Origin of the sequence: Streptomyces sp. NPDC013455, from assembly GCF_040632975.1 — a bacterium.
Lineage (GTDB): Bacteria > Actinomycetota > Actinomycetes > Streptomycetales > Streptomycetaceae > Streptomyces.
Genome location: NZ_JBEYCX010000013.1, coordinates 57,672 through 165,464, shown reverse-complemented (window position 1 = coordinate 165,464; position 107,793 = coordinate 57,672). Strand labels below are relative to the sequence as shown.

The window sequence follows — 107,793 nt, the reverse complement described above, 5'->3', positions numbered from 1 at the left end:
ACCGTGCCGGCGGTCCGGCGCAGCCAGTCGGTGAGCAGGGCGGGGTCGGCGTGGTGCAGCCGTACGTCCGCGTCACCGAACCCGGTGTGCAGCTGCAGCGGCAGCCCCAGCTCGACCGCGGTCCACAGCAGGTGCCGTACCAGGACCGGGTCGGCGAGCCGTCCGCCGCGTGCCAGCCAGTCCCGCGCCGCCCGCACCACCTCCGCGTCCGCGGGGCGCCGCGGGTCCAGGGCGAAGCCGGTGCGGTAGGCCGCGACCGACTTCACCGCCACCACGCCCGGCCGGCGCACGGCCTCCTCGGCCGCGGCGCGGAACACGCCCGCGTACTCGCCGGCCTCCACACCCCGCGCGGCCACCGACTCCGCGATCCGCTCCAGCCGCACGACCTCGCCGGCCCTGGCCCCGGCCGCCGCCGCCAGTTCCGCGGGGGAGGTGAGCGGGTGCGGGGTGTGGCCGGTGTCCACGCAGAAGACCTCGGCGCCGGCGGCGGTCAGGAAACGGCGGTTGACCTCCCGCCAGCCCAGCTCCGCACGCCGGGCCAGGTAATCGGCGGGCGGAGCGTGCCGGGGGAGGCCCAGCAGGGGCGCGCAGTGGCGGCGGACGGCCACGCCGGCCGGGGTGTCGAACGGCGAGACACCGGGCCAGGCCGCGCCCTCGGTGATCAGCGCCTCGAATCCGCAGGCGTCCAGGTCGGCCGTCACCGCGCCGTGGCAGTGGTGGTCCACCAGCGGCAGCGCGGCGAGGGCCTCGTGGACCGGTCCCGGTACGGCCATGATCAGTACGTCCAGCGGTAGGCCGCCGCCACCTGGGCGGGGTCGAGTCCCTCGACGGCGGCCGCCTCGCCGAGCCGTACGGCGCTCACCGCGTCCGCGAGGACCGGGCCCAGCGCGGACCGCAGCACCCGGTCCGCGCGGAACGCCTCGACGGCCTCCGGCAGCGACCGGGGCAGCCGCCGCACGCCCAGGGCGGCCGCCTCGTCGGGGCCGTAGCGGGCCGGGTCGCCGGTGATCTCCTCGGGCAGGGGGCGGGCCGCCGCGAGGCCGTCGAGTCCCGCGGCGATCACGCAGCCGAGGGCCAGGTACGGATTGGCGGCCAGGTCGACCGGTTTGACCTCCATGTTGGCGTCCTGCTCGTGGCGGCCCGCCGTGCCCGTCACCATCCGCAGGGCGGCCTCGCGGGTCTCGTGGCCCCAGGCCGTGAAGACGCCCGCCCACTGGGACGGCCGCAGCCGCAGATAGCTGGCCGGACTCGGTGCGGTGACCGCCGTCAGGGCCGGCAGGTGGGCGAGGACCCCGGCGGCGAAGGACTCCGCCTCGGCCGTCAGGCCGTACCTGCCCTCGCCGCCGGCGTGCAGGTTCACCCCGTCGCGCCAGCAGGACAGATGCAGGTGGCCGCCGTTGCCGACGCCCTCGGCGCCGACCGCGGGTGCGAACGACACGCGCAGCCCGTGCCGTGCCGCGACCGCCCGGACCGTCTGCCGGACCAGCACGCTGCGGTCGGCCGCCGCCACCGGGTCCAGTGCGCCGACCGAGATCTCGAACTGTCCGGGCGCGTACTCGGGATGCAGCTGGTCGACGTCCACGCCCTGCGCCGCGCACGCGGCCAGCAGGTCGGCGGCGCAGTCGCTCAGCTCGACCTGCCGGATCGCGCCGTACGCCGGGCCGGAGACCGCCGGTACGAACTCCCCGGCGGGTGCCGAGCCGAGCCCGACGGCCCACTCGATCTCGATCGCCGCCTTGAAGGAGAGGCCGTGCCGTGCGGCGGCGTCGCGGACGACCCGGCGAAGGAAGGTCCGGGAGCAGCCGGGGTGCCGGCCGCCCTCCTGGGTGATCCGGTCCACCGGCGCCCACGCCCAGCCGGGCTGCCCGGCCAGCGTCACCAGCCCGTCCAGATCCGGATAGAGCCGCAGGTCGCCGTCGGGCGAGCCGAGGACGTCGGTGCGGACGACCGAGTCGCCCGCGAGGAACGTGTCGAACACCGGGGACATGCCGACACCCCGGGTCACGGCCGCCTCCAGCCGGTCCGTCGGGATCGTCTTGACCCGGCCGACGCCCGCGGTGTCGACGTACGCCAGCACGATCCCGCGTACGCCCCGGGCCGCCAGGCCGGCGGTGAGCGCGGCGACCCGGCGCCGGTCGCCGGGACGCCCGCCGGGCACGGGGTCGTCAGAAGTCGTCATACGTCCTCCTCGGCGGGCCCGGGCGGCATGGGGGCCGGACCGGGCGCCGTGCGCCACGGTGGTGTCCGGCCGCCGTTCAGCTACCCCGTCCGGCCGCCGGGGTCCCGCCCTCGCTCACGTGTCCGCCCTTCTCGCGTGCGGTCGCCCGCCGTCATTGTGCCGCCCGGCCGATCGCGCTGTCCCGGGGAACGGGCGCGGCGGGTGGTCGCGGGCCCCGCGGCTTCGGGCGCGTGTTCGGCATGGGGAACACTGGACCGGTAGCCCGACCCCGACCGGAAGCTGGACATGCCCGCCACGCCCACGCCCCTCCTCGACGCCTCGGGGCCGCCCGCCGGCCCCGCCGACATCCGGCTGATCGTCACCGACATGGACGGCACGCTGCTGGACGACGATATGTTGTCGTCAACCCGTCCTTAGTGTTGCTGGTCCTCCTGCTGAGGCTCGTGGTCCCTCGTCACTTCTCCGATGATCTGGAGCACGTCATCAAGGCGGGTGCGGAGACGCTCGATGATCAGGATGAGTCCGGCCGCCGGCAGTTGAGCGAGGTCTTCCGCGCGCGCGTATTCAAGGTCGCGGCTGGCGTAGTCGATGCGGGCTCGCTGTAGATCGGTGAGGGCTCCCGGGAGGGTTGCGGGTGGCTCATCGGTCATGCATGCCTCGCTGTGCTGGTAGGGCCGATGCGTGGTCTCACGTTTTGTTGAATTCGCATGCAAATACTTGACCTGCGACTTCCCCGTTGACAATAGGTCAAAAATCACGTCACTCGAACGGGCGTTTCATTGCCTGGGGGGTTGTGTGATGGCCAGAAACCGCACTCACGATGTACCAAGCATGGTACAGACAATGATCAGGAAGTTGATCAGCGTGTATGCGTGCCATCTGATCCCCTGCCCGACTGGGTACTCACCCGCCGCCGGGTCATTGGGGACGCCATCCGCGCCGCTCGCGGCGCACGCGGACTATCACAGGAGAAGCTCGGCGAGCTGGCGCGGCTCGACCGCAAGACGATCAACCGGATCGAGCAAGGCACGCACAGCACCCTGCTGGATCACCTGCTGCTCATCGCCGACGCTCTCGACGTACCCCTGGCCGACCTGGTCCGGTGAAGGGCCCGGCCGCCTACCTCCGCCGGCCGGGCCCAGCCCGCCGCCGGCCCGGGGGCGAACCGGCGGCGGACCTTGCGGCCTCCCCAGTCGAGGGGGTCGGCGCGGCCGCAGTTCGAGGGTGCGTCAACGCTTCTTCGGGTACGTCTGCCGCGGCGGCGACTGGCACGGCGTCGGGCAGACGTGCACCGGGCTGCTCACGCTGCTACCCGTCTCGACGGTGACCGCCTTGGGCTTGCCCTGGATCGGCTGGTTACAGCGGGCGCAGATCATCGGCTTGCCTCCCGGACCGCGCGCACCAGCCCCAGGCCGGTCGGGCACTTGGTGTGGTCCTGTTTGCACTGCTGGCACGCATGGCTGTGCTCTACGAGCGCGTCGAGCGCCCGCTGCTCCGCGCACCACCGGCAGGCCCGTGGGCGCCAGGTGGCATGCTCGCCGACACTGCGGTACGTGCGCTCGCCCAGGTCTACCGTGGTCGGCCCACTCAACGGTGCACCGTCGAAGACGCAGCACTGACCGCGCACCTGTGCCTCCGTGAGCCCGTCGAAGGCTGGGAGCGGAAGGAGGGATAGCGGACTGCTGGTGATCATTCTGCGGGCCCCTCCCCGACCCTCGGCCCGAACGCGTCCGCGATCGCCGCGGCGAGAGCGTCGGGGTTGGTCAGCCATCCGTCGTCGCCGGGGCAGATCCGCCAGTGCGGGCCAGGCCCATCCATGCGGCGGGCCGGGGGCAGCGGTACCGTCTCGCCGCCGTACAGCGGGCAGGTGTTCTTCACGTCCCACGTGGCGGCGGCACCGACGGGGAGGAAGAAGTACACCGCCGTCTGCGCCGGGTCCTCGATGACCGCGCCGGCGCGCGCACCCAGGATCGACATGGCGGCGAGGCCGAGCTGGCGGGGGACGCGGACGGCGTCCCACTCGGGGGCGTCCACGGTGGGAGCTGCGGGCATATGGGACTCCTCAGCGACTGGTGTGGCCTGACGCACACCAGGGTGGTCCTCCGATCTCACGAATCCGAGGACTCGGGGAGGTCTCTTTCCTGCCATAAAGAGGACTTTCATTGGGTCTTGCGGGTGACCACTGGCCAACATGAGGGCCTGGAGTGACACTTACCGCAGCGCACGACCGATGGAGGTGCAGCAGTGGCACGGTCCGCAGGTAACACCCGCCTCAAGGCGGCCCGGCTCGCCGCCGGATACCACTCCCAGCAGGCGCTCGCGGACGCGCTCCGCGTTGGCGTGCGGCAGGTTCGCCGATGGGAGTCCGATCATCCGCCCATGCCGCAGCCCGAGGCGGCCCAGGCTCTCACACGCCTCCTCGGCCAGGACCTCGAAGCGCTCGGGTTCATCCCGCCCGCCGGCGCACCCGCGGGGCAGCCGCGCCGCACCGTGCTCGCCGCGACCGCGGTCGCCGTCGGTCTCGCCGCCGTTCCGACGCAGGCCCTCGCCATGCAGCCGGCCACCGCCGCCGAGGACTACGAGGCCGTCACCCGTTCGCACCGGCGGCTGTACTGGTCCGTTGCCCCGGCCACCTTGCATCCGGCCGCGCTCGCGCACGCCACGCTCGGGTGTGCGCTGCTCCCGGAAGCTGCCGGGCAGACCCGGCAACGCATCGCTGCGGCCCTCGCCGAGACGTGGCTGCTCGCCGGGCGGATCGAGTTCTTCGACCTGCGGGAGACCGAGCGTGCGCAGCAGACGTGGCTGCGCGCGCTCCAGGCCGCTGGCGAGGCCGATGACGCCCTCCTCGGCGCCGCGGTCCTGGCACACACGGCTTTCATCCCCGGCTGGGCGGGCGACCGGGAGGCGGCCGTGGAGCGGATGGTGGCCGCACGGACGTACGCGCGGCGCGGCCCATCATCGGCGGAACTGCTTGCGTGGCTGGACGCGGTGGAAGCGGAGTGCGAGACCCGCTGCGGCAACACGCGGACGGCGCTGCACCTGATCGGGCATGCCGAGGACGTCCTCGCTCGCGGCGCTGAGTCCGTGTTGCCAGAGTGGCTCGACTGGTTCTCCCCGGTCCGGCTGGCAGCGTTCAAGGGGAACACCCAGCTGCGCGCCGGTCACCTGCCGCAGGCCCGGACCACGCTCCTCGGCGTCCTCGACGCCCTCGGTCCAGCCGACGAGAAGCAGGCCACGGTCGTGCTCGGCGACCTGGCCGCCGTCGAGGCCGCGGCCGGTGACCCGGAGGCGGCCTGCGGGTACGCGGTTCGCGCGCTCGATCAGCTGGAGCGCACCTGGTACGCGATGGGGATGGATCGGGTGCGGGAGGTGCGGCGCGCGTTGGCGCCGCACCAGCACGAGCGCTGCGTGCGCGAACTGGATGACCGGCTGTACGGGTGGTCTACAACCGTCAGTGCTCTTGCTCGTTGAACCGCTGAATGAGCGGCGACAGTTCGAGGAGACTCTCGACCCGGAAGGTCGGAAGCTTCTCCGCTTCCTCGGTGTGCCACTGGATCGTCGCCCACGGGCCGCGATGCACGAGCGCGGTGTGCATGCCGGCCGCGGCGGCTGGCCGGATGTCGTTGTCGATGCGGTCGCCGACGTAGAGCATCTCGTCCACCTCGGCCGGGACGACGTCGGCGACGCGACGAAAGAACGAGGGGTCGGGCTTCGACGCGCCCCAGTCGTCAGAGGTGCCGATCAGGTCGACGTCCGGGCTGAACAGCTCACGGAGGATGCCGCCCGCGCGTACGGTCTGGTTACCGGCGATGCCCAGCCACAGGCCGTCGGCGCGCAGCGCGGCGAGAGCATCCCGGACTTCCGGGTAGAGATCCTGCTCGCCGAAGTGCTCTGGCTTCCCGGCGGCGGCGCGCTTCTCTCGCTCCTCGTACAGGTCGAAGCCGGGCCGGAACTCCTGGAACACCTCGCGGTAGTCGCGGCCCTGGGCGATGACGGCGCCGAACATCGCGGCGAAGGTGTGGCGCGGCACCGACAACCAGTCTGCCCAGGTGCCGTACTCGGTCGTCTCGTCTACGAGGCACTCGCCCACGTCGAAGATCACTGCGCGAATCATGGGCTGAGCGTATCCGGACATGACGCAACGGCCCCGCCCTCCCGGAGGAGAGCGGGGCCCTGGTCACACTCCAGTTCGGTCGTACTCGTCCACCCGCGGCGGCGGGGGCGGGGGTTCGATACCGCGCTGCCGCATCAGCCCGGTCAGCTCGGCGACGTACCCGGCATACGCGCGCACCAGCGAGGTCAGACCCTCGATGCGCCGCTCGCTGCGATCAACCCGCCGTTCGAGCGTCTCGCGGATCTCCTTGAACGCGGCCAGGTCCTGCTGCCGCTGCGCAGGCTCGGCCGCGGCCTCTGCCGCCGCGCGCTGCGCCTCGGCCGTCGTCCGGGCCGCGACCCGGGTCGCCCGGGCGGCGAACAGGCCGCTGCCCAGGAGGGCCACAGCGCCGAGCACCGAGCCGATGATGCCGGCGGCGACCCCCCACGCTCCGCTCACGGTGCCTCCCGACGTACGGTGTGGGGCACCTCGTACTCCGGCACGCTCGCGGCCCACAGGATGATGCCGACGTGGCTGGTGGCGTACCAGCCGAAGATGGCCAGGCCGCGCGGGAAGTCGCCTGCGGCGCTGGCCCAGAGGAACGCGAACCCCCACACGAACGGAGGGACCAGGGCGGCGATGAACCCGAACCGGTCCCGGCCGATGCGCAGCCACGCCGACCCGAACGTGACCGCACCGCACACCACCCAGACCATCGCCCACCAGCGGATCGGAGCCCAGTGGGTGAGCACCTCCAGCCCGCGCGGGTCCGGGTTCGGCGTCAGCACGTAGCCCAGCCCGAAGCACACCTTCCCCGTGCCGAGGAGCGCGAGCGCTGCACCGCGGCGGCCCAGCTGCTGCCGGAGCCGCCGGGCCGCCGCGCGCATCACACGCCCGGTGCGGTGCTGGCGGAGTTCCTCGGGCCGATGAGCCGGGCCGCCAGGCCCTTGACGAGGGCCACGACGGCCGCCAGTCCGGCCGTGCCCGCGCCCTCCCAGAACGAGACGGAGAGCATGTCGGCCGGGCCGCCGGCGAGCGCGACCGCCGCGGCCGCTCCGAGGAAGGTCCAGATCACGCGTTCGATGAGGTCGCGCGCGTAGGTGCCGGCCGTCTTCACGACGGTGTCGGCGCCGGGCAGGTGGATGGGCTGGGACATGGGGCTACCTCACTTCTTGGGCAGGGTCAGCTTCTGGCCGGGCGTGATCGCGTCGGCGTCCTTGAGGTCGTTCAGGTCGGCGATCTCGCGCCAGCGGTTGCCGTCGCCCAACTTGCTCGCGGCGATGGACCAGAGGGTGTCGCCGCGAGCGACGGTGTACGTGTTCGTGCCGCCGGGCGACCAGCTGGCGCCGTGCTTCAGCCGCTCGTCCACGCGGGCGAGGATGTCGCCCCAGTTCATCCCGGGACCGCGGGGGTCGACCTTGCCCGGCTGCCAGTCCAGGTGCCGCAGCAGGGAGCGGGCGCCCCAGCCGTGATGTCGGCAGAGCGCGGCGCCGGCCCGCACGATCGCCTCGGTCTGCTCGGGCGGCCAGGGGTCGTGGCCGTCGCCGAGGTTCTCGCACTCGAAGCCGTAGAAGTGCCGGTTGCCGTCGGTGTTGGCATCGTTCGCGGTGGGCGGCTTCTCCTCGGCGATGACCGCGCGGAGCACGTCGTCGTCGCCGAGGCCGGCGTGGTTGGTGCGGCCGTAGCCGACCAGGTGCACGATGCCGTCCTTCGCGATGACGCCGTGGCACAGCGGGCCGGGCAGGGTGGTGTGCCCGTCGCGGCAGATGGCGACGGTGTTGGCCGTTCCCTTGGTGACGGTGTGGTGGATCATCACGCCGTGCACGGGCCCCCAGGGCCCCTTGTGGTTGCGGTTGTGGGTGCGCCAGTCGCCGTGTTCCTGGACCTTGACGCCCTCGGCGCGGAGCAGGGCCAGGAAGGTGGCGGCGGATGGGGGTGTGGACATGCGTGCTCCAGACATGACGAACGCCCCGGCCGGGCGGCGCGGGGCGGCGTGGATCGGGGTGGGTCAGGACGCGGATTCGTAGACGAACGTGAGCCGGACCTGGGCGCCGGCGGCGAGGGTCTCGGGCCGGGTGGGCGTCATGAAGTCGATACGGGTGTTGGTGCTGCTGGTGGACAGGAACGCGGAGCAGTTGCTGGCGTTCGGTGAGATCACGATGGACCCGTTCCAGCGGTCGGTGCCGAGCAGATGCGCGGTGCCGACGATGGACGCGCCCGCGTTCGCCGCCTGGAAGGGCAACGTCCAGTTGTAGTTGCCGCTGCCGTAGGTGGTCGTACTGCCGGTGGTGAGGTTGATGTGGCAGACCACGGTCCGGCCGAACTTCATGTACCGGCCCGTTAGCGTGCCGTTGCCCAGAACCGGGTTGGTGGTGGACGCGGTCCACACCGGGGTGTACGCCGTCCACGCGGCGAACATGCTGTTGAACTGGTCGCGGATCTCCTGGTTCATGATCGCCGCGGACACGGTCTCGCCGACGACCCAGGTTCGTGGGGTGAACGTCACCTCACACCTCGCTGCTCATCGGGCCCGGGTCGGGCACCGGATCGGTGGGCCGGTCCGGGTTGGCCGGGTCGTCGGGGTGCCACCAGTTCCGCAGCGCGGGTTTCAGCCCCATGAGGCTGGCCTCCACCGCGGCGACGTCGGCGGGGAAGATCAGCGCGCACCAGCCCCACTGGCATTCGGTGCAGGCGTAGCGGGGATCGGTCGGGGAGACGACCGCGGCCGAGCCGCATGACGAGCAGTCGGCGATCCACCGGTTCTGGTTGATCCGCGCGTAGTACGACTCGCCGGTCTGCTCGTCGTCTGCGGGCGGGATCACGCGGCGGCCCATGCGGGCCTCGTACCAGCGCCACACCAGCAGCGCGGCCGGGACGTCCGCCCACGCGTCGGAGGGCAGCGGGGGCGGCGGGAGGTAGAACGTCTCGGCGCGCACGACGGCGATGGGCACGATGGCCCCTTTCAGTAGGCGAGGCGGGTGGTGGAGTCCAGGACCGAGTAGGTGGGGTCGTCCAGGACCCACACGGTGTCGGTGGTGGTGGCGGACGTGTGGAACTGGATGAGGTGGCTGCCCTGCCGGATCGTCTCGGTGTAGCCCTCGATCGTGACCCGCAGCGATGAGGCCGGCGCCTGGCTCGGCAGGCCCGTGATGGAGAGATACGAGCTGATGTCGGCGGCGAGGATGCTGAGGTAGGTGGACAGCGTGGACGCCTCGATCGGCACCTCGCGGAGCTCCACGGTGGGGTTGGCGTAGCGGGACACCAGCCAGTACGCGGCGTCCAGCACGCTGTTGTCGCTCGTCTTGAGGATGTTCAGCTGTTGCTCGTACCGGCCGAACGCCAGGATCGAGCTGGGCGCGGTGACCCGCTGTGTGGCGCCGCCCGGGCGGGTGGCTTCGACAACGTTGCACAGTTTCTGGTCGTCGTCGGCCAGGTCCACCGACCGGGTCTCCAGGTCGGCGTAGGCGATGGTGAACGCCTCACCGGCCGGGCTCGGGTTGTAGCGCAGGCTGCGGGACTGGAATACCAGCCCGTAGGTGTCGCGGGCGGCGAACAGCTTGGCCGACTCGGTGGCTTCCACCTCCCGCATCCGGGCCACGGCGGTGCTGCCGGCCGGGCCCTGCGAGGCGATCGGGTCGAACACCGTGCCTGACACGGTGACCGCGGTGATCCCGGCGTAGGCGGCCAGGCGCTGGATCCGGTCGTCCGCGGTCTCCCCGGAGTAGCCGGTGGCACCGGCGGTGTAGTGGCCGGCGATGTCCGGGTTGGGGGTGTTGCTCGAGCCGTACACGCCGACGAGACCGATGGCCCCGTTGAACAGGCGGGTGCCGCGGTAGCCGCCGATGTGCAGGACACGCTGGTCGTGGCCGTAGGTCGCGGAGAGGCTGCCGTCGATGAGGACGCCGTCCGCCCACACGTTGCCCTGGATGGTGTCGTACAGGACGTGGTGCCAGTTGCCGTCGGCGAACGTCGTTGGCCCGCTGACCGCTTCCACTGTCAGGGTGCTCGCGCCGGTGGTGGTCCACTCGATCTGGAGGCCCCCGCCGGCTGCGAGGGACAGCACGTGCTGGTATTGCAGGTCTGTCGACGCGATCCCGACGATGGCCCGCCCGGTGGTGGTGGTCTGGAACCACGCCTCCAGGATCGGCCAGTCCGAGCTGATGCGGTCCGCGGCGACCTGGCCGAGGTCACCGGTCAGGTACTTGCCGTTCGTGGACGATGCGGGCGCGAACGTGGGGTAGCTCTCGCCGGTCTCGGCCGGGCCCGCGGCGGCGGCCATGGTGAGGGTGCCGCCGGTGCCGGCCTGGGTGACGGCCAGGGACGCGGCGCCCGTACCGGAGACGTCACCGACGCTCGTCGAGCCGACGTCCTCGGTGAGCGGGTAGAGGGCGATCAGCTCGTCGTAGGCCAGGGCCTCCTCCGCGGCCATGCTCCTCAGCGCGGGCTGCCGGTTGAGCCACTTGAACAGGTCCGTGCAGGACACGGTGACGGTGCTGTTCAAGCCCTCGAAGCTGACGGGCCACTCGTTGACCATGCCGTAGAAGCGGGGCCGGACCTCGGCGCCGATCCAGTCCCACTCGATATAGCCGGCCGTGCCGCCGGTGCGGGTGGTGGGGAAGTCGACGGCGTGGGTCTGGCTGGTCACCCACGCGGGGGTGGAGACCGCGCGCCGGTTCGTCCATACGTAGCCGTCGGGGGAGGTCTCCCAGATGACGGAGGTACCCGTCTCGCGGAGCCGGATCCAGGCGTGATCGATGGGCGAGTAGGTGAGGTTGATGGCGCCGGCGTCGGCGAAGCCGACCTGGGACTGACAGCTCAGCTGCCCGGTGCTGGCGTCGTACCGCCACCCGATCCGCGTGCCGGCGGTGGTGGAGGTGACCCACATCGAGGCGGCGCAGTTCGATGACCCGTTCAGGGCGGGGACGGCCGAGAGCTTGGCGGTGAGCTTGCTGCCGGCCAGCGTCCAGGTCCGGGCAGACGTGAAGTTCGTGTCCACGCCCGGGTTCACCGGGATCCGCAGCCGGTTTTCGCTGGTGACGACCGCTCCACCCGAGTTCGTCGGCCAGACGCTGGGGTCCACGCGGCCAGTGGACCAGTCCTCACCGAGCATGGCGAGCGGGTAGGGCGCCGACCCGGACACGGTCGGCAGGACCGCGACCGAGACCCGGATCGGTGCGTTGCGCCGCACGTAGGGGTAGTACGGCGACGCGGCGCTGTACGGCGTGAACCGGCCGTCGGCGTTGTCGAAGGTGACGGTGGCCGTGCCGGGCTGGGTCTCGGACAGCTCGTCAGCTGCACCGCGGGTGATGGTTACGCCCCGCACCACGTCGGTGTAGGGCGTGACGTCCGTCCACGTGATGGTGGCCGGCGCCTGGATCAGCCCGCCCCAGCCCATTTCGACCAGCAGCGGCACGGGATCCTCCTAGGTGGCGAAGGTGTACGAGGCTCCGCCCCGGCCGCGCCGGTACTGCGAGAGGAGCTTGTCCAGCTCGCGCGCGGTGGTGTACGGGTCGATGGGGCCGTTGATGGTGATGGTGATGGGGGCGGCCTGCCCGCCGCCGCTGGCGGTGACGGCCGGGCGGCCGATGACCGGGCGGGTCGCGGCGACCCGGCCGGTGACGGCGGTCAGGGCGCGGTCAACGTGGGGCAGTCCGTCGACCAGGCCGCGGGCCAGGCCCTGGGTGGAGAAGGCACCGAGCTGGGCCATGACGGTGCTGGGGCTCTTGATGCCCAGCGCCTTCTTGATCGCCTTCTCCATCCCCTTGGCGATCTTCACCATGAGGCGCTCGATGTCCTTCTGCTGGGCGGCCAGGCCGGCCAGGAACCCCTTGCCCGCGTTCTTCCCGGAGTCGTAGAGGATGTCCGCGCCCTTGCGGCCGAGCTTGGACGTCTCGGAGTCGATCGCCTTCTGTGCCTTGTTGATCGCCGAGAATGTCGACTTGTCGGCGCCGACAAGTGCGGACGCGTAGGCGTACCCGTCGATCGGGCCCATGTCGAGGATCTGCCGCAGCAGGGACTTGGGCAGTCCGCGCTTGGCCAGCATCGAGATGTACCGCGAGAACTGCTTGATCTGTGCCAGCTTCCGCGTGAGCCCCGACTTGATGCCGCCCGCGGTGACCTCCTCCGGGGACATGCCCAGCGCGGACAGCCCCGCCTGCCCGCGGGCGTTCCGCGTCAGGTCGGAGGCGTACTGCTTGGCCTCCTTGATCTTCGCGAGGATCTTGTCCCGCTTGGACGCGTACTCGTCCAGCTTCTTCGTCTCCCGGGAGACCATCGAGAGCAGGCGCGACTCCGTCTTGCCGGAGAACGCGGTCTTGATGTCGTTCGCGAGATCCTTGGCCGTGGCCTTGATCTTGTCGCGGCTGCCGGTCAGACCGAGGATGAGGCCCTTGCCGATGTCCCTGGCGAGCGCCTTCATCTTCTTCGACGGCGACGCGATCTCCAGCTCGGCACGCACCCCAGCAGTGACCGCGGCGGCCATCCGCGCGGCCGCGGACTGCACGGCGCCCGCAGAGCCCGCCATCCCGGCGATGAGCCCGCGGCCCACGTCCGCGCCGGCACCGCCCGCGGCCGCCTGGTAGCGGCCGGAGTTGATGGCGTCGAGCAGACCCGTGCCGTACTGGCGGACCGCGGCCGCCTTGATGACGTACTCGCCGTTGGACAGCAGCGCCGGGATGCTGTCCGAGGTGCCGGAGCCGGGGCCGCGCACGAGCCCGGAGGGCCCGCCAGCCGCAAGACGGACGGGGCCGCCGGTGGCGAAGCGCGGGATGCCGCCCAGGGCGGCGATCGCCGCGTTGGCGGCGGCGAACCCGGCCGTCTTCGCGACCACCGTCACGGTGGACACGCGTCCGTTCAGGCCGCTCAACAGCCGCTGCACCCAGGAGATCTTGCCGCTGGCCTCGTCTGACGCTGTGATTCTCGCGGCCCGCTTCTGCCGCAGGCTGTCCAGTTTCGCCTGCGCCTGGGCGACCTTAGTGTCCAGCTCGGCCTTGTCGGCGCCCACCGCGGTCTTCCGCTTCTGCTTCAGCGCGTCGACCCGGCTCTGCGCCTTCTTGATCTCCGCGTCCAGGTGGGAGATGTCGCCCTTCAGCTTGATGTCCTTCGGCAGCCGGTCGAGACCGTCGGAGTAGGCGTCGACCTTGCCGAGGGCGTCGGTGAAATACCGGCTGGTGTCGTCGCGGAACCCCCGCGCGGTCTCGGCCAGCCCCTTGAACTTGTCGCCGATGCCGGGGATTTTCCCGAGGGTTCCCTCGGCGGCCTCGGCGATGGTCACGATGGTGCCGATGGAGGCGTCGGCGAACGCCTGCATGCCGAGGAGCATCGTCCGGACCTGGCTGAGCACGACCTGCCCGACCACCGTGAACGAGCGGGTCGTGATGTCCCGGAACCGCTCGCTCTTCCGCCAGGCCATCGCCAGCACGACGGCGAGGCCGGCCACGGCGACACCCGCCAGCACGACCGGGTTGGCGTTCACCAGGGCCATGGCCCCGTTGATGCCGAGCGTGGCCAGCTTGATGGCGAGCAGCGCAGTGGCGATCGCTTCGAGAGCCTCCGGAGGCGCCTTGTTGATCAGTCCGGCGAGGACGTCCAGGAACGCCGCTGTCACCCCGGCCGCCGGGCCGAGCGCGATCAGCAGGTTGGCGGCGGCCGTGGCCATCTTCCCCAGCGCGTCGCCGCCGCGGTCCGCGAGTTCCATGAACTTCTGGAAGCCCTCGCTGTCCTTCAGTCCCTGGCCCCACTCGGCGAACTTGCGTGTGGCTCTCTCGATGCCGCCGGACAGGTCGTCCTCGGCGGGCAGGAACGCGTCGATGATGCCGCCCAGCCCGGTGAAAACGTTGCGGCCGGAGGCGAGCAGGTCGGGCAGGGTCTCCTTCGCGGCACGGTTGATACGGGTGATGAACCGGTCCAGGCCGCCGCCGGTGGCCCGGCGGTCCAGGTCATCGAGGAACCCACCGAACGCGTCGGACGCGGTCCGTACCAGCGGCGACAGGTGTGGCAGCACCTTGCGGGCCAGCTCGATGCCCTTGACGAAGACGGGCATGGTGTCTTTGGACAGCTCGTCCGACCACTTCTGGTGGTCGTTCTTCAGCCCGATCAGCGACTTCGCCACCGCGCGCGTGGCCGGGGGCAGGCTGTCCAGCTGCCGCTTGTACTCCTTCTGCGCCTCGGCCGCCGCCTCGCCACCCTGCGCCTGCGCCTCCTGCGCCGCGGTGTAGGCGTCGGTCACCTTCGTGACCGCCTCCATCTGCGGCACCACGGCCAGCTTGAACGCGCCCGCGGCGGCGCCGGCGGAGACCAGCGAGGCGGCCAGGACACCGACACCGGCGACAGCGGCCGGAACGCCGAGCCCGCCCGCGGCGATCGCCGCGAACCGGCCGGCCCCGCGGCCGAGCGCCTCCAACTTGCCCTTGGCCCGGTCCGCCGCATCGCCGATGCGGTCCCGCAGCGAGCGGGCCACGGCGTCACCGGCGTCGTCGGCGCTGTCGGCGACCTGCCGCAGGCTGTCATCAGCGTCGTCGGCCCCGTCCACGATGCGCCGGGACGCGCGCTCAGCGTCGTCGCCTAGCGTCGTCAGAGCGTCGCCCGCGTCGCCGGCCGCGCGCACGATCGCACCGGCCGCGAACCGCAGCCGGCCGTCCGCGTCCCGGGCCAGGGTGCGCAGGGACGTGGACGACCGGGCGGCCGCGTCGTCCAGGCGGCGCTGCATCCGCTGCGCCGAGTCGCCGGCGCCGTTCAGGACCCGGGACAGGTCGTCACGCCCGTCGAGAGTGAAGGTCATCCGCTGCCCGGACATCACTCACCTCCAGCAGCTGCTCGGGCCTGCTCGGCCTGGTGGTGGTCGACCCAGGCCACGGCCTGGAGGAAACGCTGCCGGGGAAACTGGCCGAGCTCGTCAGGCCCGATGTGGAGCAGGTGCGCGATCAGGCACCAGTGCTCATCGAAGAGGTCGCCCAGGCGGCGTCCGTCGAAGAGTTGGGCGAGCCGTCCGGCGTCGCGGCCGGGCTGGGGAGCGCGGCGAGGACGTTGCCTTTTGGGCCGGTGGCGTCGGCCCATACCGCGTCCACGTCGGCCGGGTTGGCGGCGAACTTCCGCAGGTAGTGCAGCGCCTCGTCACGGGCCTGCTCGCTGTCGTCGTCGCGGAGCAGCTCCTCGACAATCTCCTCGATCTCCTCCCGCTCCAGGCGGGCGCGCAGCCGGCGCTTCCACGCGGGCACGTCGAAGTCGGAGAACCGCAGCGGCGGGTTGGCGCGCTTGCGGTGCGTCCACAGCACCGCGCGCATCGCGGTGGGGTCCTGCACGCGCAGCGCCCGTTCCACGGCCGCCCAGTCCATGCCGGTGACCTTCTCGATCGCGGCGGACTCCACGGTGGACAGCTCGTCGGTGGAGACCTGCTCCACGGTGCCGTCCTCGTGCGTGTAGGAAACGATCATCAGTGCTCCAGGTCAGGTGAGTTTGCGGCGCACGTCGTCCAGGACCCGGGCGACGTCACGCTCGATACGGGGGGTGTGCTGCCGCACGGTCTTGTCCCACCACAAGGGGGTCGCGTTCTGCTGCGCCCAGCGGCGCCGGTTGCCGAACACCGGGTGGCGCAGGCGGCCCTCGTTGAGCCGGTTCACCAGGCCGGGCGGGATGTCCGGTGGCAGCAGTGAGCGGTCCAGCCACACCCGGGCGCCGGGGTTGCCGGTGTTGCGGACCGAGATCCGGATCGCCCCTGCGATCGAGGCCCGCAGCGGCCGGGTGGTCGGCGAGGGCCCGCCGCGCTTCCCGGAGGCCCGGCCCGACGAGGTGATGGCCAGGCCCCGGATGGCGTCTTGCAGGTCATCGCGTAGCGGCTCGGCGGCGCGCCGGATGCGGCGCTGCATACTGCTGCGGATGTTCTCCCCACCGGCAGCCCGCAGACGCCGCTGGAGCTCCAACAAGGCGCCGGTGTTGAGGATCCGGACCTCGCGGGTCACGGCCCGCTCACAGGGTCACGTCCGTGCTGATGTACTCGATCTTCGGCAGGTTGGTGCCGTCGTACAGCGCCGTGAAGCTGAACGTCGGCTTCACCACGCCGTAGCCGTCCACCACCGGCGGGCCCTCGTCCAGCTTCACCGCCGGCAGCGTGATCCGGAACGTCTCGTAGTACGTCGAGGCGATGAGCGGGCCGACGAACTCCCACACCAGGCTGGTGGCGCCATCGCTCGTGTGCAGGTCGTCCAGCGTGGTCGCGACGTAGTCCGTCTCCAGGCTGCCGGTGATCTTCACCAGGTCGTTCTCGATCGGCTCCTTCTTCAACGCCGACTGGCCGGCGTAGAACCGCTCGACGTCCTGCGGGCGCTCGATCTTCACCGACACCTTGCGGATGCCGTCCAGCGCGGTCTCCGCGCCGAACGTGCCGGACTTGACCGCCATCTGCCCGAAGTGAAACGGGCTCATGTTGCTGTAGCTGGCGGCGGCCAGGGTCTGGCCCTCGTCGCAGTCTTTGCCGTCGACCTCGAACGAGGCGGCCAGCATGCCGCCGGCCTCGCACGAGAACTCGCCGGACGTGACCTTGCAGCCCACGAACGTCTTGTCCGTGACGGTGCCGCTCGTGAGCGGCACGCCCTTCTGGATGGTGAGGCTCTTGCCGGCCACGCTCGCCAGCGTGTGCGTCTGCAGGTAGGCGGTCGTGACGCCCTGCTGCACCGGCGTGACGGTCGTACCCATCAACGCCTGCAGCAGCAGCCCCATCCCCTTGTTGGTGATCTCCAGGTCGATGGACCCGGACGCCTCACGGCGGGTGACGACACGACGCGAGGACAGCGGCATCAGCCGTCCGGCCGCGATCCCGGAGGACTGCGCGGTCGTCTTCTTCAAGACCAGCGATTCCTTGGTGAACTCCAGGAACTTGGTCGGCGCCACGAAGGTGCCGTAGGTCGTCTCGGCCGCGATGCCCAGCTGCGCGCCGAGACCCGATCCGATCGCCATGGATCAGCCCTCCCTCTGCGGCAGCTTGGCCGCGCTCTTCTTCAGCGGCGCCACCGGCGCCTCGTCCTCGGCCCGGGGCTCTTCGACGGACTCCCAGTTCGCGGGCTGGCACACGTAGCCCTCGAACCGCTCGTCGGGGACGTCGACTACCTCGTCCGGTTCGACGGTCCGGCCGCCGAGTTCGGGGACCGTGACCGGCTCCGGCCCGATGTAGCGCACTCGCGCCATGGCTGTACTCCTCTGCTGGGGGTGATCAGATGCGGGCCCGGCAGGACACCGTGAACGCCAGTCCGGCGAGGCTGCCGTCGATGACGGTCTGCTGGAGGTTGCCGGTGGTGAGGTGGGCCCAGAGCACGGTGCCGTTCAGGGTGGGCGCCTCGGGGGCCTGGTCGCTGGCGCGGAGCGCCGCCTCCACCGCACCGACCACCTCGAAGACCCGGGCCCGGGCGGCCGCCATGCTCTTGTCGCCGCGCCGGGACTCGGCGTAGCAGGAGATCGTGAACTCCTCGTCTCGGGTCCGGGCACCAGCGGCGTTGAAGTCCTGGGTGAGCGCCACGGCCGCATCGGCCCCCGGCTGCCAGCCGACCAGGACCATGTCCCGCTCGGTGGCGTTGGTGGGTTCCGGGCCGTCCACGATGCGCACGCCGGCCAGGGCCGGGGCCGCGCGGAGGATGTCCAGCAGCGCGGCCACCGCGGCCGGGACGCGGGAGGTCAGCATCTACGCCACCCCCGGCGGGAGTTTGAACGGCTCCAGCAGCTGGAGCACGCGGTTGGGCACGGCGTAGCCGAAGCCGGGGACGGGGTCGGTGACCGACCAGTCGTCCGCGCCGCCGACCGGGACCCGGCTCGCCCCGTACTGGGTGCGCCACAGGTGCTGAAGCAGGATCAGCGCGGCAAGCCGGATGGTCGGCGGGACCGTGGCGCGGCCGGCGGTGTACGTCACCGTGTACGCCCCGGCCGGGAAGGTGCTGCCGTCGGCGAGGGAGACCGTGCCGGCCGTGGTGTCCGCAGTGAGGCGGTCGGCCGAGTAGCTGATCGAGCCGCTGCCCGCGGGGCCGGTAAGCGCCGTCACGGACACCAGCGGCGGGTGCAGCACGGACAGCGCGGGCCCGCCGCCGGTGACGGTGTCGGTGCACTCGCGCTGCTCGACCACCCCGACGTAGCCCTCGATCACTGCGTCCAGCGAGTCGACGTACAGCTGGAGCTCGACGTCGTGGCTGGTGCTGTCGATGTCCAGCTGCCGCTTGGCCTCGGCCAGCGTCACCAGCGCCATGGCGTCCCCCTTCTGCTACTCGCCGCTCGCGGCGGGCTTCCGCCGGGCGGGCCTGCGCGCGGTCCGCTCGGCCCGGGCCGGGCTCTCGGGCGTCTCCACGGGCGCGGTGCGCACCAGCTCGGCGCGCACCCCGTCCGCCCACTTCGCTGCCTCGTCGCCGGGCAGGTCGACCTCCTGCCCGGCGTGCCACTCGAAGTCGGCACCCGCGACGCTGCGCAGGACGCGGATGCGGGCCATCACTCGCCCAGGCCCTGGTGTCGCTGCTCGACCTCAGCGCGGGCCTTGTTCCGGGCCTTCTCGGCCGCCTCGTCCTGGGCGGCCTTGAGGGCCTTCACCTCGGCGTCCGGCTCGCTGTCGCCGTCGCCGTCCACCGGAGCGGAGCTCGCCCCACGGGCGGCGACGTCCACCGCGGAGGCAGCCTGCTCGGCGAGCTGCGTTTCCGCGGCGGCCACGGCCGTCTCCTTGTCGCCGATGAACTCCGGGTTGACCTGGTCCATCGAGCCGTCCGCACGGCGCGAGGCCATGACGATCCGGTCGTGGTCGCCGTGCTGCGCCGCGGCCGCGGTGGGCTGGTTCTGCAGGACCCCGCCGTCGGACGGGGTCTCCTTCCTGGGGGTGGTCGCCATCGCGGGCGTCCTTCCTGTGAGTCGGCTTCGGAGCCGGGGCCGGATCAGGTGGCGGAGTTGCGGTACGCCTTGTACGCGGCGGTGTCCTGCGGGGTGCCGTCGGTGCGGGCGAAGGCGAGGAATCCGACCTGGAGGTAGTCCGCGTACCGCTCGGACAGGCGCAGCAGCTGCACGTCCTGGACGTCGCGGATGAGGTAGCCGGCGTAGAAGTCGCCGAAGAGAATGCTCTTGGCGTTGGCCGCCATGACGGGCATGTCCTGGTTGACGGTGTACTTGTAGCCGAGCAGTCCGTCCGGGACGCCGACCTGTACCGACGGCTCCCACAGCGGACGGTTCTGGCCGTCCTTCAACTTCCGTGCGGTGGCCAGCGTGGCGTCGTTGAGCATCCACTGCGCGCGACCGCTGTTGCGGTAGGCGGGGTCCACGGAGTGGATGAGGTCGATGAGGTCGTCGTAGGTGACGCTCGTGGTCTGCCCGGTCGCGCCGGTCTTGCCGATGACCGCGTTGGTCTGCACGCCCTCGGGCTGGGCGGTGCCGGTGCCGGTGGTGAAGTGGGCGTTCTGCGCGCGGCCGATGCGCTGACCCAGCTTCCCGGCCAGCCACGACTCGACGTCGAACGCCGCGTCGTTCAGCAGCTGGAGACTGACGCGCACCAGCTTCGAGGTGTACATGAACGCGCCGACGTCCGCCTGCCCCAGCGTCACGTCCTGCTCGGTGACCTGGGTGTTCTCGGACAGGATTGCGCCGACGTTCGCGGTGTCGTCGTTCGTCGGCCACGGCAGCGTCGCGCCGGTCTCGGTGGTGATGACCTCGGCGACATCGCGCATCGAGGAGAAGAACTTCTGCGCTTCGACCAGCTTGGCCCGGAACGGAGCCGGGACGAGATAGCCGCCAGCCGCGCCGGTGGCCACGCCGGCGGCGCGCAGTTCCTTGCCGTCGACCCAGCCGGTGCGCAGCGCAGTGCGCTCCTCGCTCGTCAGCTCGGTCGCTCCCTCGCGCATCCAGGTGCGCCAGGCGTTGGTGTATGCCTCAGCCCGGTCCGGGCCGCCGTGCCGTTCCTCGTCGGCCTCGCGGCTGGTCTCGATGACCTGGGAGTAGTCGACGCTGGCGAGACGGGCGTGGCGCTCCTCGCGCTCGATGTCCGCGGACAGCCGCTCGACGTCGGCGAGGGCGGCGTCCCAGGCGGCGCGGTCCTCGGCGGACATCTCCGCCTCCGACGACGCACGGGCCTGGAACTTCTGCGCGGCGTCCCAGGCGGTGGCCCGCTGGTCCAGCAGATCCTTCAGGGTGGGCATGGTGCCTCCAGCACGAGTAGCCCCGCGCCGGTCTCCGGCGGGGGCTGGGGGTGGGATTGGGTGCGGCTACCGCGCCAGGCGGTAGCGGGCGGCGAGCAGCTCCATCTGCCTCGCCTGACGGCTCCCAGTGGTCTCTCCCGGCTGGGGTACGTCACTGCCCCGAGTGGCCGCGCGGGCGGCCGGCTCGGGGCGGAAGTCGAGAAGTTCGGGCCGCAGCGCGGCCCGGCGGTCGAAGGCGGCGGTGTCGCCGCGGGCGGCCAGCGCTACGCCGACGGAGCGCAGGGCGGCGTCGGTGCCCTCGTAGGCGGGGAAGGTGACGGCGCTGACCTCGTACAGCTGCACCTCGCGCAGGATGCGCAGCTCGGCCTCCATGTCGCCCTCGGAGGTCTGCACCGTGACGGACGTCCACTCGTCCTTCACCGTGCGGAACCCGAACGACATCCCGGTGACGTTCTTGTTCTCCAGGTTCACGACCAGGTCGCCGACGTAGGACAAGCGGGTGTCCAGGTCCGAGTCAACCGCCAGGCCAGTCTGGTCCTGCGCCAGGCGCAGGCTGCCGGCCGACACCCGGGAGACGACCAGCCGGGTGTCGTGGTCCACGAGGAACCGGGCGTCACCCTCGCTGAGCGTCTTGGTGAACGCGCCCGGCGCGATCTCCTCGTAGAACCCCCACGTCAGCGGGTTGCCGATGGCGGTTCTCTGGCTGAAGACGGCGGCATGGCCAGCGAAGCTGCGCATGCCCTGGTCGTCGCCGGCCGCGCGCAGCTGCACCCCGGCCGTGGCCAGGGTGAGATCGCGGCGCTCCTCATTCCTGGTGGTCATCGGCTTCGCCTTCCTGCGGTGGCTCGGGGGTGAGCAGTCGGTGCGCGGCCGCCAGATGGCGGGCGGCGCGCGCGGCGCGGTCGTCCGGCTCGCTGGCCGCGGCCGGGGCCTGCACGGTCGGGTCGGTGCCGAGCGGGGCCATGTACAGCGGCTGCAGACGCATGTCGCCCTCGCGGCCGCCGATCGGGGTCAGGTCTTCCAGGTCCCGGATGTCGTCCGCGGAGAAGGCCCCGGTGTCGCGCATCGCCCGATAGAACGTGGCGCGGGCGGCGCTGTCCCCCCTGAGCAACCCGCCCAGCTGGTACTTGGCGTACTGGTCCGTGCCCAGCAGCTCCTTCGTGACGCGCTGCTCGGTCGGCGTCAGCCACGTCGGGGCCAGGTCCCAGGTCACGAAACCTTGCGCCTGCTGCTCCAGGCCCGTGCCCCAGCTGGTGGACTTCTGCGTCTCCATCAGCAGGAACAGCGGCACGCCGAACATGCGGGCCACCTCGACCACCTGGAACTGGCGGGACTCCAGGAACTGGGAGTCGCGGTAGGGCATGGTCACCGGCTGAAACGAGGCCCCGGAGTCGAGGACGGCGATGTCGTGCGCCGCCTGGCTGCCGGACAGCTTGGCCTTCCAGGACGCCTTGAGCTGCTCGGCCTGCTCCTTGTTCAGCCGCTGCTCTGTCTGCAGCACCCCGGAGATCATATTCCCGGACCCGTACAGCCTCGCTGCGGCCTTCTCGGCGGCCAGACCCAAGCCGATGCCCTCGGCCGCGGCCCGGATCGGAGAGCAGCCGGTGACGCCGTCGTACCCCAGCGCGGGCAGGTGCAGGATCTCCCGGGTGGTGCGCCGCTGCCGCACCCCGCTGTCGTCCTGGATCCAGAACACCTTGCCGCCCGGGTTCTCCGGGGTCGGCGGCTCCCGGTCGACCTTCACCCGGTCCGGGCGGATCGGCCACAGCTGCACCACCTGGCCGCCGCCATTGCGGACCTTCTGCAGGTAGGCGTTACCCCACAGCAGCCGGTGCACGTACACCAGCCGCCACAGCTCGAACCGAGTCAACTCCGGGTGCGGGTCCTCCAACAGGGCCACGCTGGTGCGGTCCCGGGTGCCAGCGGCGTAGGTGTGCAGCGGCAGCGCGGCGGCCACGTTGGCGATGACGGCCACCGAACGCCACACCGCCGGCATGTGCAGGCTTCCGGTCTCGCTGACCGGTACGCCGGCCTCACCGGCCGTACCGCCCAGCAGGCTGACCAGGCTGGTGGAGGTCAGCGGGACCGCGGGGTTCTCGACGGAGCGGCGCTCGAACAGACCGAACAGGCTCATGACCGGCGCTCCTTCCGTGGGGTGGGCGGCGGCCGGGACAGGGCCCGCTCGACGGCCACAACACCCGCCAGGCCGCCCAGAATGAGCGCGGCGGGCACGTGGACCAGGGCGACGCCGTACAGGGCGGTGAGGACGAGCAGCAGCTCCAGCAAGTGCAGGGCGGTTCTCACCACAGGTTCGGCGCTCCCTTCTCTTCCTCGACCTCGGCGCCCAGGCCCCACTTCGCCAGCGTCGCGGCCACCAGGGGGCTGATGTCGACTGAGACGATCCGGCGCGCCCAGGCCCAGGCGTCGCCCAGCGGGCGCTTCTGCGCGCCAGCCAACGCCGCGGCGAGCGGCGCCTGGTCAAGGTGGGACAGCGTCTGCTCGGCCACGCAGTCGTAGAACTGGCCGCAGGCCGCCGCCACCTCGCGCGTTTTGGGCTGGACGACGGTGACGCCCAGGCCCGTTTCCTCGTCCTCCAGGTCGGCGATGAGCGATCCGGCCGGACCGGCGCCGTCGATGACCCAGCAGCGTGGCTGCCACTTCGCGTGCAGCTCCTTCGCACGCTCCAGGATCCAGCCCGTGCCGGGGCGGTGCTCGACCACCTCGACGTGAACTCCGCCCCGCCACGGGCCCGCCACGCAGATCGCCGCGTGCGACCGCTCGGGAGTCATGTCGATGGAGAACGCCACCGGATCACTGGGTGCTGACTCCGCCGCGGCCAGGGCCCGCCAGGCGTCCTCGCCGATGACCTGCCAGGTGTCCGCCTCATCCGACGGGTACTCGCCCACACCGAGCCGCTCACGCGCGTACCCGTCCCTGCTGAGCGTGGCCCGCTCGTTGGCCACCTTCTCCAGCGTCAGCCGGTAGCCGACCGCGGGGTTCGCCTTCAACACCGCCTCGTCGGACGCCGGGTCGTCGTGCTCGGTGCAGCCGGCCGGGCACTCGTCCACGTGCAGCTCGGCAGACCACTCGAAGTACGCCAGCGACGAATCTGGGGTGCCGGCCTCCAGCGCGGCGAGCGCGCGGCGCCGCAGACGGCCCAGCTGCACGGACGGGGCGCCGATGCCGGCGCTGCCCAGGTACCAGATCTGCGGGTTGGCGACGGCCGCCATGGTCGGCAGCAGCGCGTCCATCGCGTCGTCGCCGAGGATCATGTCCTCGTCCAGGATGTTGCAGTCGCCCGTGAAGCCCCGGCCGCTGCCCTTCGAGCGGGCGATGAAGCGGAGGATCTGCCCGGAGTGCAGTTCGATCGACTCCTCGCCGACCGTGTACCGGTACGCCTTGACGCGTTTGTGCAGGTCAGGGCACCCTCGGATCAACCGCTCAACGCGCTTGAACGCGGCCTTTGCCGTCTTGAACTCGTGCGCCGAGTGGAGGATGAGCTGCTCGCCGCCGATGAACAGGCCCCACAGCTCGCGGGCCTCGATGATGCCGCCCTTGCCGTTCTGGCGTGGGACGTTGACGCACACCTCGAACGCGGACCACGAGCCGTCCGGGTCCTCGCCCATCGCTCGCCGCAGGACGTGCTGCTGCCACGGGTCGAGGTGCAGCCCGGCCCGGGCCGCGAGGTCGATCGCCTCCTGGCCGGCGCTGGACACCGACGGGGGCACGACCTCGATCGGTGGCTGCTGCCAGCCGTACACCTGGCCGTCGTCAGCCACCGGATGCCTTCCGGGCGGCTTCGGCGCGGCGCTTCTCTCGGTGAGCAGCGATGTCATCGACGGCATCTCCCTTCGAGGCGACGGGGGCGAGCCTGCGCAGGTCAGCCATCACGGCGCGCAACTCCCGGGCGGCGACCGCCTTCGCGGTCGGGGCGTCGGCTTCATCGACGGAACGGGCGAGGCTGGTGGCGAGTTCGGCCAGTCCGGGTGAGACCGGCTCGACGCCGAGCTGTTCGATCTCGGCGTTGATCGCGTCGGCGACCGCGCCCATGATCACCACCACCCGTCACACTCAGTCACATCACGCAGAGTGACAACCCACTAAAATGGTCGAACCGAGTTCGCGCGCATGGATCTTGAAAAATCGCCGCGCAAAAAATCGGGCGACAAGGGCGTTTGGGTCGCCCGGGAAGGCGCTGAACTTTCGACTCACTCTCCCCGGTGGATCATGGTCTGGCCTGGTCGCTGGGCGGGGTCAGTCCGGGGCCGGTGCTCTGGGTGACGTCGGGTCACCAGGGCCGGGACGCCTGGGGCATGGCCTCGCGTGGCCGGCCGCGGCGGGCGTTGTACCAGCGGGTGGCGACCCTGCGCATGGCCGGGTCGCGCATGGCGTCGATGCGCTGCATGACGATCGTCTCGCCTGGGTCGACCACGACGATGCGGCCGCCGAGCCGCTTGTACTTGGCCATGTGCTTGGCGCTCGGCATCGTGTGGATCAGGTAGACGTCGAGCTGGTCGAGGAGCTGGAAGGCTTCGTCCATGGCGGCGTAGCGGGCGCGGTGGGCGACCCGTAGGTGGAGCGGGTGCTGGCTCCACGGGGGTGCGCCTGGTCCGGTGAGCGCGGAGGTGATGCGGTCGAGGTCGATGACGACGTCACGGTGTGTGGCGTGCGCCTCGATCCAGCTGGACTTGCCCGCGGCCGGCGGGCCGGTGACGACGTACAGCACCGTGCGTCACCACCTACGCGAGGTCCGCTGGGGTGCCACCTTGGGTGACGGTCGCGCTCGGTTGCCGCGGCTGCTGTTGCACCGGCGGTGTGCGGGGCGGGCGTTGGCGCGGTCGAGCAGGTCGCCGCCGCGGGAGAGCGGGACGAGGTGGTCGAGGGTGAACGACGCTGGGTGACGGGCGTCGAGGTCGTAGCCGATCTCGCGGCCGCAGATCCAGCAGGGCAGGTGTTGGGCGCGGAGCCAGTCGACTAGGCGGCGGTAGGGGCGCCCGTTGCGGGGGTTGCCGGCCACGGGCGCCACCTCCTGCGGTCAGTGCTTGACGGCCCACTCGATGGGCTCGCGGCCGTCGGGCTCGTACACGATCCGCTCGGGGTGCTTGCTGCTGGGCACGGGGTAAGCGATCAGCCCGGCCGCGCACCGGCCGCCCTTGACGACCTTGTCCATGGGGAACTCGGGCTTGGGCATGTCGCCGCCGCTGCTGCCGGTGGACTCGATGCGCGTGCTGTCGCTGTAGGTGAGGGCCCACGGTCGTTGGCTCACGCTGATGTCCGTGGTGCCGACGTTGCAGATCTTGATGTTGATCGTGGCCCAGATGTCGCCGCCCTGGAAGTCCTGGGGCTTCATCGGCTGGGGGCCCTTGAACGGCTGCTGGTACTCCACGACCTGCACTGTGATGCGTGCGTCGCTCTCGGTGTCGTTGATGGTCTTCGTAGCGCCCATCTTGAGGATGCCGGAGTCGGTGTCTGCCGCGGTCTTCGTGCTGGGCGACGAGGTGACAGTCTGCGTGACAGTGACGCGGATGGTCTTCGGTTCGCCGCTGGTGCATGCGGTGGCGGTGGCTGCGATGAGCAGGGCCGCGTGGGCGGCTCTACGGGCGTGCATGGTCCCCCCAGGGTGCTGATGCTCGGAGAGGGCATCATGCTCCGTGTGGGGGCGCTGCGTTGGCTGTGTGGCCGTGTTGTGACCCTGAGGGGGTGTACGGCGAAGCCCCGCCCGGGCCGGGGCTTCAGGTAGCTTCTGTGGTGCCGTCTCGGGGCACAGTTGTACACCGGGATCGTCACACAGCGTCTGACCTGCGGTCAAGCGGATGCGTGCGAGCGGCGCTTGAGGACCAGTGCGGCGACGTCGGCGACGGCGTAGTACGGGTACCGGTCGGTGCCGCCGGAGCGGGTGAGCTGGCCGCGGTAGACGAGCTGGCGGAGGGCGCCGGCGGTGATGCCGAGGACGGTGCGGGTCTGCTCGGCGGTGAGGTGGCCGGGGCGGAGGTGCTGTGACGCCATGGTGTCCATGATGCGGCAGGCCCCGCCATCGACGGGGGTGCGATGGAGGGGCCCGAGGTTCAGTGTGGCAGGGGGGCGCGTCGTCCGCCCCTACTTCTTCGGGGTGCCGGGGATCGGCTTCTTCTCGGGCTTCACCCAGCCGCCGTGGGAACTGCTGTACGTCGTCTCGTGCCCCTTCAGCCGGGGGTCGTTGGGCTCGGGCTTCTTCTTCCAGCCGAGTGCCATGATGGCGGTCCTGTCTCGTGGTTGGGATGGGGACCGGGGCGGCCGGTAGCTGGCAGGCGCGGGCCGCCCCGGGGTCTCAGGCGTGCGTCTCGTCGGCGGTTAGTTCGACGTGCACGTGGGTGCGGACGGGGTTGTCGCGGTCCGGCGTGCGGTAGATCAACATCCCCTCTCGGTACACGACGACGGTCTGACCTGCCTGTTCGTCGTGAGGGGAGGGGGGCGCGGTGGGGGAGGGGAGGGGTTGGTGCGTACCTTTCCGGCGGCGTGTGGACCACCAGACGGCGGCCACGCCGACCAGCCAGACCGCGAGGATCCCGGCTTCCGGCGACGCGGCGAACACGCCCCCGAGCGCGGTGCCGCCGAGCACCAGGAGCACGCACCCGCCGGCGAGTGGGCTGGGCGCCTCGGGCTCCTCGGCGGGGGCGGGCCGCTCCGTCCGTCCGGCCATTAGATCCGCCCGTAGGTGTTGTCACCGAGCAGGTTCGCGGCCTGCGCGAGCGGGACGGCGGCGAACCCGGCCACGCCTGCCGAGGTTCCGAGGGTGATGCCGCACCAGGCGCCCCGCTTTAGGACGTTCGCCTGGTCCTCGCTGGACTTCTTCACAGCGGCGATGAACCCCACGGTGAGGATCAGCACAATGCCGAGGCCGGGTCCGGACAGCGGCAGGAACGTGGCGCGTCCGGCGGACTGCCCGCCGGAGCCGCCGACACCCCAGACAAGGGCGGCGTCTCCGAGCCAGTTGGACAGGCCCAGGATCGTGCCGGAGATCCAGCCGATCGCGCCGCCGACGCCGAGTGTCGTGAGGCAGCCGTATGCCCACGACAGGAGGAACGGCAGGAGCCGGGAGGCGTGCCTGACGGGATCCTTCTTCAGGGCCTTGATACCCGGCCACCAGGTGACGAGTTCGTAGACGAGGAGACCGAGACCGATGGTCACGCCGCCATAGGTGACGTAGTTCATGGGGTGGTCCTTCAGCGGAGGACGGCGACGCCGAGCGCCGCGAGGGTCATGATCAGGGCCCAGGTGCCGGTGATGGGCGGCACGGTGCGCAGGTCGACCAGGGCGAGGCCGAGGAGGGCTGCGACGGCTGCGAGGGTGAAGAAGATGGCCAACACGGTCACCGCCGGACGGGTCTGTTGGCGAGCAGCTCCTCACCGCCGGGCGGCGGCTGCGCGCCCATCAGCCGGCCAGCCGGATGTAGCGGGCGACGGTGTCCTCGCGGGCGTTGGCGTCGGCGACCTTGCGGACGTAGGCGAGGACTCGATCCGGCTCGCGGATTCCGGAATCCACGGCGGTCCGGACGGCATCCTTGATGGTCATCGGGCCGGTGGCCGTCGGCTGCGGATCGGGATCCGAACCGTCCGCGGACTGTCCGGACTGGTCCGGATCGGCGGATCCGGAATCCGCGAGGGCGGCGAGGCTGCGCTGTTCGGCCTCCACGAGGGCCTCGCCGCGCTGGAGCTCCCGCCGGATCGGAATCAGCGCGAGCTGACCGTTGACCGCGGCCCGCCGCTTGGCCACCCACTGCTGGGTCAGTGGATCCAGGGGGCGTGTGTGGGCGCGCATGGCGATGGTCCAGCCGCCCTTGGCGAGCGTGGAGACGAGCGCGCCGACGGCTCCGACGATCCACTGCCCAGTGAAGAGGTAGCCGTGTGCGAAGACGGCGCCCATCGACACGGCCAGCGCAGCGTGGCCGACGCGGCGGGGCAGCGTGGCGCGGTCGGGGTCGGAGCGCAGCAGCCACTCGACGCCCATGCACATGATCCATGCGGCGTCGAAGGCGACTGCGGCTCCGTAGGCGACGACCGCGACGACGGACATGGCCAGGAGGGCGCCGATGGATGCGGTGGTCCAGGTGAGGGAGACGGTGACGAGGAGGGCGGCACCGATGGTGACGGCGACGCGCACGGCCTGGTCCCAGTCGCGGGGCGGCGCGGGGACTTCGATGGTCTCGCGGTCGAGAACCATCTCGGTCTGGCCGTCGACCGTGTGGGGGACGAGGCGGGTCCGCTCGATGGTGCGGGTCTTCACGGCGCTCCTCCGGAGCGTGAGGAGGCCGGGTCCCGCTGGGGGATGTACGGGACCCGGCCGGTCTGCGGCGGTCAGCGGCGGGAGTCCTGCCGGTTCATGGCCTGGCGGACGTCGGCGCCGGCCACGTAGTCCTCGGCGCACGCCTGGACGGTGGCGGGCTGGGCGAGGATCTGGTTGGGCTGGGGCTGCGCCGGGCTGGGCTGCGGGTTGGGCTGGTCGGTACGCTCCATGCGGACCTGCTCCTTCGTCACGGTTGTGGGTGGGTCCGGCCCCCGTCCCGGAGCGCCAACTCAGCGGGGCGGGGGCCGTCGTACATCGCAGTACGGACTGCTTGCCGTGACTGTAGGGGTCCCCTACAGTGCAGCGCAAGCGGCCCACCGAAAGAAGGGCCAGGAGTTGAGCGACGAGGAGGTGCGCCGCGTGTCGGACGCCTTGGACACGGTCGAGCAGATCCCCGACCGGGTGGAGCGGGTCCGTGCCAAGAGCCGGATCATGGCCGACCAGGTCAAGCGCAACCGGGAGTGGTCGGCTGAGCGCAGCGACCTGATCCGTGAGTTGTGGAACGACGGGGACGGCATGTCCTACCGAGAGATCGCGGACCACCTCGGGATCAAGCTGAGCACGGTACAGGACACGTTCCGCGGCTATAAGGGCTCGGGCACAGCGCGGCCGAAGAGGACGGACGCCGGAGAGTAGCCGAACACGCAAGGGCCCCCGCACACCGTGTGCGGGGGCCCTCTCATGCCGTCTGTCTCGGCTGGTAGTGGAGCAACAGCAGCAGGTCGGTCTGCCCCTCGTAGACGCAGCCGCACTTCGGGCAGACGAGGCGGGACTCGCCGGCGCGGTGCGTGATGTCCGACCCGCACACGGTGCCTTGGTCGTCGGTGACGGCGATGCACTGGCCGATGGTCTTGCGCTTGGGCACCGGGTCGCCGACGACGGCCCGGGCCTGCGTCTCCAGGTCGCTCACCTCGCGTGCGAGGTCGCCGGCGGCCGGGTAGTGGGCGGCGATCCAGTCGAGCTCCATCGCCAGCCACCGGCAGTCCGCGGCGAGCGGGGCGGGGGCTGGTGCGCCGTGGTGTGGCCAGCGGACGCGCTGGACGTCGACCCGCCAGAGCCGGACCACCTCGGCGGCCCGGGCGGTGCTCACGGTGTCGAGGACGTCCTCGTTGAGCGGGGACTGGGGGCCGGCCGCGCCCTTGGTGGCGATGATGTCGCCCCAGCTGTGCCGCCGGGGGACGAGGCACTCGGCGACCTCGGCGTACAGGGTGGGGAGTTCGGCGAGGCGTTCGGCGAGCCGGACGGTGTGCCGGGGGCACAGGTAGCCGGTCTCGATCGGCTGCTCGCACAGGCCGCAGATGTTCACGGGGTGGTGCTCTCCTCGGACTGCTCGGTGCCGTCCAGGGCGGCGACGATGACCGGCATGATCGAGTCGGCGAGGTCACCGCGTCGCATGTCGTGTCGGTAGTCGGCCCGCTCCAGCGCCTCGGCGATCGGATCGCGCAGGGCGCGCACCCGCTTGATGGCGGCCTCGGCCCGCTCGGCGCGCAAGCACTGTGCCATCAGGTCGCGGTGGCATCCGCGGTGTGCAAGAGCGTCAGCGGCGGTCGACTCCATTGCGCGCTCCATCGCTTCAGCGCGGCGGTGGGCGTCGGCGAGGAGATCAGCGGCGCGCTCAGCCTTGCGGGCCCGCTCCTGTGCCTGCTCCAGTTCGGCGGCCAGCCGGTCGATCTCGGGGACGATCGTCTGTACGTGCTGCAGGTTCGAGCGGGCGACGGCCCGCGCGGTGTCGGCCTCCCGGATCTCGGCCTCGGTGTGCTGGCGCAGCAGCGCGTCCTCGTCGGGGGTGAGGCCGGCAGCGGCGCGGGCGAGGAGGATGCGGAGGCTGTTCCGGCGGGCGGTGCGCTGCGCGTCCTCGTCGGCGGCCGGCGCCTCGGGCTCGATGCCGAGGATGTGCACCGGGTCCATCGGCAGCTGTCGTCCGCACCTCGGCCCGTTCAGCCAGTTGCGGACGCGGGCGACGCGTACGGCCGTGATGCCGTCCTCGTCGCAGGTGTCAAGGCACTCGGCGATGAACGCCAAGCGGTCGTCGGACCGGTACAGCTCGGTGGCGAGCCGCTCGACTTCCGCGCGCGCTTCCTCGGCGGTCAGTTCGTCGGGCGTCGTCGCGTTGTCGTCAGCGGTGTCTGGCGTCAGCGCGATGCCGGACTGTCGGGTGTCGGCGAGGCGTCTGACCTGCGTTGTCAGGGCGTCGAGGGCGCGGACGACGTCCCGCGCGTCGGGGCTGGGCTGGCTCATGTGGTCGAGTCCTTCCGGGTCGTGGCCGAGCGGCGGGGCAGGTAGAGCCAGTGGGCGAGGGTGACGGCGCTGATGCTGGTCACCAGCAGGACGTAGGCGAGGACGGCGATCACAGGTAGCCCCCCACGACGTCCACGGTGGTCATCGAGCGGGCCAGGATGCGGCGGCCCTGTCCCCAGAGGTCCGTGCTGAGGCGTCGGGGCCTTGGGAGGGTGCAGCGGCAGGCGCCGGTGGCGGGGAGGAAGTGGCCGCGGGGGCAGCGGGGGCGGTCCATGGGCGCTGGGCTCCGTTCGGTCAGCTGGCGAGGGGCAGTGGCTGTGCGACCGCAGGAGCGTCCGGCAGCGCCTCGGTGAGCGGAGGGACCCCGGCGCCCGTACGCGGACGGCTGCGCCCCTGCCGTGCCCGGTCTCGGCGCTCTTTCGACTGCCGCGCGCACGCCCGCTTGCACGGCACGCACGCCACTTCCTTCAGGGCGCGGTGCGTCCAGTAGCCGCGCGCCGTCCCGCCGGCCGCGTGCGCCTCGGCGAGGATCCGGCGGCGGTTGGTCTCCAGCGTCTCGTCGTACGCGGCCTGGCACGACTCGCACGGCTGCTCGCTGCGGCGGCGGTGGGCCCGGTAGCCGCGCTCGGTGCCGCAGCCGCGGGCCCGGGCCTCGAAGTCCACACCGCCCCACACGCCGTGCTGCTCGTCGGCGGCCAGGGCCTGCCGCATGCAGTCGAGGAGCAGGGGGCAGGGGCGGCACTGGCGGGCCGCGTAGGAGCGTTCGGTGGGGTCTGGGCTGAACCAGGGTCCGGGGTCGGTGCGGCAGGGCGCGGCGGGCGTGGTCATGCGCTGTGCCTTTCGTGGTCGGTCTCGGCGAGGTAGGGCTCGCAGCGGGCGTGCACGGTGCGGTCGGGGCGGCGGGGGTCCGGGACGATGCGGCGGCGGCAGACGGGGCAGCGGTGCCAGGTCTCGTAGTCGCCGGGGTTCGGCGGGGCCTGGTCGTCGTGGTGTGGTTCGTGGGAATCCGGCTGGTCCTCGGGAGCGCCCACTACCTGAGGTTGGAAACCGACCCCGGCCCCGTCTTGGGAACCTCTTGGGTAACCCCCTGGGTTGTTCGGGTCGCGGTGACCCGAACCGTTCGGGTCGCGGTGACCCGAACTCATACGGGTCGCGGTGACCCGAACTTCTTCGGCCGTACCATCGGTAAGTTCGGGTCGCGGTGACCCGAACTGGTTCGGGTCGCGGTCACCCGAACTCTCCTCGTCCTGCCACGCGGCCGGCCGTTTGCCCGGCTTCCGCGCGGTGCCCCTCAGGTACTCCTCGGCGGCCGCCCAGTCCGGCACCGGAGTGAGCAGCAGGACGTACAGCGTCGGCGTCCCCCGGCGGCGCTCGCCCAGGACGCCCACGACGCCCGCGCGCATCGCCGCGTCCAGGTAGCGGCGAGTGTCCTTCTCGTTCGCGCAGGCGGCCTTGGCGATGTCCTGAATGCGGATCGGCTTGCGGTCGGCGAAGCGAAGTTCCCCGGCAGCGTTGGCCATGGCGCGCAGGGCGTAGAGCAGCGTGGGCAGGCCGGTGCGCCGGACGGCGGTGGGCATCTGCCGTGTCCACTTCCAGGCGAGCGCGTTGCCGAACGCGTTCGGCACGCTGCCGCTGGCGGCGGTGGCCTGCTCCTCGGTGCTCAACTGGGGTCTTCTCTCGTGCGGTGCGGAACCGATCCGGCAAGATCTGGGGCCCCCGGGGCGGCCTGCTGGGACCGTCCCGGGAGGGTGGGCGGCTAGCGGACGTACTCGTCGCGGCGGGCCTGCTCGCGGCGCCGCTTGTACTCCTTGAGGTCCGCCTCAGTCGGCTTGCTCGCGGTCAGGTCGGCGAGGTCGGCGTCCGGTCGGATGGGGCCCTTACCGACCTCATCGAACGTGCCGTCGATCTGCCGGCCGCGGTACATGGCGCGCTTCGCCTCCAGCAGGGCGGCAGCGTCCTCGTCGGTGCGGGCGACCTCGCAGCCGGTGACGCGCACCTTGACCTGAGGATCCTTGTCCTCGCCCTCGGCGTGACCGGTGTAGGACTTGGACGTCAGCTCCACGATGGCGTAGACGACGGTGCCGGGCTTCTCGAAGAGGCCGCGGCGCTGGTCGCGAGTCATCGACGCTTCGATGGGCGCGGCGGCGCTGTCGAGCTTGACCTCGGGGACGTCGGCGGGGCTGAGCTTGGGCATCAGGCGGGTTCCTCTCCGGTGTTCGGGGTGGGCAGCAGGTCAAGGGAGTCACCGAGGCGGTGCGCCAGGGACCGGCGCTGCTCGGCGAGTTCGGGCGCGTGGCCGACGCAGTGGTCGGCGCCGACGAGGAGGCACTCGATGACCTCGGCGACGTCGCCGGGTGCGAGGCCGGTGATGTGGAGCGTCATCAGAGCTGTCCGTTCTGGTGGTAGGCGGCCTGCGCTTCGGCGGCCTGGATAGCGAGGGCTTCCTCCGCGCAGACCTTGTGCGCGGGCTTCATCCGCGAGTCCCGGGTGTGCGCAGGGAAGCCGCAGTAGCGGCACGGCAGGGGCCGGTCAGACCAGTGCGAGGAGTCGTGCCAGTCGAGGAGCTGACCCGGGGTGTACTCGGGCTCGGGCGGGGCGCGGCGCCGCCGGCGGCCGGTCACTCCCCGGCCCCGAAGATCGCGGAGTAGAGGTAGTCCACCCTTTTCTCCTGCGCCCGAGCTGCCTTCGCCCGCTCGCGCTCGCGTGCACGGTCGGCCTTCGCCCGCTCACGCTCCAGCACCCGCGCGGCCTTCTTCAGCCCGCGGGCCCACGCGCGGACGACGGCAGCCCGATCCTGGGCCCGGACCCTGTCAGCGCGGTCGGCATGATGGCCGGGCTTCACGCAGTGGTCGCGTCCGCAGGAGGGCAGCGCCTGCCCCTCGGGGGCGCGGCCATGGGCGATGCGGTACGCGATCGGGTAGGCGGTGAGGTTCCTGCCGCCGTGGCGCAGGCTGGGGGTACCACAGACGTTGAATCCGGTCCACTCCATGTGGCCGCCGTCCACCGGCCGCACGCGCCGCCAGAACAGATCCTCCGGTGTGGCAGCGCCCCGGTATCCGCTCTTCGCTTTGGGCAGGCCGAGCACAGCGCGAGCAGCTGCGGCGGTCTTCGCGTCCACGTTCAGCTGGCGGGCGATGGCCCGGTTGGAGTGGCCGGCGCGGAGCAACTCGGCGATGTCGGCGCGGACCTTCATCGGCCCACCGCCCGGTAGCCGAGCGGGTCCTCGCCGGGCTCCAGTCCGCGGACCACGAGGACGATCTGCCCGCCCCGGACGACGCGGCCGAGGCGCATGTCCGGGCCGAGTACGCGGGTGTGGTCGTCGTCCTCGAAGAGGCCCGCGTCAACGAGTCCGTCCGTCGCCGACTTGAACGACGGGTACCAGTTCGCCGGGTCCGCGCGGCGACCGGACGCCGGGTGCAGCACGCCCAGGATGTGCGCCCGGGGGAACAGCGGGCCGGGCTGGGCGGCGGCGAGCGCGTCCATGAGGGACGGGCACTCGGTCACCGCCTCGCGCGCGGCGTCACGCAGGGCCTTCACGTAGCGGTGCCGGTCGTGTCGGTTCAGACGCTGGTTCGAGTTCAGCAGGAACAGGCCGGCGGGCAGCGCGATGACGAACGGTTCGGGCCGGGGCCCGGCCGCCGTGGTGGCGGCCGGACGCTCCGGCTCGAACAGGGTCGGGGCGGTCACTCAGCACCACTGTTCCGGCCGTACTGCCGCTTGCCCTCGGCGTACCGCGCGTTCTGGTAGTCACGCTCGGCCTGGCGGCACGGCTGACACAACGGTTCCTTGCGGTAGTAGTGCTGCCGTGCCCCGCGGTAGGTGCCGTGAGCGATCGGCTTGCGCAGACTGCCACCGCGGGGCAGCTTCAGCCCGATGGCCTTGATGAGCTGGTCCAGCTCGGCGTCGGTCAGATCAGCCATCACGCACCGCCCGGGGTGAAGGTGCGGCAGGTCCAGCACTCGCGGCCGTCGGGGTGGTAGGCGTGCAGGGTCTCCCGCTGCTCAGCCGGGCACCAGCAGACGTCGTTGACGGGCACCTCCTGCGGGCGCATCAACTCGGCGAGCCGGGTGCTCTCCTCGGCGACCGGGGCGAAGTAGGCCCGGGACAGCAGGGCACCGGCGGCCAGCGACAGGACGAGGACGAGGGCGCCGAGCGCGATGTTCCACTCGTTCACGACGCCGCCCCCGATCCCGGCTGGCGGGCGGCCGGCCACGCACCCGCGCCCTCGGCGGGCGGCTGCTCGGGCGTCGACTGCTGGCCGGACTGCTGCTCGTACTGCTGGCGGATCTCCCCGGCGGTCACCCGCTGCTGCGGGAACTCCTCGTCCACGGTGATCTCACCGCGCCGGATCGACTCCGAGATGATCTGCAACTGGCCGAGGTCCAGCCCCGTCCACTTGCTGGAGTCGCGGTTGCGGTTCTCCTCCAGCTGCTCGACGGTGACGCCGAGGCCCTCGAAGTGGGCGATGCAGTCGGCGATGCGCTGCGCCAGCGGCTTGTTGCCCTGGCCCTTCTCCACCGTGGTGGTGGCGATCTCCTTGGCCTGCTCCCGGAACCAGTCCGGCAGCACGCTGAAGATCATCTCTCGGAGGCGGCGGGCGCCGTTGTTGCTGTTGTTCTCGTAGACGTCGCGCGGGTCCTCCAGGCGCCGGCCGCCGTCGTCCGTCGTCCACCGGGTGTGCGGCACGATGAACGTCGTGGACGCGCGCTCGTTGGTCTCCAGGTCCCACGCCCACGCCTGCATCTCGGACTCGCCAGCGGCGTCGTCGCGGCGCAGCTCGTGCACGCCGTAGTGGATGTTCGTCCAGCAGCGGGCCAGCTCCTTGGCGAACTGGATCGTCTCGCCGGACACCTGTGACTTGCCGCGGCGGAATCGGAAGAAGCTGCGGACGGCGAGGCTGTGCTGCGAGAACCCGGTCCGCATCTTCGCAATGGCCTGCGCCTCGTTCCTCGGGAACTGGCGGGCCACGATGACCGCGGCCTGGACCTCGGCGACCGCGCGGGACTGCTCAACCGCGGTGCCCTGCCCGATGAACGCGGGCGCCGGCGCGGCCGGGGCCGCGAACTGCTCGGTGGTGGCGGGGTAGTTCACAGGTACTCCAAGGTGTCGCGGGTCTCGGCCCACGGCGGCAGGGCGACGGACACCACGTCGTCGCTGTAGCCGGGCCAGTAGCCGGTGGCGGTGCAGTGGGCGAAGATCTCCAGGGCGCGCCGGTTGCGGGCGGCGCCGATCCGCCGGGCCGCCGCGTTCACCTCGATCACGGTGATCACGTACGGCGGGGTCTTCTCCTGGCAGACGAACACGAACGCCGCGGTCTCGTCGGCGATGCCGAGGGCGTGGCAGGCGGACCGGTAGGTGTCGTCCTGCTGGTGGTAACCCAGGTCATCGATGACCCGCTGGAGCTTCTCCGGGTGAGCCGAGACGCACGTCTTGTAGTCGGGGATGATCAGCCGCCCGGACCGCGGGTTCGGCAGCCAGTCCAGGCGGGCCCGCCGCATGACGCCGGTCTTCTCATCCCGCCAGAACAGCGATCGCTCGGGCGTGCCGTGCTCGGGGTCGAACAGCAGGGAGGCGACGGGGTGCCGGCGGAGCGCGTCGGCCATCGCGTGCACCTGCTCGTACTCGGCGCGCTTCAGCGGGACGGCACCCTCGGCCCGGGCCTCGGCGACCTCCGCCTTGGCCGCCTTGGTGTCCCACCGGTCGTAGTCCACGAGGCGCAGCTCGGGCCCGTTCCCGAGGACCAGGCGGTGAGCGGCGTTGCCGATGTCCCACACCTTCTTCACCGGCTGCGGGTGGTCCTGCTCGTACCGGAAGTGGGCGGGACTGGCGGTGATGATGGTGCGGGCGCCGCTGGAGGAGAGGGCGTACCGGTGGGAGTGGTACGTCTCGTTGTCCATGTCGTAGATGCCAGGCTCGGTGATGGGGTCCGGGCCGGCGGCCGGGGCCTGAGCCCCGGCCTGCACGGTCGTCGTCATCCGGCGTCACCGCCCTCGGCAACCTGGACCGCCTCCAGCGTGAACGTCCCGCCGTTGCTCACCCCGGCGAAGATCTGTCCCCGCATGGTGTCCAGGTCTACGGCCACCTCGATGTGCGGCGAGGACAGGTACGGCCGCACGTCCCTGTGGATGTGTTCGGCGAGTCCGTCCGCGGTGACCGCCCACACGGTGAGCGGGGCCGGGGCGGGGCTACTGTTGCGCCCACCGTGGCGGCCGACGCGGGCGTACGTGACGCGGTACTTCGTCTGCGTTGCGCCCGGCGCCTCGGCCATCTCCTCAAGGGACGGAGTGGTGATCTCAGCCTCGGGGTCGCGCGGCTGGTGGCGTCCGGCCTGCCAGTCGGGGCCCGCGATGATCTGGTGTTCGCGGACAGCCTCGGCCATCGCACTGTCGCGGTCGGTGGTGCGGCTCATCGAGTGGCCGTCCTCTCCGGGGGCGTCGGGGTGTAGCAGCGGCGGCCGGCCACGTCGGCGGCGACCAGGAACCCCCGCCCGGCCAAGGCCCGCAGGTCCTTCCGGGCGGTGTTCCGACCGGCCGACGCCCACGGACTCGCGGCGAGGATCTGCGCGGCGCGCTGCGTGGTGATCGGGGTGGTCTCGCGCTGTATGGCGGCGAGGAGCCAGCCGCGGCGGGTGATCGTGTCTGGCATCAGCGGTCCTTCCTGCGCAGCACGTAGTGCCGGTTGTCGGGGTCGTCCACCAGGACGAGGTGTCCGGCCCGGTGCAGGGCCGTGAGGTCGCGGCGGGCGGTGCCGCGCTGGACCACGCCGGGGGCGATGAGCTGGTAGAGCGACAGCACACGGGCGGTGGTCCAGGGGCCGCCGTGGGTGCGGATCGCGTCGAGCAGACGCTCCTGCCGGGCGGTGAGCCCGGGGGTGACGTCGGCCGCCGGGCGGCTGCTCTTCCCTTCGGCCATCGACCGCAGCGTGCGGGCCGCCTCGCGAACCAGGTCGGCCGAGCCGGGGCCGATGCCGGACGCCGGTCCGTAGTGGGCGGCGACGCGGGCCTCGGTCTCGTTGGCCATGCGGTCCAGCTCGGCCGCGCCCTCGTGCAGCACCTCGGTGCGCACCAGCAAGTACAGCCGCTCCACTCGGGCGTCGGTCTGCTCGCGCGGCGTCCAGGCGTCGGCCAGCAGGCGGACGTACCGGCGGAGTTCGTCGCGGGCGCTCATCGGCGGCCCCGCTTCCAGCGGCTCACCAGCGTCGGCGCGTCGGCGATGCAGTACAGGAAGAACACCGACCAGATGGACGCGGCCCACAGCAGCCACTCGATCCCGGTCACCGGATTTCACCCGCCGCGGACGCCTCGGCCTTCGGGGTCAGCGCATACCGGATCGGGTCCTCGTCCACCGGCCGGTCCTTTGCGGCGAGCAGCTGCTCCAGGTCCGCGATCCGGTCCCGCTGCTCGCGCAGCGCCTCGGCCGCCTCGGACAGGGCCGCGTTGGTCGTGTGCCGCTCCGTCTCCAGCTCGGCAACGCGGTTCAGCAGCCACTCGACCGCCGGCGCCACCCGCTCGTGGATCTCGACCTCGGCCGGGATCTGGCGGGGCCCGCCAGCCGGGGAGAGCAGGCCGCGAACGGCGAGCAGGTCGGCCTCAGCCGCCACCAGCCGCATACGGCGCCGCTCGATGCGCTCCTCCAGCTCGGTGACCCGGGCCTCCAGCGAAGCCGCGTAGGTGACCACGTTCTCCAGGACCAGGCGCAGATCGTCCTTCGCCATCCGGGCGCTGAGAGCAGTGCGGGCGAGGTCGAGCATCGTGCGGGGTTGCCGCCCGTGGGAGGCCGCTGGTGCGCCGGTCGCGGCGCGCTGCTCGGACGTCATCGGCGTCTCGCTCATGCCGCCACCACCGCAGCGGCCCCGCGCTCGGCCCGCTCCTCCGCCGAGTAGTGCTGGAAGGCGCAGACGTGGACGGTCACGCCGTCGACCACGACGTCCGCCGACGCCGACCATCCGTTCAGGTGCTCGGTGTCCTCCACCCTCAGCGTCCCGCCAAGCGCCGCCGCCCACGTGCGGGCGTCCTCGATCGTGCGGGCCTGCAAGTCGAGCTGGGCTGCGGATCCCGTCGCCTGGGGCCGGACGGCCAGCAGGTCGGGCAGGTCAGTGTGGTCGTCCAGGAGGCGGGTCGTCACCTGACTCACGCGGAAGGCATTCGCCTCCATCGAGCGCAGGGCGAGAACGGCGCGGGCGCCGGTGTCGGTAATCTGTGTGCCCATCGGGGCCTCTCTTTCGGATCTTGTAGGGGCGCCGGTCGGGGGTCGCTCGGGCCGGCAAGCTGAGAGCGGCCCTCCGGCGCATCGGGGTCAGGCGGCGCAGGCCGCCGGTGCGGACTCCACAGGCGCCGCTCCCTGCGGCTGCGCGAAAATCCGGCGGAGGGCTTCGACGGCCTCGGGCGTGGGGTCCGGGGCGGCGTCAACCTCCTGATGGATGTGAGCGAGGACCTGGTCGCCGAGAAGCGCGCGGCGCTCTTCGCGAGTCACGCGGCGGCTCCCGCGCGCTCGTCTTCGACCCGGTCCATGAGGGTGCGAATGTCGAGGTCATATGCCTCGGCGATACGAAGCGCCGAGATCAGGTCAGGTTGCGCCGATCCGTCGACGTATCGATAAGCGGACGAGATGCTCACGCCGGTCCGTTTGGCGATGGCGTACGTCGTCTTGTCGCCGTGCGTGGCCGCGATGTCCTGGAGACGACTGACGTTGAGTCGGTACACGTGGATGTCCCTCCCTCCGCAGGTGGCGGGGCAGTTTCCCTGTCGAGGGAAACTGAACCATGAGAGTTCCCTCCCTGGCAAGGGAATGTGCGTGCGCGGGAAGGGTGAATTTCTTGAAGTAGCGGCGCTCGGCAGCGAGGTGGCCTGCATCGAAGCAGGTCAGTGGCTGAATGCTACTTTCCCTAGGGAGGGAATCGGTGTCTATTCCCTCTCCAGGGAAGTAGAGTGCGGGGACATGACGGACGCCACCCCTCAGGGACGCGTGCAGAGGTTCTGCGCGTTGGTCCTCCCCGCGCTTGAAGCAGCCGGCTACACCGGTTACGGGTCGCAGCAGCGCCTCGTTGCCGACACCGGCATGAACAAGAGCACCGTCTCCCGCCTGCTCAATCGCGAGCAGATCCCCCACGTGAAGTTCTTCCCTCCGCTGGCCAAGGCCATCGGGATGGACCCCGTTGAGCTGCTCGTCGCTGCGGACATCCTGCCGCCCGAGTACCTGGAGTCTCAGCAGACACTGTCCGAAACAGATCGGTCACAGGTAGGCTCGGGTTCAATCACTCCGGAGGAAGCAGCGGAGCGATTGGGCATCCATGACGACGTAGGGAAGTTCACGCTCTTCGCCGTGATCGACAAGCTCAAGAGCCCCGACCAGCGCGACGATGACGCTGAGAACCCCGGAGGCACGGCCGCACAGATGTAACCCGGGGGTGCGCATTGGAGTTCACGGCCACCAGCAAAGCAGCCGCAACCGTGGCCGCAGTACTTCTCACCTCAGGCTTCGCGGCCATCATCCACAGCGTGTCCACCGACAATGTGGCGGCCTCCATCGGCGGAGCCTGCCTCGTCATGGTGGCCCTGACCGTGACCGTGTGCGTCCTGGTCCGTCACTGGATCGTGGACACGAACACCGAGCGAGCCATCCTCGCTGCTGCCCAGCATGAAGCCCAGGCCGAGCGCAGCCGCTACTTCGCCGCCCAGGCCGCGCTGGAGAACGAGATGGGCCGCCTCAACCGGGACATGGCCGCCGAGCGAGCCCGCATAGCGCGCTCGCTCGCTGCTGAGCAGGCCAAGCTGCGTGCACAATTCGAGGAAGAGCGAGCAGAACTGGCGGCCGAGGCGTTCCGGACAGGCGTCGAAATGGAACGGGCCGGCATGCTCAAACCCGGGGCTGAGAAAACACAGGGCGTCCTCATCCGCTTTCCGCGACACCCCGAGCACGCCGCGGAGCAGGAACGCTCCCGTGAGCACGGACACGTGGGGCCTTGAACCCCTCGGAGCCGACGAACGAGAGCGTCACACGAGCCGGATCGAGGTACTTAGCCCGGCCGGGCCGGCGCGACTTGAAGACTCGGACCGTCACGATCTGCCTGATCGCCTCACGCTTCTGTTCCAGAGACAGCCCGGCCGTCGTGTCAGAGCCGTACCACAGCTCCTCAGGATCCACAGCGTTCACCAGTTGTTGCACGAGCAGTGGCACTCCGGTGGCCGACTGCAATTTGCTCTGCAGCTCCTCGATCTTCGGCAGCAGATCCTGCTCCTTCGCAGACAGCGAAGCCAGTGACAGCAAAGGCCGGCCCTGATCGTTGCGCTGCCGATTCAGCTCCCGAGCCTCATCCAACTCCTCTTCGAACAAGTCGAGCATCTCCTGTGCCTGCCGCATCTCCTCCGCGATCTGGGTGTCATCAGGAATGAGCGCGGCCCGCGCCTGCTCCTTGTTTCGGAGCCAGGTCAAGACGGCCTCCTCAACGAACGCGTCAAGGAGCGGCTCGGACACTGACACGTCCCGGTTCTCGGCGCATCGGTAGATGTCTTTCCTGGCGTGACCGGTACCGCTCTGGTCGCTCCGCAGGTAGAAGTCGTCGCCGCACTCCCCACAGAGGGGGAGGCACGACAGGAGGTGCTTCACGCGGCCCTCGTTCGGGCGGGCCCTCGCGGGGTCGGTCAGCTTCTTAGTGATGCGGCGGAACATGGCCCGACCCTCAGGTGTGTCCAGGCCCTTGATGGGGTCCCACTTGGCCTTCACGGCCTTGCCGTTGTGCACCCTCTCCCCGATGTAGACCCGGTTGAGGAGCATGTAGCGCACGCGGTAGTCGTCCCACTTGCTGCCGTCGTGGCGTGCCGCGTCTGGGTTAGTCTTCAGCCACCTCAGCAGGGAAGCCAGCGATCCCCCGCTGTCGACGTGCTGGAAGGACTTGAGGACTACAGGGCCGCGGACCGGGTGCTCGTACTGGCCGATGAGCTCACCGGTGTCCGGGTCGTACTTCCTCGTGTACCCGAAAGGGACCCTGCCCCAGATACCGCCTGCTTCGGCGTTGAGGCGGGCGGTTCGGACGTTGCGATCGCGGATGAGCTCGACCTCGTCCTCGGCGGCGATGGCGTCTTGCGCAGTCGCCTTGCGGTCCTCGCGCTTGGACAGGTCGTAGACCGTGTTGTTGTAGCAGAGCAGGACATCGGCGTCGTAGCAGGCGTTACGGAGGCGGACGTATGCCTCCAGGTCTCTGTAGTACCGGCTCGCTTCGTAGGCGACGCAGATGCGTCGGACGCCAGCGGGAGTCGGGACGCTCTCGATGGCGTCCAGCAGCGCTTCGAAGTCGTCACGCTCGCGCCGTGCGTGGCGGCTCGCGGAGATACCGGTGTCTTTGAAGACATCCGTGATGACCCAGTTGTGGGTCTGGCAGAGGGTGCGGCCGTCGGCAAGTTGATCGCTGACGCTCCTGCCCTTCTTCCTGGGGTCGCGGCTGTTGCGGCCGTAGAGCAGGGCGTGGAACTCGACGCCGGGGAAGACCAGGTGCAGGTACTCGGGTGCGAGCGGCATGAGGGGAGACTACTCACTTGGACGGGTTAACACATCAGTATCGGACGCCCAGCGGATCCCTGCCGGGCTGTGGCCCGTGCTGGCCGAACTGCGCCGCCGCGGGGTGCTGTTCAGCCCGGCGAGCGGACGCCAGTACGCGACCTTGCACCGGCAGTTCGCCGAGGTCGCCGAGGGCATGGTGTTCATCGCGGAGAACGGCACGTACGTGGTCCGCGACGGCGTGGAGCTGAGCTCCGACCCGCTGGACGGCTCCGTCGCGGCCGGGGTCGCCCGGACGGTGCGGCGGCTGGCCGCGGACGGCGCGGACGTCGGCGCCGTCGTGTGCGGCAAGCGGGCGGCGTACGTCGAGCGGACCGACGAGGCGTTCCTGGCGGAGGTGCGCAAGTACTACGTCGAGCACCGTGTCGTCGAGGACGTCACCGCCGTCGACGACGACATGATCAAGGTCGCGGTGTTCGACTTCGGCCCCGCCGAGCGGACCACCGCCCCCGCCCTCGCCGCGTTCGCCGCCACCCACCAGGTCGTCGTCTCCGGCGAGCACTGGGTGGACGTGATGAACCGCACCGCGAACAAGGGCACCGCCCTGCGCGGCCTGCAGCGCGCGCTCGGCATCACGCCCGCGCAGACCATGGTGTTCGGCGACTACCTCAACGACCTGGAGATGCTCGACGCCGCCGAGTGGTCCTTCGCGATGGCCGGCGCCCACCCCGAGGTCGTCCGCCGGGCCCGCCATGTGGCGCCCTCCAACAACGACGACGGTGTCCTGCGGACCATCGCCCGGGTGCTGGGCCTGTAACCCGGTCGGGCCCGGGGCCGGCGCGCTCGGGGCCGACGCCGCGGGCGGGCTCACGGGTAACGCCGCCGCGGGGCTCGGGGCTCGGGCCGCCGGCGGGGCTCGGGGCTCGCGCCGCCGCGCCGGTTCAGGGCTTGCGCCCGACGCCGCCGTACAGCGAGATGGGGCCGTCGGGCTCGCCCCCGGCGCCCCAGCGGTCCACGGAGACGATCCCGGGCTCCAGCAGGTCGAGCCCCGTGAAGAACGCGCCGACCTCGGCGTGCGAACGGGCCACCAGGGTCACCCCGCCCGCCGCGTAGGCGGCGATGCCCCGGCGCACGTTCTCCGGCTCGAAGTCGGCGGTCATCGTGGACAGCACCAGGCAACTGCCCGGGGCCAGCGCGCCGACCAGCGTGGCGACCAGGTCCCGGGCGCCGTCCTCGTCGGCGACGAAGTGCAGCAGGGCGATGAGGGAGAGGGCGACCGGGCGGTCGAGGTCCAGGACGCGGGCGGCCTGTTCGAGGATGGTGTGCGGATCGCGGGCGTCGGCCTGCACGTACTCCGTCACGCCCTCGGGCGTGCCCCGCAGCAGGGCGCCGGCGTGGGCCAGCACGATGGGATCGTTGTCGACGTAGACCACGCGGGCGTCCGGCGCCACCGACTGGGCGACCTGGTGCAGGTTCGGTTCGGTCGGTATCCCGGTGCCGACGTCCAGGAACTGGCGGATGCCGCCGCGTTCGGCCAGCGCCCGTGTGGTCCGGCGCATGAACGCCCGGTTGGCGCGGGCGGCCTTCGGCGCGTCGCCGTCGATCGCCGCGATCTGCCGCCCCAGTTGCTCGTCGACCGGGTAGTTGTCCTTGCCGCCGAGGAACCAGTCGTACACCCGGGCCGGATGCGGCCGGGTGGTGTCGATGTCCTGGATGTCCGGCCCGGTCCCCGTCACGTACTGCTCCTCACCCCGTCCGGTCCCGGCGGTCGGTCCGGGACTGCGGGGAGCAGTCTGACACGATCATGAGGCGCGTCGCAGACAGTCTTCGGCCACCTGCTTGTCGAGCGCCGCCCGTACCAACGCAGCGGCGAGCACGGCGGGTTGGGTGTCGCCGGCCAGCGCGGCCAGCTTCTCGGGGTCCTTGGGCAGGCCGAGCCGGCCGGCGCCGTCGAGGGCCTTGCCGTCCAGGTAGGGCGCGATGTCCGGCCACACCCGCTGCGCCTCGCGCAGGAAGATGTCGGCGCCGGCCGGCCCGATGCCCGGCTCCTCCTGGAGCAGCCGGGCGAGTTCGCCGGTGTCGTCGCCCGCCTCGCGGTGCAGCCGGCGCAGGTCCCCGCCCCAGCGCTCGGTCAGCAGCTCGGCGCCGTCCCCGAGCTGGGTGGCGGTCCGCTCGTCGTAACGGCGGTAGCCGCCCCGGCCGAGCGCGTCCACCCGCCGCTGCCAACCGGCCTCGGCCATCCGGCGCGGGCTGTCCAGGTGGTCCTCGTGCAGGGCCCGGGCGGCGGCCACCGCGACGGAGGTCCGGATGCGTGCGCTGAGCAGCAGGGAGAGCACGAGCAGCCGGTACAGCGGCTGCGGGGTGTCGGTCAGGCGGATGCCGGCCTCCTCGGCGTACGTCCGCCCGTACTCGGACACCAGCTCGTGCACGACCCGTTCGTCGCGGTTCACGGCTACGGCTTGAGCGGGTCGTGGCCCAGCGTCATCAGCCGGTGCCGGCGGCGGGTGTCCTCCGGCGTGCTCTCCGGCTCGGGCTCGTTCTCCACGTCGGCCAGCTCACCGACGGTGTCGACGACCTCGTACATGACCCGGACGTCGTCGTCGGTGAGGTCGGTACGGCGCTTCTGGAGGATCGCGAGGACGTGCTGCCCGGTGGGCGTGCCCGCCTGCTCCGGCAGTGGTTCCGTCTCCTCGCCGGCGTCCCGCACCTTCAGCCAGGCCGCGAGTTCCGCCGAGGTCATGTTCACCACGCGGTGGAAGTCCTCCCACAGCGCCTCGATCTCCAGGGCGTCGGCCATGGGTCTCCCCCTTCCGTTCGGGTGCGGGTGTCCTAGCTGGAAGCCTGCTCGCGGGGGTGGTTCTCGGCCTCGAACATCCAGCGCTGCTTCTCCAGGTCGGCCGTGACGGCGATCAGCAGGTCCTGGGTGACCGGGTCGGCCTTCTCGGTCGCGTCGATCCGCTCGCGCAGCCGGACGACGGCCGCCTCCAGCGCCGACACCATCAGCTCCACGACCTCGGTGTCGCGCAGCCAGCCGTCCTTGGTGCCGGGCAGCGCCAAGGTGGCGGCGATGGTCTCCGGCCGGCCGTCCGGCGCGACACCCAGCGCGGCGGCGCGCTCGGCCACCGTGTCCGAGTGGGCGCGGGCCGTGGCGACCACCTCGTCCAGCTGGAGGTGGATCGACCGGAAGCGCGGGCCCACGATGTTCCAGTGCGCCTGCTTGCCGATCAGCGACAGCCCGAGCAGATCGACCAGCGTGTCCTGGAGGGCCGTCCCGGTGACGCGGAGGGCCTCGTCGGGAAGCGTGCTCTTGACGACGGTCATGGTGCGTCGGTCCCTTTCATCAGCTTTCTGCGGTCACGTCCGAAAGGGCGGGTGCCCGCTGCGATCGGGGCAAAACAGGCTGATCAGCGGGGCGGCGCCCGGCCCGGGCGGCTGGGCGCCCCCGGCGGAGACCCCCCTCGCGCGGGTCCCGCGGCGGGGTGCGGGGCGGCCCGCGCGCGACGGTGCGGGGGCTCCGTGCGTGCCGCCGGGGCCCTGCCCGCGGACGTGGACGTGGGGTACGTCTCCTCCCGCGGCCGGACGAACTCGGGGAGGATCTTCCCAGTGGGCCGGTCCGCGGTCTATAGTCCAAAACTAGCAGTGCTAATTAACAGTGCCGCACAGGTCCGTGCCGATTCACAGCGTCGTAGTCGGTCATAGGTCAGGAGTTCAGCCGTGCGTCCCGTCCACTTCGCGGCCGCCCGCCGCACCCCCATCGGCAAGCTGCGCGGAGCCCTCGCCTCCGTCCGCCCCGACGATCTGGCCGCGACCGTGATCCGCCACCTCGTGGCCGACGTGCCCGCCCTCGACCCGGCCCGTATCGACGACGTCTACTGGGGCGCCGCCAACCAGGCCGGCGAGGACAACCGCAACGTCGCCCGCATGGCCGCCCTGCTCGCCGGACTGCCCGACTCGGTACCCGGCGCCACCGTCAACCGGCTCTGCGCGTCCGGACTCGAAGCCGTCACGACCGCCGCCCGCGCCATCGCCGCGGGCGAGGCCGACATCGTCGTCGCCGGCGGCTCCGAGTCGATGAGCCGCGCCCCGTTCGTCCTGCCCCGCCCCGACGAGGCCCTGCCGCACCGCATCGAGACCCACGACACCCGGCTCGGCTGGCGGCTGGTCAACCCCGCCATGCGGGAGCTGCACGGCCTGCTTCCCATGGGCGAGACCGCCGAGGAGGTGGCCGAGCGCCACGGCGTCTCCCGCGCCCGGCAGGACGAGTTCGCGCTGCGCAGCCATCAACTCGCCGCCGCCGCGCGGAAGAACGGTCACTTCGACGACGAACTCCTGCCCGTCGAGCGCCCGGACGGCATCGTGGTCGAGCAGGACGAGTGCGTCCGCGAGGACACCTCCCTGGAGAAGCTCTCCCGGCTCAAGCCGGTCTTCCGCGAGGGCGGCACGGTCACCGCGGGCAACGCCTCGCCGATGAACGACGGCGCCGCAGGTCTGCTCCTGGTCAGCGAAGAGGCTTTGAACGAGCTGGGCCTGGAGTCCCTCGGCCGCTACGTCGCCGGCGCCTCCGCCGGCGTGCACCCCGACGTGATGGGCCTCGGACCCGTCCCCGCCACCCGCAAGGCGCTGGCCCGCGCCGACTGGCGGATCGCCGACGTGCAGGAGGCGGAGTTCAACGAGGCCTTCGCCGCACAGGCCCTCGCCTGCGTCGACCAGCTGGGCATCGACCCGGACCTGGTCAACCCCACGGGCGGCGCCATCGCCCTCGGCCACCCCCTCGGCTGCTCCGGCGCCCGCATCCTCACCACCCTGCTGCACCGGATGCGGCGCACGGGCGCGGAGCGGGGCCTGGCCACCATGTGCGTGGGCGTGGGGCAGGGCAGCGCGGTGCTGATCGAGCGGCACTGACAGGTCCGCCCGTCCGGCGATCGACGGCAGCAGCACCACCGAGCCGCAGCAGAGAAACGGAGCACCCGCACATGGCCACCCTGTCCTTGGCCGCGATCCTCGCCGAGAACGCCCGGCGCCGCCCCGAGAAGACCGCCCTCGTCGAAGGCGACCTGCGCCTCTCCTTCGCGGAGGTGTGGCAGCGGGCGCTGGCCCAGGCGGGCGCGCTCACCGGACTCGGCGTACGGCCCGGTGACCGGGTCGCCCTGATGGCGCCCAACACCGCCGAGTTCCCGATCGCCTACTACGCGATCGCCGCGGCCGGCGCCGTCGTCGTCCCGGTGCACCTGCTGCTGTCCGCGGGCGAGGTCGAACACGTCCTGCGGGACAGCGGGGCGAGCCTGCTGCTCGTCCACCCGGCGCAGGCGGCCACCGGAGGCGCCGCGGCCGAGGCGGTGGGCGTCCGGGCGGTCACCCTCGGCGGCGAACTGGAGAAGCTCGCGGCCGACGCCGAACCGCTCCCGGCGTACGTCACCCGGGCCGCCGACGACCCCGCGGTGATCTTCTACACCAGCGGTACGACCGGAGTCCCGAAGGGCGCCGTCCTCAGCCACTTCAACCTGGTGATGAACGCGACCGTCAACGCCTTCGACGCCCACGACATCCGCGCCGGCGACATCGCCCTCGGCGCGCTGCCGCTGTTCCACGCCTTCGGCCAGACGGTGTCGCTCAACTCCACCTGGCGGGCCGGCGCCACGCTCGTTCTGCTGCCCCGCTTCGACGCCGCCCGCGCCATCGAGCTGATGGCGCGGGAGGGGGTGAACACCTTCCACGGCGTGCCCACCATGTTCGTCGCCCTGGCGGCCGCGGCCGCCGACGCCGGCCGGCTGCCCGAGCTGCGGGTGTGCATCTCCGGCGGGGCCTCGCTCCCGGTCGCCGTCCTGGAACGGTTCGAGGCCGCCTTCGCGACGACCGTCTACGAGGGCTACGGCCTGTCGGAGACCTCGCCGACCGCCACCGTCAACCAGCCGGTGTTCGGCACGAAGCCCGGCAGCATCGGCCACCCGCTGTGGGGTGTCGACGTGGAGATCGCCCGCGCCGAGGTGGAGGGCAGCGTGGAACTGCTGCCGCCGGGCGAGCTGGGCGAGGTCGTCATCCGCGGCCACAACGTCTTCTCCGGCTACCTCGGCCGCCCCGAGGCCACCGCCGAGGCCGTGGTCGACGGCTGGTTCCGCACCGGCGACCTCGGCACCAAGGACGACGAGGGCTATCTGCGGATCGTCGACCGCAAGAAGGACGTCATCATCCGCGGCGGCTACAACGTCTACCCGAGGGAGGTCGAGGAGGTTCTGATGCGCCACCCCGCGATCGCCCAGGTCGCCGTCATCGGCCTGCCCGACGACCTGCACGGCGAGGAGGTCTGCGCCGTCGTCGTCCCGGCGCCGGGCGCCGCCACGGACGCCGCCGCGCTCACCGAGTGGTCCAAGGAGCACCTCGGCAGGCACAAGTACCCCCGGCGCGTGGAGTTCGCGGACGCCCTGCCGCTGGGCCCGAGCATGAAGGTGCTCAAGAGGGAGCTGCGGGCGCGGTACACGGCCTCGTAGGGACCGGTCCGCGAGACGCTCCGCCCGCCGCCGGATGTGTGCGCATAGCATCGGTATCCGCATGGACACGATGACGCTCTGGCACATCTCCGGCTGGGAGTTCGCGGCGCTGGCCTTCGCGGCCCTGCTCGTCGGTTTCTCCAAGACCGCCGTCAGCGGGGCCAACACGGTCAGCCTCGCGATCTTCGCCGCGGTGCTGCCGGCCCGCGCCTCCACCGGCGTGCTGCTGCCCGTCCTGATCGCCGGCGACGTGCTCGCCGTCCTCACCTACCGGCGGCACGCGCACTGGCCCACCCTGTGGCGGCTCTTCCCGGCGGTCGCGGCGGGCGTGGTGGCCGGCACCCTGTTCCTGGTGTGGGCCGACGACGGCATCGTACGGACCTCGATCGGCGTGATCCTGCTGGTGATGGCCGGGGTCACCGTGTGGCGGCGGCGCCGGGAGGACGGCGCGGCGGGCGCCGAGCCGGACGCGGTGACGACCCGCTCGGGCCGGGTGCGGGCGCGCTCGTACGGCGTACTCGGCGGGTTCACGACCATGGTCGCCAACGCGGGTGGTCCCGTCATGTCCATGTACCTGCTGTCCGCGGGCTTCCGCAAGCTCGGCTTCCTGGGCACCTCCGCCTTCTTCTTCCTCATCGTCAACCTCTCCAAGGTGCCGTTCAGCGCGGGCCTGGGCCTGATCGACGGCCGCTCACTCCTCCTCGACGCGGCGCTCGCGGTCTTCGTCGTGCCCGGCGCGCTGTTCGGCACCTGGGCGGTGACCCGCATCAACCAGCGGCTTTTCGAACAACTCGTGATCGCGGCGACGATCGCCGGCGGCGTCCAGCTGCTGCTGCGCTAGCCCGGACCGCGCCACTGCGCGAGCTTGTCGAGGCACCGCCCGACGGTGCCGCGCAGCTCGTATGCCGTCAGTGGCCGTGCCAGATGAACTTCCCGGGGCGGACCTCCAAGCGGTACTGGACTTCGTGCACGGCGAGGCGGGCTCCCAGCCAGCAGTCGTACAGGGCGGCCTCGCGCGGACTGGCCAACCCTTGCTTGATGCGGTCCCGGGTGTGGTTCATCCGGGCGTCCGTCAGGTTCGCGGCCCATGCGACGTACTCCCTGTAGGTGTAGCCCTCTTGGCGGGCCACGGCCTCCAGGGCCGACTTGTACTCGGGGAGGATGTTGCCGATGCGTTCCATCCGCACCCGCCACCGGTAGATCGTTCCGTCGCTCATGCGGTCGGTGGTCCAGCCGTTCTCGTCCGTCCAGCGGTTGTCGTGGTTGTCCCCGGGGTTGTGACCGTCCCCGCGCCTGAACAGTGCCATGCCTTTTCCTTTCCGATGCCGGTCGGTTGACGTGCGGTCTCGCGCGGGGAGGTGCCCGTCTTCGGAGCGCCGACGGGCCTATGCCGGGCTTGCCGTCTGGGCGGCGTTGTAGACGGCCCGTTCCTCGGCGCCGAAGTGGGTGGAACTCATGTTGGGGCCCTGTACCCAGCCGAGGATCCCGATGATCTGGGCGGGGTCGTCATAACGGGAGAAGACCCCGACCTGGACGCCCGCACCGGTGGCGGGGTCGAAGTCCTGCAGCAGGGAGCCGCCGCTGCACCCGGGCGACTGCGCGCCGGCCATCACGTCGTTGTAGTAGACGGGATCGCCGTGGGTGGTGCCCCGGGTGACCATGAGGCTGCGGCCGTCGAAGGTCCGCTGGAGCGTGGCGGGGACGTTGCCGGGGCGGTAGAAGTTGCGTTCGTTGATGGTCGGGTAGCCGAAGACGTGGTGGGTCTGGTTCTGCGGCTGGTCGAAGGCGACTTCCTGGCCTCCGGTGACCTCGGCGATCGGGCGTGGGTCGTCGGGGTTGGCCACCACGACCGCGGCCATGTCACGTCCCAGCAGCCAGTCGGCGCTCTGGCTCCAGGTGCTGGTGATCCACTGGCGGGTCACCCCCCAGACCCCGTAAGGGGCGACGTCCTTGCCCGGGAGCCGTGTGCTGGAGGAGTCGCGGGGCAGGTTCGTCCCGTCGAATCCCGGTACGAAGACCATGTTGGTGGCGACGACGTTGCCGAAGCCCACGTCGAGCGGGGTGTGGATGCGCAGGCAGTGGGCGGCGGTCAGTACGACGCTGCGGTTGGCGCTGCTCACCACGTTCCCGGAGCACGACGACGTCGAGACGGCACCGGTCTGCACGTCCGTGTACTCCATGAAGATCTTGCCGGCGGTGCGCGAGATGCTCCCGTGCTCCCGCGGCCACGGCCTGCTGAGGTCGTCCCAGCCTCCGGGTGGCGCGGTCGCGTCCTGGTCCTCGTTGTTGAGGCCGGCGTCGGCCATCTTCCCGAGGGTCCAGTACTCCACCTCGGCCCTGAGCCTTTCCTGGTGGTCGGGGCCGGCCGGAACCAGCGGGCGGAGTTCGAAGGCGGGGACGGCGGCTCGTGCCGGGGGCGCCGCGGTCAGCAGCGCGGCTGTCAGGGCGAGCAGGCCGAGTACGGTGGTGAGGGCACGAAGTGACGGCATGCGGATGGGCAACGCTTCCCCCTCGGTGCGGTCGGTGCGGTCGGTGCGGTCGGTGCGGTCGGCTGCGCCGGGACGGCCGACGCCGGCGTCTGCGTCTCGCGGTGGTGCGCGTTCGGTGCCGGCCGCCGGCCTCAGGGGTTGCCGGTCACCTCGAAGCCCGCGCCGTACACGTCGGCGGACGCGGCGGCGTCCCGGGCGCGCAGGTCCGCGAGGATGTTGGCCGAGCTGGTGTATTCGAACGGCGGCAGCGACAAAGTGATCGCCTTGGTGATCCCGGCCCACGGGCCCTCGGCCTGGAAGCCGTTGTCCTGGGAGGGAAGTTCGCTCCCCGGCACGTGCCAGACGGCCGGTCCGCCCGAGTCACCCGTCAGGTTGGCGGCCGGCGACCGGTAGATGCCGCCGGTGTTGTCCATGATGGTTCCGAACCACACGCCTGTCTGGCCCGCAACGATGAGTTCGTTGTCCCCGGTGGCGAGCAGCCGCTCGGAGTCGAGCGCGGGCTGCGGGGCGTTCGGACTGGCGGTTCCGCCGGGGACCCGTACCTCGCCGGTCTGCTTCAGGTAAGGGCCCTGCGAGGAGAGCGTCACCTGTGGGACCAGCTCGATGATCATGTAGTCCTTGGTCATGTGACCGGTCTGCGAACCCTCGGGGCTCTTGAAGTAGCGCACGTGTCCGATCGGGCCGAAACCGGGATCCGCCCGGTCGTAGACGGGCGCGACGTCGTCGAGGATCTCCCGGTCCGCGTAGGTGCCGTCGGGGTCGCTGAGGCAGTGACCGGCCGAGATGGCGATCCGGTGCCCGTACTTGTCGTTGCCCACCGCGCCGAGGGTGCAGAAGGCGGACGGTGTCGACGGACTGAAGAGGATCTGCATCCCGTTGTGGACGCGCTTGGCCGTCTCGGCCCGGGCGGCGCCGACTCCCGCGGTCCACAAGGCCGTGAGGCTCAGCACCAGGACGCACAGTCGTCTGATCATGTGCCAACCCTGTCTGTCGGTGAGTGAGGGGTGGTGAGAGGCGGTGAGGGGCGGTGAGGGGTCAGGAGGACGCGAACGCCGCTTCGAGGCGCGGCACGAAGTCGACGAGGTCCTGCGCCCAGCAGCCGCTGGTGTGGCTGCCGTCGCAGTCGTCGCCCCACCCGGACCCGTCCCCGTAGTCCACGTAACGGGACGGGTGTCCGAGCCGGTCCAGACGCTCCTTGGCGTGCTGGGACGCCGACTGGACCCAGAACTCCGGCTCGCCGGGGTCGCCCCGCCCGTTCCCGGTGTAGAGCGTGACGCCCGTACCGGCCCGGGCCAGGACGTCCATGTGCGCCACCGGATCCGCCTCGTCCCAGCGCCAGTCGGCGCCGAAGACCGGATACGGCGTGCCGAAGACGGCGTCGCTGGACACCGCAGGCCCGAAGTCGAGACTGCACGGGGGGTTCGAGCTGTCGCAGAGCGGTGCTCCGATGTTCGTCAGCGTGGCGACGACGGCCGCGCGCATGACGGCGTGCCGGAGGGAGAGTTCGTTGGCGCCGGAGAGCGAGGCGACCTGACTGAACAGGCCGGGATGTCTCTGGGCGTAGTGCAGCGCGCCGAAACCGCCCATCGAGAGCCCGGCGACCGCCCGCGCCCTGCGCGCGGAATCCGTGCGGAGATTGGCGTCGATGAACGGGATCACCTGAGTGATGTGGAAGTTCTCCCAGTTCTGCGCCCCGGCGGCGGTGCCCTGGTCGAGCCAGTTGGTGTACCAGCCCCTCCGGCCACCGTCCGGGATCACGGTGATCATGGACTGGGCCGCGGTGAGGGCCGGGTAGGCCACGTTCGGGTTGCCCGGATCGTCCGACGCGCCGTGCAGGAAGTACAGCACCGGGTAGCGCTTGTCGGGGCGGTCGGCGTAGTCGGCGGGCAGCAGGATCCGGATGCGGTGCTCACCGTCGACCTCGGGCGTGGTCACGGTGACGACGAAGTTGGTGGCGGAGCCGGTGGCGGCGCCGACCTGGGTCAGGCCGAAGCCGTCGCTCATCTCCGGCGGGCGCGCGTCCGGGGCCTCGGCGTGCGCGGACGGAGTGCCCGGGATGAGGAGGGCCGCCGCCAGGGCGACGGCCGCCGCCGTCGCACGCGCGAGCCGGGCGGGCAGAGCTGATCTCATCAGGTGTCCTCGGGGTGTGCTTGATGCCGTGGCGGGACGCGGGTGGTCAGCCGGTCACGGAGCATCTCATCGCATCACTCCACGTGACGCCATACGTACGCGTGGCGCAGTCGGGCCACTGGCGCCATTGCGCCAACTGTCCCGTAGTCTCACAGGCGTTGGACTCACCGGTGCCGGTTCGGCGGGGAGGAAAGTCGTGCATGAGGTGTTCGACCCGGACTCCGACCGCGGGCGGGTCTACCGGTTCCTGGTCGGTCACCCGCACGCGTCCGCCGAACGGCTGGCGGCCGCGACCGGACTGAGCGAGACGACCGTCCGGGCGGTGCTGGAGGAACTCGCCGCCGAGGACATCGTCGTGACGGCTGCTTCCGGGGACGCGCGGAGCCCTTGGGAGGCGGTGCCACCCGGCCAGGTCGTCGAGGCGCTGCTGCGGCGCGATGACGTGGTGCGCACCGCGTTGCGGCGCACCGGTACGGAGCTGGAACGGCTCTACCGCTCCGCCAGGAGGGACGCCGACCACTACGGGGCGCTGGAAGTCGTCGAGGACCCCGTACGCGTCCTGGCGGTCAGCAGGCAGCTCCAGCAGTCGGTGCGCCACCAGCTCCGTGTCATCGACGTGCCACCGTACTCCGGCACGGACGACCACTACCTCGCGCAGGAGGCGCTGCAGCGCGAGCGTATGGCCGCCGGCGTCGTCTACCGCGCCATCTACCACGGTTCCGCCTTCGACGACCCCATCGCCTGGCCCAACATGGCCCGCATGATCGAAGCCGGGGAACAGGCACGGACCCTGGACGATCCGCCCATGAAACTCGCGATCCGCGACAGCGATCTCGCGGTGGTCACCCTCGCCGACGACGACCGCCCCGGGCTCGTCTCCCTCCTGATCCGTCCCTCCGGTCTGTTCCAGGCGCTCTCCAACACCTTCGAGTCGCTGTGGAGACTCGCCGTTCCGGTATCGGCGGCGGGCATCGGCACGTCGATCGACGCCCGGGACCGCCAGATCCTCACCCTCATGGCCAGCGGCGCCACCGACGACGCGATCGCCAGACACCTGGGCCTGGGCCGCCGCACCGTCGTACGCCGTGTCTCCGCCCTCCTCGACAGTCTGGGCGCCACCACCCGTTTCCAGGCGGGAGTCCAGGCGGCACGGCGCGGCTGGCTCTGAACCGGCGGTCCCGGCCGACCCTGTGCCCGCGCATCCGGCATACGGCCGTCGAGGGCGGGGGCAGCCCCCCGGGGGGGGAGAGAGGAGGAGGGGGCCGAGCGGCCTCCGGGACCGTTCCGCAGCGGCCCCGGGCGGCCGGGCGGTCCGAACGACCTCGTACGCTCACCCTCATGCCCGCGCACGTCCTGATCCTCGGCGGCACCGCAGAGGCCCGCCGCCTCGCCGCCGATCTCGCGGCCCGGCCCGGATTGCGGGTCACCACCTCGCTCGCCGGCCGGGTCGCGCGGCCCGCGGCGCTGCCCGGCGAGGTGCGCACCGGCGGCTTCGGCGGGCCGGAGGGCCTCGCCGACTGGCTGCGCGTCCACGACGTCGACGCCCTGGTGGACGCCACCCACCCCTTCGCCGAGTCGATCACCGCCAACGCGGCCCGCGCGGCGCGGGTGGCCGGGGTGCCCGCCGTCGTCCTGCGCCGTCCCGGCTGGCGGCCGGGCCCCGGCGACCGCTGGCACGACGTGCCCTCCCTGGCCGGAGCCGCCGTAGTGCTGCCGGGTCTCGGCCGCCGGGTGTTCCTCAGCACCGGACGCCTCGGCCTCGCGGCCTTCGCCCACCTGCCGGACCTGCACTTCGTCGTCCGGTCCGTCGACCCGCCCGAGCCGCCGATGCCACCGGACACGGACGTGATCCTGGCCCGCGGCCCGTTCACCGTGGCCGACGAGACGCGGCTGCTGCGCGCTCACCGGATCGACGTGCTCGTCACGAAGGACAGCGGAGGGGAGGCGACAGCCGCGAAACTGACCGCCGCACGGGACCTGGGGCTGCCCGTCGTCGTCGTACGACGTCCCGCGCTGCCCGCCGGGGTGACCGCCGTGCCGGACGTGGCGGGCGTACTGCGGTGGCTGGACGCCGGCGCGGGGTGAACGCGGCTGCGGCCCGGGGTGGGTGAGGGCGCGCGCCCGGTAGCCCTCAGGCGTCGGGCGCGCGCCCGGCAGCCCTCAGGCGTCCCCGGGCTTGCGGCGCAGCAGGTACGTGTCCATGATCCAGCCCTTGCGCTCCCGCGCCTCCGCCCGCAGCCGTTCGATGCGCGGACCGGCCTCGGCGATCGGTCCGGAGACCAGGATCTCGTCCGGCGTGCCGATGTAGGCGCCCCAGTAGATGTCCATGTCCTCCTCGGCGTAGCGCCGGAAGGTCTGGTGCGCGTCGAGCATCACGACCACGTCGTCCACGCCCTCCGGGAAACCCTCGGCCAGCCGCCGCCCGGTGGTGATCTGCACCGGCCGGGCGACCCGGTTCAGACCCGTGCGGTGGCGGGCGACCAGCGCGGAGACACTGCTGATGCCGGGCACCACGTCGTACGCGAACTCCACCGCGCCCCGCTCCAGCACCTCCTCCAGGATCCCCAGCGTGCTGTCGTACAGCGCCGGGTCGCCCCACACCAGGAAGGCGCCGGTGCCGTCCTCGTCCAACTCCTCGGCGATCAGCCGCTCGTAGATGCCCGCGCGGGCGCTGCGCCAGTCACCGACGGCCGGCGAGTAGGCGGTGCCGCCCGCCTTGCGGTCCCGGTCCGGGTCACGGGCCTCCACCACCCGGTACGCCCCGGCGGGCAGATGCGCGTCGAGCATGTCCCGGCGCAGCCGCGTCAGGTCGCCCTTGACCTCGCCCTTGTCGAGCAGGAAGAACACGTCGGTGCTCCGCAGCGCCTTGACCGCCTGAAGGGTCAGCTGGTCGGGGTCGCCCGCGCCGATACCGATGACATGAATCTTTCGCACGACCCGAGTCTGCCGCATGCCCCTGACACGGCGTCCACCGCCTCCTCACGCACGGCGACACGACACCGGCAGGAGTCCGGGCGGGCCGCGGCGGAGCGGAGTACCGGGGGGCGGGGCAGGGGACGGGGCGGGACCCCAGAGGTGGGGGAGGCGTGCCGGGCTGGGTCAGGGGCCGAGGCGGGGGGCCTCGGACCGGGCGTCCACCGGGAGCGAGCCGTGCTCCACCCGCCCGGCCAGGTCCCGGGCCCACCGGGTGAGCCCTGCCAGATCCAGTCCGTACGGCCGGTCCTCGCCCCGCTCGGTCTCCCACTCCTCGACCGCGCCCGCGCCGCGCCGCAGCAGCCGCGCCCCGCCGACGGTGTTGCCGCGGGCCGCGTGGGTGAGCCCCACCGCCAGCTGGGCCAGCCCCCGCCACAGCATGCGTTCCTCCGCGGGGCCCGACTTCCACGCGTCCTCGAACACCTCGTGCGCGTGGAACGGCCGCCCCGAGGCCAGCAGCGCCTGCGCCTCGGCGACCGTCTCCAGCGGCGTGCGCGGCACCCCCTCCGGCTGCCGGGGCACGCCCTCGGCGCCGTAGGGCAGCGGGCGCCCCAGCCCGTCGCGCGGCCGCGCGTTCCGGGCCCGCCCTTCCGTGTCCCGGTCCCTGGCGGCGGACGAGTCCGCCCCGGCCGCCGTGTCCGGCGCGTCCGAGGCGTCCCCGGCATCCGATGAGCCCGCGTTCCTCATACCGCCGATTGTCCACCGTCCGGCCCGGGCCTTCTTCGGCGCACCCCCGGGCGTGGGGTAGAGTTCTGTCCGCACGATCACGCGGGCACCGCGGGTGAGGGCAACGGGACGTGGCGCAGCTTGGTAGCGCACTTGACTGGGGGTCAAGGGGTCGCAGGTTCAAATCCTGTCGTCCCGACTTTGCGAAGTCGTACGTCGAGGGCCGTTTCAGAGCGATCTGAAACGGCCCTTCGATCGTTTCCGGGGACCGGCCGGACTCCCTCGGGCCGTCGTCCTCGCCGACGCGGACGGCCCCCGGGCGCCGGTGCGGCCCCCGCGACCCTCATTCCTCGGAGCCCGCCCTCACGCCCCCTCGTCCTCGTCGTCCGCCGGAGTGGGCCGGGGGAGGGGGATGCGGGTCTGGCCCTCGATCGGCGTTGGGGTGCGCTCGCCGAGCCGGTCCTCCAGCAGGCGCAGCCTGGTACGCGTCTCCTCGGTCGTCATGTCTCCCCTCCCCGTCACCGCTGTCGCGGACCGGTGTCCGACGGACGGCCCCGCCCCTGCGCCGCGGCCGCCGAGACCACGGTCCGGGGGTCCTCGCCGGTGAGTTCGGAGATGCGGTGCGGCGGAACCCCGGCGGCCGTGGCCCGCGCCAGCAGGGCGTCCCGCTCGCCCGCGCAGTCGCGGTAGGCCAGCAGCTCTTCCTCCACGCGGGCGAGGGCGCCCGGTGCCAGCGCGTGGCGCAGCCGGTTCAGCTCCTCGTCGCCCAACGGAACGGGCAGCTTCTCCGCCCCGTCGGGGATGGCACCCGTCTCCTCCGGCGGCAGCAGCCGGACGGCCGCGGAGCCGGCGGTCACACCGTGCGCGTCGAGCCAGCCGCGAACGGCGGGCGTCTCCAGGCACGCGAGGGATCCGACAGCGGTGACGGTTGCGCCCAGCGGAGTCGCCGGGTCGTCCACGAGGAACAGGTAGGCGTCGTCGGTCATGCTCGTCTCCTTCGCAGACGCGATGGTCGTGTGCTGTCCTCACCTACCCCCTCCGACGGGAGCCACCGCAGGCTCCGGTCGACTCCACCATGCCGAGGCGGTGCCCAACCCTCCGTCCACGAGGTCGGGTGCGGGGCGGGGGATGTCCGGCGGCAGAGGGGGCACACGTGCACACGGTGCTCGCACCCACGCGGCCGGGCATGCCATCGGCGGCACACACGTGGGCGGGCGGATGACGGCAGGTGACGACAGGACGCAGGGAGCGCAGTGATGAAAGTCCGCTCGTGGCCGATCCGACCGGACCACAGGCTCACCGCCCGCGTGGTGGCCGGACGCTACCGGCTCGACGACCTGCTGGGCCGCGGTGGCGCGGCCGACGTGTACGAGGGCGTGGACCTGCAGCTGCGGCGGCCGGTCGCGGTGAAGGTCTTCCGCCCGGACGGTGCCGCCGACATGGAGGAGCGGTTCGACAGCGAGGGCCGGCTGCTGGCCCGGCTGCAGCACCCCGGCCTGATCACCGTGTACGACTGCGGCCGGGACGACGGAACCCCCTACCTCGTGATGGAGCTGGTCAGGGGCACGACGCTGCGCCGGCGGATCACCGCGGCCCCGCTGGCGCCCGCCGAGGCGTGCCGGACCGGAGCCGCGCTGGCCTCGGCACTGGCCCATGTGCACGAGGCCGGAGTCGTCCACCGCGACGTCAAGCCGGCGAACATCCTGCTGGACGAGGCGGGCCTTCCCCACCTGACGGACTTCGGCATCTCCAGGCTGGTCGGCACCACGGCCCAGACCGTCCCGGGCGCCTTGGTGGGGACCGCCGCCTACATGGCCCCGGAGCAGGTGCTGGGCCGGGGCGCCGGACCGGCGGCGGACATCTACAGCCTGGGACTGGTGCTCATCGAGTCCATCAAGGGTGAACTGGAGTACGACGGGGCGCCGCTGGAGGCCGCGATCGCCCGCCTGCACCGGCCCCCGGTCATCCCGCCGGACATACCGGCCTCGCTCGTCCGACTGCTGCGAGCGATGACCGACGCGGACGAGAGCCGCCGGCCGGACGCCCGGGCCTGTGCGCGCGCCCTGGCCGCCTCGGCATCGGAGGATCCCGCGGCACAGGCCGACGCGCCCACGGGATCCGCCGTGCCCGGGGCCCTGCCCGTGAGCGGCGAGGACGGCGCCGGCGAGCGGAACCCGGACACCCTGCGGTCGCACGGGGCGGGCGCCGCGCCGGGGATCGCCGGCGGCGAGGCTGCCGTCCCCGCCCCCGGTGGGCCGGTGCCCGCACGATCCTCTTCCGGCCGGCCCGCCTCACGCCGGGCCGGCCGGATCCTGCTGACCGCCGGCGCGGCCCTGACCGTCCTCGGCGTCGGCCTGGCCGGTTCGGTGGGCGGGCCGTCCGCCGAGGCGGAGAACGCCACGTCCGGCCCGCACCGCCCCGCCCCGACCGAGCCGGCTTCCCCGGACGCGAACCGGTCGAGCGCGTCTGCCTCCCCCTCCCCGTCCGCCTCGCCCGCTCCGTCCGCCGGAGCCGCCGCCGTCTCCGTGTCCGCGCCGAGGCCCCCCTCGCACACCGGGAGCCGACGGGTCGCCGGCGTGGAGGACGCGGCGACGGACAGCGGCACGCCGTCGGCCTCCGGCGGCTTGGAGCGGCCGCGTGGCCGGGGGGCCGGTCCCGTTCCCGAGAAGGCCGAGACGCGGCAGGAGAAGCCGAAGCCGGCGAAGGGCAGGCACGCGCGGTGACACGGCGGGGCGCCTGGCCTGACGCCGCCCGGACGGGCACCGGACGCCGCCTGGTGCCTCGCGCCCGACACGCGGGGAGGGGGTGGTCCCGGAGGGATCCGGGACCACCCCCTCCCCGGTTCCGTGGGCCGCCGTGGGACGGAACCCCCCGTCAGCGGGAGCCCACGGTCACGGGGCCACGGCGCGGCCGGTCTGCGGGGAGATCCGGCCGGCGCACAGGCCCTTGCTCGCCAGCGTCTGGGAGATGCGCGGGATGGCGGCGAGGGTGTTGGCCGACCACTCGTGCATGAGGATGATCTGCCCGTTGGTCAGCCGTGACACGGCCTGCACGATGGCGTCGGTGCTCGCACCGTTCCAGTCCTGCGAGTCGACGTCCCAGATGATCTGCCGTAGACCGTACTTGGCCTCCACCGCCTGGACGGTGGAGTTGGTCTCGCCGTACGGCGGGCGGAACAGCTGGGGTGTGCCGCCGCCGGCCGCGGCGATCGCCTGCTGGGTGCGGGAGATCTCGGAGTCGATCTGCGCCTGGCCGAGCTGCGTCAGGTGAGGGTGGGTGTAACTGTGGTTGCCGATCCACATCCCGGCGCTCACCTCGGCCCGGACCTGTGCCGGGTAGGCGGCCGCATACTGGCCCTCGTTGAACATCGTGGCCCGCAGGCCGTTCTGTTTCAGGGCGCTCAGCAGGGCGGGGGTGTTGCTGTTGGAGGGGCCGTCGTCGAAGGTGAGCCCGACGTAGCCGTAGCAGGTGGCGGCGTGCGCCGGAGCGGCGTCGACGGCGGCGGTGACCGTGCCGGCCACGGCTGTCGCGGCGACGGCGAGTGCGGTCAGCAGGGGGCGGTGTGCGGCGCGCATGCGGGTGGGTCCTCCTCGGATGGGGCGTGACCTCGCTGGAGGGTGGTCGGACGGCGCGGGGACCTTCAGCCGTTCACCGTGATGTTGGAGCTGCCGCTGCTCTGGTATCCCTCGGTGGCGAGGATCATGTAGTAGCTGAAGCTGCCGAGGGGCATGCCGGCGCGGGCCCAGGCGTCGAAGTGGTTGCCGGTGGTGATGGTGCCGCCGGTCCGCCTGGACTGCCGGACGCTCCAGTACTGGTTGAAGGTCCTGGTGCCTTCCACGGACGGGGCGTTGTACCGCGTCGTCTGGTAGATGTCGTAGGTGCCGCCGTCGCTGGTGACCGTGCCCTTGTACGTTCCGGTCGGCCGGTAGGTGCCCCAGTTGTCGACGATGTAGTACTCGACGAGCGGGTTCGAGGTCCATCCGTACAGGGCCAGGTAGGCGTTGCCGGACGGGCTGAAGCTGCCCGAGTAGCTCACGGTCCGGCGTCCGCCGTTGCTCCATCCCTTGCCCGCGACGAAGTTGCCGGTGTTGCGCCAGGAAGTGCTGTAGTTGCCACCCGAGTTCAGGGTCATGGAGACCGTTCCGGGCGCGTCGGTCCAGAACGAGTAGTAGAAGCCGTTGTTGGTGCCGGTCTGGTTGGTGGTGATGGTCGTCGCGGCGTGGGCGGTGCCGGGCAGCAGCAGCCCGGACGCGGTCGTCGCGAGCGCCACGGCACCCGCGCGGTTGATGAAGCCCCGGCGGCTCATCGGGCGGGACACGGCGTTGTTCTGATCCATGCTTTCTCCTGGGTGAGGGCTGTGGTGGAGCGGAAGACCCGGACGGACCCGACCGGCCGGATTGTCATGCTCGCGTCAGAAAGCTGGGCGGTGGCCGTCCCCGTCGGGGAGGGCTCGATTGGTGGAGAGTATGCGACCGTGCCGAAACGGCGGTCAATGCGTCTGTTTCCGAAACTTCACCGAAACTTCTGGGCTACTGACGTGCGGTAGTGGCGAAAGTTTCGCGGGGTGGGTGCATCCACCAATACGCGTCCTGTGCGGAACGGTTGACGGCGCCATGGCGGCTGCTTAGCGTGGCGCAACGCTCGCAAGATGCGTCGAAACTTTCGAACGACACCGGGAGTACTCGTGCACCTGCCCCGTCTCGTCGCGGCCGCCGCCGCGACCTGCTGTCTCGCGCTGCTGCCCGTCACCGCCGCCACCCCCGCGGGGGCGTCCGGCGGTCCCTCCGTGCCGGACCGCCCGCTGCGGCAGCTCGCCGCCGACGACCATCTGCGGGTCGGCACCGCCGTCGACATGTCCGCGCTCACCGACGACGCCGCCTACCGCCGGCTGACGGGCTCCGAGTTCTCCACCGTGACCGCGGAGAACGTCATGAAGTGGGAGGCGCTGGAACCCCGCCAGGGGGAGTACGACTACGCCGCCGCCGACCGCCTGGTCGACTTCGCCCGCCGGCACGGGCAGAAGGTGCGCGGCCACGTCCTGGTGTGGCACAGCCAGTTGCCCTCCTGGCTCACCTCCGGCGATCTCACCGCCGACGAGCTGCGCGCCGTCCTGCACCGGCACATCACCGACACCGTCCGGCACTTCAAGGGCCAGGTCTGGCAGTGGGACGTGGTCAACGAGGCGTTCAACGAGGACGGCACCCTGCGCGACAGCATCTGGCTGCGCAAGCTCGGCCCCGGCTACATCGCCGACGCCTTCCGCTGGGCCCACGAGGCCGACCCCCACGCCCTGCTCTTCTACAACGACTACAACACCGAGTGGACCGGCCCGAAGAGCGACGCCGTCTACGACCTGGTCCGCCGCCTGCGCGCCGAGGGCGTCCCCGTCCACGGGGTCGGCTTCCAGGGGCACCTCGGCATCCAGTACGGCCTGCCCACCGACATGGCCGCCAACTTCGCCCGCTTCGACCGGCTCGGCCTGGCCACCGCCGTGACCGAGGCGGACGTCCGCATGGAGATGCCGGCCGACGCCGCGAAGCTGGCCACCCAGGCCGAGGGCTACCGCCGCCTGCTGGACGCCTGTCTGCGCGCCCGCCACTGCATCTCGTTCACCGTCTGGGGCTTCACCGACAAGTACTCCTGGGTCCCCGACACCTTCCCGGGCGAGGGTGCCGCCAACCTGTTCGACGAGGAGTACCGCCCGAAGCCCGCGTACCGGACACTCCAGTCGGAACTGGCGGGCCGGGCGCGGTCCGCGCGGCCGGATGACGCCGGGCGCACCCGCCCGGAATCCATCTCGCAGCCGTAGCGGGGCCCTGCGCGGGTAGCCGGATGGACGGAAACGGTCCGGTTCGGCACAGACAGGGATGATCGTGGACGGACGTTCGCTTCGCGCGGTGGGCTGGGCTCGCTCGCTGCCGCTCAACAGTCAGGTCAAGACGGCACGGGACTGGGCGCGGGCCCACCTGGACGAGCTGGGCTGGACCCGTTCGGCCCCGGACACGGCGGACGACGTGCTGCTGGTGGTGTCCGAACTGGTCACCAACGCACACGTCCACGCGCACAGCACCGCGCAGCTGGTGATGTCCTGGGACAACGACTGCCTGCACATCGCGGTGCACGACACCTCCCCGGTGCTGCCCGAGCCCCGGCACCCCGACGCGCTCCAGCCGGGCGGACGCGGCATGCTGCTGATGGACGCCCTGGCCGAACGCTGGGAGGCCCGGTCCTGCCCGCACGGCAAGACCGTCCTCGCCTGCTTCCGCCCGCCCGCCCGAGCGAACGCCTGACCCGGCGTACGGCCCGCCGTACGCCGGGGAGGGGGGAGGGCCGGCGCACGGCCGGGGCGCGGTCCGGTGTTCAGCCGGTGGCGGGCGGTGCGGTGCTCTGGCGCACCACCAGGTGCGTGGCCAGTTCGATGCGCAGCGCGGCCTTCCTCGGGTCCGCGCGCCGCAGCAGCATCCGGGCCGCCTCCTCGGCCATGCGCTGGAGCGGCTGCTGAACGGTGGTCAGCGGCGGGCTCGACCACCGGGCCGGCGGTACGTCGTCGTACCCCACCACCGACAGCTGCCCGGGCACGCTCAGGCCCAGCACCCGTGCCGCCTCCAGGACGCCCAGTGCCTGCAGGTCGCTCCCGGCGAATATCGCCGTGGGCCGGTCCGGCCGCCGTAGCAGGTCCATGGCGTGCTCGAAGCCGCCCTGGACGTGGAAGTCGCCGAAACGCACCAGCCCCGGCTCCGGTTCGTGGCCGGCCATCGCCATCGCCGAGCGGTACCCGTCCAGCCGGGCCAGCGAGCACATCAGGTCCTCGGGGCCGGTGATGATGGCGACGCGCTCGTGTCCCTGGTCCGTGAGGTGGCGGGTGGCGGCCACCCCTCCGGCCCAGTTGGCCGAACCGACGGACGGGACGTCGGGATCGGGATCGCCCGCCGGGTCCACGATGACGAACGGGATGGCCCGGGAGCGCAGTTGCCTCTTCACGTCCTCCGGGACCGTGGAGAAGACCAGCAGCACGCCGAGGGGGCGGCGGCGCAGCACCCCGGCGATCCACTCCGGCCCGGGGGCGTGCCGCGTCCCGCTCTCGGTGAGTGCGACGGTCGCGTCGTTCTGCTTGGCGACGTTCTCCACACCGCGGATGAGCTCCATCGCCCAGACGCTCTCCAGTTCGTGGAAGACGATCTCGATGAGCGGTGCCTGCGGCGGCCCCACGGTCCGCCGGCGGTAGCCGTGGACCTCCAGGAGACGCTCCACCTTGGCTCGGGTCGTCGGTGACACATCCGAACGACCGTTGAGCACCTTCGAAACTGTCGGAAGCGAGACGCCGGCCTCCCTGGCCACGGCTGCCAAGGTGACTCTGCGACCGACCTGGGCTTCTTCGCGCATGGCCGCAGCATAGGCCAGAACGGCGGGTAACGGTTTGGCCGCGTACGTGCAGAACCGTTGACCAGTTCTTCCCGAGGCTCCTACTGTCCAGCCGCAGGACTTTCGGCTATTGATCCGAAACTTTCGGAAGGCGGATGACCATGCGTACACGGATGCCTCGAGTGCTCGCTTGTGCGGCGACGCTCGCCCTCGCGGCGAGTCTCGCCGCATGCGGCAACGGAAGCGGTGGGGGTTCCTCGGACGACGGCAAGATCCACGTGCTGGTCTACGGGGACGCCAGCAACAAGGTCGAGAAGAAGATCATCGAGACCTTCAACAAGACCTCGAAGGTCAAGGCCGTCCTCGACACCATCCCGGGCGCCGACTACCAGCAGAAGCTGCAGACCATCATCAACACACCACAGGCGCCGGACATCTTCTTCAACTGGGGCGGCGGCAGCATCCAGCCCTTCGTCAAGGCCGGGCTGCTCATGCCGCTGGACGACTTCGTCAAGAAGGAACCGGATCTCGACAACAAGTTCCTGCCGAGCGTCTACAACAGCGCCGTCATCGACGGGAAGCCCTACGGCATCCCCATGCGCGGCACGCAGCCGGTGCTGCTGTTCAGCAACAAGGAGGTGCTCGGCAAGGCGGGCGTACAGCAGCCCAGGACATGGGACCAACTGCTCGACGCCGTCAAGAAGCTGAAGTCCGCGGGTGTCACGCCGATCGCCCTCGGCGGTGGCGACCAGTGGCCGACGCTGATGTGGTTCGAGTACGTCTACGACCGCGTCGCCGGGCCGGAGCTGTTCCAGAAGGCCCTGGACGGCGACAAGGACGCCTGGGCGAGCGCGGACAGCAAGAAGGCGCTCGGCATGCTGGAGGAACTGGTCGACACCGGCGCCTTCGGCAAGAACTACGACTCGGTGAAGTACACCAACGGCGCCTCGCCCGCGCTGGTGGCCCAGGGCAAGGCCGGCTTCGAGCTGATGGGTTCCTGGTACTACGCCCAGCAGCAGCAGGACGCCAAGGACTTCGCCGCCAAGGGCCTCGCCTACAGCACGTTCCCGACCGTCCCCGGCGGCAAGGGCGACCCCTCCGACGTCGTCGGCAACACCAACAACTTCTACTCGGTGCTGAAGAAGACCAAGCACCCCGAGGCGGTCGCCGAGTTCCTGAAGCTGATGTACTCCGACGAGTTCGTCAAGGCCCAGCTGGCCATCGGCAACCTGCCCACCACCACGAACACCCCGCAGTTCCTCGACACCTCGGCCAGCCCGGAGTACTCCCGCTTCCAGTACGACCTCGTGGCCAAGGCCAGGTCCTTCCAGCTCTCCTGGGACCAGGCCTACCCGCCGTCCGCCATCACCCCCATCCACCAGGCCGTCCAGCAGTTCTTCAACGGACAGCTCGACGCGGACGGCTTCATCAAGGCCATGCAGGCCCTGCCGACCGAATGATCCGCTCATGACCACACAGATCACGAGCGCTCCGCCCACCGCCGCGGCCTCCAGGAAGGCCCGGCGGCGGCCGGAGGACTCCTACGCCGCCCACGGCACCCGCCCGGGTTTCCTCTGGGCGCTGCCCGCCACCCTGTTCTTCGCCCTCTTCGCCATCGCACCACTGATCATGGTGGCGGTGCTGTCCTTCATGAGCTGGAACGGCCTGGGTTCCCCCGAGTTCGTCGGGACGGACAACTGGAAGCGCATCCTCGACGACCCGGTGATGATCCAGAGCATCTGGCTCACCCTGCTCCTCACCGCGCTGGGCGTGGTCATCCAGACCCCGCTGAGCATCGTGCTCGGGGTCTGGGCCGCCGGGCACCAGCGCAACCGCGCCGTCCTCTCGGCGATCTACTTCATCCCGCTGCTGCTGTCCGCCACCGCCGTGTCGGTGCTCTGGCGGGCGCTGCTCGACCCGAACTTCGGCATCCCCGCACACATGACCTGGCTGTTCGGGGACGGCAACCTCTTCGGTGAACAGAGCACGGCCATCGGGGTGCTGGCCTTCGTCAGCACCTGGCAGTTCACCCCGTTCCACACCCTGATCTACCAGGGCGCCGCCCGGGCGATCCCGCCGGTGCTCTACCAGGCGGCCGCGATCGACGGCGCCGGACGCTACCGGCAGTTCTTCCACATCACGCTGCCGCAGCTGCGCAACGCGGTCGTCACCTCGGTGATCCTGATGATCGTCGGCGGGCTCACCACCTTCGAGACCGTGCTCATCCTCACCCAGGGCGGACCGGGCACCGACACCACGATCAGCGCCTACTACATGTACCAGAAGGCGTTCAAGGGCTTCGACTTCGGAGCGGGCTCGGCCATCGCCCTCTGCCTGGTCGTGGCCGCCACGGTCGTCTCGCTGATCGTCGTCCGCGTCTCCGGCTACGACAAGATGCGCAGCGACATGGAGGGGGTGTCATGAGGAGCCGTCCCAACTACCTGGCCGGGGCCGGCTCGCTGCTCTGGCTCGTCCTGGTGGGCCTGCCGCTGTACGTGATGCTCGCCGCGACCCTGCGCACCCGGCAGGACTACGCGAAGAAGGGCCCGGTGTCCTTCCCCGGGGAGTTCACCCTCGACAACTACACCGGGGCGTTCGACTCGGGCTTCGGCCGGTACTTCCTCAACACCGTCATCGTCACCGTCTGCGTGGTCGGCGTGGTGGTGTTGCTCGTACCGCCCCTGGCCTACGCGATCGTACGCAGCCGCAGCCGCGTCACCTCGCAGATCTTCCGGCTGTTCCTGCTGGGCCTCGCCATCCCCGCCCAGGCCGTCATCGTGCCGATGTTCTACCTGATCAGCGAGGCGGGGCTGTACGACAACCTGCTCGGCGTCATCCTCCCCACCGCCGCGTTCTGCCTGCCGATGTCGGCGCTCATCCTGAGCGGGGCGATGCGTGACATCTCCCCGGAACTCTTCGAGGCCATGACGATGGACGGGGCGAGCCCGAGGCGGATGTTCTTCCAGCTCGTCGTCCCGCTCTCACGCGGCGGCCTGTCCACGATCGTGGTGTTCTCCGCGCTCCAGGCCTGGAACGGCTTCCTGTTCCCGCTCGTCCTGACCCAGTCCGACTCGACCAAGGTCATCACCCTCGGTCTGTACAACTTCCAGACCGAACACGGCGTCGACATCCCCGGCCTGCTCGGAGCCGTGACGCTGTCCATGGTGCCCGTCCTGCTCGTCTACCTGTTCGCCCGCCGTGCCCTGGTCCAGGGTCTGATGGGCATGGGAGGAAAGTGACCGCCAACGTGGCCGTAGAGACCACCCCCGAAGTCCCCCTCTGGAACGACCCGACCCAGGACATCGGCACCCGCGTCTCCGCGCTGATCGACGCGATGACCCTGGAGGAGAAGACCGCCCAGCTGTACGGCGTGTGGGTCGGCGCGTCCGACGAGGGAGGTGAAGTCGCCCCGCACCAGCACGACATGGAGGAGGCCGGCGACCTCGAAGCCCTGCTCCCGGCCGGCCTGGGCCAGCTGACCCGCCCCTTCGGCACGGCGCCCGTCGACCCCGCGCTCGGCGCGCTCTCCCTGCTGCGCACCCAGACCCGGATCGCCGCCGCGAACCGCTTCGGCATTCCCGCCCTGGCCCACGAGGAATGCCTGGCCGGGTTCGCCACCTGGGGCGCCACCGCCTACCCCGTCCCGCTCTCCTGGGGCGCCACCTTCGACCCCGACCTGATCCGCCGGATGGCCGCCGCCATCGGCCGCGACATGCGGTCCGTCGGTGTCCACCAGGGGCTCGCGCCCGTCCTGGACGTGGTGCGCGACGCGCGCTGGGGCCGCGTCGAGGAGACCATCGGCGAGGACCCCTACCTCGTCGGCAGCATCGGTACCGCCTACGTCCAGGGGCTGCAGTCCGCCGGTGTCGTCGCCACCCTGAAGCACTTCGCCGGCTACTCCGCCTCCCGCGCCGGCCGCAACCTCGCACCCGTCGGCATGGGCCCGCGTGAACGGGCCGACGTGCTCCTGCCCCCGTTCGAGATGGCCCTGCGCGAGGGCGGCGCCGACTCCGTCATGCACGCCTACACCGACACCGACGGGATGCCCTCGGCGGCCGACGAGGAGCTGCTCACCGGGCTGCTGCGCGACACCTGGGGCTTCACGGGCACGGTCGTCGCCGACTACTTCGGCATCGCCTTCCTGAAGACCCTGCACGGCGTCGCCGGCGACTGGGCGGAGGCGGCGGCCACGGCCCTCGGCGCCGGCGTCGACGTGGAGCTGCCCACCGTGAAGACGTTCGGCGCGCCCCTGGCCGAAGCCGTCGCCGACGGCCGGGTACCGGAGGAGCTGATCGACCGCGCGGTACGCCGGGTGCTCCTCCAGAAGGCCCGGCTCGGCCTGCTCGACGCGGACTGGGACCCGGTGCCGGCCCGGCTCGCCGGAGCGGACCTGGACGACCCCGACGCCCTGCGCGGCACGGTCGACCTGGACACCGCCGAGAACCGGGAACTGGCCCGCACCGTGGCGGAGGAAGCGGTCGTCCTGCTGGCCAACGACGGCACCCTGCCCCTCGCCCGGCCGCGCCGCATCGCCCTGATCGGCCCCAACGCGACCGCTCCCACGGCCGTACTGGGCTGCTACTCCTTCCCCCAGCACGTCGGCGTGCACCACCCGCAGACCCCGCCCGGCATCGACCTGCCCACCCTGGAGGACGCCCTCCGGCGGGAGTTCCCCGACGCGGAGATCACCGTCGTGCAGGGCACCGGCGTCGACGACGCGGACGTCTTCGGCATCCCGGAGGCCGTCGGCGCCGCGCGCCGGGCCGACGTCGTCGTCGCGGCACTCGGCGACCGCGCGGGCCTCTTCGGCCGGGGGACCAGCGGCGAGGGCTGCGACGCCGAGTCCCTGGCCCTGCCCGGCGCCCAGCAGCGGCTGCTCGACGCGCTGCTCGACACCGGCACGCCGGTGGTGACGGTCCTGCTGGCCGGCCGGCCCTACGCCCTCGGCCGGGCCACCGACGAGGCCGCCGCGATCGTGCAGTCCTTCTTCCCCGGGGTGGAGGGCACCACCGCCCTCGCCGGAGTGCTCAGCGGCCGGACCAACCCCTGCGGGCGGCTGCCCGTCAGCGTGCCCCGCGACACCGGAGGCCAGCCCGCCACCTACCTCGGGGCCCGGCTCGCCCAGGCCAGCGACGTGTCCAGCATCGATCCCACGGCGGCGTTCGCGTTCGGCCACGGCCTGTCGTACACGTCCTTCGACTGGGGCGAGCTGGCGGTCGACCGGCCCGAGGCGGACACCGGCGGCGAGTTCTCCCTCGCCTTCACCGTGCGCAACACGGGGGAGCGGTCCGGTACCGAGGTCGTCCAGCTCTATCTGCACGACCCGGTAGCCTCCGTCGTCCAGCCGGTGCAGCGGCTCATCGGCTACGCCCGGGTCCCGCTCGCCCCCGGCCAGGCGCGCCGGCTGCGGGTCACCGTGCCGGCCGATCTGGCCTCCTTCACCGGACGCGACGGGCGCCGGGTGGTCGAACCGGGCGAGCTGCGGCTGCGGCTGGCGGCGTCCAGCACGGACGTCCGCCTGACCGCGACGGTGGCCCTGACCGGGCCCGTACGGCAGGTGGACCACAACCGCCGGTTCCACGCCCACTTCGAGCCCGAGCCACCGCGGCCGACGACCGCCACCGCCTGACCCGCGCGCCCCGCGACACCGTCGGCACATCGGGGCCCGACCGACGTCGGCCTCCACGACCCTCGCGGCCGTGGAGGCCGGCCTCGGTCACCGGACCGGCGGCGGCCAGCGATGCTTCTGTCCGTGGTCAGCCGCGCCGGGCGGTGACGGTCACCAGGCGGTCCGGGCCGGCCAGGACCCAGGCGCGGCCGGGTGCGCGGCGTACGACGGTCGCGCCGCCGTCGGCCGTGATCCGCCAGGTGCCGGGCGGGACGGACAGTTCGGTCAGCCGGTGGCCGCCGGACGCCGTACGGTACGCCAGCCGGTAGACGCCCGCGTCGGAGTCGTACGCGGCGGAACGGACCGTGCCGGCCACCGCCTCGGCGTACGGTTCGGCGGTCAGCTCCTTGTTGGTGCGGAAGGCGCCGGTGTCGTCGACCGCGCAGTACCCGCCGCCGTAGCACCACACGTAGCCGGCCCAGCCGGAGGCGTAGCGGCCCAGGGAGGCCAGCGCGTCCTGGTAGAAGCGGTTCATGTGCGGCAGGGCGTTGTTCAGCGGGCCCCACTCGCCGACCACGACCGGGACCCGGTAGCGCCGCGGGTACTCGGTGACCGCCCGCTCGTACGCCTCGATCCAGCCGGAGCCGGGGTCGTAGTCGCCGCCCGCCTCCATGGCGGAGTCGTAGAAGTGCGGCGCGTACACGACCCGGGGGTCGTCCACGCGGCCGAGGCCGGTCGGTACGCCCTCGCCGACGACCGGGGTCGGTTCCACGAACACCCAGGCGTCCCGGTCCGCCGAACGGACGGTGTCGGCCAGGCGGTTGTACATCGGCGTGAGCTCGTCGCGTTCGATGCGGCGCGCGGCCGTCGCCAGGTCTTCCCCGGGCCGCAGCTCGCCCATCGGCTCGTTGATCAGGTCGTAGCCGAGCACGGCCGGATGGCGGGCGAAGCGGGTGGCGAGGACGCGCCACATGCCGGCCTGGGCGCGCCGGAGGTCCGGGTCCGCGTAGAGGTGGGTGAAGGCACGCTGCACGGCGGGCTCGAAGTACTCGGCGAACCAGTCGTCCGGATGAGGTGTGAACGGCAGACCGTCGGTCCTGGTCGCCCACTCGGGCACCCCGCGGTGGCCGAAGGCGGGCCCGAAGACGTCCTGGTGGGCGTCGATGACGACCTTCACGTCGTGGCGCTGCGCCCAGTCGAGGACGCGTTCGATCCGGCGCAGGTAGTCGCGGCTGTACCGGCCCGGGCTCGGCTCCAGGTCGTCCCAGAAGACCAGCAGCCGGGCGAAGTCGAAGCCACGGGCCCGCATGTCGCGCAGGTGGCGTTCGGTGACGGCCGTCAGGGCCTCGTCGCCGCGGTGTGTCTTGTCCTCGATGTTCCAGCCGTGCAGGGTGAGCACCCGCCCGTGCCGGTCGGTGAGCCGGGGTACGTCCGGTCCGGTCTCCTCCGCGTGGGCGGTGGCGGGGGCGAGCAGCGCGGCGACGACCGCGCCGGTGGTGAGAAGCGCTCGCAGCACGGGAAACCTCCGGGCCGGTGGTGTGTCGGTGTGCCGCGCATCCCACCAGCCCCCGCCGCACTCTTCAAGGGCCCGGCTGCACTCCAACCACCTTGACTTGAAGTGCACTTCAGGTTCCAGACTCCCCTGCCACCAGCCACGTACGGGAGGACCAGCATGAAGTACCGCACGATCGGGACCGACCCGGCCACCCGCCGGGAGGTGAGCGTGCTCGCGCTCGGCGCGATGCTGTTCGGGTCGCGCACCGACGAGAAGACCTCCTTCGCCGTCCTCGACCGCTATGTCGAGGCCGGCGGCAACTTCATCGACACGTCCGACAACTACGCCTTCTGGGTGGACGGCAGCCAGGGCGGCCAGAGCGAGGAACTGCTCGGGCGGTGGCGGCGCAGCCGGGGCGTCGGCGACGAGGTCGTCATCGCCACGAAGCTGGGCGCCCGGCCGCTCGCCCCGGGCACCAGCTACACCGACAACGCCGAGGGCCTGTCCGCCGAGGTCGTCCGGGAGTCCGCCGAGCGCAGCCGGGAGCGGCTCGGCGTGGACCGGCTCGACCTGCTGTACGCGCACATAGACGACCCCACCGTCCCGCTCTCGGAGACCGTCGCGGCCTTCGCCGAGCTGGTCGCCGAGGGCACCGTCGGCCTGCTCGGCGTCAGCAACCAGGCCGTGTGGCGGGTGGAACGGGCCCGCGCCCTCGCGGCGGCCGGGGGCCTGCCCGGGTACGAGGTCCTCCAGTACCAGCACAGCTACCTGCGGCCGCGTACGGACGTGCCGAGCGAGCTGTTCCCGGACGGCAGCCTCGGCGGCGCCGACGCCCAGCTCCTCGGCTACCTGCGGGCGGAGCCGGGTCTCACCCTGGTCGCCTACTCACCGCTGCTCACCGGCGCCTACACCCGCGCCGACAAGCCGCTGCCGGCGGACTACGACCACCCCGGCACCCCCGCCCGGCTCGCGGTGCTGCGCGAGGTGGCCCGGGAGACCGGAGCCACCGCCAACCAGGTCGTCCTGGCCTGGCAGCTGGGCGGTGACCTCCCGGTCATCCCGCTCGCCGGCGCCTCCTCGGTGGCCCAGCTGGAGGAGAACCTCGCCGCCGTCGACCTGGAACTCACCGCGGACCAGCGGTCCCGCCTGGACGCGGCGCACTGACCGCCCCGGGCTCCCGGACCGCGGGGACGAGCCCTGGGACGCGGGTGCGGGACTCGGTCAGCGGTCGTCCTCGGGGAGCGGGACGCTGCGCACCACCTTGCCCTCGCCCCCGCTGGCCAGGAACCGTCCGTCCGGATAGAACGCGACGGCGTTCACCGCCCGGCCCTGCTGGAGGGTGACCAGTGACCGACCCGTGTCGGCCGACCACACCCCGACGGTGCCGTCCTCGCCGCCGGCCGCGACGAGGGTGCCGTCGGGGCTGAACGCCACCGACCGCAGACCGGCGTCCTGCTCCGCCCGGAAGAGCGGAGTCCATGACTCCGTCTCCCTGACCTCGACGACACGGTCCTGGCCACAGGTGGCGATCTTCCGTCCGTCCGGGGAGAAGGCGACACCGAGGACGAAGTCGTGGTGGGGGATCCGGGCCCGCTGACGGCCGTCGCCGTCCCAGACATACGCGTTCCTGTCCTCGGACGCCGTGAGCAGCAGGCGCCCGTCCGGGCTGAACCTCACGGCCTTGACCGCGCGGGCGTGGCGCAGGGCCAGTACCTCGCTCGCGGTGCCGAGGTCCCAGACACGGACCGTGGCATCCGCGCTGCCCGTGGCCAGGTACTGCCCGCTGGGGTCGAAGTCGACCGTGTTGACGAAATGCCGGTGGGCCAGCTCGGCGTCGACCGAACCGGTCGACCAGTCCCAGACGCGCGCGAAGTTGTCCGTGCTGCCGGTGGCCAGTCTGCTGCCGTCGGGGCTGAAGGCGGTCGCGTTCACCATGGTGCTCCACCCGCCGAGTCGGCGCTCCCACCTGGGCCGGCCGGTGACCACGTCCCAGATGCGGATGAGCTTGCGGGAACCGGTGGCGAGCAGGCGGCCCTGCGGATGGACGGCCAGGCTGACCACCCAGTGCCCGGTGTCGATCACCATGAGGGGTGTGACACCGGGCGAGGGCGTCCTCAACGGCGGCGGCGAGGGCGGGGGCGGGGGCTGCGGGAAGGACGGCTCGGTTTTCCTGTCCCGGTGTGCCTCGCGCCGGAGCCGGTCGATGTCCACCGCCGCTTTCCCCGGGTCAGGAGCCGGCCGCGCAGAGGTGAGGTCGAACAGCCGGGCGTCGCCGCTGCGCTGGTACAGCACGGGCGTGAAGCACTCCAGGCTGTCGTCCTTGTCGGCCCGCAACGCGATACGCCCCGTGCGCACCGCCTCGTCGACCGGTCGGTTGGCCGCGAGTGCCTGGTAGAAGGCCCGGGAGAAGAGCGCGGCCGCTTTGTCGGTCACCGGGAACTGCATGGCCACCACCGCCGGCACCGTGTACTCCAGCTTGGCGGCCGTGCTGGAGAACAGATCCAGCGCGTGGGAGGTGCCCGTCTCGCAGCTGTTGAGCACGACGAGGCGTGGTGCGGGCTCGGCGACGCTGATGAGTGAGCCGAGCGCCTCGGCGTGCAGGGGATCCTCCCGCCCCTGCTCGTCGGCGAAGACGATCATTCCCTGCCGTCGTTGATCGTCGAACCTCCCGTGTCCGATGAAGTGGAAGATGTGGCAGCCGCGCAGCAGCGCGTCGAAGAGATGCTGCTTGGTCTGCCCCCTCACCCATTCGAGCTGCACCATTCCCTCGTCCATCAGCGGCCGGAGCGCCGTACTCAGACCATCCCGCTCCAGGTCCGCGTCGAGCGTGCCCAGCGAGCCGGGCAGGGCCACCATGCCGAGGATGCGCAGCGGCGGCTCCACGCGCAGCGGCGAGACCGGCTCCAGCATCTCCACGTAGCGGATGACCGGATGGTGCAGGCAGAGGTAGCCGCCGAGCTTCGCGTCGTACAGCAGTTCCCAGGGCAGGGCCGCCAGCTCCGGGGCACGCACCCGCAGGATCATGCGCAGTCGCCGGCCCCGCTCCTGCGCCTTCTGCCTGCTGGACAGGTAGAGCGCCTTGATCGCGCTCTGGAACACGGAGTCGAACAGCGTGCCGCCGACCTGCCGGGCGGGCGCCTCCATCCCCGCACCCAGGCTCCGGGAGCGTGCGGCGGACCCCAGGACGGCCGCCTCCAGCGAGGGCAGCCGCTCCAACAGCGCGTCCGCGTCGATGCCGGCGACGGCGGTGTCCTCACCGCACGGCGACGACACCTCGATGCGGTAGCCGCCGGGCGCCTCACTCATTTCGAGCACGAAATCGAAGTCCGCCGCCATGGCGCCGTTCTCCCCTCCGGCCGGGTCAACGCCTCGCTGCGGCCACGGTGTGCGAGGGAGTGGCGGGGGTCTCGTTGTCATCCCCTTCGAGTACGGAGGCGTTGCCGTTGATCCACTTGAGGAAGGCGTCGTAGTGGTCGGGGTCCGAGACCTGGGCGAGGACGACGATGTTGTACCGCCGGTCGGTGTAGAGGGCCACCGCGGTGTTCCCGACCATGTAGCAGGCCTGATCGCCCATGGTGACGGACTGGTCACCGAGGATCCACTCCTGTTTGCCGCCCTTTCGGAAGTCGTCCACGGAGGTGCACTCGGTTCCCGGCAGGTCGCTGGGGCCGGCCTTGTTCATCCAGTACTTCTGCATCGAGTCGACGTCGGGAAACAGGGTGAACCAGGCCTGCTCCGGAGTGGTGTTCTCCTCGGTGCCGGTGCATTCGAGTCCCACCGCGCCCTTAGGTGATTCAGCGGCTTCCGAGCAGTTCATCTCGGCCTTCACGGCGGACGGAACGCGCGTCCTGAGGTCCGCCAGTGAGGGGCCGGGCTCTTCCCTCTCCGTGATCACGCCCCACATCCCGCCCGCCAGCAGGAGCACGCCGAGGATGGCCAGCGCGATGCGCGGTGCCCGGTGCATCTTCGGAATGGTCATCAGGCGCCGGGAAATGCCACTGCCGATCAGTGCGGCGGCCAGCAGGAGAATGCCGATGATGATGAGAACGATCTCGAGGGCGAGTGACATGGCTCGCCTCCTTCGTGTGCGTAGCCACGGTCCTCACGGCTGAAGCCCACCGACCGCTGCCCTCGCCCGCGGTGCCATACAGTCCGAATTGAGAGAACTGTCAACTACCTGGCGGTGTGGGGGATTTCGTGCTAATCCAGATCTTATGGCGATTATGGAGTTCCCGCTACACGACGGTGGCGGCGTGCTCGTCAGGGTCTCCGACGAGCGGGTGCCGAGCCCCGCAATCACCCGGAGCGGATCGGCTCCCGGGGTGATCGGGAAAGCCGAGGCGACGTTCGACTCCCTCAGCCGTGCCGTGCGCGCGGTGGCCCAGGACATGGCGGCCCAGATGGAAGGGCTCGTGCAGCGCCCCGATGTCCTGCTCGTGGAATTCGGTGTCGAACTGAATGCCAAGGCGGGAGCGGTCATCACGACCGCAGGCGCCTCGGCTCAGCTGAAAGTCAGCCTCACCTGGAACAGGTCCTGAGCCGGACCGCGTAAGACGGCGGCTCCGGCGTGCCCGGCGGCTGCCGCCCGTCCCCACCGGTCGGCCCAGACGCCTTTCACGGCGACGGGCCGGCCGGGTGTCTCGGCCACCAACTGGGCAGTGTGGAAGGGTCGTCCGGGTTCCGGCCGGCAGAGGGGCCCATGCCCGTCAGGCGGAGGTCTGGGGCGCGAGGTGCCTGCAATTTGTCCTTACATTCGGACCTGCTTGTGAAATGATGTCTTAACAAAGTATTGACAGCGGGCCCGACAGGGACTTGTATCCCGTCCCAACGCACACGCGTCCCCTTGCCCCGTCGCACGCACAGTGAGGTGCAGGAAAGATGGACCGCTTGTCTCGCCCCCGCTCCCGCAGACCGGCCCCCCTCGTGGCCCTGGCCGCCGCGGCAGCCCTCACCCTGGCCGGCTGCTCCAGCAGTTCCGGCGGCAAGAAGGCCGAGGAGGAAACGGCGAGCGCCTCCGCGGGCAAGGCCGACACCCCCCGCATGACCGTCGCCCTGATCACCCACCAGGCGCCCGGCGACACCTTCTGGGACACCGTCCGCAAGGGCGCCCAGGCCGCGGCGGCCAAGGACAACATCGAGCTGATCTACTCCGCCGACCCCAACGCGGGCAACCAGGCCACCTACGTGCAGAACGCCATCGACCGGAAGGTCGACGGCATCGCGGTCACCCTGGCCAAGCCCGGCGCGCTGAGGAGCGTGATCGGCAAGGCGAAGCAGGCCGGCATCCCGGTGGTCGGCCTCAACTCGGGGCTGAGCGACTGGAAGAAGCTCGGCCTGCTGGAGTTCTTCGGGCAGGACGAGAGCGTGGCGGGTGAGGCGTTCGGCAGGAAGCTGAACACCACCGGCGCCAAGAAGATCGTCTGCGTGATCCAGGAACAGGGCAACGTCGGCCTCACCCAGCGCTGCGACGGCGTGCGGAAGACGTTCGAGGGCACCACCGACACCCTGTACGTGAACGGCACCGACATGCCGTCCGTGAAGTCCACGATCACGGCCAAACTGAAGCAGGACGAGGACGTGGACACGGTCGTCACCCTCGGCGCCCCCATCGCCCTGACCGCGGTCCAGTCGGTGGGCGAGGCCGGCGGCAAGGCCAAGGTGGCCACCTTCGACCTCAACAAGGAACTGGTCAAGGCGGTGCGGAACGGCACCATCCAGTTCGCCGTGGACCAGCAGCCCTACCTCCAGGGCTACCTGGCGGTCGACTCGCTGTGGCTCTACGAGAACAACGGCAACTACAGCGGCGGCGGTGAGCAGCCGGTGCTCACCGGCCCGGCCTTCGTCGACAAGTCCAACGTCGACAAGGTCGCCGAGTTCGCCGCGAAGGGCACCCGGTGATGAGCATGACCCAGCAGTCGACGCCGGCGGTCGGCAGGCCGCCGGCGTCCGGCCCCAGGCAGACCGACGGCCGCACCGCCCGGCGCCCGCTGGTGCCGAGGCTGCTGGCCCGGCCCGAGGTGGGCGTCTTCCTCGGCGCCGTGGCCGTCCTGGTCTTCTTCCTGATCGCGGCTCCGCCGGTGCGCGACGGCGGCTCGATGGCGAACATCCTGTACCAGTCCTCGACCATCGGCATCATGGCCCTCCCGGTGGCCCTGCTGATGATCGGCGGCGAGTTCGACCTCTCCTCCGGCGTCGCCGTCATCTCCTCGGCGCTCACCGCGAGCATGCTCAGCTACCAGCTGAGCCTCAACGTGTGGACCGGCGTGATCGTCGCCCTGGTCGTGTCCCTCGCGATCGGTGCCTTCAACGGCTGGATGGTGATGCGGACCGGGCTGCCCAGCTTCCTGGTCACCCTCGGCACCTTCCTGATCCTGCAGGGCGCCAACCTGGCCGTGACCAAGCTGGTCACCGGCAACGTCGCCACCGACGACATCAGCGACATGGACGGCTTCGGCCAGGCCAGGAAGGTCTTCGCCTCCTCGTTCGGCGTCGGCGGGGTGCAGGTGAAGATCACCGTGATCTGGTGGCTGGTCTTCGCGGCCCTCGCCACCTGGGTGCTCCTGCGCACCAAGTACGGCAACTGGATCTTCGCCGTCGGCGGCGACAAGGGCAGCGCCCGCGCGGTCGGCGTCCCGGTGGGCTTCACCAAGATCACCCTGTTCATGCTGGCCGGCTTCGGCGCGTGGTTCGTCGGCATGCACAACCTGTTCTCGTTCAACACCGTGCAGTCCGGCGAGGGCGTCGGCCAGGAGCTGATCTACATCGCCGCGGCCGTCATCGGCGGCTGCCTGCTCACCGGCGGCTACGGCTCCGCGATCGGTCCCGTCTTCGGCGCGTTCATGTTCGGCATGGTGCAGCAGGGCATCGTGTACGCCGGCTGGAACCCGGACTGGTTCAAGGCCTTCCTCGGCGTGATGCTCCTCGGCGCCGTCCTGATCAATCTATGGGTCCAGCGCACGGCGACCCGGAGGTGACCCATGACCGACAAGCGAACCGGAACCCACGACGCCGTCCGCCGGAACGGCACCCCCGCCCAGGATGCCCCCCTCGTCGCACTGCGCGGCGCCGGCAAGTCCTACGGTGGCGTCCGGGCCCTGCACGGCGTCGACCTGGAGGTCCGCGCCGGCCGGGTCACCTGCGTGCTCGGCGACAACGGCGCCGGCAAGTCCACCCTCATCAAGATCGTCTCCGGGCTGCACCAGCACACCGAGGGCGAGCTCCTCGTCGACGGCGAGCCGGTGCGGTTCACCTCCCCGCGCGAGGCACTGGACAAGGGCATCGCCACCGTCTACCAGGACCTGGCGACCGTCCCCCTGATGCCGGTGTGGCGGAACTTCTTCCTCGGCTCGGAGATGACCAAGGGCCCCTGGCCGCTGCGCCGCCTCGACATCGCCCGCATGAAGCAGACCGCCGACGCCGAACTGCGCGACATGGGCATCGTCCTGGACGACCTGGAGCAGCCCATCGGCACCCTCTCCGGCGGCCAGCGGCAGAGCGTGGCCATCGCCCGTGCCGTCCACTTCGGCGCCCGGGTCCTCATCCTGGACGAGCCGACGGCCGCGCTCGGTGTGAAGCAGTCCGGCGTGGTCCTGAAGTACATCGCCGCCGCCCGCGACCGCGGCCTCGGCGTCATCTTCATCACCCACAACCCGCACCACGCCTATATGGTCGGCGACCACTTCAGCGTGCTGCGCCTCGGCACCCTGGAACTGTCCGCCGACCGCGGCGACGTCGGCCTGGAGGAGCTGACCAACCACATGGCCGGCGGCGCCGAACTGGCCGCGCTCAAGCACGAACTGGCCCAGGTGCGCGGCGTCGACGTCGAGGAACTGCCCGAGGAGGGCGACCTCACCGCACCCGTGGCGACCTCCCCCGAAGGGAACTCCTGACCATGCCCCACGTCCTCGACCGCATCCGGGTGGGCTCGGCCCCCGACTCCTGGGGCGTCTGGTTCCCCGACGACCCCCGGCAGGTGCCCTGGGAACGCTTCCTCGACGAGGTCGCCGAGGCCGGCTACGACTGGATCGAACTGGGCCCGTACGGCTACCTCCCCACCGATCCGGCCCGGCTCACCGACGAGGTGGCCAAACGGAACCTGAAGGTCTCGGCGGGCACCGTCTTCACCGGCCTGCACCGCGGCCCCGCCGTCTGGGCGGAGACCTGGGCCCACGTCAGCCAGGTCGCCGCGCTCACCCGGGCGATGGGCGCGAAGCACCTGGTGGTGATCCCCTCCTTCTGGCGGGACGACAAGACCGCCGAGATCCTGGAGCCGCCCGAGCTGACCACCGAGCAGTGGGCGCACCTGGCCGAGGGCATGGAACGGCTCGGCCGCGAGGTGAAGGAGCGCTACGGCCTGGACATCGTCGTGCACCCGCACGCCGACACCCACATCGACACCGAGGAACACGTCGAGCGGCTCCTGGACTCGACCGACCCCGCTCTGGTCGGCCTCTGTCTGGACACCGGCCACTACGCCTACTGCGGCGGCGACAGCGTCAAGCTGATCGAGACCTACGGCGAGCGGATCGGCTACCTGCACCTCAAACAGGTCGACCCGGCCATCCTTGCCGAAGTGGTCGCCGACCAGGTGCCGTTCGGGCCGGCCGTGCAGCGCGGGGTGATGTGCGAACCGCCGTCCGGGGTGCCGGAGCTGGGGCCGGTGCTGGAGGCGGCGCAGCGGCTGGGCGTGGACCTGTTCGCCATCGTGGAGCAGGACATGTACCCCTGCGAGCCGGACGAGCCGCTGCCGATCGCCGTGCGCACCCGGCGCTTCCTGCGCTCCTGCGGGGCGTGAGGGACGGAGCCGAGGGCCGGGGGGGGAACCGGGTCGTGGTCGCCGGACCGCGGCCCGGTTCCTTCGGTGTCCCAGCGGATTCGGCCGGCCGGTGGCCGGGAACCTTCCGGGGGCACGCGGGCGTTGAGGACGATGACGGGGGATGCCCGCGCAGACGGGAGGACGAGATGACACACCGCACGGAACCTCGCAAGGCGCCCCAGGACCCGGCCGACGCGGCCGCCGCGCGCCACGACCGCTTCGGCACGCTGCCCGAGCGGATACGCCCGGAGGACACGGTGGAGACCAGGGCGGCGACCTTGCCGGATCCGGCACGGGACACCTACAACCCGGACGAGTGGCTGATTCGCTACTGCGGCTGACAGAGCCCGGGCGTACGGCGCCGGCACGCGGCCCGGCGCCGCCTCACGGCCCGGCGCCGGCACGCGGCCCGGCGTCGGCTCGCGGGCTCAGCCCCGCCGCACCTCCGCGAGCGTCACCGGCCGGTGCTCGCGCAGCGACAGCGTGCACGCCTCGGCGATCCACCCGGCCTCCAGGGCGTCCTCGACGGTGCACGGAGAGGGGCGGGTGCCGGCCACGACCTCGGTGAAGGCGGTCAGTTCGGCCCGGTAGGCGTCGGCGAAGCGGTCCATGAAGAAGTCGTGCGGGGTGCCGGCCGGGAAGGCCACGCCCGGCTCGGCCGAGCGGAGCGGCAGCTTGTCGTCCAGGCCGACGGCGAGGGAGTCGGCGAAGCCGTGGAGTTCCATGCGCACGTCGTAACCACGGCCGTTGTGACGGGAGTTGGACACCACCGCGATCGTGCCGTCGTCCAGGGTCAGGAGCGCGCCCGTGGTGTCGGCGTCGCCCGCCGCCCCGATGTAGTCGGCACCCCGGTTGCCGCCCACCGCGTACACCTCGGTGACCTCACGGCCCGTCACCCAGCGGATGATGTCGAAGTCGTGCACGGAGCAGTCCCGGAAGATGCCGCCGGACGCGGCGACATAGGCGGCCGGGGGCGGCGCCGGGTCCAGGGTCGTGGAGCGGACCGTGTGCAGTGTGCCGAGCTCGCCGGAGCGCACGGCGGCCCGCGCGGCGGTGAAGCCCGCGTCGAAGCGCCGGTTGTACCCGATCTGGACCGGCACGTCGCTGTCCCGGACGGCCTCCAGGACCCGCAGGCCCTCCTCGACCGTCCCGGCGACGGGCTTCTCGCAGAAGACCGGGACACCGGCCTCGACGCCGGCCTGGATCAGGGCGGGGTGGGCGTCGGTGGCGGCCGCCACCACGATGCCGTCCACACCGGCCGCCAGCAGGGCTTCCGGCGAGTCGGCGACCTCGGCCCCGAACCGCTCGGCGGCGGCCTTGGCCGCGTCCGCGAACGGGTCGGTGACGACGAGCGACCCGACGGCGTCGAGGCCGGAGAGGGTCTCTGCGTGGAAGGCGCCGATGCGGCCGAGGCCGAGGATTCCGATACGCATGGGGTGCTGCTCCTAGGGTTGGTCGTCGCCGGCGCAGTGGAAGGTCCGCCGGGTGCATCCCCGCCCTCCGAGCCGGTCCGGCCGATGCGCAGACCGCCGATGCGGCGCGGCCCTGCCATTCTTGTCAGTACAAACACCTCGAACAACCAGCAGAGAGCCATCAAAAACCCCTCAAGGAGCCGGTCCATGGGCCATCCGTTCCCGATCCGGGAGATCGCACGTCAGGCCGGTCTCAGCGAGGCGACCGTGGACCGGGTGCTGAACGGCAGGGGAGGGGTGCGGGAGAGCACCGCGCAGGAGGTGCGCCGGGCCATCGCCGACCTCGACCGGCAGCGCACCCAGGTCCGGCTGGTCGGCCGCACCTTCATGGTCGACATCGTGGCGCAGGCTCCGGAGCGGTTCACCACCGCCGTACGCGCCGCCCTGGAGGCGGAACTGCCCGCGCTGCACCCGGCGGTGGTCCGCTGCCGCTTCCACTTCCGTGAGACCGGACCGGTCCAGGAACTGGTCCGCACGCTGGACCGGACAGCCCGGCGCGGGACGCAGGGGGTGATCCTCAAGGCGCCGGACGTCCCCGAGGTCACGGCGGCCGTCGGCCGGCTCACCGCCGCCGGCGTCCCGGTCGTCACCCTCGTCACCGACCTGCCCGCGAGCGGACGCCTGGCCTACGTCGGCATCGACAACCGGGCGGCCGGCGCGACCGCCGCGTACCTCCTGGGCCAGTGGCTCGGCGACCGGCCCGGCAACGTCCTCACCAGCCTCAGCAGCGGCTTCTTCCGCAACGAGGAGGAGCGCGAGATGGGGTTCCGCGGTGTCATGCGCGCCCGCCATCCCGGACGCGCGCTGGTGGAGACCGCCGGGGGCCAGGGCCTGGACGCCACCCAGTACGACCTGGTCCGCGCCGCCCTGGAACGCGACCCGGAGATCCGCGCGGTGTACTCCATCGGCGGCGGGAACAACGCCACCCTGCGTGCGTTCGCCGACCTCGGCCGCGAGTGCGCCGTGTTCATCGCGCACGACCTGGACCACGACAACACCCGCCTGCTGCGCGCGCACCGGCTCTCCGCCGTGCTCCACCACGACCTGCGGCACGATCTGCGCGAGGCGTGCCGCGAGGTGATGCGCAGCCACGGCGCGCTGCCGCCCGCCGGGCCGGTGCTGCCGTCGGCGATCCAGGTGGTCACCCCGTACAACATGCCGGGAGGCTGACCCACGCGCCGGTCCGCGCCGACTCCGTCATCGCGTCCAGCACGGTCGCGCTGTGCACCGCGTCCGCGAGGGTGGTGCCGTACGGCGTGCCCTCGGCGATGGAGCGTACGAAGCGGTAGGCCTCGATCACCTTCAGGTCGTCGTAGCCCATCGCGTTGGCCGCGCCCGGCTGGAACGCGGCGAACTCGCCGGCGCCCGGGCCGACGTAGACCGTGCTGACCGGCTGGTCCTGGTAGGCCGTACCGCTGCTCACGCCCAGTTCGTTCATCCGGCGGAAGTCCCAGAACACCGCCCCCTTGGTGCCGTGTACCTCGAAGCCGTAGTTGTTCTGCTCGCCGACCGAGACCCGGCAGGCCTCCAGGACCCCGCGGGCGCCGGAGGCGAAGCGCAGCAGGCAGCTGACGTAGTCCTCGTTCTCGACCGGGCCGGGCGCGCCGCCGGCGGCCAGGGCGTGGCCGGCCGTCGCGCCGGCCGGGCGGGCGCGTTCCGGGAGGAAGATCGCGGTGTCGGCGGTGAGGGCGGCGATGTCGCCCAGCAGGAACCGGGCCAGGTCGGCGCCGTGCGAGGCCAGGTCGCCGAGCACCCCGCTGCCGCCGCGCTCGCGCTCGTAGCGCCAGGTCAGGGCCGAGTCCGGGTGGGCCGCGTAGTCGCTGAAGAGGCGGATGCGCACGTGGGTGACGGTGCCGATGCCGCCGGAGGCGATCAGCTCGCGGGCGGCCTCCACGGCGGGCGCGTTGCGGTAGTTGAAGCCGACGGTGCCCTGCACACCCGCCCCGGCGGCCGCGTCCGCGACCGCGCGGGCGTCCTGGGCGGTCAGCCCCACCGGCTTCTCGATCCACAGGTGTTTGCCGGCCTCGGCCATCGCCACGCCGATCTCCCGGTGCAGGAAGTTCGGCGCGGTGACGCTCACGGCCCGCACGCGCGGGTCGGCGGCCACCTCCCGCCAGTCCCGGGTCGCGGAGGCGAACCCGAACCGTTCGGCGGCCTCCTCGGCCCGCCCGGGCACCTCCTCGGCGACGGTGACCAGCCGGGGACGCAGCGGGAGGTGCGGATAGTGGTGCGGGAGCCGGGCGTACGCCTGGGTGTGCACCCGGCCCATCCAGCCGAACCCGACGACGGCGACACCCAGCGCTTCCACCATGGCAGCCTCTCCTGCAGCGTTCGGACGGTGCGCCCGGACGCGTGCGTGGACCGCGGACCGGACCGGTGCGTCCGAGCGCAGGCCACCTTTGTCCGGACATGGCGAGGCTGTCAACCCTTGGAGGGCGCGAGCACCCGGCGCTGCCCGCACCGGGCCCCGGCACGGCGCGCCCGCTCTGGGCCAGAGGGTGGTCAGAGGGTGATCGCGTACGCCTTGCGCAGCGTCTCGTGCACCGTCCAGCGGGTACGGTCGCCGGCGCGCAGCACCGCCATGTCGCCCGGCCCGACCGTCAGCGTCGGCCCGTCCTCGACCTCGATGGTCGCCGAGCCGCTGATCACCACGAACAGCTCGTCCGCCTCGGTGTCGGTGACCACGCCCGGGGTGATCTGCCAGATCCCGCGGAGGTGCCGCCCGTCCGGCGACTCCCAGACCACCTTTCCGGTGACCTCCGGGCTCCCGGAGACGATCTGCGCCGGGTCCAGGGGCTCGGGTTCGAGGTCGGCGTCGGGGATGTGGAGCGCGAAGCTGTGCGTCATGCGGCCGACCCTAGTCGGCGCGCGAGCCGTGCCGCCGTGGACAGTGTGTGCGGCATCGGGACTGGCCGGAGGACACTTCGTCGGGCCGCGCGGACTGGCGGGGGCGCCGGGCCCGGGTGATCGTGGGGACATGGCCGAGAACATGGCCGACAACATGGCCGACTCCACGGCGGACCGCGCGGCACCGCCCCGCCGGCACGACGCGCGCGAGGTCGTCCTGTTCGGCGGGGTGTACGGCGCCGTCCTCGCCAGCTCGATGGTCGCGGCGCTCACCCAGTACGGACACACGTCCGCCGACGTCCGCGGCTACGACGCGGCCTGGGTACTGGTGACCGCGTGCGCGTCCGCCCTCGCCCACGGCTACGCCCACTACATCGCCGAGCGGGTCCCGCACCGCCGACGGGACATCCTGCCCGCCCTGCGCAACGAGTGGCCGCTGGTCACGGCCGTGCTGCCCACGGTGTTCCTGCTCGCGGGGGCGCGCTGGGGGTGGTGGCCCGCGAAGGGCGTCGAGTACGCCGCCTTCGCCCTGAACATCGCGCTGCTGTTCGGGCTCGGCCTGGTCACCGCCCGCTGGTCGGCGCGGAGCTGGCCGGCCGCCGTCCTCGTCGGACTGGGGGACGCACTGCTGGGGATGGTCGTGGTGGTGGCGAACGCGCTGATCAAGTGAGCACCCGGCGCGCGAGCCCCCAGCGAGCGGTGCGGGCGCCGTCGGCGGGCGGTGCGGGCGCCGTCAGCGGACGGTTCGGACGCCGTCCAGCGCGATCGCGAGGACCCGGTCCCGCTGGGCGCTGTCCTCGTACGCCGTCGCCGTGATCCCGGCGACCATCCGCAGCAGGTCCCCGAAGCCCATGTCCGCCCGGGCGACGCCGGCCCGCTGCGCGCGCTCCAGCAGCGGGCCGCCGGCCGCGTACATCGAGTCACGGCACGCCTGGAAGATGTCCGACTCGCCGTCCAGGGCCTCCCGTACCGCCCGTTTGGTGACCATGTACCCGGCGAACCGGTCGAGCCAGGCCGTCAGCGCCTCCCACGGCTCCCGGTCCGCGAGGTCCCCGGCCGCCCGGCACAGGGTGTTGACCTCGTCCGCGTAGACGGTCTCGAACAGGTCGCGGCGGGTCGGGAAGTTGCGGTACAGGGTGCCGATGCCGACCCCCGCGCGGCGGGCGATGTCCTCCAGGGCCGCCTCGGCGCCGTGCTCGGCGAACGCCTCGCGGGCGGCGGCGAGCAGGGCGTCGTAGTTGCGGGCGGCGTCCTTCCGGTGCGGCCGGCGGGTCGCGACGATCTCGCTGACGGGGAACGGCGTGGCCGTCACTGCTGCCTCCCGGGGAGGATCTCGATTGAACCGGAGGTATGCCTCCGCTACAGTGGAGGGGTACCTCCACTTTAGCAGTGAGGGGTGGCCCCGCCGTGGCCGGACGCGGCCCGCGCCGCCGCCCCCGCACCTCGCACCATGCACCTCGCACCACGGCCGTGTACGGCCGCAGGACCGTGCCCGCCCGTACAGCTACGCACGCCCCGTACGGCTGTGCACGGCCCCTGCGACCGTCCTCGGGCCCCTGCGACCCCGCACGGCCCGTCCGGCCCAGCCCCTGGCGCGCTCGACCCTCCGTCCCCGATTCCGGAGAGGCCCCCTCCATGCCCCGCACGTCCACCCGCCTCACCTTCGCGGTCCTCGCGACCGGTGCCGGCGTGTTCGCCATGCTCCAGTCGCTGATCGCGCCGGCCCTGCCGACCGTCCAGCACGCGCTGCACACCTCCCAGTCGACCGCGACCTGGGTGATGACGGCCTACCTGCTGTCCGCCTCGGTCTTCACCCCGATCCTCGGCCGGGTCGGCGACCTCGTCGGCAAGAAACGCACCCTCGTCGCCGTCCTGGTGACCGTCCTCGCGGGCTGCCTGATCGCCGCGCTCGCCCCCGACATCGGCGTGCTCATCCTCGCCCGGGTCGTCCAGGGTGTCGGCGGCGCGCTGTTCCCGCTCTCCTTCGGCATCATCCGGGACGAGTTCGCCCCGGCCGAGGTCGGCGGCAGCATCGGCAACCTCTCCGCGGTGATCGCCGCGGGTGGCGGTGTGGGCATCGTGGCCGCCGGCCCGATCGTCTCGGCGCTCGACTACCGGTGGCTGTTCTGGATACCGGTCGCCGTCGTCGCCGCCACCGCGCTGATCGCCCTGCGCTGTGTACCGGAGTCGCCCAAGCGTGCGCAGGGCAAGGTCAGTTGGGCGGGTGCCGGGCTGCTCTCCGCCTGGCTGGTGGCGCTGCTGCTGCCGCTGAGCCAGGCCGGGCAGTGGGGCTGGGGCTCGCCGAAGGTCCTCGGCCTGTTCGCGGCCGCCGCCGTCCTGTTCGCGGTGTGGCTGGTGACCGAGGCCCGCTCCGGTTCGCCGCTGATCGACCTGCGCGTGATGCGGCTGCCCGCGGTGTGGACGACCAACGCGGCCGCCCTGCTCTTCGGCGCCGGCATGTACGCGATCTGGTCCTTCCTGCCCGGCTTCCTCCAGACGCCGTCCACGGCCGGCTACGGCTTCGGCGCCAGCGTCACCGCGTCCGGACTGCTCCTGCTGCCGATGCTGGTCGCGATGTTCCTCTCCGGCATCCTCTCGGGCCGCCTGGAGCCCCGCGTCGGCGCCAAGGCGCTGCTCACCACGGGCGCCGCGCTCGGCGCGCTGGCCTGCGGCCTCCTCACCCTCTGGCACGACGAGCGGTGGCAGATCGCCGTGGTCGCGGGGCTCTTCGGGCTCGGTATCGGACTGGCCTTCGCCTCGATGGCCAACCTCATCGTGGGCAGCGTCCCGGCCGAGCAGACTGGCGCCGCCACCGGCATGAACGCCAACATCCGCACCATCGGCGGGTCCATCGGCGCCGCGCTCACCAGCGTCCTGGTCACCGGCCGGCTCCAGCCCTCGGGCCTGCCGTACGCCTCCGGCTACACCCATGGCTGGGCCCTGCTCGCGGTGCTCTGCCTGGCCGCGGCCGGCGCCGCGCTCCTCGTCCCCGCCCAGCGCCCCGCCCGCCCGCTCGGCACCGCCGAGCCGGAGGCGACCAGGACACCCGCGCGGGTGCGGTAGGGTTGACCTGCGTGATCACGCGGGACACCCGCGTGGGACCGCGGCGGGACGTGGCGCAGCTTGGTAGCGCACTTGACTGGGGGTCAAGGGGTCGCAGGTTCAAATCCTGTCGTCCCGACTCGAAGAGTCGCAGGTCAGGGGCCGTTTCAGAGGACATCTGAGGCGGCCCTTCGGTCGTTTTCGTAAGCCGCTGTCGCCCCGGCAGGTAGCGTCCATGAGCGGGGGGCCGTGATCGCCCCTCGGGGGGAAGGCGGGGCCCGTCCCCGGGATCGGGCCCACTCGAGGATGACGGGGGAACGTTGCAGTGATCGTGACCGAGTTCCGCGGCGAGGACGTCCCCGCCGGTGAGCGGTTCGACCGCTGGCGGGAACTGATCGGCCAGACTCGCGCGAACGAGACGACCAGCCCCCATGCCGCCGACTTCCGTGCGGAGTTACAGCTGATGGAACTGGGACCGGTGACGGTGTGGCGGACGTCCTTCCTGCCCGCACGCTTCCGCCGTACTGCGCGAAGGGTGCGTCAGGCGGACCCCGGGCTCTACCACTTGTCACTGGTGACCGAGGGGAGCCTGACGCTGACCGGGGACCGCGGAGAGACGGCCACGGTCGGCGCGAGCGGCCTCCTGGTGGACTCGAGCCGACAGCCGTGCGCATCCCAGGCGTACGCCTCCGGATCCGCGGCCGACGGGCGGCCGGGCGTCGTCGCGGGCGTGGGCGTGGACCTCCCCGGGTCGCTGCTGCCCCTGCCGCCGCAGCGGATGGAGCGGCTGCTGGGGCGCGGGCTGTCGGTGCGGGACGGCACGGGGGCCCTGCTGGCGGACTTCCTCACCGGACTGCACCGGCACGCCGGCGGCTTCGGGCCGAACGACGCCTCCCGCCTGGGCACGGTCACCCTCGACCTGGTCTCCGCCCTCTTCGCGCACCGCCTGGAGGCCGAGTCCGCCCTGCCGCCGGAGACCCGGGACCAGGTGCTGGTCCGGCACGTCCGGACGTTCATCCGGCAGAACCTGCCGGACCCGGGGCTGACCCCCGGCACCATAGCCGCCGCCCACCACATCTCCCTCAGCCACCTGCACCGCCTGTTCACCCGGCAGTCCCAGGGCGAGACGGTCGCCGCCTGGATCCGCTCCCAGCGGCTGGAGAAGGCCCGGTCCGACCTGGCGGACCCCGCACTGCGCACCCTGCCCATCCACGAGATCGCGGCCCGCTGGGGCATGCCGCGCGCCTCCGGCTTCACCCGCGCCTTCCGGGCCGCCTACGGGCTCTCGCCGCGCGAGTACCGGTGGCAGGCCCTGCCCGGGCGAAGCTGAGGCACGGCACCGAGCGGGCCCGCGGGCGGCCTGCGTGCCGCCCCGCCCCACCGGCACCGCCCACGGCGCCGGCTTCCGGGCGGCGTCAGTCCGTCGCGGCGGCGGTGAAGTCCGAGCGGTGGGACACGGCCCAGTCGCGGAAGGTGCGGGGCGGTGCCCCCGTCACCTTCTCCACCGTCGGATAGACCTGCGACTCGTCGAGTGTGCCGTCCCCGTAGAAACCGAAGAACGCCCGGATGTACGGCTCCGGAACGCCCGCGGCGGCCATGTCGGCCCGGCCCTCCGCGTCCGAGAGGGCCTGGAAGCGCAGGTCCCGCCCCAGGACCTCGGCCAGGACGGCCACGCGCTGTGCCGGCAGCAGCGGTTCGGGACCGCTCAGGGGGTACACCTGCCCCTCGTGACCGGGGTCGAGCAGGGCACGGACGGCGACGGCGGCGATGTCGTACGGGTCCACGGAGGCGACCGGCACCGTGCCGAAGGCGTCCCTGACCACGTCGCCCTCGCGCAGTTGCGGCAGCCAGCGCAGCGCGTTCGACATGAACGCGTTGGGCCGCAGGAACGTCCAGGCGAGGCCGGACTCCCGCACCGCGTCCTCCGAACGGATCATGTACGCGGAGAGGACGTTGTCGGTGTCGGTGGCGACGGTGGCCAGGCTGGAGAGCAGCACCACACGTTCCACGCCGGCCTGCCGCATCCGGGCCAGGAGCCCGGGCATGTCGCGGTAGCCGGGCAGCAGGAACACAGCGCGTACGCCGTCGAGGGCGGGCCCCAGCGAGTCCGGGTGGTCCAGGTCGCCGACGGCCTGCTCGGCGGGCAGGCCGGCGGGACGGCGGACGAGTGCGCGGACCGGTTCGCCGGCCCGGGCGAGGGCCTGGACGACCTCGCCACCGACGTTTCCGGTCGCTCCGGTGACGAGGATCATCCCAGGCTCCGGGCGAAGTGGGCGGCCACGGTGTCGACGGCGACCGTGACCTGCGGCTCGGTGTCGTAGAAGTCGAACTGGGTGCCCTGCGTCCACAGCAGGTCCCGGGGGCCGGCGAGCTGTGCGTGGAAGCGGCGGGCGCCCTCGGGGATCGCCGCGTCCTCGCTGTGCACCAGCAGGGTGGGCTGGTCGATCCCGGGAGCGAGGGCGATGGCGTCGTACGTCAGCCAGTCGGCCCAGGACATGACGGCGAAGCGGTTGGGCCAGGCGGGTATGCCGCCGCGGGCCGGGTTGAGGTAGAAGTCGATGTCGTAGGGCATGGCGGCGCGTTCGTCCGTGGTGGAGACGACCGGCACGTAGTCGACCTCGCCGGTCTCCTCGTAACGGGAACGGGCCTCCAGGCCGGCCTTGATCCGCTCGGCGACCTCCTCCGCGCCGCCGTAGGCGTCCTCGCAGACGGCGGCGTCGTGCAGCCAGGGCGCCACCAGGGCCAGCGACCGGATGCGGGGGTCCTGCGCGGCGCTGTCCGACATGTACATGGCGGCCGCGCAGATGCCGAGGGCGCCCAGCCGGTCGCCGTCGACCGCCGGGTGGGCGGCCAGGAAGGTGAGCGCGTGGCGGATGTCGCGGACCTTGCGGGCCGGGTCCTCCACGTCCCTAGGCTCGCCCTGCGACTCGCCGAACCCGGTGAAGTCGAAGGACAGGGCGGCGTAGCCACGGGCCGCCAGCCGTTCGGCGTACCGGTCGGCCATCATCTCCTTGACGCTGGTCCAGGTGCCGGCGACCACGACACCGGGCAGCGCGGTGCCGGAGTCGTCGGGCAGGAAGAGGTTGCCGGTCAGGTGGACGCCCTCGCTGTCGAAGGTGACCTTGTGCGTGCGTGTCATGCGTGCTCCAGCGTGCTCGTGGTGAACCGGCCGCCGGTGGTGTCGCGGCGGCAGCGGGTGGGGGAGCCGTCGCCCGTGCCGTGCGGGCCCGGGCGACCGGACGGAGGCATCGAGGCCGTCAGGCTCCCGTGACGCCCGTCTCCTCATCGCTCACCGTCGCTCCACACCGCGGTCATCACCACGCCGGTGATGCGCCATCCGTCCGTGGTGCGGGCCAGGTCGAAGCGGTAGGTGCCGCCCAGCGTCCACAGGGAGTCGTCCGTCTTGCGGTGGGTGGCCTGGAACGTGGCGGTGCACACCGCGCTGTCGCCGTCGACGGAGACCAGGTGGTTGCCCAGCAGGTGGTGGGTGGCCACGTACACGCCGAGGCCGGTGCGCCAGCCGTCGACGATCTCGGCCGGGCTCAGGGTGGCGGGCTCGCCGCCGTTGAGGCTGGTGTAGTCGAGGGTGGCCCGGGCGGCGAACACCTCGCCCAGTGCGTCCCAGTCACGCTGGTCGGCGTACCAGGCCATACGGGTGCAGGTGTCGATGACGTCCAGTCGGTCCATGGTGATCGTCCTTCTTGCGGCCCGTGGGCCGAAGCGGCCGCGGGGCGGTGTGCCCGAAGTGCGTACGGGTGTCGCAGGCGTCTGCGCGCTCCCGAGCATGCCGCGCCGCCCGCGCACCGTGTTGCTCTTCCGTCTCCCGTTTCTTCGCACCGCGTCCCGTACGGCACCGCGTCCCGTACGGCACCGCGTCCCGTACGGCACCGCGTCCCGTACGGCCCCGCGTCCCGTACGGCCCCGCGTCCCGTACGGCCCCGCGTGCCGTACGGCCCCGCGGTCGTGCGGCCCGGCCGGGCGAGCGCGTCAGGCGGCTTGCCTGACGAGGTCGGCGGCCTTCTCCGCGGCCATGATCGTGGGCGCGTTGGTATTCCCGCGGGGCACCGTCGGGAACACCGACGCGTCCACCACCCGCACGTTCTCGACACCGAGCACCCGCAGTTCGGGATCGACCACCGCGCCGATGGCACAGGTCGACGTCGGGTGGTACAGCGACTGCCCGGCCCGCCGCGCCCAGGCGAGGAGCTCCGCGTCGGAGTCGCCGGCCGGCACGTCGTACGCCCCGGTGACGACGTCGGCCACCGCCTGCTGCGCGGCGATCTCCCGTGCGATCCGGAGGCCGGCGACGATCACCGCCCGGTCGTCGGCGGTCATCAGGTAGTTGTGCACGATCCGGGGTGCGGCGTCCGGGCGCGCGGAGCGCAGGGTCACCGCGCCACGGCTGGTCGGGGCCAGCACGCAGGGGCCGAAGGCGAAGCCGTGCTCGGTCGCCGCGCCGAGCCCGTCCTGGTGGAAGAGGGTGGGGGCGGCGTGGAACTGGAGGTCCGGGGCGGTCAGGTCGTCCCGGCTGCGGAAGAAGCCACCGGCCTCGCCGATGTTGGAGGTCAGCGGACCGCGCCCCTCGCTCTCCAGCAGCGCCGCGTTCCCCGGGCTCGCCGCGGTGAGCAACGACTCCTCGCGGGTACGGAAGTTGAGCAGCGCCATGTAGTGGTCCTGGAGGCCCACGCCGACCGGCAGGTCGCGGACGACCTCGATCCCGAAGGCGGCCAGGGCGGCGGCGGGTCCGATCCCCGACAGCATCAGCAGCTTCGGGGACTCGTAGGCGCCCGCCGACAGGACGACCTCGCGCTCGGCGCGGACCACCTCGACGGAGCCGCCGCGTTCGACCTCCACACCGGCCGCCCGGCCGCCCTCCAGCACCACCCGGTGGGCGCGGGCCGACGGCAGCACGGTCAGGTTGGGCCGCTCCATGGCCGGGTGCAGGTAGGCCACGGCCGTGCTGCACCGCAGGCCACCGCGCTGCGTGAGCTGGTAGCGACCGACACCGAACTGCGTCGCGCCGTTGAAGTCGTCGTTCGCCTTGTACCCGGCCTGCTGGGCGGCCTGCACGAACGCGGAGCAGAGCGGGTGCCCGGAGCGGCCGTCGCTGACCGTCAGGGGCCCGCCCGCACCGTGGAACTCGTCCGCGCCGCGCTCGTTGTCCTCCGCCCGCCGGAAGTACGGCAGCACCTCGTCGTAGGACCAGCCGGTGGCCCCGGCCGCCGCCCAGCCGTCGTAGTCGGCGCGGTTGCCGCGGATGTAGATCATGGCGTTCATCGAACTGGTGCCGCCGAACACCTTGCCGCGGGGCAGGTAGGCCCGGCGGCCGCCGATCCCGGGCTCCGGGTCGCTGTCGAAGTCCCAGTCGAGAGCGGACTTGAACAAGTGGGGGAAGGCGGCCGGGACATGGATCTCCTGCGCGGTGTCCGGGCCACCCGCCTCGATCAGTGCCACCCGGACCTCCGGGTCCTCGGTCAGCCGTGCGGCGAGCACGGCGCCCGCCGATCCGGCGCCGACGATGACGTAGTCGTAGCTGCTCATTCCAACCCCTTCGGTTGAGGCGGCGGACTCCGGTGCGCCGTCCGTGACGGGTCGTGGCGGGTAGCGGCTCGACATCCTTGTGGGAGGTCGAGCCGGCTGTCCACGGGGCACTGGTCCCGCGCGGCGGAAACGTCCTGATGTCGCCGCACATCGCCTGAAGCCGGATCCGTGGGCGGCCCCGCACGGGCACTTCCCGGCCCGGGCCACGGGCAACGGCCGCCTGACGCCGCCCGGTTGCCGTTCGGCGCGGCGGGCCCGCCGTACGGCGAGCCGGGGCGGCCGCTCACGGAACAGGGTGCGAAGCGGCGGCGGGTCCGGCCGGCCCGCGGGTCTACCGTGGGCCCGGGCTCCTGCCCCTGGCGCTGACGAGGAGGCGGTATGTCCGACATCGAAGAGCTCGTCGAGCGGCTCCGCGGGCTGCCGCCGCACCCGCCCGGCGACGCGCGGGAGCTGGCCGAGCTGCTCGCCGCGGTGACATCGGCCGCAGGCCGCTGGGCGGAGGTCCTCTACGACCTGCGGAACTCGGCGCGGACCCTGGCCGGTCCACGCGCCTTCGCGGCGCTGGAGCTGGCGTTCCGCAAGGCGGAGGAGTCGTACGTGGAGCTGGAGCTCGCGCACGGCGACCTCCGGGCGCGCACCCGCGGCGGGCCGGCACGGTCCTGACGGAGCGGCGGGGAGCCGGGGCGTGACCGGAAGCTGTCCCTCTTGTGCCTTGATGCGTACACTCCACTCCAACGTGTGATCTTCGCGGTCGGAGGACGCGGCATGGGTGCACCTGGGACTCCCCGGCGTGAAGTGGTCACGGGGGCTCCGCGGACTCCCCGCGCGGCCCGCGGACCGGCCCGCCCCGCCCGGGCGCACGAGGAGGACCCCGCCGTCGACTCCGTCGCGCTCCGGTCCCTGATGCGCCGTCAGCTCCGCCTGGCTCTCGTCACCTTCGCACTGCTCGTCGCCGTGCTCGGGCCGCTGCCCCTCGTCTTCACGGCCCTGCCGGACCCGGCGGTCCGGCCCGGCAGCGCGCTCGTCGTGTGGGCCGTACTCGGTGTGGCCGCCTACCCCGTGCTCGTCCTCCTCGGCCGGTGGTACGTCGTACGCGCCGAGCGCGCCGAAGCCGCCGGAACCGTCGGACACGACACCGCGGACCTCGCCGAAAGGGCCTGACGGTGACCGACGCCCAGCCGCCCGCGCCCGGCCGCGCACCCGGGGCCGCCGGGTGAACCAGACGTACGGCATCGCCGCCGTCGCGGCGGCGGTCGTCGCGACCCTGGTGATCGGTGCCACCGGGCTGCGCGTCTCCCGCACCACCTCCGACTTCTACGTCGCCTCCCGCACCGTCCCGCCGTACCTGAACGCCATGGCCATCAGCGGCGAGTACCTGTCGGCGGCCTCGTTTCTCGGCATCGCCGGACTCCTCGTCGCCGAGGGCGTGGAGATGCTCTGGTTCCCGGTCGGCTACGCCGCCGGCTACCTGGTCCTCCTGGTGTTCGTCGCCGCCCCGCTGCGCCGCTCCGGGGCGTACACCCTGCCCGACTTCGCCGAGTCACGGCTGGGGTCCAGGGCCGCCCGCCGGGTGGCCGGCGTGCTCGTCGTCGGCGTCGGCTGGCTGTACCTGCTGCCCCAGCTGCAGGGCGCCGGCCTCACCCTCGGCCTGGTCACCGGCGCGCCCCGCTGGCTCGGCGCGGTACTCGTCGCCGTCGTCGTCACCCTGGCCGTGGCCGCCGGCGGCATGCGCGGCATCACCTTCGTCCAGGCGTTCCAGTACTGCCTGAAGCTGACCGCCCTCCTGGTGCCCGCGGTCTTCCTGGTCCTCGCCTGGCACGGCGACCCGCGGCCCGCCGCCGCCCTGGACGAGCCGCCGGCCTTCCGCCGGCCCACCCAGGTCACCGTCGAGAGCACCGTGCGCATCAGGATCGAGGCGCCGCTGCGGGCCGTCGCGACCGGCACCGTGGACGGCAGGGTCCTCGACGACGGCCGCCTGGCGCTGGACCCGGGTGTGCACGAGGTCGGGGCCGGGACGACGCTCCGGTTCCCGGCCGGGGCCCCGGTGCCCGAGCGCGAGAGCGCCGACGGCCGGCGCGGCGGGGCCTCCAGCTGGGCGGAACCGCTGTCCGCCGGCAGCGACGAGCATCCGCTGTACACGACGTACGGGCTGATCTGCGCCACGTTCCTCGGCACCATGGGGCTGCCCCACGTGCTCGTCCGCTTCTACACCAACCCCGACGGCCGGGCCGCCCGGCGCACCACGGTCATCGTGCTCGCCCTGGTCGGCGGCTTCTACCTGCTGCCCCCTCTCTACGGCCTGCTCGGCCGGATCTACGCCCCCGAGCTGCGCCTCACCGGCGACACCGACGCCGCCGTCCTCGTGCTGCCCGAACGGCTCCTCGGCGGTACCGGCGGCGACCTGCTCGGCGCCCTGATCGCCGCCGGGGCCTGCGCCGCCTTCCTGTCCACCGCGTCCGGGCTCACCCTGTCCGTCGCGGGCGTGCTCAGCCAGGACGTGCTGCCCTCGCTCGGCATCCGGAACTTCCGGCCGGCGACGCTGCCGGCGATCGCGGTGCCCGCCGTGGTGAGCGTGGCCGCCGGCGACCTCCCCGTGGCAGGCGCCGTGGGACTCGCCTTCGCCGTGGCCGCCTCCGCGTTCTGCCCGCTGCTGGTGCTCGGCATCTGGTGGCGCGGACTGACCGCGGCCGGCGCGGTCGCGGGACTGCTCACCGGCGGGGGCAGCGCCCTCACGGCGGTCGCCCTGACCATCGCCGGACCACTGGAGGACGGCTGGGCGCACACCCTGCTCGCCTGGCCGGCGGTGTGGTCGGTACCGCTCGGCTTCCTGACCATGGTCCTGGTCTCGCTGGCCACCCGGCACCGGATCCCGGCCGGCACCGAGGCCGCCATGGCCCGGCTGCACCTGCCCGAAGACCCGGCCGGCCGGTGCGCCCGCGACCCGGCGAGGAGTGACGACCCGATGACGCGACCCCGGCCCGGCGCGGAGCCAGGAGTGACGACCCGATGACGCACCCCCGGCCCGCCGCACCCCGGAGCCGCGCGTGAGCGGCCTCGCCCTCGCCGCCGCCGCGGCCCCCCTGCTGTTCGCCGCGGGCCTCGCCGCGGGCCGGCACCTGGCCCGCCGGGCCGCCCCGGACGGAACGGACCTCGGCACGCCGGTGGAACGGGCCACCTTCCACACCCTGCACACCGCCTCCGTGGCCGCGCCCCCGCTGCGCGCCGGGCTCACCGAGGACACGGCCCGCAAGGCGGTACGGCGGCTGCGGCCGCTGTTCGGCGCGGCCGCGCTCGGCCTCACCGCCGAGGACCGGCTGCTCGCCTGGGAGGGGCCGGGCCGGCACCACGAAGGGCCCGTCCTGGACCGGGTGCGGCAGGTGCTGGACTCCGGCCGCACCCAGACCTTCACCGTCGACTGCCGGGACCCGGGCTGCCCCGCGCGCCGGGGTGCCGCCGCGCCGCTCGTCGTCGACCAGCGGGTGCTCGGCGCCCTCGTGGTGCTCGGTGCCGGGGAGTCGCAGTCCGTGGTCCGGGCCACCGAGGAGGTGGCGCGCTGGGTCTCCGTCCAGCTCGAACTGGCCGAACTGGACCGGACGCGCACGGGGCTGATCGAGGCGGAGATCCGGGCGCTGCGCGCGCAGATCTCCCCGCACTTCATCTACAACTCGCTGGCGGCGATCGCCTCGTTCGTGCGGACCGACCCCGAACGGGCCCGCGAGCTGCTGCTGGAGTTCGCCGACTTCACCCGGTACTCCTTCCGCAGGCACGGCGAGTTCACCACCCTGGCCGAGGAGTTGCGCTCCGTCGAGCAGTTCCTGGAGCTGGTCCGGGCCCGGTTCGGACCGCGGCTGGAGGTGACGCTCCAGATCGCGCCCGAGGTGCTGCCGGTGGCGGTTCCCTTCCTGTGCCTGCAGCCGCTGGTGGAGAACGCCGTCAAGCACGGGCTGGAGGAGAGCGGGGAGCGCAGCCGTATCACCCTCTCCGCGCAGGACGAGGGCGCGCTGGCCCGGATCGTCATCGAGGACGACGGAGTCGGCGTGGAGCCGGACCGGCTCCGCCGCATCCTGCGCGGCGAGGGCAGCCCCTCGACGGGCATCGGGCTGCGCAATGTCGACGAGCGGCTGCGGCAGGTCTACGGGGACGACCACGGTCTGGTGATCGAGACCGGTGTCGGCGCGGGAATGAAGATCACCATCCGCGTCCCCAAGTATCGCGCGGGGGTGCGCAGCACGCCGCCGCGCACCGCGCCGGGAGGTGTGTGACGGGCCGTGAGGCGCGGGCGCGGGGCCGTCCGTGCCGGTGCCGGCCCGGCGGCCGTGCCGAGGCGGGCGTCCGGGGGGAACGGACGTGCCCGCGGCACCCGGTGTCCTGTGCCGGGGGCCGCGGGCGGGGTGGTGGGGCGGGTCAGAAGGTCAGCGCCCAGTTGTCGAGGGTGCCGATGCCGTCCGCGTACACGTCCGCGACCCGGAGCTTCCAGCTGCCGTTGGCCGGGGAGGCGCTCGCGTCGACCGTGTAGGTCTTGGCGAGGGTGCCGCCGGTCTCCGACGCGCTCGTCGCCTTGAGCGGGTACGTCCTGCCGTCCGGGGCGACCAGGTCGATCTTGACGTCACCGAGCCATTCGTGGGTGACGTTCACGGCCACCCGCAGCGACTTCGGCGCGTTGCCGGAGAGGCCGGCCACCGTGATCGCCGAGTCGACGGTGCCCGCGTCGGGCACGGCGTAGGTGGTCTGGTTCTGGTAGGAGGGGAAGGTCAGCGACCAGCTCTTGAGGGTGCCGACCCCGCCCGCCGACCTGTCCTCGACCAGCAGCTTCCACGTGCCGGCGGCGGTGGAGGCGCTCGCGTCGACCGCGTAGGTCCTGGTCAGGGTGCCGCCCGGATCGGTGCCGTTGGTCGCCTTGAGCGGGTACGTCCTGCCGTCCGGGGCGACCAGGTCGATCTTCACCTCGCCGAGCCACTCGTGGGTGAGGTCGACGGCCACCTGCAGCGCCCCGGACGCCGTGCCGGACACCCCGGCCACGGTGATCTCGGAGGTGAGGGTGCCCGGGTCCGGGATGGCGAAGGTGCCGCTCTTCTCGAACGGCGTGGGGAAGGCCAGGGACCAGCTCGTGAGGGTGCCGACCCCGCCGGCGGACCTGTCCTCGGCCCGCAGCTTCCAGGTGCCGTTGGCGGGGGAGGCGCTCGCGTCGACCGTGTAGGTCTTGCTGAGCGTGCCGCCGGCCTCGGTCCCGCTCGTCGCCTTGAGCGGGTACGCCTTGCCGTCCGGGGCGACCAGGTCGATCCTCACGTCACCGAGCCACTCGTGGGTGAGGCCGACGCCCACCTGCAGCGCCTTGGGCGCGTTGCCGGAGACGCCGGCCACCGTGATCGGCGAGTCGACGGTCCCCGGGTCGGGCACGGCGAAGTCGGTGTCGTTGACGATCTTCGACGGCCGGGGCCTGGTGACCGGGTCGGGGACGGTCGTGCCGACCGCCTTGCCGACGTCGATGCGGGGCGTGGTGGCACCGGTGTAGGTGACGGTCCTGCCCGTGGCCTTCAGCAGTGACTCCAGGGACGCGATGCTCTTGTCCGGGAACGCCTGCCGGAGGACCGCGAGGGCGCCGGCCACGTGCGGGGCGGCCATGGAGGTGCCGTTCTTGGAGGCGTAGCCGCCGCCCGGGACGGAGGAGACGATGCCGGTGCCGGGCGCGAACACGTCCAGCAGCGGGCCGCGGTTGGTGAACGCGGACAGCTGGTCGTCGTCGGTGGTGGAGCCGACCGCGATGGCGGAGGGGACACAGGCCGGGGCGCTGACCGCGTCGCCGTACCCGTTGTTGCCGGCCGCGACCACGGTGGCGACACCGGCGTCGAAGAGGCTGTCGATGGCGAGCTTGCGCGGGTCGCTCTCACAGGCGGTGGCGTACCGGCCGGCGCCCAGGCTGAGGTTGGCCGCGACGACGGGCGTGCCGGCCGCCTTCAGCTGCCGCACCTTCTCCAGCGCCGCGAGCTGGGCGCTGGTGAAGCTGAGGACGCAGGGGGCGGCGCCGGCACCGCAGAAGTCCTCGGAGCCGAACTTGCTGAAGACCTGGATGGCGACGATGCCCGCACCGGGGGCGACACCGGACTTGGGGGCGCCGGTGAGCCCCTTGCCGTTGCCCGCGGCGATGCCCGCCACATGGGTCCCGTGGTCGCACTCGGCGATCGTCGCGCACGGCCCGGACTCGGAGTTGGCGGTGCCGGTGCCCTCCTGCTGGGCGGTGCCGTTGGGGCAGAGGCTGGTGGCGGAGTAGTCGGCGTCGACCGGCGAGAAGCACGCCTCGGCCACGATGCGGCCCTTGAGGAAGGGGTGGTTGGTGGCGACGCCGGTGTCCAGGACGGCGACCGCGCTGCCCGCGCCGGTCAGGCCCTTGCCGGCGGCGACGTCCCCGCCGATCAGGGGGACGCTCTGGTCCAGGGAAGGCGGTACCGGCGTGTCCTCGGTGACGCTGACGACGCCCGGCTGGGCGGCCAGCTTGTCCAGGCCGTTCCGGTTCACCTTCAGGGTGACCACCGGCAGGCTGGTGAAGGACTGCACGGTGTCACCCGCGGCCGCCGCACCGGACAGGTCCGTGCGGTTCTCGGTGACGACGTTCACCCGGACCGTGCCGCCGTCGGCGGTCTCGTCGTACAGCGGCGGGTCGACCGGGCTGTCCGTCGCCGCGGTCGCGGCGGGGGTGCCCTGCGGTGCGGCGGCCTGGGCCGGTATCGCACCGAGGGCGACGGTCGTCACCGCGGCGATGACCGTGGTCCAAAGCGGTTTGTTCAAGGTCGCTCCAGCGGGAAGCGGGCACGGCTGTGCCCGCGGTGAGTGCGGGGACGGCGCGGGCGCCGAAAGGCCGGATGACGGACGTGCCGTCATCCGGCCCGCACGCCAGGGCGTGCTCCGTCAGAAGGTGGCGGGACGCATCAGGTGGCGTTGGCGCCGTTCTTCGGGTTGCCCTTCTTCTGGACGGCCTTCAGGTAGCCCAGGGCCACGGCCTGGCAGTGGCCCTTCTTCCGGTACGCCGTGCAGGTGTAGTCGCGGAGCGTGGTGTGGAAGGCGTAGTCCACGTTCGACTTCTTGTTGCGGTCGAGGTAGTACTTGTAGCCCTTGTAGGTGTTGCCGATCAGGCCGTAGCCGTAGTCGTGCATGTCGCAGGCGGCCCGGAAGTCGAAGCCGAGCGGCTTGTCGGGCGAGCTGGTGCAGTGGTCGTGGTTGATGCCGACCACCAGGTAGCCCGCTGCGGTCACCTTCCAGTACGGGTTGTGCCAGCCGTAGTGCGCGACCTTCGCGGCGCAGCCGCTCTTGAGGTACCACAGCCACGAGGTGGCGGTGTTGCAGTGGCGCGGGTACGCCTGCGGGTCGGAGATCTCACCGCCGGTGAAGTCCGTCGCCGGGGGCGCGGTGCCGTCCGTGTCGTGGATGCCGGCCGCGCCCTGCAGCTGCGACTCCCGCGCCGGGCGGGCGAGACCGGTCTCCTCGACGTTCGGGGCGGCCGACTCCGCCGGGAAGGTCAGGTCCCAGGCGCCGTTGTCGGGCGAGGTCACCTCGGTGACCCGGCCGGTCGTGTCGTAGGCGTACGAGGCCACCGGCTCGGTGCTCTCGACCGGGTTGGTCAGGGAGCGCAGCAGGCCCGCGGAGTCGTAGGCGTAGCGGGCGAGGGTCTGCGTGGTGCCGCCGGTGGTGACGGTGATCTGCTTGGCCCGGCCGGCGAAGTCACCGAGGGCCGTTCCGGAGGCCGTCGTCGCGGTGGCGTAGGTGACCCTCACCGACTGCTCGGGGGTCTCCCCGGCGGCCGGCTCCGTGATGGTGGACACCCGCCCCTGGGTGTCGTAGCCGACGGTCGAGGTGCCGTTGGCCACGCTGCCCACGCCGGTGACCCGCCACTTGTCGGTGCCCGGCGCGGCCTGCTTCCAGGTGTACGTGGGCTTCAGGTCGGCGGCGGGGATCGGGTTGCCGCTCGCGTCGGTGAAGGTGTCGTCACCCGCCTCGGTGGCGGCGAGGTCCACGCCGAGGGTCTCGACGACGGTGGTGGTCATGGCGCCGGCCGCGGAGTCCCACTTGGTGGTCTCCGTGATCTTGGAGCCGTCGGTGGCCTCGTAGGTGTTGACGCCGCCGCCGCTCGGGTAGTCGACGCTCTTGGTGAGGTTGTAGCGGTACGTCTCGTTCACCCCGAGGTCGGTCACCACGATGGCGCCCGACTGCTGTTCCAGCTTGCGGTTGAGCTGGCCGCCCAGGAACTCCGCTTCCCAGCCGGGGCCGAAGACGCCCATGTCGGTGCGGCCGGCCGGGGCCGACTGCGGCTTGGCGACGCCGCTGTCCTGGGCGACGACCGCGTGCCGCCGGTCGATGAGGCCCGCGGCCACATCCGTCTCGGCGATCTCGAAGGACCGGGTCTCGCTGTAGTACGTACCGGGGCCCACCTGCTGGATGTCGCCCGTGGCCAGTGGTTGGTCGATGGTCTCCGCCGCCGCCTGCTGCTGCGGGAGCAGCAGCGTCACACCGAGTGCGGCGACGACCGGGAGCGCTGATCTGCGCACAAGTCCCCCCTCGTGAAGATCAGTTCGAATGCCGCTGCGGACCCTAGGGCGGGGCTGATCACGTTCACAAGAGTTACAAAGGGAGGTCGGGGCTCCACTTGGTTGCAGCAGTGAAATGGGTCAACTCCGCGTCAACCGAGGGCAATGAGTCTGATAACTGCCCCAGTCGGAGTGGGCGGGGTCGGCTCCCGAGGTGGGCTCGCGCGATGTCGCGTCCCGGGCCGCCCCGAGGGGCGACCCGTTCACGCGTGAAAAGCGGAGGAGGCGCCCCCGTCCAGATGTGACCCAGATCACGTACGGCCGGTCACATCATGGACGGCGCGCCGTCTCGCCGTACGTCGCGGAGGGCCGGCGGTTTACGGCACTTCGGTGGCCGATGTCTGCTTCCGCTGCCGCAGCGCCGCCATCACCGCGTAGACGATGATCCCGACGAACAGGAACAGCACGCCCTGGTACACCGCCGCGTAGCCGGCGCCCGCCATCAGCCAGACGGAGAAGGCGGCGGCCACCGCGGTGATCACGGAGTCCCGCACCAGCCGCGCCCGGTCGACCGCCTCGGAGCGGCCGGCGACGAGGTGGAAGATCTGCGCGGCGGCGGCCAGCAGGTACGGCACGGTGGCGGTGAACGTGGTGACGAGGACCAGGATCTCGAAGACCTTGCCCGAGCCCGAGGCGTAGTTGTAGACGGTGAGCAGCGAGGCCAGGACGACGGTCACGCCGACCCCGACCGTGGGCACGCCCCGCCGCCGGCGGGCGAAGACGGCCGGGAACAGGCCGTCGCGCGCCGCCGCGTACGGCGTCTGCGCGCTCAGCAGGGTCCAGCCGTTGAGGCAGCCGGTCATCGACACGAGTGCGGCGAGCGCCACGGCCGTACCGCCCCAGCTGCCCCCGAACATCGTGTTCACGGCGTCCGAGAACGGCGCGGTGGAGGACACCAGACGGTCGTGCGGGACCGTGCCGAACACGGACAGGGTGCCCAGCAGGTAGACCAGCGCGGCACCCGCGGTGCCGATGACGGTGGCCCGTCCCACGTTGCGCCGGGCGTTCCTGACCTCGCCCGCGCTCACGGCGGCGGACTCCACTCCGAGGTAGGAGAAGAGCAGCAGGGCGGCCGAGGCGGACACCGCGCCGATCGCGCTGTGGTCGCCGGCGTTGAACGGCCCGAGCCGGTCGGGGTCGAAGAAGAACAGCCCGCCGACCGCCACCAGCAGCAGCGGCACGAACTTCAGCACGGTGGAGACCAGCTGGACGGCGCCCACGTAGCGGGTGCCGGCGAAGTTGGCGAGGGCGGGCAGCCACTGCAGGGCCAGCGCGGCCAGGCAGGCGCTCCACCGGTGGTCGCCGACCGGGACCAGCACGTCGAGATAGCCGACGGCGGCGACGGCGAGCGCGGCGTTCGACACCCAGGTGGTGATCCAGTACGACCAGGCGGCGAGGAAGCCGGCGAAGTCGCCGAACGCCTCGCGGGCGTAGACGTACGGGCCGCCGGTGCGCGGGTCGCGGGCGGCGAGCCGGCCGAAGACCAGGGCGAGCGCGATGGCGCCGACGGTCAGCACCACGAAGGCGACCAGGCTGACCGTGCCGTAGGGGGCGATGGAGGCGGGGAGCAGGAAGATGCCGCCGCCGATGATGTTGCCCATGACCAGCGCGGTGGCGACGGGCAGGCCGAACCGGCGGGCGTGCCTGCCGGTGTCGCCGTGCGGATCGGCGGGAAGCGTGGGGGACTCCGCGGGGATCCCCGCGGGGGCCGGAGCCGGCGGGACGGTTCCGGTGCTGTGCATGGGTCGTGCGCCTCTCATGGAACTGACGTTCCCGGGATCGCCGGGACGGGCCCCATGGTCGGGGATGCGCGGATGTGGCTCAAAATCGCCGATTGTTGTCCTGTCTGAGCCGACCGCTCATGGAAAAAGCGTCGCGGCGCGGCCGTCACACCGCGATATGTCCGGTGGTGTCGCGCGGACGCGCCGGGGTCCGGCGCGGTCAGTCCGCCGCCCAGAGGCCGCGCACGTGCCCCAGGTGCCGGGTCATGATCGCGTGGACGGCCTTCCCGTCACGCTCCAGCAGCGCGTCCAGCAGCTCCAGGTGCTCCTCGGCGGAGGCGAGCAGCCGGCCCGCCTCCACCAGCGCGGTCAGCCCGTACAGACGGGAGCGCTTGCGCAGGTCGGCGACGACCTCGACCAGGTGGCCGTTGCCCGCGAGAGCGAGCAGACCGAGGTGGAAGCGGGTGTCGGCCTCGACGTAGGCGATCAGATCGCCCGCCACCGCGGCCGTGACGATCTCCCGGGCCGCCGGGCGCAGCGCCTCCAGCGACACCCGGTCGGCCGTGCGGGCCAGCTCCACCACGGTGGGGATCTCGACCAGTGCCCGGATCTGCGTGTACTCGTCCAGCTGCTTGTCGGACACGGCGGTGACCCGGAAGCCCTTGTTGGGCACCGTGTCGACCAGCCCCTCCTTGGCCAGGTCGAGCATCGCCTCGCGCACCGGGGTCGCCGAGACGCCGAACCGGGCGGCCAGCGACGGCGCCGAGTACACCTCACCCGGCCGCAGCTCACCCGCGATCAGCGCGGCGCGCAGGGCGTCCGCGACCCGCTCGCGGTAGCTGCTGCGCCGGCCGCCCAGCCGGGGGAGCGCGGGTTCCTGGGCGTCCCGCGTGTTCTGTGCCATGTCACGCATCACCGGGGTGAGTCTAGAGGACGCTAGAGAACGAATCCCTCGGGGAACGGATCGTCCGGGTCCAGCAGGTACTGGGCGGTGCCCGTGAGCCACGCCCGGCCGGTGAAGCTGGGCAGCACGGCCGGCACCCCGGCGACCTCCGTGGTGCCCAGCAGCCGTCCGGTGAAGCGGGTGCCGATGAAGGACTCGTTGACGAACTCGGTGCGCAGCGGCAGTTCACCGCGCGCGTGCAGCTGGGCCATGCGCGCACTGGTGCCCGTGCCGCACGGGGAGCGGTCGAACCAGCCCGGGTGGATGACCATGGCGTGGCGGGAGTGCCGGGCCGTGGCGCCGGGCGCGTACAGGTGGACGTGGTGGCAGCCGCGGATCGACGGGTCCTCGGGGTGCACCGGCTCGGCTTCCGAATTGATCGCCGCCATCAGCGACAGTCCCGCCGCCAGGATGTCGTCCTTGCGGGCGCGGTCGAAGGGCAGCCCGAAGGCGTCGAGGGGCAGGATCGCGTAGAAGTTGCCGCCGTAGGCCAGGTCGTAGCCGACGGTCCGGCCGTCGGGCAGGCTGATCTCGCGGTCCAGACCGGCGGCGAACGACGGGACGTTGCGCAGGGTCACGTTCCGCGCCGCACCGCCCTCCACCGCGACCTCGGCGACCACGACCCCCGCCGGGGTGTCGAGCCGGATGGTGGTCACCGGCTCCACGACCTCCACCATGCCGGTCTCGACCAGCACGGTGGCCACCCCGATCGTGCCGTGCCCGCACATCGGCAGGTAGCCGGAGACCTCGATGTAGAGGACGCCCCAGTCGCAGTCGGGGCGGGTGGGGGGCTGGAGGATCGCGCCGCTCATCGCGGAGTGACCGCGCGGCTCGTTCATCAGCAACCGCTTGATGTGGTCGCGGTGCTCACGGAAGTACAGCCGCCGCTCGTTCATCGTCGCCCCGGGTACGGTGCCGATGCCGCCGGTGATCACGCGGGTCGGCATGCCCTCGGTGTGCGAGTCGACGGCGTGCAGGACGAGCTTGCTGCGCATGGTGCGGCTCCCTTACCCGAGGCCCTGGGCGACGGCCTTCTCCGTGGCCGCGCGGACCGCGGCCCCCTGCTCCGGCGTGAGCGGGACGCGCGGCGGGCGCACCGGGCCGCCGTACCGCCCGACGATGTCCATGGACGCCTTGATGGCCTGCACGAACTCCACCTTCGAGTCCCAGCGCAGCAGCGGGTGCAGCTGCCGGTAGAGGGGGAGCGCGGTGGTGAGGTCCCCGGCCACCGCGGCCCGGTACAGCTGTGCCGAGGCCCGGGGCAGCGCGTTGGGGTAGCCGGCCACCCAGCCCTTGGCGCCGGCCACCGCCAGCTCCAGCAGCACGTCGTCCGCGCCGATCAGCAGATCAAGTTCCGGGGCGAGTTCGGCGACGCGGTAGGCGCGGCGGACGTCGCCGGAGAACTCCTTGACGGCGTGCACGAGCCCCTCGCCGTGCAGCCGCGCGAGGAGTTCGGGCACCAGGTCGACCTTGGTGTCGACCGGGTTGTTGTACGCCACCACCGGCAGGCCGGCCTTCGCCACCTCCGCGTAGTGGGCGAGGACGGAACGCTCGTCGGCGCGGTAGGCGTTGGGCGGCAGCAGCATCACCGACGCGCAGCCGGCCGCGCCCGCCTGCTCGGCCCAGCGCCGGGCCTCGGCGGAGCCGTAGGCGGCGACGCCCGGCATCACCCGCCGCCCGCCGACCGCGGCCACGGCGGTCTCCACCACCCGGGCCCGCTCCTCGGGGGTCAGTACCTGGTACTCGCCGAGCGAGCCGTTCGGTACGACGCCGTCGCAGCCGTTGGCGACCAGCCAGGAACAGTGTTCGGCGTACCGGTCGTAATCGACCGAGAGGTCGTCGCGCAGCGGCAGGGCGGTGGCGACGAGGATGCCGCGCCAGGGACGGTTCTGTGCCTCGGACATGGGTGCTCCCTCATTTCGGCAGTGTGTGACATGGCACTGGGCCGGGTGTGCAGCGGCCGCACTCCGCTGCGCGGGCGGGCAACGGACCCACTCCGCTGCCCGGGTGGGCAGCGAACCCACTCCGTTGCACGGGTGGGTGGAACGGACTCACTCCGCTTCGGGCAGGGCGGCGAGGACACCGAGCGGTACCGGCCGGGCGAACGGCCGGCGCCCGGGGGTGAGCGGGCATCCGGCCAGACCGGCCACCGCGGGCGCGCACACCCGGCCCTGGCACCAGCCCATCCCGGCCCGGGTGAGCAGCTTCACCGTGCGCAGGTCCCCGGCGCCGAGGGTGTCCACGGCGTCGCGCACCCGGCCGGCGGTGACCTCCTCGCATCGGCACACCACCGTGTCGTCCCCGATCGCGTCGGCCCAGCCGGCCGGCGGGGCGTACACCGCGTCGAGGGCGCCGGCGAACGCCCGCAGCCGGGTCCTGGCCCGGTCGGCGGCGGCCCAGCCGCGCGGGTCGGGAGCGGTGCCGTGCAGCCGGGCGGCGGCCGAACGCCCGGCGATGTGGCCCTCGGCGAGCGCGAGGGCCGCGCCGCCGACACCGGTGGCCTCCCCGGCGGCCCAGACGCCGGGCACGTCGGTGCGCTGTTCCCCGTCGACGCGTACGGCGGTGCCGGACAGGGTGCAGCCGAGGGTCTCGGCGAGATCGGTGTGCGGCAGCATGCCGTGGCCGACGGCGAGGGTGTCGCAGCGGACGCGGCGGGCGCTGCCGGGCCGCGGCCGTCCGTTCCGGCCGAGCGCGGCCACCGTCACCGCCTCCAGCCGGCCGGTGCCGTGCGCCGCGACGACGGTGTGCCGGGCCAGGGTGCGCACGCCGTGCCGCAGCAGCCGGGCCGCGTACCCGGCGCCCTCGGCGAGTTTGCCGGGCTGGGCGGCCAGGGCCGGCGCCCGGCGCAGCAGCGCGGCGGGGCCGGCGGACTCGACCAGGGCGGCGACGCGGGCACCGGCCGCGGCGAGAGCGGCGGCCACCGGCAGCAGCAGCGGCCCGGTGCCGGCCACCACGGCCGTCCGGCCGGGCAGCACCAGGGACCCCTTGAGCATGGCTTGCGCGCCGCCCGCCGTGACCACGCCCGGCAGCGTCCAGCCGGGGAAGGGCAGCACCCGCTCGTAGCCGCCGGTGGCGAGCAGTACGGCGTCGGCGCGGACCGTCGCGCCCTCCTCCTGGGCGGGACCGAGCAGAGCGTGCACACCGAACGTCCCGGAGGCCG

Annotated in this window: 124 protein-coding genes, 2 tRNA genes and 1 pseudogene (2 of these 127 running past the window's edge); 36 read left to right on the top strand and 91 right to left on the bottom strand. The window is 72.2% G+C overall.

From position 1 onward, the window contains the following. Together ABZ576_RS22000 and ABZ576_RS21995 are read right to left on the bottom strand one after the other, a co-directional pair. A protein-coding gene (locus ABZ576_RS22000; protein ID WP_360743200.1) for an amidohydrolase family protein crosses the window boundary here: on the bottom strand, window positions 1–773 show its 5' portion. 403 nt of this gene lie to the left of the window's left edge; 773 of the gene's 1,176 nt are visible here — the first part of the coding sequence; its start codon is at window positions 771–773; the stop codon falls past the left edge of the window. A gap of 2 nt (window positions 774–775) precedes the next feature. After that, complete coding sequence (locus ABZ576_RS21995) at window positions 776–2,179, bottom strand: glutamine synthetase family protein (RefSeq protein WP_360743197.1); 1,404 nt, start codon at window positions 2,177–2,179, stop codon at window positions 776–778. A 285-nt stretch (window positions 2,180–2,464) separates the two neighbouring features. Here ABZ576_RS21995 and ABZ576_RS21990 point away from each other — a divergent pair, with 285 nt between their 5' ends. After that, window positions 2,465–2,596: a hypothetical protein gene (locus tag ABZ576_RS21990; protein WP_360743194.1), complete on the top strand. Its 132-nt coding sequence runs from the start codon at window positions 2,465–2,467 to the stop codon at window positions 2,594–2,596. On the opposite strand, the gene ABZ576_RS21985 is transcribed toward ABZ576_RS21990, so the two are convergent. Then, window positions 2,593–2,829: a hypothetical protein gene (locus ABZ576_RS21985; RefSeq protein WP_360743192.1), complete on the bottom strand. Its 237-nt coding sequence runs from the start codon at window positions 2,827–2,829 to the stop codon at window positions 2,593–2,595. The genes ABZ576_RS21990 and ABZ576_RS21985 overlap by 4 nt on opposite strands. 222 nt (window positions 2,830–3,051) lie before the next feature. Here ABZ576_RS21985 and ABZ576_RS21980 point away from each other — a divergent pair, with 222 nt between their 5' ends. Then, window positions 3,052–3,285 carry a helix-turn-helix transcriptional regulator gene (locus ABZ576_RS21980; protein ID WP_360743189.1) on the top strand — a complete coding sequence of 78 codons (234 nt, stop codon included), beginning with the start codon at window positions 3,052–3,054 and terminating at the stop codon, window positions 3,283–3,285. Between the two features lie 583 nt (window positions 3,286–3,868). Here ABZ576_RS21980 and ABZ576_RS21975 read toward each other — a convergent pair. Then, on the bottom strand, window positions 3,869–4,231 hold the full coding sequence (locus ABZ576_RS21975; protein ID WP_360743186.1) for a hypothetical protein: 363 nt from the start codon (window positions 4,229–4,231) through the stop codon (window positions 3,869–3,871). A 192-nt stretch (window positions 4,232–4,423) separates the two neighbouring features. On the opposite strand from ABZ576_RS21975, the gene ABZ576_RS21970 reads away from it, so the two are divergent. Beyond that, complete coding sequence (locus ABZ576_RS21970; protein WP_360743183.1) at window positions 4,424–5,650, top strand: helix-turn-helix transcriptional regulator; 1,227 nt, start codon at window positions 4,424–4,426, stop codon at window positions 5,648–5,650. Here ABZ576_RS21970 and ABZ576_RS21965 read toward each other — a convergent pair. The 33 genes from ABZ576_RS21965 to ABZ576_RS21805 all read right to left on the bottom strand — a co-directional run bounded on the left by ABZ576_RS21965 (window position 5,631) and on the right by ABZ576_RS21805 (window position 28,908). Continuing rightward, complete coding sequence (locus ABZ576_RS21965) at window positions 5,631–6,293, bottom strand: HAD family hydrolase (RefSeq protein WP_360743180.1); 663 nt, start codon at window positions 6,291–6,293, stop codon at window positions 5,631–5,633. The two genes, ABZ576_RS21970 and ABZ576_RS21965, sit on opposite strands and share 20 nt — an antisense overlap. Window positions 6,294–6,356: 63 nt before the next feature. After that, a complete protein-coding gene (locus ABZ576_RS21960; protein WP_360743177.1) occupies window positions 6,357–6,731 on the bottom strand; it encodes a hypothetical protein in 375 nt (124 codons plus the stop codon). Then, window positions 6,728–7,159 (bottom strand): hypothetical protein, encoded by a 432-nt coding sequence (locus tag ABZ576_RS21955; RefSeq protein WP_360743174.1) that lies wholly within the window; start codon window positions 7,157–7,159, stop codon window positions 6,728–6,730. Before ABZ576_RS21955 ends, ABZ576_RS21960 begins: the two co-directional genes overlap by 4 nt. Next, a complete protein-coding gene (locus ABZ576_RS21950) occupies window positions 7,159–7,428 on the bottom strand; it encodes a hypothetical protein (protein WP_360743171.1) in 270 nt (89 codons plus the stop codon). The genes ABZ576_RS21955 and ABZ576_RS21950 overlap by 1 nt, the downstream gene beginning before the upstream one ends. 9 nt (window positions 7,429–7,437) lie before the next feature. After that, window positions 7,438–8,217: an N-acetylmuramoyl-L-alanine amidase gene (locus ABZ576_RS21945; protein WP_360743168.1), complete on the bottom strand. Its 780-nt coding sequence runs from the start codon at window positions 8,215–8,217 to the stop codon at window positions 7,438–7,440. Window positions 8,218–8,280: 63 nt separating this feature from the next. After that, a complete protein-coding gene (locus tag ABZ576_RS21940) occupies window positions 8,281–8,778 on the bottom strand; it encodes a hypothetical protein (RefSeq protein ID WP_360743165.1) in 498 nt (165 codons plus the stop codon). A gap of 1 nt (window position 8,779) precedes the next feature. Beyond that, window positions 8,780–9,223, bottom strand: coding sequence for a hypothetical protein (locus ABZ576_RS21935; protein WP_360743162.1), 444 nt, complete (start codon window positions 9,221–9,223; stop codon window positions 8,780–8,782). Window positions 9,224–9,234: 11 nt separating this feature from the next. Further along, window positions 9,235–11,685: a hypothetical protein gene (locus ABZ576_RS21930; protein ID WP_360743159.1), complete on the bottom strand. Its 2,451-nt coding sequence runs from the start codon at window positions 11,683–11,685 to the stop codon at window positions 9,235–9,237. A 9-nt stretch (window positions 11,686–11,694) separates the two neighbouring features. Beyond that, window positions 11,695–15,066, bottom strand: coding sequence for a hypothetical protein (locus tag ABZ576_RS21925; protein ID WP_360743156.1), 3,372 nt, complete (start codon window positions 15,064–15,066; stop codon window positions 11,695–11,697). Window positions 15,067–15,193: 127 nt separating this feature from the next. Continuing rightward, window positions 15,194–15,703, bottom strand: coding sequence for a hypothetical protein (locus ABZ576_RS21920; RefSeq protein WP_360743153.1), 510 nt, complete (start codon window positions 15,701–15,703; stop codon window positions 15,194–15,196). Window positions 15,704–15,715: 12 nt separating this feature from the next. Next, window positions 15,716–16,228: a hypothetical protein gene (locus ABZ576_RS21915; RefSeq protein ID WP_360743150.1), complete on the bottom strand. Its 513-nt coding sequence runs from the start codon at window positions 16,226–16,228 to the stop codon at window positions 15,716–15,718. A 7-nt stretch (window positions 16,229–16,235) separates the two neighbouring features. Then, window positions 16,236–17,222, bottom strand: a complete 987-nt coding sequence (locus ABZ576_RS21910; protein WP_360743147.1) for a phage tail tube protein — start codon at window positions 17,220–17,222, stop codon at window positions 16,236–16,238. Between the two features lie 3 nt (window positions 17,223–17,225). After that, window positions 17,226–17,450 (bottom strand): hypothetical protein, encoded by a 225-nt coding sequence (locus tag ABZ576_RS21905; protein ID WP_360743144.1) that lies wholly within the window; start codon window positions 17,448–17,450, stop codon window positions 17,226–17,228. Between the two features lie 25 nt (window positions 17,451–17,475). Further along, a complete protein-coding gene (locus ABZ576_RS21900) occupies window positions 17,476–17,940 on the bottom strand; it encodes a hypothetical protein (protein ID WP_360743141.1) in 465 nt (154 codons plus the stop codon). Beyond that, window positions 17,941–18,495, bottom strand: a complete 555-nt coding sequence (locus ABZ576_RS21895; RefSeq protein ID WP_360743138.1) for a hypothetical protein — start codon at window positions 18,493–18,495, stop codon at window positions 17,941–17,943. A 15-nt stretch (window positions 18,496–18,510) separates the two neighbouring features. Next, complete coding sequence (locus ABZ576_RS21890; protein WP_360743135.1) at window positions 18,511–18,732, bottom strand: hypothetical protein; 222 nt, start codon at window positions 18,730–18,732, stop codon at window positions 18,511–18,513. Next, window positions 18,732–19,121 carry a hypothetical protein gene (locus ABZ576_RS21885; protein ID WP_360743132.1) on the bottom strand — a complete coding sequence of 130 codons (390 nt, stop codon included), beginning with the start codon at window positions 19,119–19,121 and terminating at the stop codon, window positions 18,732–18,734. The genes ABZ576_RS21890 and ABZ576_RS21885 overlap by 1 nt, the downstream gene beginning before the upstream one ends. Before the next feature lie 44 nt (window positions 19,122–19,165). Beyond that, window positions 19,166–20,416 (bottom strand): phage major capsid protein, encoded by a 1,251-nt coding sequence (locus tag ABZ576_RS21880; protein ID WP_360743129.1) that lies wholly within the window; start codon window positions 20,414–20,416, stop codon window positions 19,166–19,168. A 66-nt stretch (window positions 20,417–20,482) separates the two neighbouring features. Next, the gene (locus ABZ576_RS21875) at window positions 20,483–21,238 is read right to left on the bottom strand and encodes an HK97 family phage prohead protease (protein ID WP_360743126.1); all 756 of its coding nucleotides are present in this window, start codon (window positions 21,236–21,238) and stop codon (window positions 20,483–20,485) included. Beyond that, entirely contained in the window at window positions 21,222–22,550 is a 1,329-nt protein-coding gene (locus ABZ576_RS21870; RefSeq protein WP_360743123.1) for a phage portal protein, read from the bottom strand. The genes ABZ576_RS21875 and ABZ576_RS21870 overlap by 17 nt, the downstream gene beginning before the upstream one ends. Then, entirely contained in the window at window positions 22,547–22,723 is a 177-nt protein-coding gene (locus ABZ576_RS21865; RefSeq protein WP_360743120.1) for a hypothetical protein, read from the bottom strand. The genes ABZ576_RS21870 and ABZ576_RS21865 overlap by 4 nt, the downstream gene beginning before the upstream one ends. Further along, window positions 22,717–24,195, bottom strand: a complete 1,479-nt coding sequence (locus ABZ576_RS21860) for a terminase (protein ID WP_360743117.1) — start codon at window positions 24,193–24,195, stop codon at window positions 22,717–22,719. The genes ABZ576_RS21865 and ABZ576_RS21860 overlap by 7 nt, the downstream gene beginning before the upstream one ends. Continuing rightward, the gene (locus tag ABZ576_RS21855; RefSeq protein ID WP_360743114.1) at window positions 24,188–24,478 is read right to left on the bottom strand and encodes a hypothetical protein; all 291 of its coding nucleotides are present in this window, start codon (window positions 24,476–24,478) and stop codon (window positions 24,188–24,190) included. The genes ABZ576_RS21860 and ABZ576_RS21855 overlap by 8 nt, the downstream gene beginning before the upstream one ends. Before the next feature lie 226 nt (window positions 24,479–24,704). Then, window positions 24,705–25,142 (bottom strand): AAA family ATPase, encoded by a 438-nt coding sequence (locus tag ABZ576_RS21850; protein WP_360743111.1) that lies wholly within the window; start codon window positions 25,140–25,142, stop codon window positions 24,705–24,707. Window positions 25,143–25,148: 6 nt separating this feature from the next. Continuing rightward, window positions 25,149–25,433, bottom strand: coding sequence for an HNH endonuclease (locus ABZ576_RS21845; protein WP_360743108.1), 285 nt, complete (start codon window positions 25,431–25,433; stop codon window positions 25,149–25,151). An 18-nt stretch (window positions 25,434–25,451) separates the two neighbouring features. Beyond that, a complete protein-coding gene (locus ABZ576_RS21840; RefSeq protein ID WP_360743106.1) occupies window positions 25,452–26,024 on the bottom strand; it encodes a DUF4352 domain-containing protein in 573 nt (190 codons plus the stop codon). A gap of 197 nt (window positions 26,025–26,221) precedes the next feature. Next, window positions 26,222–26,422, bottom strand: a complete 201-nt coding sequence (locus ABZ576_RS21835; RefSeq protein ID WP_360743103.1) for a hypothetical protein — start codon at window positions 26,420–26,422, stop codon at window positions 26,222–26,224. 90 nt (window positions 26,423–26,512) lie between these two features. After that, the gene (locus ABZ576_RS21830) at window positions 26,513–26,647 is read right to left on the bottom strand and encodes a hypothetical protein (protein WP_360743100.1); all 135 of its coding nucleotides are present in this window, start codon (window positions 26,645–26,647) and stop codon (window positions 26,513–26,515) included. A gap of 76 nt (window positions 26,648–26,723) precedes the next feature. Then, on the bottom strand, window positions 26,724–27,095 hold the full coding sequence (locus tag ABZ576_RS21825; protein WP_360743097.1) for a hypothetical protein: 372 nt from the start codon (window positions 27,093–27,095) through the stop codon (window positions 26,724–26,726). Continuing rightward, window positions 27,095–27,607 (bottom strand): hypothetical protein, encoded by a 513-nt coding sequence (locus ABZ576_RS21820; protein ID WP_360743094.1) that lies wholly within the window; start codon window positions 27,605–27,607, stop codon window positions 27,095–27,097. Before ABZ576_RS21820 ends, ABZ576_RS21825 begins: the two co-directional genes overlap by 1 nt. A gap of 11 nt (window positions 27,608–27,618) precedes the next feature. Further along, on the bottom strand, window positions 27,619–27,768 hold the full coding sequence (locus ABZ576_RS21815; protein WP_360743091.1) for a hypothetical protein: 150 nt from the start codon (window positions 27,766–27,768) through the stop codon (window positions 27,619–27,621). A 58-nt stretch (window positions 27,769–27,826) separates the two neighbouring features. Then, window positions 27,827–28,678: a protein transporter Sec31 gene (locus tag ABZ576_RS21810; RefSeq protein ID WP_360743088.1), complete on the bottom strand. Its 852-nt coding sequence runs from the start codon at window positions 28,676–28,678 to the stop codon at window positions 27,827–27,829. Window positions 28,679–28,749: 71 nt separating this feature from the next. Next, window positions 28,750–28,908: a hypothetical protein gene (locus ABZ576_RS21805; RefSeq protein ID WP_360743085.1), complete on the bottom strand. Its 159-nt coding sequence runs from the start codon at window positions 28,906–28,908 to the stop codon at window positions 28,750–28,752. A gap of 166 nt (window positions 28,909–29,074) precedes the next feature. Between ABZ576_RS21805 and ABZ576_RS21800 the strand changes: the two genes are divergently transcribed. After that, a complete protein-coding gene (locus ABZ576_RS21800; RefSeq protein WP_360743082.1) occupies window positions 29,075–29,374 on the top strand; it encodes a helix-turn-helix domain-containing protein in 300 nt (99 codons plus the stop codon). 43 nt (window positions 29,375–29,417) lie between these two features. Here ABZ576_RS21800 and ABZ576_RS21795 read toward each other — a convergent pair whose 3' ends face one another. From ABZ576_RS21795 to ABZ576_RS21700, 20 genes are all read right to left on the bottom strand, one after another. Next, window positions 29,418–30,044, bottom strand: a complete 627-nt coding sequence (locus ABZ576_RS21795; protein ID WP_360743079.1) for a hypothetical protein — start codon at window positions 30,042–30,044, stop codon at window positions 29,418–29,420. After that, window positions 30,041–30,976, bottom strand: coding sequence for a hypothetical protein (locus tag ABZ576_RS21790; protein ID WP_360743076.1), 936 nt, complete (start codon window positions 30,974–30,976; stop codon window positions 30,041–30,043). Before ABZ576_RS21790 ends, ABZ576_RS21795 begins: the two co-directional genes overlap by 4 nt. A gap of 109 nt (window positions 30,977–31,085) precedes the next feature. After that, window positions 31,086–31,250 (bottom strand): hypothetical protein, encoded by a 165-nt coding sequence (locus ABZ576_RS21785; protein WP_360743074.1) that lies wholly within the window; start codon window positions 31,248–31,250, stop codon window positions 31,086–31,088. Between the two features lie 20 nt (window positions 31,251–31,270). Beyond that, a complete protein-coding gene (locus ABZ576_RS21780; protein ID WP_360743071.1) occupies window positions 31,271–31,804 on the bottom strand; it encodes a WhiB family transcriptional regulator in 534 nt (177 codons plus the stop codon). Further along, window positions 31,801–32,640, bottom strand: coding sequence for a hypothetical protein (locus ABZ576_RS21775; RefSeq protein ID WP_360743068.1), 840 nt, complete (start codon window positions 32,638–32,640; stop codon window positions 31,801–31,803). The genes ABZ576_RS21780 and ABZ576_RS21775 overlap by 4 nt, the downstream gene beginning before the upstream one ends. A gap of 92 nt (window positions 32,641–32,732) precedes the next feature. Then, window positions 32,733–33,170 carry a hypothetical protein gene (locus tag ABZ576_RS21770; protein ID WP_360743065.1) on the bottom strand — a complete coding sequence of 146 codons (438 nt, stop codon included), beginning with the start codon at window positions 33,168–33,170 and terminating at the stop codon, window positions 32,733–32,735. Then, window positions 33,170–33,358: a hypothetical protein gene (locus ABZ576_RS21765; RefSeq protein ID WP_360743062.1), complete on the bottom strand. Its 189-nt coding sequence runs from the start codon at window positions 33,356–33,358 to the stop codon at window positions 33,170–33,172. Before ABZ576_RS21765 ends, ABZ576_RS21770 begins: the two co-directional genes overlap by 1 nt. Then, window positions 33,358–33,597, bottom strand: a complete 240-nt coding sequence (locus ABZ576_RS21760) for a hypothetical protein (RefSeq protein ID WP_360743059.1) — start codon at window positions 33,595–33,597, stop codon at window positions 33,358–33,360. Before ABZ576_RS21760 ends, ABZ576_RS21765 begins: the two co-directional genes overlap by 1 nt. Next, complete coding sequence (locus tag ABZ576_RS21755; protein ID WP_360743056.1) at window positions 33,594–34,169, bottom strand: hypothetical protein; 576 nt, start codon at window positions 34,167–34,169, stop codon at window positions 33,594–33,596. The genes ABZ576_RS21760 and ABZ576_RS21755 overlap by 4 nt, the downstream gene beginning before the upstream one ends. Then, entirely contained in the window at window positions 34,166–34,663 is a 498-nt protein-coding gene (locus tag ABZ576_RS21750) for a hypothetical protein (protein WP_360743053.1), read from the bottom strand. The genes ABZ576_RS21755 and ABZ576_RS21750 overlap by 4 nt, the downstream gene beginning before the upstream one ends. Continuing rightward, on the bottom strand, window positions 34,660–34,896 hold the full coding sequence (locus tag ABZ576_RS21745) for a hypothetical protein (protein WP_360743050.1): 237 nt from the start codon (window positions 34,894–34,896) through the stop codon (window positions 34,660–34,662). Before ABZ576_RS21745 ends, ABZ576_RS21750 begins: the two co-directional genes overlap by 4 nt. Beyond that, window positions 34,896–35,150 carry a hypothetical protein gene (locus ABZ576_RS21740; RefSeq protein ID WP_360743047.1) on the bottom strand — a complete coding sequence of 85 codons (255 nt, stop codon included), beginning with the start codon at window positions 35,148–35,150 and terminating at the stop codon, window positions 34,896–34,898. Before ABZ576_RS21740 ends, ABZ576_RS21745 begins: the two co-directional genes overlap by 1 nt. Beyond that, window positions 35,147–36,067 (bottom strand): hypothetical protein, encoded by a 921-nt coding sequence (locus ABZ576_RS21735; RefSeq protein WP_360743044.1) that lies wholly within the window; start codon window positions 36,065–36,067, stop codon window positions 35,147–35,149. Before ABZ576_RS21735 ends, ABZ576_RS21740 begins: the two co-directional genes overlap by 4 nt. After that, window positions 36,064–36,951: a PD-(D/E)XK nuclease-like domain-containing protein gene (locus tag ABZ576_RS21730; RefSeq protein ID WP_360743041.1), complete on the bottom strand. Its 888-nt coding sequence runs from the start codon at window positions 36,949–36,951 to the stop codon at window positions 36,064–36,066. Before ABZ576_RS21730 ends, ABZ576_RS21735 begins: the two co-directional genes overlap by 4 nt. Next, window positions 36,948–37,385 carry a hypothetical protein gene (locus tag ABZ576_RS21725; RefSeq protein WP_360743038.1) on the bottom strand — a complete coding sequence of 146 codons (438 nt, stop codon included), beginning with the start codon at window positions 37,383–37,385 and terminating at the stop codon, window positions 36,948–36,950. The genes ABZ576_RS21730 and ABZ576_RS21725 overlap by 4 nt, the downstream gene beginning before the upstream one ends. Then, a complete protein-coding gene (locus ABZ576_RS21720) occupies window positions 37,382–37,621 on the bottom strand; it encodes a hypothetical protein (RefSeq protein WP_360743035.1) in 240 nt (79 codons plus the stop codon). Before ABZ576_RS21720 ends, ABZ576_RS21725 begins: the two co-directional genes overlap by 4 nt. Further along, a complete protein-coding gene (locus ABZ576_RS21715) occupies window positions 37,621–38,142 on the bottom strand; it encodes a hypothetical protein (protein WP_360743032.1) in 522 nt (173 codons plus the stop codon). Before ABZ576_RS21715 ends, ABZ576_RS21720 begins: the two co-directional genes overlap by 1 nt. Before the next feature lie 106 nt (window positions 38,143–38,248). Then, window positions 38,249–38,806: a hypothetical protein gene (locus ABZ576_RS21710; RefSeq protein ID WP_360743029.1), complete on the bottom strand. Its 558-nt coding sequence runs from the start codon at window positions 38,804–38,806 to the stop codon at window positions 38,249–38,251. After that, window positions 38,803–39,183, bottom strand: coding sequence for a hypothetical protein (locus ABZ576_RS21705; protein WP_360743026.1), 381 nt, complete (start codon window positions 39,181–39,183; stop codon window positions 38,803–38,805). Before ABZ576_RS21705 ends, ABZ576_RS21710 begins: the two co-directional genes overlap by 4 nt. 260 nt (window positions 39,184–39,443) lie before the next feature. Further along, complete coding sequence (locus ABZ576_RS21700; RefSeq protein ID WP_360743023.1) at window positions 39,444–39,677, bottom strand: helix-turn-helix transcriptional regulator; 234 nt, start codon at window positions 39,675–39,677, stop codon at window positions 39,444–39,446. Between the two features lie 235 nt (window positions 39,678–39,912). Here ABZ576_RS21700 and ABZ576_RS21695 point away from each other — a divergent pair, with 235 nt between their 5' ends. Beyond that, window positions 39,913–40,374 carry a helix-turn-helix transcriptional regulator gene (locus tag ABZ576_RS21695; RefSeq protein ID WP_360743020.1) on the top strand — a complete coding sequence of 154 codons (462 nt, stop codon included), beginning with the start codon at window positions 39,913–39,915 and terminating at the stop codon, window positions 40,372–40,374. Between the two features lie 98 nt (window positions 40,375–40,472). Continuing rightward, window positions 40,473–40,940, top strand: a complete 468-nt coding sequence (locus ABZ576_RS21690) for a hypothetical protein (RefSeq protein ID WP_360743017.1) — start codon at window positions 40,473–40,475, stop codon at window positions 40,938–40,940. Here the strand turns inward: ABZ576_RS21690 and ABZ576_RS21685 are convergent. Further along, window positions 40,864–42,489, bottom strand: a complete 1,626-nt coding sequence (locus ABZ576_RS21685; protein ID WP_360743014.1) for a recombinase family protein — start codon at window positions 42,487–42,489, stop codon at window positions 40,864–40,866. The two genes, ABZ576_RS21690 and ABZ576_RS21685, sit on opposite strands and share 77 nt — an antisense overlap. A gap of 43 nt (window positions 42,490–42,532) precedes the next feature. On the opposite strand from ABZ576_RS21685, the pseudogene ABZ576_RS21680 reads away from it, so the two are divergent. Then, window positions 42,533–43,285: pseudogene (locus ABZ576_RS21680) on the top strand (Cof-type HAD-IIB family hydrolase); the annotation flags it as partial. Window positions 43,286–43,409: 124 nt separating this feature from the next. Here ABZ576_RS21680 and ABZ576_RS21675 read toward each other — a convergent pair. From ABZ576_RS21675 to ABZ576_RS21660, 4 genes are all read right to left on the bottom strand, one after another. Further along, window positions 43,410–44,204 carry an SAM-dependent methyltransferase gene (locus ABZ576_RS21675; RefSeq protein WP_360743011.1) on the bottom strand — a complete coding sequence of 265 codons (795 nt, stop codon included), beginning with the start codon at window positions 44,202–44,204 and terminating at the stop codon, window positions 43,410–43,412. Between the two features lie 66 nt (window positions 44,205–44,270). After that, the gene (locus tag ABZ576_RS21670; protein ID WP_360743008.1) at window positions 44,271–44,918 is read right to left on the bottom strand and encodes an endonuclease; all 648 of its coding nucleotides are present in this window, start codon (window positions 44,916–44,918) and stop codon (window positions 44,271–44,273) included. A 2-nt stretch (window positions 44,919–44,920) separates the two neighbouring features. After that, window positions 44,921–45,265 (bottom strand): DUF3140 domain-containing protein, encoded by a 345-nt coding sequence (locus tag ABZ576_RS21665; protein WP_360743005.1) that lies wholly within the window; start codon window positions 45,263–45,265, stop codon window positions 44,921–44,923. 32 nt (window positions 45,266–45,297) lie between these two features. Then, window positions 45,298–45,789, bottom strand: coding sequence for a DNA starvation/stationary phase protection protein (locus ABZ576_RS21660; RefSeq protein ID WP_360743002.1), 492 nt, complete (start codon window positions 45,787–45,789; stop codon window positions 45,298–45,300). A gap of 393 nt (window positions 45,790–46,182) precedes the next feature. Between ABZ576_RS21660 and ABZ576_RS21655 the strand changes: the two genes are divergently transcribed. The 3 genes from ABZ576_RS21655 to ABZ576_RS21645 all read left to right on the top strand — a co-directional run bounded on the left by ABZ576_RS21655 (window position 46,183) and on the right by ABZ576_RS21645 (window position 49,794). Continuing rightward, on the top strand, window positions 46,183–47,370 hold the full coding sequence (locus tag ABZ576_RS21655) for a thiolase family protein (protein WP_360742999.1): 1,188 nt from the start codon (window positions 46,183–46,185) through the stop codon (window positions 47,368–47,370). A gap of 71 nt (window positions 47,371–47,441) precedes the next feature. Next, on the top strand, window positions 47,442–48,953 hold the full coding sequence (locus tag ABZ576_RS21650) for a long-chain fatty acid--CoA ligase (protein WP_360742996.1): 1,512 nt from the start codon (window positions 47,442–47,444) through the stop codon (window positions 48,951–48,953). Between the two features lie 61 nt (window positions 48,954–49,014). Further along, window positions 49,015–49,794 carry a sulfite exporter TauE/SafE family protein gene (locus ABZ576_RS21645; protein ID WP_360742993.1) on the top strand — a complete coding sequence of 260 codons (780 nt, stop codon included), beginning with the start codon at window positions 49,015–49,017 and terminating at the stop codon, window positions 49,792–49,794. Window positions 49,795–49,861: 67 nt separating this feature from the next. On the opposite strand, the gene ABZ576_RS21640 is transcribed toward ABZ576_RS21645, so the two are convergent. From ABZ576_RS21640 to ABZ576_RS21625, 4 genes are all read right to left on the bottom strand, one after another. Beyond that, window positions 49,862–50,260, bottom strand: coding sequence for a hypothetical protein (locus ABZ576_RS21640; RefSeq protein ID WP_360742991.1), 399 nt, complete (start codon window positions 50,258–50,260; stop codon window positions 49,862–49,864). Window positions 50,261–50,338: 78 nt separating this feature from the next. After that, on the bottom strand, window positions 50,339–51,442 hold the full coding sequence (locus ABZ576_RS21635) for a hypothetical protein (protein ID WP_360742988.1): 1,104 nt from the start codon (window positions 51,440–51,442) through the stop codon (window positions 50,339–50,341). Window positions 51,443–51,573: 131 nt separating this feature from the next. Then, window positions 51,574–52,416 carry a hypothetical protein gene (locus ABZ576_RS21630; RefSeq protein WP_360742985.1) on the bottom strand — a complete coding sequence of 281 codons (843 nt, stop codon included), beginning with the start codon at window positions 52,414–52,416 and terminating at the stop codon, window positions 51,574–51,576. Between the two features lie 61 nt (window positions 52,417–52,477). Beyond that, complete coding sequence (locus ABZ576_RS21625; protein ID WP_360742982.1) at window positions 52,478–53,572, bottom strand: alpha/beta hydrolase-fold protein; 1,095 nt, start codon at window positions 53,570–53,572, stop codon at window positions 52,478–52,480. Window positions 53,573–53,768: 196 nt separating this feature from the next. Here ABZ576_RS21625 and ABZ576_RS21620 point away from each other — a divergent pair, with 196 nt between their 5' ends. Together ABZ576_RS21620 and ABZ576_RS21615 are read left to right on the top strand one after the other, a co-directional pair. After that, the gene (locus ABZ576_RS21620) at window positions 53,769–54,740 is read left to right on the top strand and encodes a helix-turn-helix transcriptional regulator (protein ID WP_360742979.1); all 972 of its coding nucleotides are present in this window, start codon (window positions 53,769–53,771) and stop codon (window positions 54,738–54,740) included. A gap of 170 nt (window positions 54,741–54,910) precedes the next feature. Continuing rightward, window positions 54,911–55,657, top strand: a complete 747-nt coding sequence (locus ABZ576_RS21615) for a cobalt-precorrin-6A reductase (protein ID WP_360742976.1) — start codon at window positions 54,911–54,913, stop codon at window positions 55,655–55,657. Between the two features lie 75 nt (window positions 55,658–55,732). Here the strand turns inward: ABZ576_RS21615 and cobF are convergent, their stop codons facing one another. Together cobF and ABZ576_RS21605 are read right to left on the bottom strand one after the other, a co-directional pair. After that, window positions 55,733–56,506, bottom strand: coding sequence for a precorrin-6A synthase (deacetylating) (gene cobF, locus ABZ576_RS21610; protein ID WP_360742973.1), 774 nt, complete (start codon window positions 56,504–56,506; stop codon window positions 55,733–55,735). 165 nt (window positions 56,507–56,671) lie between these two features. Beyond that, window positions 56,672–57,232: a DUF309 domain-containing protein gene (locus ABZ576_RS21605; protein WP_360742970.1), complete on the bottom strand. Its 561-nt coding sequence runs from the start codon at window positions 57,230–57,232 to the stop codon at window positions 56,672–56,674. A 104-nt stretch (window positions 57,233–57,336) separates the two neighbouring features. On the opposite strand from ABZ576_RS21605, the gene ABZ576_RS21600 reads away from it, so the two are divergent. Beyond that, a tRNA-Pro gene (locus ABZ576_RS21600) sits at window positions 57,337–57,410 on the top strand. A gap of 164 nt (window positions 57,411–57,574) precedes the next feature. Here the strand turns inward: ABZ576_RS21600 and ABZ576_RS21595 are convergent. Both ABZ576_RS21595 and ABZ576_RS21590 read right to left on the bottom strand, forming a co-directional pair. Beyond that, a complete protein-coding gene (locus ABZ576_RS21595; RefSeq protein ID WP_360742967.1) occupies window positions 57,575–57,715 on the bottom strand; it encodes a hypothetical protein in 141 nt (46 codons plus the stop codon). Between the two features lie 14 nt (window positions 57,716–57,729). Beyond that, window positions 57,730–58,197, bottom strand: coding sequence for a DUF6003 family protein (locus ABZ576_RS21590; protein WP_360742963.1), 468 nt, complete (start codon window positions 58,195–58,197; stop codon window positions 57,730–57,732). Window positions 58,198–58,467: 270 nt separating this feature from the next. Here ABZ576_RS21590 and ABZ576_RS21585 point away from each other — a divergent pair, with 270 nt between their 5' ends. After that, the gene (locus ABZ576_RS21585) at window positions 58,468–59,934 is read left to right on the top strand and encodes a serine/threonine-protein kinase (protein ID WP_360742960.1); all 1,467 of its coding nucleotides are present in this window, start codon (window positions 58,468–58,470) and stop codon (window positions 59,932–59,934) included. 168 nt (window positions 59,935–60,102) lie between these two features. On the opposite strand, the gene ABZ576_RS21580 is transcribed toward ABZ576_RS21585, so the two are convergent. Next, entirely contained in the window at window positions 60,103–60,786 is a 684-nt protein-coding gene (locus ABZ576_RS21580) for a polysaccharide deacetylase family protein (RefSeq protein WP_360742957.1), read from the bottom strand. Window positions 60,787–60,851: 65 nt separating this feature from the next. Then, window positions 60,852–61,547, bottom strand: coding sequence for a glycoside hydrolase family 11 protein (locus tag ABZ576_RS21575; RefSeq protein ID WP_360742954.1), 696 nt, complete (start codon window positions 61,545–61,547; stop codon window positions 60,852–60,854). A 348-nt stretch (window positions 61,548–61,895) separates the two neighbouring features. On the opposite strand from ABZ576_RS21575, the gene ABZ576_RS21570 reads away from it, so the two are divergent. Together ABZ576_RS21570 and ABZ576_RS21565 are read left to right on the top strand one after the other, a co-directional pair. After that, window positions 61,896–63,020 carry an endo-1,4-beta-xylanase gene (locus tag ABZ576_RS21570; protein ID WP_360742951.1) on the top strand — a complete coding sequence of 375 codons (1,125 nt, stop codon included), beginning with the start codon at window positions 61,896–61,898 and terminating at the stop codon, window positions 63,018–63,020. Between the two features lie 64 nt (window positions 63,021–63,084). Continuing rightward, window positions 63,085–63,501: an ATP-binding protein gene (locus ABZ576_RS21565; protein WP_360742948.1), complete on the top strand. Its 417-nt coding sequence runs from the start codon at window positions 63,085–63,087 to the stop codon at window positions 63,499–63,501. A 70-nt stretch (window positions 63,502–63,571) separates the two neighbouring features. Here ABZ576_RS21565 and ABZ576_RS21560 read toward each other — a convergent pair whose 3' ends face one another. Beyond that, window positions 63,572–64,594, bottom strand: a complete 1,023-nt coding sequence (locus ABZ576_RS21560) for a LacI family DNA-binding transcriptional regulator (RefSeq protein ID WP_360742945.1) — start codon at window positions 64,592–64,594, stop codon at window positions 63,572–63,574. Window positions 64,595–64,728: 134 nt separating this feature from the next. On the opposite strand from ABZ576_RS21560, the gene ABZ576_RS21555 reads away from it, so the two are divergent. From ABZ576_RS21555 to ABZ576_RS21540, 4 genes are read left to right on the top strand one after another with little or no spacing between them, the layout of a single operon-like run. Next, window positions 64,729–66,033 (top strand): extracellular solute-binding protein, encoded by a 1,305-nt coding sequence (locus ABZ576_RS21555; RefSeq protein ID WP_360742942.1) that lies wholly within the window; start codon window positions 64,729–64,731, stop codon window positions 66,031–66,033. Between the two features lie 7 nt (window positions 66,034–66,040). Further along, window positions 66,041–66,997 carry a sugar ABC transporter permease gene (locus tag ABZ576_RS21550; RefSeq protein ID WP_360742939.1) on the top strand — a complete coding sequence of 319 codons (957 nt, stop codon included), beginning with the start codon at window positions 66,041–66,043 and terminating at the stop codon, window positions 66,995–66,997. Beyond that, window positions 66,994–67,812, top strand: coding sequence for a carbohydrate ABC transporter permease (locus tag ABZ576_RS21545; RefSeq protein WP_360742936.1), 819 nt, complete (start codon window positions 66,994–66,996; stop codon window positions 67,810–67,812). Before ABZ576_RS21550 ends, ABZ576_RS21545 begins: the two co-directional genes overlap by 4 nt. Next, the gene (locus tag ABZ576_RS21540; protein WP_360742934.1) at window positions 67,809–70,202 is read left to right on the top strand and encodes a glycoside hydrolase family 3 N-terminal domain-containing protein; all 2,394 of its coding nucleotides are present in this window, start codon (window positions 67,809–67,811) and stop codon (window positions 70,200–70,202) included. Before ABZ576_RS21545 ends, ABZ576_RS21540 begins: the two co-directional genes overlap by 4 nt. A gap of 127 nt (window positions 70,203–70,329) precedes the next feature. Here ABZ576_RS21540 and ABZ576_RS21535 read toward each other — a convergent pair whose 3' ends face one another. Continuing rightward, window positions 70,330–71,655 (bottom strand): cellulase family glycosylhydrolase, encoded by a 1,326-nt coding sequence (locus tag ABZ576_RS21535; RefSeq protein ID WP_360743369.1) that lies wholly within the window; start codon window positions 71,653–71,655, stop codon window positions 70,330–70,332. 198 nt (window positions 71,656–71,853) lie between these two features. Between ABZ576_RS21535 and ABZ576_RS21530 the strand changes: the two genes are divergently transcribed. Continuing rightward, on the top strand, window positions 71,854–72,840 hold the full coding sequence (locus ABZ576_RS21530; protein WP_360742931.1) for an aldo/keto reductase: 987 nt from the start codon (window positions 71,854–71,856) through the stop codon (window positions 72,838–72,840). A gap of 57 nt (window positions 72,841–72,897) precedes the next feature. On the opposite strand, the gene ABZ576_RS21525 is transcribed toward ABZ576_RS21530, so the two are convergent. Then, window positions 72,898–74,982, bottom strand: coding sequence for a CHAT domain-containing protein (locus tag ABZ576_RS21525; protein WP_360742928.1), 2,085 nt, complete (start codon window positions 74,980–74,982; stop codon window positions 72,898–72,900). Between the two features lie 55 nt (window positions 74,983–75,037). Next, a complete protein-coding gene (locus ABZ576_RS21520; protein ID WP_360742925.1) occupies window positions 75,038–75,745 on the bottom strand; it encodes a hypothetical protein in 708 nt (235 codons plus the stop codon). 145 nt (window positions 75,746–75,890) lie between these two features. Between ABZ576_RS21520 and ABZ576_RS21515 the strand changes: the two genes are divergently transcribed. The 6 genes from ABZ576_RS21515 to ABZ576_RS21490 all read left to right on the top strand — a co-directional run bounded on the left by ABZ576_RS21515 (window position 75,891) and on the right by ABZ576_RS21490 (window position 80,832). Next, window positions 75,891–76,214 carry a CU044_2847 family protein gene (locus ABZ576_RS21515; RefSeq protein WP_360742923.1) on the top strand — a complete coding sequence of 108 codons (324 nt, stop codon included), beginning with the start codon at window positions 75,891–75,893 and terminating at the stop codon, window positions 76,212–76,214. 340 nt (window positions 76,215–76,554) lie between these two features. Next, entirely contained in the window at window positions 76,555–77,574 is a 1,020-nt protein-coding gene (locus ABZ576_RS21510; RefSeq protein ID WP_360742920.1) for a sugar ABC transporter substrate-binding protein, read from the top strand. Beyond that, window positions 77,574–78,650: an ABC transporter permease gene (locus tag ABZ576_RS21505; protein ID WP_360742917.1), complete on the top strand. Its 1,077-nt coding sequence runs from the start codon at window positions 77,574–77,576 to the stop codon at window positions 78,648–78,650. Before ABZ576_RS21510 ends, ABZ576_RS21505 begins: the two co-directional genes overlap by 1 nt. A gap of 3 nt (window positions 78,651–78,653) precedes the next feature. After that, on the top strand, window positions 78,654–79,565 hold the full coding sequence (locus ABZ576_RS21500; RefSeq protein WP_360742914.1) for an ATP-binding cassette domain-containing protein: 912 nt from the start codon (window positions 78,654–78,656) through the stop codon (window positions 79,563–79,565). Window positions 79,566–79,567: 2 nt separating this feature from the next. Then, the gene (locus ABZ576_RS21495) at window positions 79,568–80,470 is read left to right on the top strand and encodes a sugar phosphate isomerase/epimerase (RefSeq protein WP_360742911.1); all 903 of its coding nucleotides are present in this window, start codon (window positions 79,568–79,570) and stop codon (window positions 80,468–80,470) included. A gap of 167 nt (window positions 80,471–80,637) precedes the next feature. Continuing rightward, the gene (locus ABZ576_RS21490; protein WP_360742908.1) at window positions 80,638–80,832 is read left to right on the top strand and encodes a hypothetical protein; all 195 of its coding nucleotides are present in this window, start codon (window positions 80,638–80,640) and stop codon (window positions 80,830–80,832) included. A gap of 87 nt (window positions 80,833–80,919) precedes the next feature. Here the strand turns inward: ABZ576_RS21490 and ABZ576_RS21485 are convergent, their stop codons facing one another. Then, a complete protein-coding gene (locus ABZ576_RS21485; RefSeq protein WP_360742905.1) occupies window positions 80,920–81,924 on the bottom strand; it encodes a Gfo/Idh/MocA family oxidoreductase in 1,005 nt (334 codons plus the stop codon). Between the two features lie 186 nt (window positions 81,925–82,110). Here ABZ576_RS21485 and ABZ576_RS21480 point away from each other — a divergent pair, with 186 nt between their 5' ends. Beyond that, window positions 82,111–83,133: a LacI family DNA-binding transcriptional regulator gene (locus ABZ576_RS21480; protein WP_360742902.1), complete on the top strand. Its 1,023-nt coding sequence runs from the start codon at window positions 82,111–82,113 to the stop codon at window positions 83,131–83,133. Here ABZ576_RS21480 and ABZ576_RS21475 read toward each other — a convergent pair. Both ABZ576_RS21475 and ABZ576_RS21470 read right to left on the bottom strand, forming a co-directional pair. Further along, a complete protein-coding gene (locus ABZ576_RS21475) occupies window positions 83,105–84,274 on the bottom strand; it encodes a Gfo/Idh/MocA family oxidoreductase (protein ID WP_360742899.1) in 1,170 nt (389 codons plus the stop codon). The genes ABZ576_RS21480 and ABZ576_RS21475 overlap by 29 nt on opposite strands. A gap of 191 nt (window positions 84,275–84,465) precedes the next feature. Beyond that, window positions 84,466–84,810, bottom strand: coding sequence for a cupin domain-containing protein (locus tag ABZ576_RS21470; RefSeq protein ID WP_360742896.1), 345 nt, complete (start codon window positions 84,808–84,810; stop codon window positions 84,466–84,468). Between the two features lie 154 nt (window positions 84,811–84,964). On the opposite strand from ABZ576_RS21470, the gene ABZ576_RS21465 reads away from it, so the two are divergent. Then, window positions 84,965–85,480, top strand: a complete 516-nt coding sequence (locus ABZ576_RS21465) for a hypothetical protein (protein WP_360743366.1) — start codon at window positions 84,965–84,967, stop codon at window positions 85,478–85,480. Window positions 85,481–85,543: 63 nt separating this feature from the next. Here ABZ576_RS21465 and ABZ576_RS21460 read toward each other — a convergent pair whose 3' ends face one another. Beyond that, window positions 85,544–86,122, bottom strand: coding sequence for a helix-turn-helix domain-containing protein (locus ABZ576_RS21460; RefSeq protein ID WP_360742893.1), 579 nt, complete (start codon window positions 86,120–86,122; stop codon window positions 85,544–85,546). A 323-nt stretch (window positions 86,123–86,445) separates the two neighbouring features. On the opposite strand from ABZ576_RS21460, the gene ABZ576_RS21455 reads away from it, so the two are divergent. The 3 genes from ABZ576_RS21455 to ABZ576_RS21445 all read left to right on the top strand — a co-directional run bounded on the left by ABZ576_RS21455 (window position 86,446) and on the right by ABZ576_RS21445 (window position 89,182). Then, entirely contained in the window at window positions 86,446–87,873 is a 1,428-nt protein-coding gene (locus ABZ576_RS21455; RefSeq protein ID WP_360742890.1) for an MFS transporter, read from the top strand. A 44-nt stretch (window positions 87,874–87,917) separates the two neighbouring features. Beyond that, window positions 87,918–87,991, top strand: a tRNA-Pro gene (locus tag ABZ576_RS21450). Between the two features lie 186 nt (window positions 87,992–88,177). Next, window positions 88,178–89,182 (top strand): AraC family transcriptional regulator, encoded by a 1,005-nt coding sequence (locus ABZ576_RS21445; protein ID WP_360742887.1) that lies wholly within the window; start codon window positions 88,178–88,180, stop codon window positions 89,180–89,182. Window positions 89,183–89,267: 85 nt separating this feature from the next. On the opposite strand, the gene ABZ576_RS21440 is transcribed toward ABZ576_RS21445, so the two are convergent. From ABZ576_RS21440 to ABZ576_RS21425, 4 genes are all read right to left on the bottom strand, one after another. Further along, window positions 89,268–90,104, bottom strand: coding sequence for an NAD(P)H-binding protein (locus tag ABZ576_RS21440; protein ID WP_360742884.1), 837 nt, complete (start codon window positions 90,102–90,104; stop codon window positions 89,268–89,270). Continuing rightward, on the bottom strand, window positions 90,101–90,991 hold the full coding sequence (locus ABZ576_RS21435) for an alpha/beta fold hydrolase (protein ID WP_360742881.1): 891 nt from the start codon (window positions 90,989–90,991) through the stop codon (window positions 90,101–90,103). Before ABZ576_RS21435 ends, ABZ576_RS21440 begins: the two co-directional genes overlap by 4 nt. A gap of 143 nt (window positions 90,992–91,134) precedes the next feature. Continuing rightward, window positions 91,135–91,539: a nuclear transport factor 2 family protein gene (locus tag ABZ576_RS21430; protein WP_360742878.1), complete on the bottom strand. Its 405-nt coding sequence runs from the start codon at window positions 91,537–91,539 to the stop codon at window positions 91,135–91,137. 300 nt (window positions 91,540–91,839) lie between these two features. After that, window positions 91,840–93,393, bottom strand: a complete 1,554-nt coding sequence (locus ABZ576_RS21425; protein ID WP_360742875.1) for a GMC family oxidoreductase N-terminal domain-containing protein — start codon at window positions 93,391–93,393, stop codon at window positions 91,840–91,842. 378 nt (window positions 93,394–93,771) lie between these two features. Here ABZ576_RS21425 and ABZ576_RS21420 point away from each other — a divergent pair, with 378 nt between their 5' ends. The 4 genes from ABZ576_RS21420 (at window position 93,772) to ABZ576_RS21405 (ending at window position 97,655) form a co-directional block, all read left to right on the top strand. Further along, window positions 93,772–94,056: a hypothetical protein gene (locus ABZ576_RS21420; RefSeq protein WP_360742872.1), complete on the top strand. Its 285-nt coding sequence runs from the start codon at window positions 93,772–93,774 to the stop codon at window positions 94,054–94,056. A gap of 102 nt (window positions 94,057–94,158) precedes the next feature. Further along, window positions 94,159–94,554: a hypothetical protein gene (locus ABZ576_RS21415; protein WP_360742869.1), complete on the top strand. Its 396-nt coding sequence runs from the start codon at window positions 94,159–94,161 to the stop codon at window positions 94,552–94,554. Window positions 94,555–94,606: 52 nt separating this feature from the next. Beyond that, a complete protein-coding gene (locus tag ABZ576_RS21410) occupies window positions 94,607–96,403 on the top strand; it encodes a cation acetate symporter (RefSeq protein WP_360742866.1) in 1,797 nt (598 codons plus the stop codon). A gap of 34 nt (window positions 96,404–96,437) precedes the next feature. After that, window positions 96,438–97,655: a histidine kinase gene (locus tag ABZ576_RS21405; protein WP_360742863.1), complete on the top strand. Its 1,218-nt coding sequence runs from the start codon at window positions 96,438–96,440 to the stop codon at window positions 97,653–97,655. 142 nt (window positions 97,656–97,797) lie between these two features. Here the strand turns inward: ABZ576_RS21405 and ABZ576_RS21400 are convergent, their stop codons facing one another. From ABZ576_RS21400 to ABZ576_RS21370, 7 genes are all read right to left on the bottom strand, one after another. Further along, window positions 97,798–100,176, bottom strand: a complete 2,379-nt coding sequence (locus tag ABZ576_RS21400) for a proprotein convertase P-domain-containing protein (RefSeq protein ID WP_360742860.1) — start codon at window positions 100,174–100,176, stop codon at window positions 97,798–97,800. A 140-nt stretch (window positions 100,177–100,316) separates the two neighbouring features. After that, window positions 100,317–101,930, bottom strand: coding sequence for a phospholipase A2 (locus tag ABZ576_RS21395; protein WP_360742857.1), 1,614 nt, complete (start codon window positions 101,928–101,930; stop codon window positions 100,317–100,319). 356 nt (window positions 101,931–102,286) lie between these two features. After that, window positions 102,287–103,711 (bottom strand): amino acid permease, encoded by a 1,425-nt coding sequence (locus tag ABZ576_RS21390; protein ID WP_360742854.1) that lies wholly within the window; start codon window positions 103,709–103,711, stop codon window positions 102,287–102,289. Window positions 103,712–103,910: 199 nt separating this feature from the next. Then, on the bottom strand, window positions 103,911–104,603 hold the full coding sequence (locus ABZ576_RS21385; protein WP_360742851.1) for a GntR family transcriptional regulator: 693 nt from the start codon (window positions 104,601–104,603) through the stop codon (window positions 103,911–103,913). Window positions 104,604–104,626: 23 nt separating this feature from the next. Next, on the bottom strand, window positions 104,627–105,628 hold the full coding sequence (locus ABZ576_RS21380) for a proline racemase family protein (protein WP_360742848.1): 1,002 nt from the start codon (window positions 105,626–105,628) through the stop codon (window positions 104,627–104,629). A gap of 12 nt (window positions 105,629–105,640) precedes the next feature. Next, the gene (locus ABZ576_RS21375; RefSeq protein ID WP_360742846.1) at window positions 105,641–106,537 is read right to left on the bottom strand and encodes a dihydrodipicolinate synthase family protein; all 897 of its coding nucleotides are present in this window, start codon (window positions 106,535–106,537) and stop codon (window positions 105,641–105,643) included. A gap of 147 nt (window positions 106,538–106,684) precedes the next feature. Next, window positions 106,685–107,793: the 3' portion of an NAD(P)/FAD-dependent oxidoreductase gene (locus tag ABZ576_RS21370; RefSeq protein ID WP_360742843.1), read on the bottom strand. 289 nt of this gene lie beyond the right edge of the window; the window shows 1,109 of its 1,398 coding nt (coding positions 290–1,398); its start codon lies beyond the right edge, outside the window; its stop codon occupies window positions 106,685–106,687.

Coding starts and splice junctions, on each gene's coding strand:
- ABZ576_RS21945 (WP_360743168.1), bottom strand. CDS start 8,217: ATGTCCACACCCCCATCCGCCGCCACCTTCCTGGCCCTGCTCCGCGCC.
- ABZ576_RS21965 (WP_360743180.1), bottom strand. CDS start 6,293: ATGATTCGCGCAGTGATCTTCGACGTGGGCGAGTGCCTCGTAGACGAG.
- ABZ576_RS21685 (WP_360743014.1), bottom strand. CDS start 42,489: ATGCCGCTCGCACCCGAGTACCTGCACCTGGTCTTCCCCGGCGTCGAG.
- ABZ576_RS21780 (WP_360743071.1), bottom strand. CDS start 31,804: ATGACCACGCCCGCCGCGCCCTGCCGCACCGACCCCGGACCCTGGTTC.
- ABZ576_RS21590 (WP_360742963.1), bottom strand. CDS start 58,197: ATGACCGACGACGCCTACCTGTTCCTCGTGGACGACCCGGCGACTCCG.
- ABZ576_RS21495 (WP_360742911.1), top strand. CDS start 79,568: ATGCCCCACGTCCTCGACCGCATCCGGGTGGGCTCGGCCCCCGACTCC.
- ABZ576_RS21510 (WP_360742920.1), top strand. CDS start 76,555: ATGGACCGCTTGTCTCGCCCCCGCTCCCGCAGACCGGCCCCCCTCGTG.
- ABZ576_RS21585 (WP_360742960.1), top strand. CDS start 58,468: ATGAAAGTCCGCTCGTGGCCGATCCGACCGGACCACAGGCTCACCGCC.
- ABZ576_RS21515 (WP_360742923.1), top strand. CDS start 75,891: ATGGCGATTATGGAGTTCCCGCTACACGACGGTGGCGGCGTGCTCGTC.
- ABZ576_RS21575 (WP_360742954.1), bottom strand. CDS start 61,547: ATGGATCAGAACAACGCCGTGTCCCGCCCGATGAGCCGCCGGGGCTTC.
- ABZ576_RS21755 (WP_360743056.1), bottom strand. CDS start 34,169: ATGAAGGTCCGCGCCGACATCGCCGAGTTGCTCCGCGCCGGCCACTCC.
- ABZ576_RS21425 (WP_360742875.1), bottom strand. CDS start 93,393: ATGAGCAGCTACGACTACGTCATCGTCGGCGCCGGATCGGCGGGCGCC.
- ABZ576_RS21625 (WP_360742982.1), bottom strand. CDS start 53,572: ATGAGATCAGCTCTGCCCGCCCGGCTCGCGCGTGCGACGGCGGCGGCC.
- ABZ576_RS21545 (WP_360742936.1), top strand. CDS start 66,994: ATGAGGAGCCGTCCCAACTACCTGGCCGGGGCCGGCTCGCTGCTCTGG.
- ABZ576_RS21900 (WP_360743141.1), bottom strand. CDS start 17,940: ATGCTGACCTCCCGCGTCCCGGCCGCGGTGGCCGCGCTGCTGGACATC.
- ABZ576_RS21480 (WP_360742902.1), top strand. CDS start 82,111: ATGGGCCATCCGTTCCCGATCCGGGAGATCGCACGTCAGGCCGGTCTC.
- ABZ576_RS21380 (WP_360742848.1), bottom strand. CDS start 105,628: ATGCGCAGCAAGCTCGTCCTGCACGCCGTCGACTCGCACACCGAGGGC.
- ABZ576_RS21745 (WP_360743050.1), bottom strand. CDS start 34,896: ATGGCTGATCTGACCGACGCCGAGCTGGACCAGCTCATCAAGGCCATC.
- ABZ576_RS21660 (WP_360743002.1), bottom strand. CDS start 45,789: ATGACCGTCGTCAAGAGCACGCTTCCCGACGAGGCCCTCCGCGTCACC.
- ABZ576_RS21420 (WP_360742872.1), top strand. CDS start 93,772: ATGTCCGACATCGAAGAGCTCGTCGAGCGGCTCCGCGGGCTGCCGCCG.
- ABZ576_RS21695 (WP_360743020.1), top strand. CDS start 39,913: ATGACGGACGCCACCCCTCAGGGACGCGTGCAGAGGTTCTGCGCGTTG.
- ABZ576_RS21415 (WP_360742869.1), top strand. CDS start 94,159: ATGGGTGCACCTGGGACTCCCCGGCGTGAAGTGGTCACGGGGGCTCCG.
- ABZ576_RS21555 (WP_360742942.1), top strand. CDS start 64,729: ATGACCATGCGTACACGGATGCCTCGAGTGCTCGCTTGTGCGGCGACG.
- ABZ576_RS21995 (WP_360743197.1), bottom strand. CDS start 2,179: ATGACGACTTCTGACGACCCCGTGCCCGGCGGGCGTCCCGGCGACCGG.
- ABZ576_RS21805 (WP_360743085.1), bottom strand. CDS start 28,908: ATGGAGCGTACCGACCAGCCCAACCCGCAGCCCAGCCCGGCGCAGCCC.
- ABZ576_RS21635 (WP_360742988.1), bottom strand. CDS start 51,442: ATGCCGTCACTTCGTGCCCTCACCACCGTACTCGGCCTGCTCGCCCTG.
- ABZ576_RS21885 (WP_360743132.1), bottom strand. CDS start 19,121: ATGGCGACCACCCCCAGGAAGGAGACCCCGTCCGACGGCGGGGTCCTG.
- ABZ576_RS21820 (WP_360743094.1), bottom strand. CDS start 27,607: ATGAACTACGTCACCTATGGCGGCGTGACCATCGGTCTCGGTCTCCTC.
- ABZ576_RS21880 (WP_360743129.1), bottom strand. CDS start 20,416: ATGCCCACCCTGAAGGATCTGCTGGACCAGCGGGCCACCGCCTGGGAC.
- ABZ576_RS21465 (WP_360743366.1), top strand. CDS start 84,965: ATGGCCGACTCCACGGCGGACCGCGCGGCACCGCCCCGCCGGCACGAC.
- ABZ576_RS21790 (WP_360743076.1), bottom strand. CDS start 30,976: ATGAGCCAGCCCAGCCCCGACGCGCGGGACGTCGTCCGCGCCCTCGAC.
- ABZ576_RS21385 (WP_360742851.1), bottom strand. CDS start 104,603: ATGCGTGACATGGCACAGAACACGCGGGACGCCCAGGAACCCGCGCTC.
- ABZ576_RS21785 (WP_360743074.1), bottom strand. CDS start 31,250: ATGGACCGCCCCCGCTGCCCCCGCGGCCACTTCCTCCCCGCCACCGGC.
- ABZ576_RS21485 (WP_360742905.1), bottom strand. CDS start 81,924: ATGCGTATCGGAATCCTCGGCCTCGGCCGCATCGGCGCCTTCCACGCA.
- ABZ576_RS21490 (WP_360742908.1), top strand. CDS start 80,638: ATGACACACCGCACGGAACCTCGCAAGGCGCCCCAGGACCCGGCCGAC.
- ABZ576_RS21895 (WP_360743138.1), bottom strand. CDS start 18,495: ATGGCGCTGGTGACGCTGGCCGAGGCCAAGCGGCAGCTGGACATCGAC.
- ABZ576_RS21890 (WP_360743135.1), bottom strand. CDS start 18,732: ATGGCCCGCATCCGCGTCCTGCGCAGCGTCGCGGGTGCCGACTTCGAG.
- ABZ576_RS21825 (WP_360743097.1), bottom strand. CDS start 27,095: ATGGCCGGACGGACGGAGCGGCCCGCCCCCGCCGAGGAGCCCGAGGCG.
- ABZ576_RS21765 (WP_360743062.1), bottom strand. CDS start 33,358: ATGACGCTCCACATCACCGGCCTCGCACCCGGCGACGTCGCCGAGGTC.
- ABZ576_RS21505 (WP_360742917.1), top strand. CDS start 77,574: ATGAGCATGACCCAGCAGTCGACGCCGGCGGTCGGCAGGCCGCCGGCG.
- ABZ576_RS21455 (WP_360742890.1), top strand. CDS start 86,446: ATGCCCCGCACGTCCACCCGCCTCACCTTCGCGGTCCTCGCGACCGGT.
- ABZ576_RS21875 (WP_360743126.1), bottom strand. CDS start 21,238: ATGACCACCAGGAATGAGGAGCGCCGCGATCTCACCCTGGCCACGGCC.
- ABZ576_RS21920 (WP_360743153.1), bottom strand. CDS start 15,703: ATGATCGTTTCCTACACGCACGAGGACGGCACCGTGGAGCAGGTCTCC.
- ABZ576_RS21955 (WP_360743174.1), bottom strand. CDS start 7,159: ATGCGCGCGGCGGCCCGGCGGCTCCGGCAGCAGCTGGGCCGCCGCGGT.
- ABZ576_RS21530 (WP_360742931.1), top strand. CDS start 71,854: ATGAAGTACCGCACGATCGGGACCGACCCGGCCACCCGCCGGGAGGTG.
- ABZ576_RS21730 (WP_360743041.1), bottom strand. CDS start 36,951: ATGACGACGACCGTGCAGGCCGGGGCTCAGGCCCCGGCCGCCGGCCCG.
- ABZ576_RS21550 (WP_360742939.1), top strand. CDS start 66,041: ATGACCACACAGATCACGAGCGCTCCGCCCACCGCCGCGGCCTCCAGG.
- ABZ576_RS21475 (WP_360742899.1), bottom strand. CDS start 84,274: ATGGTGGAAGCGCTGGGTGTCGCCGTCGTCGGGTTCGGCTGGATGGGC.
- ABZ576_RS21440 (WP_360742884.1), bottom strand. CDS start 90,104: ATGATCCTCGTCACCGGAGCGACCGGAAACGTCGGTGGCGAGGTCGTC.
- ABZ576_RS21595 (WP_360742967.1), bottom strand. CDS start 57,715: ATGACGACCGAGGAGACGCGTACCAGGCTGCGCCTGCTGGAGGACCGG.
- ABZ576_RS21520 (WP_360742925.1), bottom strand. CDS start 75,745: ATGTCACTCGCCCTCGAGATCGTTCTCATCATCATCGGCATTCTCCTG.
- ABZ576_RS21560 (WP_360742945.1), bottom strand. CDS start 64,594: ATGCGCGAAGAAGCCCAGGTCGGTCGCAGAGTCACCTTGGCAGCCGTG.
- ABZ576_RS21925 (WP_360743156.1), bottom strand. CDS start 15,066: ATGTCCGGGCAGCGGATGACCTTCACTCTCGACGGGCGTGACGACCTG.
- ABZ576_RS21375 (WP_360742846.1), bottom strand. CDS start 106,537: ATGTCCGAGGCACAGAACCGTCCCTGGCGCGGCATCCTCGTCGCCACC.
- ABZ576_RS21580 (WP_360742957.1), bottom strand. CDS start 60,786: ATGCGCGCCGCACACCGCCCCCTGCTGACCGCACTCGCCGTCGCCGCG.
- ABZ576_RS21430 (WP_360742878.1), bottom strand. CDS start 91,539: ATGGACCGACTGGACGTCATCGACACCTGCACCCGTATGGCCTGGTAC.
- ABZ576_RS21630 (WP_360742985.1), bottom strand. CDS start 52,416: ATGATCAGACGACTGTGCGTCCTGGTGCTGAGCCTCACGGCCTTGTGG.
- ABZ576_RS21390 (WP_360742854.1), bottom strand. CDS start 103,711: ATGCACAGCACCGGAACCGTCCCGCCGGCTCCGGCCCCCGCGGGGATC.
- ABZ576_RS21470 (WP_360742896.1), bottom strand. CDS start 84,810: ATGACGCACAGCTTCGCGCTCCACATCCCCGACGCCGACCTCGAACCC.
- ABZ576_RS21985 (WP_360743192.1), bottom strand. CDS start 2,829: ATGACCGATGAGCCACCCGCAACCCTCCCGGGAGCCCTCACCGATCTA.
- ABZ576_RS21840 (WP_360743106.1), bottom strand. CDS start 26,024: ATGCACGCCCGTAGAGCCGCCCACGCGGCCCTGCTCATCGCAGCCACC.
- ABZ576_RS21720 (WP_360743035.1), bottom strand. CDS start 37,621: ATGCCAGACACGATCACCCGCCGCGGCTGGCTCCTCGCCGCCATACAG.
- ABZ576_RS21645 (WP_360742993.1), top strand. CDS start 49,015: ATGGACACGATGACGCTCTGGCACATCTCCGGCTGGGAGTTCGCGGCG.
- ABZ576_RS21950 (WP_360743171.1), bottom strand. CDS start 7,428: ATGTCCCAGCCCATCCACCTGCCCGGCGCCGACACCGTCGTGAAGACG.
- ABZ576_RS21990 (WP_360743194.1), top strand. CDS start 2,465: ATGCCCGCCACGCCCACGCCCCTCCTCGACGCCTCGGGGCCGCCCGCC.
- ABZ576_RS21615 (WP_360742976.1), top strand. CDS start 54,911: ATGCCCGCGCACGTCCTGATCCTCGGCGGCACCGCAGAGGCCCGCCGC.
- ABZ576_RS21910 (WP_360743147.1), bottom strand. CDS start 17,222: ATGGCGATCGGATCGGGTCTCGGCGCGCAGCTGGGCATCGCGGCCGAG.
- ABZ576_RS21905 (WP_360743144.1), bottom strand. CDS start 17,450: ATGGCGCGAGTGCGCTACATCGGGCCGGAGCCGGTCACGGTCCCCGAA.
- ABZ576_RS21640 (WP_360742991.1), bottom strand. CDS start 50,260: ATGGCACTGTTCAGGCGCGGGGACGGTCACAACCCCGGGGACAACCAC.
- ABZ576_RS21525 (WP_360742928.1), bottom strand. CDS start 74,982: ATGAGTGAGGCGCCCGGCGGCTACCGCATCGAGGTGTCGTCGCCGTGC.
- ABZ576_RS21650 (WP_360742996.1), top strand. CDS start 47,442: ATGGCCACCCTGTCCTTGGCCGCGATCCTCGCCGAGAACGCCCGGCGC.
- ABZ576_RS21710 (WP_360743029.1), bottom strand. CDS start 38,806: ATGAGCGAGACGCCGATGACGTCCGAGCAGCGCGCCGCGACCGGCGCA.
- ABZ576_RS21835 (WP_360743103.1), bottom strand. CDS start 26,422: ATGGCGTCACAGCACCTCCGCCCCGGCCACCTCACCGCCGAGCAGACC.
- ABZ576_RS21830 (WP_360743100.1), bottom strand. CDS start 26,647: ATGGCACTCGGCTGGAAGAAGAAGCCCGAGCCCAACGACCCCCGGCTG.
- ABZ576_RS21665 (WP_360743005.1), bottom strand. CDS start 45,265: ATGGCCGACGCCCTGGAGATCGAGGCGCTGTGGGAGGACTTCCACCGC.
- ABZ576_RS21500 (WP_360742914.1), top strand. CDS start 78,654: ATGACCGACAAGCGAACCGGAACCCACGACGCCGTCCGCCGGAACGGC.
- ABZ576_RS21975 (WP_360743186.1), bottom strand. CDS start 4,231: ATGCCCGCAGCTCCCACCGTGGACGCCCCCGAGTGGGACGCCGTCCGC.
- ABZ576_RS21770 (WP_360743065.1), bottom strand. CDS start 33,170: ATGCCCAAGCTCAGCCCCGCCGACGTCCCCGAGGTCAAGCTCGACAGC.
- ABZ576_RS21715 (WP_360743032.1), bottom strand. CDS start 38,142: ATGAGCGCCCGCGACGAACTCCGCCGGTACGTCCGCCTGCTGGCCGAC.
- ABZ576_RS21605 (WP_360742970.1), bottom strand. CDS start 57,232: ATGAGGAACGCGGGCTCATCGGATGCCGGGGACGCCTCGGACGCGCCG.
- ABZ576_RS21725 (WP_360743038.1), bottom strand. CDS start 37,385: ATGAGCCGCACCACCGACCGCGACAGTGCGATGGCCGAGGCTGTCCGC.
- ABZ576_RS21435 (WP_360742881.1), bottom strand. CDS start 90,991: ATGACACGCACGCACAAGGTCACCTTCGACAGCGAGGGCGTCCACCTG.
- ABZ576_RS21870 (WP_360743123.1), bottom strand. CDS start 22,550: ATGAGCCTGTTCGGTCTGTTCGAGCGCCGCTCCGTCGAGAACCCCGCG.
- ABZ576_RS21705 (WP_360743026.1), bottom strand. CDS start 39,183: ATGGGCACACAGATTACCGACACCGGCGCCCGCGCCGTTCTCGCCCTG.